The sequence below is a fragment of the Vibrio ostreicida genome (assembly GCF_013074385.2).
GTDB classification, from domain to species: Bacteria; Pseudomonadota; Gammaproteobacteria; order Enterobacterales; family Vibrionaceae; genus Vibrio; species Vibrio ostreicida.
Window position 1 is genome coordinate 403701 of sequence record NZ_JABEYA020000001.1, and the last position, 115343, is coordinate 519043.

Annotated in this window: 84 protein-coding genes, 1 other RNA gene and 2 pseudogenes (2 of these 87 cut by a window edge); 43 read left to right on the plus strand and 44 right to left on the minus strand. The window is 46.5% G+C overall.

What is annotated here, in order from left to right:
• The 3 genes from HLM86_RS01830 to HLM86_RS01840 all read right to left on the minus strand — a co-directional run.
• On the minus strand, window positions 1–1024 hold the 5' portion of the coding sequence (locus HLM86_RS01830) for a Y-family DNA polymerase (protein WP_170882106.1). The gene continues 377 nt to the left of window position 1, outside the view; the window shows 1024 of its 1401 coding nt (coding positions 1–1024); its start codon is at window positions 1022–1024; its stop codon lies beyond the left edge, outside the window.
• A gap of 2 nt (window positions 1025–1026) precedes the next feature.
• Window positions 1027–1704, minus strand: a complete 678-nt coding sequence (gene imuA, locus HLM86_RS01835; protein ID WP_170882105.1) for a translesion DNA synthesis-associated protein ImuA — start codon at window positions 1702–1704, stop codon at window positions 1027–1029.
• A 130-nt stretch (window positions 1705–1834) separates the two neighbouring features.
• A complete protein-coding gene (locus HLM86_RS01840; RefSeq protein WP_170882104.1) occupies window positions 1835–2575 on the minus strand; it encodes a YciK family oxidoreductase in 741 nt (246 codons plus the stop codon).
• Window positions 2576–2663: 88 nt separating this feature from the next.
• Between HLM86_RS01840 and sohB the strand changes: the two genes are divergently transcribed.
• On the plus strand, window positions 2664–3725 hold the full coding sequence (gene sohB, locus HLM86_RS01845) for a protease SohB (RefSeq protein WP_076585967.1): 1062 nt from the start codon (window positions 2664–2666) through the stop codon (window positions 3723–3725).
• A gap of 70 nt (window positions 3726–3795) precedes the next feature.
• Here sohB and HLM86_RS01850 read toward each other — a convergent pair whose 3' ends face one another.
• Window positions 3796–5223 (minus strand): DEAD/DEAH box helicase, encoded by a 1428-nt coding sequence (locus HLM86_RS01850; protein WP_170882103.1) that lies wholly within the window; start codon window positions 5221–5223, stop codon window positions 3796–3798.
• 101 nt (window positions 5224–5324) lie between these two features.
• A complete protein-coding gene (gene rrtA, locus HLM86_RS01855; protein WP_170882102.1) occupies window positions 5325–5891 on the minus strand; it encodes a rhombosortase in 567 nt (188 codons plus the stop codon).
• A gap of 3 nt (window positions 5892–5894) precedes the next feature.
• On the opposite strand from rrtA, the gene HLM86_RS01860 reads away from it, so the two are divergent.
• Window positions 5895–6500, plus strand: a complete 606-nt coding sequence (locus tag HLM86_RS01860) for a tRNA-uridine aminocarboxypropyltransferase (protein ID WP_076585185.1) — start codon at window positions 5895–5897, stop codon at window positions 6498–6500.
• A gap of 281 nt (window positions 6501–6781) precedes the next feature.
• On the plus strand, window positions 6782–7798 hold the full coding sequence (locus HLM86_RS01865; protein ID WP_170882101.1) for an adenosine deaminase: 1017 nt from the start codon (window positions 6782–6784) through the stop codon (window positions 7796–7798).
• Between the two features lie 54 nt (window positions 7799–7852).
• Here HLM86_RS01865 and HLM86_RS01870 read toward each other — a convergent pair whose 3' ends face one another.
• The 3 genes from HLM86_RS01870 to HLM86_RS01880 form a co-directional block, all read right to left on the minus strand.
• The gene (locus tag HLM86_RS01870; protein ID WP_170882100.1) at window positions 7853–9169 is read right to left on the minus strand and encodes an anti-phage deoxyguanosine triphosphatase; all 1317 of its coding nucleotides are present in this window, start codon (window positions 9167–9169) and stop codon (window positions 7853–7855) included.
• 72 nt (window positions 9170–9241) lie between these two features.
• The gene (locus HLM86_RS01875; RefSeq protein WP_076585179.1) at window positions 9242–10792 is read right to left on the minus strand and encodes a DHA2 family efflux MFS transporter permease subunit; all 1551 of its coding nucleotides are present in this window, start codon (window positions 10790–10792) and stop codon (window positions 9242–9244) included.
• Window positions 10793–10796: 4 nt separating this feature from the next.
• The gene (locus HLM86_RS01880) at window positions 10797–11864 is read right to left on the minus strand and encodes an HlyD family secretion protein (protein WP_076585177.1); all 1068 of its coding nucleotides are present in this window, start codon (window positions 11862–11864) and stop codon (window positions 10797–10799) included.
• A 123-nt stretch (window positions 11865–11987) separates the two neighbouring features.
• Between HLM86_RS01880 and HLM86_RS01885 the strand changes: the two genes are divergently transcribed.
• A complete protein-coding gene (locus HLM86_RS01885; RefSeq protein WP_076585175.1) occupies window positions 11988–12896 on the plus strand; it encodes a LysR family transcriptional regulator in 909 nt (302 codons plus the stop codon).
• 218 nt (window positions 12897–13114) lie between these two features.
• Here HLM86_RS01885 and HLM86_RS01890 read toward each other — a convergent pair whose 3' ends face one another.
• The 4 genes from HLM86_RS01890 to HLM86_RS01905 all read right to left on the minus strand — a co-directional run bounded on the left by HLM86_RS01890 (window position 13115) and on the right by HLM86_RS01905 (window position 17596).
• Window positions 13115–14446, minus strand: coding sequence for an MATE family efflux transporter (locus tag HLM86_RS01890; RefSeq protein ID WP_076585173.1), 1332 nt, complete (start codon window positions 14444–14446; stop codon window positions 13115–13117).
• A gap of 88 nt (window positions 14447–14534) precedes the next feature.
• The gene (locus HLM86_RS01895; RefSeq protein ID WP_076585965.1) at window positions 14535–15365 is read right to left on the minus strand and encodes a helix-turn-helix domain-containing protein; all 831 of its coding nucleotides are present in this window, start codon (window positions 15363–15365) and stop codon (window positions 14535–14537) included.
• A 166-nt stretch (window positions 15366–15531) separates the two neighbouring features.
• Entirely contained in the window at window positions 15532–16140 is a 609-nt protein-coding gene (yfbR, locus tag HLM86_RS01900) for a 5'-deoxynucleotidase (RefSeq protein ID WP_076585171.1), read from the minus strand.
• A gap of 241 nt (window positions 16141–16381) precedes the next feature.
• On the minus strand, window positions 16382–17596 hold the full coding sequence (locus HLM86_RS01905; protein WP_076585169.1) for a pyridoxal phosphate-dependent aminotransferase: 1215 nt from the start codon (window positions 17594–17596) through the stop codon (window positions 16382–16384).
• Between the two features lie 220 nt (window positions 17597–17816).
• On the opposite strand from HLM86_RS01905, the gene HLM86_RS01910 reads away from it, so the two are divergent.
• The 7 genes from HLM86_RS01910 (at window position 17817) to HLM86_RS01940 (ending at window position 25238) form a co-directional block, all read left to right on the plus strand.
• Complete coding sequence (locus tag HLM86_RS01910) at window positions 17817–19109, plus strand: isochorismate synthase (RefSeq protein WP_076585167.1); 1293 nt, start codon at window positions 17817–17819, stop codon at window positions 19107–19109.
• Window positions 19110–20816, plus strand: coding sequence for a 2-succinyl-5-enolpyruvyl-6-hydroxy-3-cyclohexene-1-carboxylic-acid synthase (gene menD / locus HLM86_RS01915; protein ID WP_170882099.1), 1707 nt, complete (start codon window positions 19110–19112; stop codon window positions 20814–20816).
• Window positions 20806–21585, plus strand: a complete 780-nt coding sequence (gene menH / locus HLM86_RS01920; RefSeq protein ID WP_170882098.1) for a 2-succinyl-6-hydroxy-2,4-cyclohexadiene-1-carboxylate synthase — start codon at window positions 20806–20808, stop codon at window positions 21583–21585. The genes menD and menH overlap by 11 nt, the downstream gene beginning before the upstream one ends.
• A 28-nt stretch (window positions 21586–21613) precedes the next feature.
• The gene (gene menB / locus HLM86_RS01925) at window positions 21614–22480 is read left to right on the plus strand and encodes a 1,4-dihydroxy-2-naphthoyl-CoA synthase (RefSeq protein WP_076585161.1); all 867 of its coding nucleotides are present in this window, start codon (window positions 21614–21616) and stop codon (window positions 22478–22480) included.
• Between the two features lie 94 nt (window positions 22481–22574).
• Window positions 22575–23561, plus strand: a complete 987-nt coding sequence (gene menC / locus HLM86_RS01930; RefSeq protein ID WP_076585159.1) for an o-succinylbenzoate synthase — start codon at window positions 22575–22577, stop codon at window positions 23559–23561.
• On the plus strand, window positions 23558–24985 hold the full coding sequence (menE, locus tag HLM86_RS01935) for an o-succinylbenzoate--CoA ligase (RefSeq protein WP_254868733.1): 1428 nt from the start codon (window positions 23558–23560) through the stop codon (window positions 24983–24985). Before menC ends, menE begins: the two co-directional genes overlap by 4 nt.
• Window positions 24986–25064: 79 nt before the next feature.
• Window positions 25065–25238, plus strand: a complete 174-nt coding sequence (locus tag HLM86_RS01940) for a hypothetical protein (protein ID WP_170882097.1) — start codon at window positions 25065–25067, stop codon at window positions 25236–25238.
• Here the strand turns inward: HLM86_RS01940 and HLM86_RS01945 are convergent.
• The 3 genes from HLM86_RS01945 to HLM86_RS01955 all read right to left on the minus strand — a co-directional run bounded on the left by HLM86_RS01945 (window position 25235) and on the right by HLM86_RS01955 (window position 28768).
• Window positions 25235–26158, minus strand: coding sequence for a YeiH family protein (locus HLM86_RS01945; protein WP_076585157.1), 924 nt, complete (start codon window positions 26156–26158; stop codon window positions 25235–25237). The two genes, HLM86_RS01940 and HLM86_RS01945, sit on opposite strands and share 4 nt — an antisense overlap.
• A gap of 111 nt (window positions 26159–26269) precedes the next feature.
• Entirely contained in the window at window positions 26270–28141 is a 1872-nt protein-coding gene (locus HLM86_RS01950; protein WP_170882096.1) for an MFS transporter, read from the minus strand.
• Window positions 28142–28177: 36 nt separating this feature from the next.
• Window positions 28178–28768: a TetR/AcrR family transcriptional regulator gene (locus HLM86_RS01955; protein WP_076585153.1), complete on the minus strand. Its 591-nt coding sequence runs from the start codon at window positions 28766–28768 to the stop codon at window positions 28178–28180.
• Window positions 28769–28959: 191 nt separating this feature from the next.
• Here HLM86_RS01955 and HLM86_RS01960 point away from each other — a divergent pair, with 191 nt between their 5' ends.
• Window positions 28960–29829, plus strand: a complete 870-nt coding sequence (locus tag HLM86_RS01960; protein WP_076585151.1) for a Tim44 domain-containing protein — start codon at window positions 28960–28962, stop codon at window positions 29827–29829.
• 54 nt (window positions 29830–29883) lie between these two features.
• Here the strand turns inward: HLM86_RS01960 and HLM86_RS01965 are convergent, their stop codons facing one another.
• Window positions 29884–30948 carry a PLP-dependent cysteine synthase family protein gene (locus HLM86_RS01965; protein ID WP_170882095.1) on the minus strand — a complete coding sequence of 355 codons (1065 nt, stop codon included), beginning with the start codon at window positions 30946–30948 and terminating at the stop codon, window positions 29884–29886.
• 123 nt (window positions 30949–31071) lie between these two features.
• On the opposite strand from HLM86_RS01965, the gene HLM86_RS01970 reads away from it, so the two are divergent.
• The gene (locus tag HLM86_RS01970; protein WP_076585961.1) at window positions 31072–31539 is read left to right on the plus strand and encodes an Lrp/AsnC family transcriptional regulator; all 468 of its coding nucleotides are present in this window, start codon (window positions 31072–31074) and stop codon (window positions 31537–31539) included.
• A 184-nt stretch (window positions 31540–31723) separates the two neighbouring features.
• Here HLM86_RS01970 and tesB read toward each other — a convergent pair whose 3' ends face one another.
• Both tesB and HLM86_RS01980 read right to left on the minus strand, forming a co-directional pair.
• Complete coding sequence (gene tesB, locus HLM86_RS01975; RefSeq protein ID WP_076585147.1) at window positions 31724–32584, minus strand: acyl-CoA thioesterase II; 861 nt, start codon at window positions 32582–32584, stop codon at window positions 31724–31726.
• A gap of 100 nt (window positions 32585–32684) precedes the next feature.
• Complete coding sequence (locus tag HLM86_RS01980) at window positions 32685–32987, minus strand: MGMT family protein (protein WP_076585145.1); 303 nt, start codon at window positions 32985–32987, stop codon at window positions 32685–32687.
• A 50-nt stretch (window positions 32988–33037) separates the two neighbouring features.
• Here HLM86_RS01980 and HLM86_RS01985 point away from each other — a divergent pair, with 50 nt between their 5' ends.
• The 5 genes and pseudogenes from HLM86_RS01985 to HLM86_RS02005 all read left to right on the plus strand — a co-directional run.
• Window positions 33038–33778, plus strand: a complete 741-nt coding sequence (locus tag HLM86_RS01985; RefSeq protein WP_076585143.1) for a VP0952 family biofilm-associated protein — start codon at window positions 33038–33040, stop codon at window positions 33776–33778.
• 198 nt (window positions 33779–33976) lie between these two features.
• An RNA gene (gene ffs / locus HLM86_RS01990) (signal recognition particle sRNA small type) lies at window positions 33977–34073 on the plus strand.
• Between the two features lie 206 nt (window positions 34074–34279).
• On the plus strand, window positions 34280–35080 hold the full coding sequence (locus HLM86_RS01995) for a helix-turn-helix transcriptional regulator (protein WP_076585141.1): 801 nt from the start codon (window positions 34280–34282) through the stop codon (window positions 35078–35080).
• A 78-nt stretch (window positions 35081–35158) separates the two neighbouring features.
• Window positions 35159–35779: a LysE family translocator gene (locus tag HLM86_RS02000; RefSeq protein ID WP_170882094.1), complete on the plus strand. Its 621-nt coding sequence runs from the start codon at window positions 35159–35161 to the stop codon at window positions 35777–35779.
• 260 nt (window positions 35780–36039) lie between these two features.
• Window positions 36040–36313, plus strand: a pseudogene (locus HLM86_RS02005) (DEAD/DEAH box helicase family protein); the annotation flags it as partial.
• 36 nt (window positions 36314–36349) lie between these two features.
• Here the strand turns inward: HLM86_RS02005 and HLM86_RS02010 are convergent.
• The gene (locus tag HLM86_RS02010) at window positions 36350–37210 is read right to left on the minus strand and encodes an HDOD domain-containing protein (RefSeq protein ID WP_170882093.1); all 861 of its coding nucleotides are present in this window, start codon (window positions 37208–37210) and stop codon (window positions 36350–36352) included.
• Window positions 37211–37601: 391 nt separating this feature from the next.
• Here HLM86_RS02010 and HLM86_RS20390 point away from each other — a divergent pair, with 391 nt between their 5' ends.
• Window positions 37602–37838 carry a secretin GspD/PilQ domain-containing protein gene (locus HLM86_RS20390; protein ID WP_170882092.1) on the plus strand — a complete coding sequence of 79 codons (237 nt, stop codon included), beginning with the start codon at window positions 37602–37604 and terminating at the stop codon, window positions 37836–37838.
• 199 nt (window positions 37839–38037) lie between these two features.
• Here the strand turns inward: HLM86_RS20390 and HLM86_RS02020 are convergent, their stop codons facing one another.
• The 10 genes and pseudogenes from HLM86_RS02020 to HLM86_RS02065 form a co-directional block, all read right to left on the minus strand.
• On the minus strand, window positions 38038–38364 hold the full coding sequence (locus tag HLM86_RS02020) for a hypothetical protein (RefSeq protein WP_170882091.1): 327 nt from the start codon (window positions 38362–38364) through the stop codon (window positions 38038–38040).
• 53 nt (window positions 38365–38417) lie between these two features.
• A pseudogene (locus tag HLM86_RS02025) lies at window positions 38418–39037 on the minus strand (ISAs1 family transposase).
• Window positions 39038–39270: 233 nt separating this feature from the next.
• Window positions 39271–40539: a cupin-like domain-containing protein gene (locus HLM86_RS02030; protein WP_170882090.1), complete on the minus strand. Its 1269-nt coding sequence runs from the start codon at window positions 40537–40539 to the stop codon at window positions 39271–39273.
• Window positions 40536–41819, minus strand: a complete 1284-nt coding sequence (locus tag HLM86_RS02035; RefSeq protein WP_170882089.1) for an MFS transporter — start codon at window positions 41817–41819, stop codon at window positions 40536–40538. Before HLM86_RS02035 ends, HLM86_RS02030 begins: the two co-directional genes overlap by 4 nt.
• Entirely contained in the window at window positions 41800–42900 is a 1101-nt protein-coding gene (locus tag HLM86_RS02040) for a HesA/MoeB/ThiF family protein (RefSeq protein ID WP_170882088.1), read from the minus strand. The genes HLM86_RS02035 and HLM86_RS02040 overlap by 20 nt, the downstream gene beginning before the upstream one ends.
• A gap of 2 nt (window positions 42901–42902) precedes the next feature.
• Entirely contained in the window at window positions 42903–43169 is a 267-nt protein-coding gene (locus tag HLM86_RS02045; RefSeq protein ID WP_170882087.1) for a ubiquitin family protein, read from the minus strand.
• A gap of 12 nt (window positions 43170–43181) precedes the next feature.
• Window positions 43182–43922: a hypothetical protein gene (locus tag HLM86_RS02050; RefSeq protein ID WP_170882086.1), complete on the minus strand. Its 741-nt coding sequence runs from the start codon at window positions 43920–43922 to the stop codon at window positions 43182–43184.
• Window positions 43903–44580, minus strand: coding sequence for a TfuA-like protein (locus tag HLM86_RS02055; RefSeq protein WP_170882085.1), 678 nt, complete (start codon window positions 44578–44580; stop codon window positions 43903–43905). Before HLM86_RS02055 ends, HLM86_RS02050 begins: the two co-directional genes overlap by 20 nt.
• A complete protein-coding gene (locus HLM86_RS02060) occupies window positions 44570–45814 on the minus strand; it encodes a YcaO-like family protein (protein WP_170882084.1) in 1245 nt (414 codons plus the stop codon). The genes HLM86_RS02055 and HLM86_RS02060 overlap by 11 nt, the downstream gene beginning before the upstream one ends.
• Window positions 45815–45870: 56 nt before the next feature.
• A complete protein-coding gene (locus HLM86_RS02065) occupies window positions 45871–46023 on the minus strand; it encodes a hypothetical protein (RefSeq protein ID WP_170882083.1) in 153 nt (50 codons plus the stop codon).
• 292 nt (window positions 46024–46315) lie between these two features.
• Between HLM86_RS02065 and HLM86_RS02070 the strand changes: the two genes are divergently transcribed.
• The gene (locus tag HLM86_RS02070) at window positions 46316–46822 is read left to right on the plus strand and encodes a DDE-type integrase/transposase/recombinase (RefSeq protein ID WP_367947041.1); all 507 of its coding nucleotides are present in this window, start codon (window positions 46316–46318) and stop codon (window positions 46820–46822) included.
• Between the two features lie 1001 nt (window positions 46823–47823).
• Here HLM86_RS02070 and HLM86_RS02080 read toward each other — a convergent pair.
• The 7 genes from HLM86_RS02080 to HLM86_RS02110 form a co-directional block, all read right to left on the minus strand.
• Entirely contained in the window at window positions 47824–48360 is a 537-nt protein-coding gene (locus HLM86_RS02080; protein ID WP_170882082.1) for a hypothetical protein, read from the minus strand.
• 12 nt (window positions 48361–48372) lie between these two features.
• The gene (locus tag HLM86_RS02085; protein ID WP_170882081.1) at window positions 48373–48963 is read right to left on the minus strand and encodes a hypothetical protein; all 591 of its coding nucleotides are present in this window, start codon (window positions 48961–48963) and stop codon (window positions 48373–48375) included.
• A 233-nt stretch (window positions 48964–49196) separates the two neighbouring features.
• Entirely contained in the window at window positions 49197–49481 is a 285-nt protein-coding gene (locus HLM86_RS02090; protein ID WP_170882080.1) for a hypothetical protein, read from the minus strand.
• A 221-nt stretch (window positions 49482–49702) separates the two neighbouring features.
• The gene (locus tag HLM86_RS02095) at window positions 49703–50254 is read right to left on the minus strand and encodes a hypothetical protein (protein ID WP_170882079.1); all 552 of its coding nucleotides are present in this window, start codon (window positions 50252–50254) and stop codon (window positions 49703–49705) included.
• 160 nt (window positions 50255–50414) lie between these two features.
• The gene (locus HLM86_RS02100) at window positions 50415–50828 is read right to left on the minus strand and encodes a hypothetical protein (RefSeq protein ID WP_076585124.1); all 414 of its coding nucleotides are present in this window, start codon (window positions 50826–50828) and stop codon (window positions 50415–50417) included.
• Between the two features lie 12 nt (window positions 50829–50840).
• Window positions 50841–51392: a hypothetical protein gene (locus tag HLM86_RS02105; protein WP_170882078.1), complete on the minus strand. Its 552-nt coding sequence runs from the start codon at window positions 51390–51392 to the stop codon at window positions 50841–50843.
• The gene (locus tag HLM86_RS02110; protein ID WP_170882077.1) at window positions 51389–53677 is read right to left on the minus strand and encodes a PAAR-like domain-containing protein; all 2289 of its coding nucleotides are present in this window, start codon (window positions 53675–53677) and stop codon (window positions 51389–51391) included. The genes HLM86_RS02105 and HLM86_RS02110 overlap by 4 nt, the downstream gene beginning before the upstream one ends.
• A gap of 603 nt (window positions 53678–54280) precedes the next feature.
• On the opposite strand from HLM86_RS02110, the gene HLM86_RS02115 reads away from it, so the two are divergent.
• The 4 genes from HLM86_RS02115 to HLM86_RS02130 all read left to right on the plus strand — a co-directional run bounded on the left by HLM86_RS02115 (window position 54281) and on the right by HLM86_RS02130 (window position 61375).
• Window positions 54281–55891, plus strand: coding sequence for a type I restriction-modification system subunit M (locus tag HLM86_RS02115; protein ID WP_170882076.1), 1611 nt, complete (start codon window positions 54281–54283; stop codon window positions 55889–55891).
• Window positions 55888–57063, plus strand: a complete 1176-nt coding sequence (locus HLM86_RS02120) for a restriction endonuclease subunit S (RefSeq protein ID WP_170882075.1) — start codon at window positions 55888–55890, stop codon at window positions 57061–57063. Before HLM86_RS02115 ends, HLM86_RS02120 begins: the two co-directional genes overlap by 4 nt.
• Before the next feature lie 29 nt (window positions 57064–57092).
• Window positions 57093–60713: a DEAD/DEAH box helicase family protein gene (locus HLM86_RS02125; RefSeq protein WP_170882074.1), complete on the plus strand. Its 3621-nt coding sequence runs from the start codon at window positions 57093–57095 to the stop codon at window positions 60711–60713.
• Window positions 60714–61051: 338 nt separating this feature from the next.
• A complete protein-coding gene (locus tag HLM86_RS02130; protein WP_076585111.1) occupies window positions 61052–61375 on the plus strand; it encodes a Fis family transcriptional regulator in 324 nt (107 codons plus the stop codon).
• A 220-nt stretch (window positions 61376–61595) separates the two neighbouring features.
• On the opposite strand, the gene HLM86_RS02135 is transcribed toward HLM86_RS02130, so the two are convergent.
• Window positions 61596–63605: a PhoX family protein gene (locus HLM86_RS02135; RefSeq protein WP_170882073.1), complete on the minus strand. Its 2010-nt coding sequence runs from the start codon at window positions 63603–63605 to the stop codon at window positions 61596–61598.
• Between the two features lie 428 nt (window positions 63606–64033).
• Between HLM86_RS02135 and HLM86_RS02140 the strand changes: the two genes are divergently transcribed.
• Together HLM86_RS02140 and HLM86_RS02145 are read left to right on the plus strand one after the other, a co-directional pair.
• Window positions 64034–65500 (plus strand): alkaline phosphatase family protein, encoded by a 1467-nt coding sequence (locus tag HLM86_RS02140; RefSeq protein WP_170882072.1) that lies wholly within the window; start codon window positions 64034–64036, stop codon window positions 65498–65500.
• 341 nt (window positions 65501–65841) lie between these two features.
• On the plus strand, window positions 65842–67185 hold the full coding sequence (locus tag HLM86_RS02145; RefSeq protein WP_170882071.1) for an anthrax toxin-like adenylyl cyclase domain-containing protein: 1344 nt from the start codon (window positions 65842–65844) through the stop codon (window positions 67183–67185).
• Between the two features lie 134 nt (window positions 67186–67319).
• Here HLM86_RS02145 and HLM86_RS02150 read toward each other — a convergent pair whose 3' ends face one another.
• The 4 genes from HLM86_RS02150 to HLM86_RS02165 form a co-directional block, all read right to left on the minus strand.
• Window positions 67320–68678, minus strand: coding sequence for an agmatine deiminase family protein (locus HLM86_RS02150; RefSeq protein ID WP_170882070.1), 1359 nt, complete (start codon window positions 68676–68678; stop codon window positions 67320–67322).
• A 52-nt stretch (window positions 68679–68730) separates the two neighbouring features.
• Window positions 68731–69957, minus strand: coding sequence for an agmatine deiminase family protein (locus HLM86_RS02155; RefSeq protein WP_170882069.1), 1227 nt, complete (start codon window positions 69955–69957; stop codon window positions 68731–68733).
• A complete protein-coding gene (locus tag HLM86_RS02160) occupies window positions 69938–71380 on the minus strand; it encodes a C69 family dipeptidase (protein ID WP_170882068.1) in 1443 nt (480 codons plus the stop codon). The genes HLM86_RS02155 and HLM86_RS02160 overlap by 20 nt, the downstream gene beginning before the upstream one ends.
• A gap of 73 nt (window positions 71381–71453) precedes the next feature.
• Entirely contained in the window at window positions 71454–72845 is a 1392-nt protein-coding gene (locus HLM86_RS02165; RefSeq protein WP_217702061.1) for a phosphatidylserine decarboxylase family protein, read from the minus strand.
• Between the two features lie 633 nt (window positions 72846–73478).
• Between HLM86_RS02165 and HLM86_RS02170 the strand changes: the two genes are divergently transcribed.
• The 3 genes from HLM86_RS02170 to HLM86_RS02180 all read left to right on the plus strand — a co-directional run bounded on the left by HLM86_RS02170 (window position 73479) and on the right by HLM86_RS02180 (window position 77270).
• Window positions 73479–73952 carry a hypothetical protein gene (locus tag HLM86_RS02170; protein WP_076585104.1) on the plus strand — a complete coding sequence of 158 codons (474 nt, stop codon included), beginning with the start codon at window positions 73479–73481 and terminating at the stop codon, window positions 73950–73952.
• 497 nt (window positions 73953–74449) lie between these two features.
• A complete protein-coding gene (locus HLM86_RS02175) occupies window positions 74450–74989 on the plus strand; it encodes a GNAT family N-acetyltransferase (protein WP_170882067.1) in 540 nt (179 codons plus the stop codon).
• A gap of 115 nt (window positions 74990–75104) precedes the next feature.
• Complete coding sequence (locus HLM86_RS02180) at window positions 75105–77270, plus strand: S9 family peptidase (protein WP_076585101.1); 2166 nt, start codon at window positions 75105–75107, stop codon at window positions 77268–77270.
• A gap of 39 nt (window positions 77271–77309) precedes the next feature.
• On the opposite strand, the gene HLM86_RS02185 is transcribed toward HLM86_RS02180, so the two are convergent.
• From HLM86_RS02185 to HLM86_RS02195, 3 genes are read right to left on the minus strand one after another with little or no spacing between them, the layout of a single operon-like run.
• Window positions 77310–77954: a lysophospholipid acyltransferase family protein gene (locus HLM86_RS02185; RefSeq protein ID WP_170882066.1), complete on the minus strand. Its 645-nt coding sequence runs from the start codon at window positions 77952–77954 to the stop codon at window positions 77310–77312.
• Window positions 77955–77963: 9 nt separating this feature from the next.
• Window positions 77964–78896: a phosphatidate cytidylyltransferase gene (locus tag HLM86_RS02190; RefSeq protein WP_076585098.1), complete on the minus strand. Its 933-nt coding sequence runs from the start codon at window positions 78894–78896 to the stop codon at window positions 77964–77966.
• Complete coding sequence (locus tag HLM86_RS02195; RefSeq protein WP_170882065.1) at window positions 78889–79575, minus strand: CDP-alcohol phosphatidyltransferase family protein; 687 nt, start codon at window positions 79573–79575, stop codon at window positions 78889–78891. Before HLM86_RS02195 ends, HLM86_RS02190 begins: the two co-directional genes overlap by 8 nt.
• 247 nt (window positions 79576–79822) lie before the next feature.
• Between HLM86_RS02195 and HLM86_RS02200 the strand changes: the two genes are divergently transcribed.
• The 14 genes from HLM86_RS02200 to HLM86_RS02265 form a co-directional block, all read left to right on the plus strand.
• Window positions 79823–80848 (plus strand): S66 family peptidase, encoded by a 1026-nt coding sequence (locus HLM86_RS02200; RefSeq protein ID WP_076585094.1) that lies wholly within the window; start codon window positions 79823–79825, stop codon window positions 80846–80848.
• A gap of 851 nt (window positions 80849–81699) precedes the next feature.
• Window positions 81700–83193, plus strand: coding sequence for a class I tRNA ligase family protein (locus tag HLM86_RS02205; RefSeq protein WP_170882064.1), 1494 nt, complete (start codon window positions 81700–81702; stop codon window positions 83191–83193).
• On the plus strand, window positions 83186–84154 hold the full coding sequence (locus HLM86_RS02210) for a S66 peptidase family protein (protein WP_170882063.1): 969 nt from the start codon (window positions 83186–83188) through the stop codon (window positions 84152–84154). Before HLM86_RS02205 ends, HLM86_RS02210 begins: the two co-directional genes overlap by 8 nt.
• 10 nt (window positions 84155–84164) lie before the next feature.
• Window positions 84165–85322: a molybdopterin-synthase adenylyltransferase MoeB gene (moeB, locus tag HLM86_RS02215; protein ID WP_170882062.1), complete on the plus strand. Its 1158-nt coding sequence runs from the start codon at window positions 84165–84167 to the stop codon at window positions 85320–85322.
• Between the two features lie 27 nt (window positions 85323–85349).
• Window positions 85350–85622, plus strand: a complete 273-nt coding sequence (locus HLM86_RS02220) for a MoaD/ThiS family protein (RefSeq protein WP_076585086.1) — start codon at window positions 85350–85352, stop codon at window positions 85620–85622.
• An 18-nt stretch (window positions 85623–85640) separates the two neighbouring features.
• The gene (locus HLM86_RS02225) at window positions 85641–85787 is read left to right on the plus strand and encodes a hypothetical protein (RefSeq protein ID WP_170882061.1); all 147 of its coding nucleotides are present in this window, start codon (window positions 85641–85643) and stop codon (window positions 85785–85787) included.
• Window position 85788: 1 nt separating this feature from the next.
• A complete protein-coding gene (locus HLM86_RS02230) occupies window positions 85789–86454 on the plus strand; it encodes a TfuA-like protein (RefSeq protein ID WP_170882060.1) in 666 nt (221 codons plus the stop codon).
• A 3-nt stretch (window positions 86455–86457) separates the two neighbouring features.
• The gene (locus tag HLM86_RS02235) at window positions 86458–87498 is read left to right on the plus strand and encodes an asparagine synthetase A (RefSeq protein ID WP_076585082.1); all 1041 of its coding nucleotides are present in this window, start codon (window positions 86458–86460) and stop codon (window positions 87496–87498) included.
• Between the two features lie 18 nt (window positions 87499–87516).
• The gene (locus tag HLM86_RS02240) at window positions 87517–89661 is read left to right on the plus strand and encodes a hypothetical protein (protein ID WP_170882059.1); all 2145 of its coding nucleotides are present in this window, start codon (window positions 87517–87519) and stop codon (window positions 89659–89661) included.
• Entirely contained in the window at window positions 89662–90996 is a 1335-nt protein-coding gene (locus HLM86_RS02245) for a YcaO-like family protein (protein ID WP_170882058.1), read from the plus strand.
• Window positions 90997–91022: 26 nt separating this feature from the next.
• Window positions 91023–91880: a class I SAM-dependent methyltransferase gene (locus HLM86_RS02250; protein WP_170882057.1), complete on the plus strand. Its 858-nt coding sequence runs from the start codon at window positions 91023–91025 to the stop codon at window positions 91878–91880.
• A 129-nt stretch (window positions 91881–92009) separates the two neighbouring features.
• A complete protein-coding gene (locus tag HLM86_RS02255; protein WP_076585074.1) occupies window positions 92010–93044 on the plus strand; it encodes a hypothetical protein in 1035 nt (344 codons plus the stop codon).
• 13 nt (window positions 93045–93057) lie between these two features.
• A complete protein-coding gene (locus tag HLM86_RS02260; protein ID WP_170882056.1) occupies window positions 93058–94470 on the plus strand; it encodes an MATE family efflux transporter in 1413 nt (470 codons plus the stop codon).
• A 627-nt stretch (window positions 94471–95097) separates the two neighbouring features.
• Window positions 95098–115343, plus strand: the 5' portion of a protein-coding gene (locus HLM86_RS02265; protein ID WP_170882055.1) for a non-ribosomal peptide synthase/polyketide synthase. Its footprint extends 7666 nt past the window's final position; only the first 20246 of its 27912 coding nucleotides appear in the window; it begins with the start codon at window positions 95098–95100; its stop codon lies beyond the right edge, outside the window.

Genomic DNA, 115343 nt, shown 5'->3' on the forward strand with positions numbered 1-115343 from the left:
TGAACATATCCTGACTGGTGGATGCTAGCTCGCCGCCGCGCTTGACTGTGAGTGTCAATCCTTGGACAGGCGCATCCAGCTTGATGGATTCCATCGTTAACTGACACAGAAGCGCCCAACGCGCAGCAAGATAGTCACCACAGGCCGAAGTAAAAAACAGGGACGTGCGGGTTTGATCGCGTTGTTGAAGCGCCATTTCCAATTCGTAAGCAACCTGATTACGTAACATGAGGAAACCTTCCAGTTTGACCAGCAGTTGTTTCAACGGCTTTTCTAATCGCTGGACATTATCTACATCGAACAAGAGTTCCAGAGAGCATTGAAAATATTGGGGTGGGTGATAAAAGTCCACGGGATGCTTGAATTGTCCCATTAATCGTCCGACATAGTTGACCAGTTCGATATCAAAACGTCTGGCAATTTCCTGCATGGGAAGCGCCAGTAAATCTTGCAGAGAATGGACGCCGACACGGGATAATTTTTCCCGCTGTTTATGAGTAAGCTCAGTGGCATTAATCGGATGACGTATGAGGGCGTCATACAGTTGGTCGTGGTTTTGGCTGATCAATGCGCTGCCCGACTTCGCCAGAAGAATGGCAGACAAAGGGGAAAATCCTGTCGCATAACGAAAATCAAGATTCAGGCATTGAAGGTGCTGGGAGATATGATGCCAATATGAGTCTAAGTCACCATAAAGCGAGAGCATATCGGTGACTTTGAGGAGAAGTCCTTGTGGTGGGCATAACACCAGATCAGAGGTGACGCTATACAGCCACTGAGCGATATCAACCAGAGTCCGCTGTTCAATGCTCTCATCATAGGGGTGCACGTGTAATTGATGACACAGAGCACTGGCACTGCCCAAGCCTATGCCGATTTGGATGCCTTGTGCTTGTGCCGCCGGATTCGCTTGTACGATCTTAAAATGCTTACCATCAACGACCACTAAAGGGTGGTTGGCTTGATCAGAATATAATGCATCAAGCTGTAGAGAAGGAAAATGTAGATACAACCAAAGTGGCATGATCAGCCCTGCTTCTTCAGAGGAAAAGGTAAGATCACAGAGTGGCCATGGCAATGTGTTAATGAAGGCCAACGTGTGCTCATATCAAGAATAAAGCGAGTGTGAGGCCAGCCGCCTTTACGTTTAGTAATACAGATTTCCAATCCTGATGGGTGGGGAAGTAAGCGCATACTTAGACTTACAGGAAGAGAAAAGGAGCGTTGTGCTTCAGAGCGTAATAAGAAGGACAGGCAGTGCCCCGTTTCACTGGCGACTTGCAGACGCCGTGCCTGATGGACCTCCAGCTCGGAATGCCATAAAAGCACATTACTGCAAGCACCGCTCTTCAAACACTGTTCTGCGGCCCACAAGGCTTCATGCTCAGTGTTAGGATAGAGCAGTAAAACCTGGTTTAAGTCCAAGCCTTGGGTGGCTAGCTGCTGCGCACAAAGATATCCCGGTGGCTGAATGAAAACAGATAATCGCTCCCCGCTGCTCTTTTTCATATGAGGCAACAAAAGGCGAAGCTCGCCGATGCCGCAAAGGGATTGGATCTCAACGACTCCGTGGAGTGGGAAGCCGCCTTGCAAATTTTGATCAAGTAAGGCGTATCCTGTTGAGTGATGATCGCGGGATTGCGGAATCTCACTCCCATGCCAAAGCCATTGTTTTTGTTTGAGGTGTTCGATCAGTTTGGACATAATTATTTACCTGTATATAAACACAGTATAAATGATTGTGAATGATCAGCAAGGGGGGAGAAAATTAAGTGAACAAAAAAACGCCTAGTGTAAACACAAGGCGCTGAATAAAATAAAAAGTTTTTATTACTTATTTGGGTTGAGCATCAATGCATTGCCCATGGATATGTTTGCCCTCTGGTGCCATCAAAAACAGGTAGAGAGGCATGATTTCTAAAGGCGTTTTTAAGCGTTCGCTTTCTTCCGCTGGGTAAGCTTTGGCACGCATACCTGTACGAGTCCCACCGGGATTAATAGCATTGACTCTGATTGGCGTCTCGCTCAACTCGTCGGCAAGAATTTGCATCATCCCTTCAGTGGCAAACTTAGAGATGGCGTAGGTGCCCCAAAATGCACGACCACTATGGCCAACGGTGGAAGAGGTAAAAATAACACGGGCATCATTGGTTTGATGTAATAGCGGTAAAATCGCTTGAGTCATCAAGAAGGGCGCTTTTACATTCACCTGCATAACATCATCATAGGTATCTTCACCGATTTGATCGAATGGACTCAATACGCCTAATAGGCTGGCGTTATGCAATACTCCATCGAGTCGGCCAAATTGGCTACTGATCGTATCGACCATATCCACATAATTTTGTTTCGTCGCGCCGTTCATATCCAGTGGAATGATCGCCGGTTGAGGGTAACCAGCGGCTTCAATTTGATCGTAAGTGTGTTCGAGTTTTTTGACGGTTCGGCCTAATAAAATGACCGTTGCACCGTGTTGGGCAAAAGTGATGGCGGCTTGTTTCCCAATACCGTCACCAGCACCAGTGACGAGAATGGTTTTGTTTTTTAAAGCATCAGTAGAGACGGAATAATCCACAACATGCGTCCTTATTGTAATGTTCTTCTTTATGAATCCGCAAGATGATGGTTACAATACACGAATTCGTACATTAGGGGATATCACATTGGAATTTTTGTTGGACTACGGGCTATTTTTGGCCAAGATTGTGACTGTGGTGGTTGCAGTGATTGCGGTGTTAGTTATAGGTAAGGCCGTAGGAGGTAAGAGTGGTGCGGCAAAGGGTGAGCTTGAAATTACCAACCTGACCGAGCAACACAAGCATACTGTTGAACAACTTGAGTATCATCTACATGATGAGTCTTATCTTAAAGCACGTGATAAAGCAGAGAGAAAGAAAGAAAAAGAACAAAATAAAGCGCGTGATAAAGCGGTGAAAAAAGCCTCGAAAGAGGGGGAATTGGATAGTCAACGTGAACCACATGTGTTTGTCCTCGATTTTAAAGGCAGTATTGATGCAAAAGAGGTGGCCTCACTGCGTGAAGAAGTGACGGCCGTACTGGCTGTCGCCAGTGAGGGCGATGAGGTTTTGCTCCGTTTAGAATCTGGTGGTGGCATGGTTCATGGTTATGGTTTGGCTTCCTCTCAGTTGGATAGGATTAAAGCGGTCAATCTACCATTGACGATTTCGATCGACAAAGTGGCGGCCAGTGGCGGTTATATGATGGCGTGCATTGCGGACAAAATTGTCTCGGCGCCTTTTGCGATTGTCGGCTCTATCGGTGTGATTGCCCAGTTGCCAAACTTTAATAAAGTACTTAAGAAGTATGATATTGAATATGAGCAACTGACCGCGGGTGAATACAAACGCACCCTGACCATGTTTGGTGAAAATACAGATAAGGCACGCGATAAATTCAAGCAGGAGTTGGAAGAAACTCACGGCTTGTTCAAAGACTTTATCCGAGAGCGTCGGCCAGAGTTGGCGTTGGATCAAGTCGCGACGGGTGAACATTGGTTTGGTACGCAAGCTCAGCAATTAGGTTTGGTCGATGATATTAAAACATCGGATGAATTGATCGTGGGGGCTTGCAAAGAAAAAACCGTGTTGGCGGTTCATTATGTTGAGAAGAAAAAGCTGACATCTAAGCTGGCGGGTCTGGCGGGCCAAGCGGCAGATAATGTTCTGATGAAGCTTATCGATAGAGGCCAACGGCCAATCGTCTAGCCTTATTTAGGACGGGTCACTTGATGTAAAAAGGGCCCCTCAGAAGTGAGGGGCCCTTTCTTTTTCGATGTTATGAGACTTTTGGTTGAGCGTTATTGGGTTTGCGATGTGTCGGCCGACGGTGTTTCTGACTGTTATTGGCCGATGGTGTTTGAGTTTTCCCTTCACTCGACGCTGCACTATTGCCTTTCGCTGTGCTGTCACCGTTTGATTTTTTTTGTCCAAAGTGGCGTTTATTTTTGCCCGCAGGTTTGTGCCCGCGCGCGTTGTCACCAGAGCGTTGGCCGTCAGCATGTCCAACTTTGGGTTTCTTTGGTGTCTTCGGTTTGATAGGACGGGTATCCAATCTTGACTCAGGGAGTGTATTGACAGGGGCATAACCGTCTAGCTCAAGGCGGGGCAGGATCTGTTTGATCAGTCTTTCGATGCCAAATAGCTCACTGGCTTCATCGGCCTCTACTAATGAGATGGCTTTACCCACTTCGCCAGCACGTCCGGTTCGGCCAATACGGTGGACATAATCTTCGGAAATATGAGGCAAATCAAAATTGACGACCTGAGGCAACTGTGGAATATCGATACCGCGGGCGGCAATATCCGTCGCCACCAAAACGCGTACGTCACCGGATTTAAAGTCTGCCAGCGCCTTAGTACGTGCCCCTTGGCTCTTATTACCGTGGATAGGCGCAGCGGTGATCCCTTGTTCGTTCAGGTGGTACGACAGCTTGTTAGCGCCATGTTTAGTGCGGCAAAAAACCAAAACCTGTTTCCAATCACCATCTTTGATAAGTTTAACCAGCATCGGGGCTTTTTTACGCTTGTCTGCTGGGTAAATACATTGTTCTATCGTGGTTGCCGTCGAGTTGGCCGGAGTTACCGACACTTCAACGGGATCATTGACTAAGCCTTTGGCTAGTTCACGAATTTCGGTCGAGAACGTGGCCGAAAACAGCAAGTTTTGACGTTTTTCTGGTAAAAAAGCGAGGATTTTACGTATGTCACGGATAAAACCCATGTCCAGCATACGGTCTGCTTCATCGAGAACCAGTACTTCAAGCTGAGAAAATTTGATGGCATTTTGCTGGTAGAGATCGAGTAGGCGCCCTGGAGTGGCGACCAAAACATCAGTGCCTTTGCGCAGCTTCATCATTTGTGGATTAATTTTGACGCCACCAAAAATCACATTCGATGTTAGACGCTGGTAGCGACTGTATTTAGAAACATTTTCCTGAATCTGAGCGGCAAGTTCACGCGTTGGTGTCAACACTAAAGCACGCACATGATTGCCTTTTACTTGAGTGCCATTATCAAGAAGTTCAAGAATAGGTAACGTGAAACCAGCTGTTTTACCTGTGCCTGTCTGGGCAGCGGCCATCACATCTTTGCCGGCTAATACGGCGGGAATGGCTTGCTCTTGAATTGGAGATGGTTTGTCATAACCCTGATCTTCGATGGCTTTGAGGATTGGGGCAGAAAGGCCTAAAGCGGTAAAACCCATAAATAGTTCTCTATATAAGGTGAGCGGGGTGCTCTGGCAAGGTACATCTGCCAGCAAAAGGGCGCCATTCTGAGGCCTTTAGCTGGGAACATCAACAGAAATTATTGCTGAGAGCCTTTCTGATTCACTAAAGAGTGTAGCTGACGTACCGTGAAAGCGAGCACGAGACCACTTATCGTACCAAACATATGCGACTCTACCGCCACTCTGGCCCCAATCAGTTCTGAGGTGCTCTGTGATGCACCCATGGTCATTTCCCATGTGACTTTTGCGATCACTCCGAGCACTAGCCAGCCACTGCTGCTGCGCCCTTCGAGCCATTCTTTGAGCGCATAGTAGGCGAAAAAACCGTGCAGAGCGCCAGATAAACCGACATACGTTGACATATTGCTCATCAAATTGAGTACACCGACCCCTAAGCTCACCCCGAGTAGCACCCACATCAATGATAACGATTTAGGTCGAAATAGATAACTTATCACCCACAGGCCAGCGAGGTTCATGCCTAAGTGAGTAAAGTTGGTGTGGGTGAAGTTTCCTGTTAGGATCCGCCACCACTGATCGTCAAAAATCAGTGTTCGATTCCAATAAGTCAGGTTTGCCAGAGGCTCGAACTGTGCTCCAATGCAGGCTAAGCTGACGGCAATTAACACAAGAAGTAAATGCACGCTATGTCCCGATATTGTTTTGAATGTGGTAAATCACTCAAGGCTTGTATTTGTGAGTCGATACAAAGACTAACATCGAATGTTGAGTTGGTCATCTTACAGCATCCGACAGAAACCAACAGGCCGATGGGCACCGCCCGTATTCTCACTTTGTCTTTGCCGAACAGTCATCTGTTCAAAGGCGAATGCTTTTCCGAGCATACGGCGTTTAATGACTTGTTGGCTGACAACCGTTACCAACACTTTGTTCTGTATCCAGGTCAGTCGTCAACCAGCTATGATCAGGTAGCTAAGCACGTCGCCACTCAGAAAAAAGTTCGCATCATTTTACTCGATGGGACTTGGAAGAAAGCGTATAAAATTTGGCAACTGTCTGATAACTTAAGAAACTTGCCACTCATCCACCTCCCTGAAAATATTGACGGTAACTACCGTATTCGAAAAGCGCCGAACGATAATAGCGTGTCAACGGTAGAGGCGGGTTACCATATTCTGTCGTTGTTGCAACCTGAGCAAGATTTCTCATCATTGATTACGGTGTTTAATCAGATGGTTGATTTTCAAATAAAGCAGATGCCACCGGGGGTATTTGCAAAAAATTATCAATAATGCGTCACGCGGTGCCATTCACCAACTAAACTTGAATCCAAGTTCTTTGCTGTCCATCGACGTAGGTAAGAACACAATAAATAGTGTGTCGTCATTGTCTCTGTCAGTGATCGGTACAATGAACCTTCGATAACCTGTCGACTCATGGCGGGATTGTCTAGCTGAAACTTCAGATGAAGAACAGTAAAGAGCATTATGTCTCTCCCTCTTGTCGTAACGGCTTGCATTCGATCGAGAAAAGCACTCGTTAGATACCCATCTTATTGGAATGGAGACGCAGCGTGAATCAAACTACTTTTATTCAACAATTGCCTAAAGTCGAACTGCATTTGCATATTGAAGGCTCTCTTGAGCCTGAAATGATGTTCGAGTTAGCTCAACGAAATCGGGTACCTTTACCGTTTAAAACGCCTGAAGCCGTTAAAGCAGCCTACGAATTTAACGATTTACAGTCGTTTCTTGATATCTACTATCAAGGTGCGAATGTCCTTATTTATGAGCAGGACTTCTACGATCTGACTTGGGCATATTTACAGCGCTGTCATCAGGATAAGGTAATCCACACGGAAATCTTTTTTGACCCGCAAACTCATACTGACAGAGGCATTGAATTTTCGACAGTGATCGAAGGGATTAACCGTGCCTTGCAACATGGACAAGAAAAACTTGGCATCAGTAGCCGTATCATTATGTGTTTTTTGCGCCATCTGGACGAGGAAAGTGCGTTTGTGACGTTAGAGCAGGCACTGGCGCACAAGGACAAAATCGTTGCAGTCGGCTTAGACTCGGCAGAGCTTGGTCATCCCCCAGAGAAATTTACTCGTGTTTTTTCTAAAGCGAGGGAGGAGGGCTTTTTAACGGTCGCTCATGCAGGTGAAGAGGGCCCCGCCAGTTATATTTACGATAGTTTAGAATTGCTTAAAGTGAGCCGAATTGATCATGGGGTTCGTTGCAGTGATGATAAGACGTTGGTGGCAGCACTGGCGGACTCAAAAGTCCCGTTGACGGTGTGTCCACTATCCAACACCAAATTGAAGGTCTTTGAGCAAATGGCGGATCACAACATTGTGGAACTATTGCGTTTGGGAGTGTGCGTGACGATCAATTCTGATGATCCTGCGTACTTTGGTGGGTACATGACGGACAATTTTGTAGCGGTTGCACAAAGTCATGCCTTAGAAAATGATGAGTTGGCACAATTCACCCGCAATGCGATTGAGGCAAGCTTTATTAACTACAATGAAAAACAAGCACTTACTGATGTTTTAAACGCATATCTGGCTAGCCAAAATAGATAATGACCTCTGGCCCTCCCTGAACGACACGGGTCGTCATTCAGGGAGGGTTTGACGTTAATGCGAAGCAAATAATTGCTGATGGAGCCTCTGAGCGTGGCCATCTGTCATCGACGAAATATAATCGGTAATCACGCGGTACCCCTCACTCGGATCTCGGCTTTGTTGCCATTCATTACGGATTGGAATGGGCAGTAATCTTTCCGGGTCGGCGCTGAGAGCTTCAAAAATATCCATGATAATCTGTTGGCCTTTGTATTCAACAACCTGAACATGGGGCACTTGGATGACGTAGTCGCCGACAAAACGCTTTAAAATATCGAGAGCCTGAGCCATCTGGGGTTCAAGGTAGGCGTTAAAAGCCAGCAATTGACTCTCAAACTGAGTGGTCACGGGCCGAATAGAAATACTGGTTAGCAGCGCATTGACTATGCCGCCAATCGCATCTTTGCGTTGAAACTGGGTGCCAGAAAATAACATCTCGGTAATGGAATTGATATGAGCGCCAAACCAAGGTTCATGACATTGAGAAAGCTGGCTCGCGGCGCCTTCTATCCACTGGTGTCGAGAAACCATGCCTAAGACAATTGCATCTTCGAGATCATGGACACCATAAGCTATGTCATCGGCCAGTTCCATAATCGAACAGTCGATAGACTTAAATTGCGTTTTTTTGTGTTGATATGCGGAGCGTGGTTCGTCTCGTATTTGGAGAAAATTCGATTTATCTGACTCGTGTAATGGCGCCAATACCCAATCAAAAAGCACTTGGTCACAATTATATAAACCTTTTGCTGGGGTCCAGTCTTGTGCTTTCAGTTTACGTTGATGAGTCACACTTTGAGGTTGCTTATCTGCGTGAGTGTCACTGAGTAGGGCAGGGTACTTGAGCAAACCAAGCAAGGTTCGCCGAGTAAGGTTCATTCCGAAGTGCTCGGTGTAAGGCTCCAGTTTGGTGACGATACGAAATGTTTGAGCGTTGCCCTCAAAACCTCCGTGCTCACGCATCATATAATTCAGCGCGACTTCCCCACCGTGTCCGTAAGGAGGGTGGCCAATATCGTGGGCAAGGCACAGGGCATCAATTAAACTGTCACTGGGCAGTAGAGCGCGATACTGGGGTTGTTTTTTCTTAATCTGGGCAACGATTCCAGTTCCAAGCTGCGCGGCCTCTAATGAATGAGTGAGGCGGGTGCGGTGAAAGTCGTCAACACTGTGGCCATGGACCTGAGTTTTGGCCTGCAAGCGGCGAAATGCCGCAGAGTGTAAAATTCTCGCGCGGTCTCGTTGATATGGACTGCGGTGGTCATCACGACGAATTTTATGTTCATCATCGTGGCGTTGGTGCCATAAATCGCTGATTTCAAACGTCATAGGCGGCCTCCCTGTTTGTTCTTAACCTACACCCATATGTCAGCAACTGCAAGTGACACCGCAGGCCGAGTATTAGTCGTCCATACTTAGAATCAGTACTGCTGCGCCCGCGAGGAAAGCCGTCATCATCAGAAAGACATCGTTGTAGGCCATGATCGCAGCATCGCGCTGCATGGTCGCCAGTAGGCTTGCCTGAGCTTGTTGCATCGCGGTGACGGCATCACTGCCCGCTTGAATAAACAAAGCCTGTTGCTGATGAAGGGTTTGCCACCCAAGTTGACTTACCGTCGGGAGTGTTTCTTTGATGTGCGCTAAGTGTTCACGCGTTTTATTATCGAGTAATGTGGCAATGATCGCGATGCTGAATGCGCCGCCTAAGTTGCGCATCACATTGGTCAGGGTTGAGGCATCGGGCGTTTCTATTTTGCTGATGTTTTTCATCGCGACCAGAGATAAAGGTACCATAATAAAAGGGCTACCGATGGCTCGGAGTACCATGGATAAGATCAGTTGCTGCCCACCAAAATCGATTGTCATATGAGTATTGACGTAACAACTTAGGCCAAACATTGCGAAACCGAACGTCACCAGGTATTTGGGTTTTATGACTTGGGTGAGTTTCGGTACTAAAGGGAAAATCAGTAACTGAGGAAGCCCCATCCACATTAAAACCTCCCCAATTTCCATCGCGTTGTACTGCTGGATCTGAGTGAGATACATTGGCAAAACGTAGATAGAGCCCAGCAATGCCATCCCCAGAATCAGGTAAGCAAGGCACGACATTGCGAATTGACGATCGCGCAGCAAGCGCAAGTTCACTAGAGGGGATTTATGGCGCAGCTCGTTGATGACAAAGTAAACTAGGCTAACTGCGGAGAGAATACTCAGAGTCATGATAAAGCGTGAACTGAACCATTCTTCACGGTTGCCTTCCTCTAGCACTACTTCAAGGCAGCCGAGACCTAAAGCCATCGTTAAGATACCGAAGAAATCGGCTTTTTTAAGTATTGAAAGCTTGACGGGTTGGTCTGACAAACCGTAGCGAATCATAGCGATCACCAGCAATGCTGGTGGAATATTGATGTAGAAGATGTAGTGCCACGACAGATTTTCCGTTAACCAACCCCCAAATGTCGGGCCAATCGAAGGCGCAAAGGTCGCTGTGATGCCAAAGAGAGCCATACCGACAGCGCGTTTATGAATGGGTAGAAGTTGAATAACCAACGAAAAGGCGAGGGGAATGAGCGCGCCACCACTAAAGCCTTGCATCGCGCGGAACACGATCATAGAGGTCATATTCCATGAAAATGAGCACAACAACGACGATAGCGTAAAGGCAAGGGTCGTCCAGATCAGATAACGACGTTTGCCCAATGCTTGCGATAGCCATCCACTCAAAGGGATCGCGATCATCTCGGCAACAAGATAAGACGTAGAAATCCAAGAACTTTCGTCCAATGTAGCAGAGAGGGCGCCTTGAATGTCTTTAAGAGACGAGTTGGTGATTTGGATATCCAAAATCGCCATAAAGGCACCAATCAACCCGCCACATAATGCAATCCAGTGACGAATTGGGACGGTTTGCTCTTGTTCATTTGGGCTGATAACAGCGACGCTGGCCATGAGGTTAGCCCCGCGTATCTATCGTCGCGACCACCGAGAGTCCTGGGAGTAATCGGCCAGCGAATTGATCTTGATTCGGTATCACAATTTTAACGGGAACCCGCTGAACGATTTTGGTGAAGTTACCTGTGGCATTCTCCGGTGGCAACAAGGCAAACTTTGCTCCGGTCGCGGGTGAAAAACTATCGACGATACCGCCAAGGGATTCACCGGGTAAGGCATCGAGTGTAATGGTGACGGGTTGTCCAGTGTGGATGCCACTTATCTGAGTTTCTTTAAAGTTTGCTTCTATCCAAACGCCATTATCAGGCACCAAACTCATTAAAGGCGTACCCGCCTGAACCAGCAGTCCATCGCGCACACTGCGCTTACCAATCACGCCATCTGCAGGGGCGTAGATTTTGGTGTAATCCAAATTCAGCTGGGCTTGTTTTTGCTGTGCCCGTGCTTCTGTGACCGAGGCCTGAGCTTGTTCCATTTCACTGGCGATGACCTTCAACTGATCGTAAGCAGCAACGAGGTTGGCTTTGGCTTCGTCCAGTTGAGCAAGCGTGACTTTTTGTTGAGCTAGCCGGCTATCGACTTCATCCTGAGACGCATAATTACGTTTTAGCAGGCTGCGAGAACGCGCGACTTGCTGGATCGCTCGGTCGTATTCCGCTTGTGCTGAATCGACCTGACTCTTGGCTTGGTCAATTTGGCTACGCTGCAGCGTTTGCTGGGCGACTAAGTTTTTTTCGCTCGCTTGCGCGACCTTGAGATGGGCACTGGCTTGTTCTAGTGCGGTTTGATAGTCCCTGTCGTCGATTTGTACGAGGAGTTCACCTTGCTTAACAGTCTGATTATCACTGATGTAAGACTTGACGATGTAACCGGATACTTTGGGGCTAATACTGGTGATGTCCCCTTGTAAGTAAGCGTTGTCGGTAGACTCAAAATACTGACCGTAATTCCACCAGTAACTGCCGCCAACTAAGCCGAGACACAACATAATGGCAGTGGCGATGAATGGGGCTTTATAACGTTTTAGGAGGGGGGATTTAACGGTTGATGAAGTTTCAGTATCGGCCATGGCGTGTTCTTAACGGTGGAAAGTGATGGTAACGAATTGTAAACGATTCACATTAGTTGATAAGATAGGAAAAACTGAAAACACTGTTGCAAAAATAGATTCAATCCGCGGAGGGATAATACGATGGATTTAAATGCCATAACCGTTTTTGTACAGGTGGTTGAATGCAGTAGCTTTACGCATGCAGCGGAAGCACTGAGCATGACTAAATCGACCGTGAGTCGCAAATTATCGGAGCTAGAACAGCATTTAGGAGTGAGATTGATCACTCGTTCGACACGCAGCTTAGTTCTGACGCCAGAGGGGGAACGTTTCTATCAATCAAGCCTGCATGCACTGGAGTCGTTGAATCAGGCTGAACTTGAAGTCAGCGCTCACCAAGATTTGGTGAGAGGCCCGTTGAAAGTGGTGTTACCTGTTGAACTTGGTCACCAAGTCTTAAGTGGTTATATCCATCAATTTTTACAACAATACCCCAATGTGACCATGAATCTGGAACTGACCAACAGAGAGGTGGACATTATTGCCGAAGGCATTGATCTTTATGCGCAAATCGGTGAGCTAGGTGACTCAAACCTGATTTCAAGGCATCTAACCTTTTCAGAACGTGCTTTAGTTGCGAGCCCTGATTATCTCGAAAAATTTGGCGAAATCAAGCACCATCAAGATTTGAAATTGCCCCATCAGTTGATAGAAATAGTGAATAAAGCGGCGCGTTTACCGCAATGGCACTTACAACGGGACGGGGAAGTCCCTCATCAGCTCAATTTACCTCATCAGTTGCGGGTCAATACCATCACGGCTTGCCTGAAAGCCTGCCTAGATGGGCTGGGGATAGCAGTACTGCCTGAGTTTATTTGTACTGAACATTTTCACTCTGGGCAATTGGTCCGTTTATTGCCGGATTATGCTATGCCTGACGTCGAGGTCAGTTTGGTTTACGCAGATCGCCAGCTGATGCCACAACGCAAAAAGAGGTTCATTGATCACTTGCTAAACGCTTTTCAACAGCAATATCCGGCCGTTGGCTGATCTCATCCCGAGCTAAACGGCGCAGAATAAAATGGCCTCTAGCCCGTAAGTGGGTTGTTGTTTAGACTCAGGGATGACATGAACATTCAGCGGCGGATCTTGCGGTGCAAAGGGCTTGAGCGATGCTCGGCTTGGTCGCGATGGACCTTCAACGTATTATCAAACTGCTGATGGTCTCTACGCAAACCTTGGCATTATAGGCACGCGTGAGAATGGCATTACGTCAGTGCGGCTCTCCTATGTCGATAATGAATAAGCATACTGAGGCTGATGAGCGCGGTTAACGTTTCGGCAAACACGATACTGCTCCAAATGCCATTGTCAGGAAAAAGTTGGGGTAAGGTTAAAACGCCGATGACCACAAACATAAATCCACGACTCACAGAGATGAGAGTTGCCTGCTTAGGTTTGGCAATGGCTTGAAATAAATTCGCAATAACCATATTAAACCCCATAAGAGGTACGCCTAAAAAGAAGAGGCTTAAGGCTTTGGCCGCGAGTATGATCAGGGCTTCATCACCACTGAAATACCAGGTGGCAATATGGGGCGCCATAGACCAAATCAATAGGAGGAAAACCAACCCACTGCCTATCGCAGCTTTTAAACCTAAAGAGAGGGTTTGATCAATGTTGGAGAGATGTTTCGCACCATGATTGAAGCTTATAATGGGTTGGCAAGCTTGAGCAATACCGACCATAACAAAGAGAGCAAAGATACCAATGTTGGAAGTCAAACCGTAAGCGATAATATGCTTTTCACCAAACTGATTTAAGAGCACATAGTTAAATAATAATAGGGTCATCGCAGCCGTGACTTCAATAAAAAAAGTGGGCATCCCTAAACTGAAAATATCTTTTATTTTAGTGAGTTCTACACGGCTAAGGCCTAAACGGAGAGCGCCTTGCTTACGTGTAAAATGGCTCAGCAAAATCAGAAAAATAATAACTTGTGCGATGGAAGTCGCAATGGCAGCCCCCTGCATACCCATATCAAGTTTGATGATCAAAATGTAATCGAGGATCAGGTTGGTCATAGCGCCGATTGACATCGCATAGGTTGCTAACTTTGGATTTGCGTCATTACGTACAAAACACGATAAAACCCAACCCACAGCGTAAAAAATTAAAAATGGCATCAACACGATCAAGAAGTCATAGACCAGCGTTGCCATATCGCCTTTTGCCCCCATCATGGCGATGATTTGGTTTAGAAAAATCATCCCCAATACGACGCCGGTTGTTGAAGTCAGTATGACTATCAGCAACGATTGATTGAACCAAGCTTGGCCAGATTGCTGATGCCCTTGGCCCAATTCAATCGACATTCGAGCGGCGCCACCCACGCCAATCATCATTGCAATGGCGGTAAAACCTGAAAACAGAGGCAGAACCAATGACAGCGCACCGAGCCCATCTGCGCCGACTTGTTGTGAAACGAACCAGCCATCACTGATGATAAAAAGCGATTTAATCACCATGCCAGTCAAGGCGGGCCAGAGGTACTGATAAAAGGATTTTGAAATGAGGTCTGTGTTTAAGTTGATATTCATCTGTTGACACCAGAATATTGTTTTCCGGTATTATCAGAACATTAATGACTATATTAAAGGGATTATCTGGTTATTATACGGTACTATTTTAACGTCTTGACCGAAATTGAGTCGGGGATGTGTTCATGTTTTTTCGAAAGAAGCGACTGAAATAAGCGGTATCTGAAAAACCCAAATCATGAGCAATCGTCTTAATCGTTTTGCGAGAGAATGCGAGGTCACGGTTGGCTTCGAGAATAATTCGGTCATGAATTAACTGCGTCACGGTTTTGCCTAAGGCCAAATGGACAATTTCATTGAGGCGTTTATTGGTAATACAAAGCTTATCGGCATAAAACAAACAATTCTTCTGCTTCTTGTAGTATTGTTCAATTAAATCAATTACTTGATTTATTCTAGGGTCGCGTTCTTCCATCGGGCTTTCATCGCGGTGAGAAAAACGAAGTAAGTACCGTAAGAAACTACTGGTTAACGACTCAAGCAGAGCCCAGTCACAGGGTTGTTTGAGGTATTCCTCCTTCATGAGGTTAAACAGTTGAAGTAAGTATTTGTGCCCCTCCAAGTCACAATCCAAGTATGGAGAACTGAGATCCTGACTAGAAAACAGGTGCTTGACGAATGACGTTGTTCGCATACTGACATCGATGAAACCAACAGAAAAAGCCAACAAACGGACATTGTGACTGCTTGGAGACGGCTTGTGGACTTGCCCTGGCGCGATGGTAAAAAAACGTCCAACTTTATGTGGATACTCAACAAAATCGATGTTTTGCTGTCCAATGTCATCCAAGCACCAAATGATTTCCCAATAGTCATGACGGTGAGGCAAAGAGTAGGTCTCATCATTATCGACAGGGCTGTCGATGACTTTACACAGTTGTTCCAATCGCATTTGTATGGGTTTGATTTGAGTCACTATCAAGGCCTTTGATTACTTATCGATTTATACTCTAGGCGGTGATTGAGTACAGTATGGCAGGGGATTTGTGGCCAACTTTGATGAGAGTTGGCGCTTTCGACCCTCAGAAATAAACCTCGGGCTGAATGAGTGGTGGCTGCAATTGTCAGGGCTCACCGTGTTTGATTTATCCCGAAATTTTGTCAAAGGTCGTTGTACAGCTGTCACAAAATATGTCCATAAAATCTTTTACTTCGGGCATGGTTTCAATCAGGGTTTCAATTCTTGAATCTAATCCCTCTTTGACGTGCAAAAATTCATCGTTGTTGAAGCGCAGTTCATTCAAGGTTTTGATGTAGGCCGCGAGGATATCGGCGGCTTTCACAATCGCTTTGTACTCAGTGGCGACATTTTTTTGGACCAGCAAACCTGAGAATTCCTCACGCAAATCTTCGGGTAAAGTGTCTAAACATTCTTGTTCGGCGATATCTTCAAGCTTTTTGAAGGCGGCGGTGAATTCGGGGCTATGATACTTTGTTTTTGAATTCATATCTTGCAGCTTGGTTTCCGAAATTTCATGATAAATGGCAATGACAGCCGCTCTTTCTGGGTTTAGGTTTCCGCCATGGCGCCTATTTTTGATGACAGTCAGAAGGTGAGCAATAACGGAAACCTGATGAGAATGTTCAGAGACATTCTCTTCCTGAAAACAGTGCATCAGTGCCCAACGTTTTATGAGGGGCATTCTTGTTACCCAAGCCATGAATGTACTTTGCTTATTGGTGGTGTCAGTCATCCCCAAGATCCCCAATTGATGCTACGTTTGCTAAGCATATGAAAAATGGTCAGCCATTACTAGCGTATCATTAGCGGGTGATCCAAGGTGTGATAACACGAAACCTATTCGACAAAATAGGCAGGCTCTGCTTTAAAGCGAAAGCACCCTCACTCCTTAAAGAGGTTGAGCGCTTGCCTTGAACCTGTATTCTCGCAAAGACCGGCTTGTTACTCGCGTGCTTGTTAGGCTCTGGTTGGCACTATTGGCTGTAGGTGGTCAAAAATCGTTCAAATCGGCCAATGGCTATTTCCAAATCTTCGACATGAGGTAGAGTCACAATTCGGAAATGGTCAGGTTTGTGCCAGTTGAAGCCAGAGCCTTGTACCAGTAGGACTTTCTCCTGAATCAAAAAGTCGAGCACCATTTTTTGATCGTCTTTGATATTGTACATCTTGGTATCGATTTTCGGGAACAGGTACATCGCCCCTTTGGGTTTAACGCACGAGATCCCAGGGATTTGAGTAATCAAGTCGAAGGCGCGATCACGCTGCTCTAGAAGCCGGCCGCCGGGTAAAATGAGCTCGTTAATACTTTGGTAGCCGCCGAGTGCGGTCTGGATTGCATGCTGCATCGGCACATTGGCACACAAACGCATTGAGGCTAGCATGTCTAGGCCGTTGACGTAGCCCTGAGCGATGTGTTTTGGACCAGTGAGGAACATCCAGCCCCCGCGAAAACCACAGACTCGATATGCTTTCGATAGACCGTTAAAGGTGACGACCATTACGTCATCGGTCAAGGTGGCGATTGAGGTATGCGTTGCTCCGTCGTACAGCACTTTGTCATAAATCTCATCAGCAAAAATAATCAGATTATTCTGCCGCGCTATTTCGACCACTTCGAGCAGAAAATCTCGGCTATACACTGCACCAGTGGGGTTGTTGGGGTTGATTAAAACAATCCCCCGCGTATTGGCGGTGATTTTTTTACGTATGTCATCAAGATCTGGATACCAGTCTGCCTGTTCATCACAAATGTAATGGACGGCTTTGCCACCAGATAAGGAGACGGAGGCCGTCCACAGTGGGTAGTCAGGAGCCGGTACCAGCATCTCGTCGCCGTTATTCAGTAAGGCTTGCATCGCCATAACGATTAACTCAGATGCCCCATTGCCAATATAAACATCTTCAACATCCAAAGAAAGAATCCCTTTGCGCTGATAATGTTGGACCACCGCTTTACGAGCGGAGTAAATACCTTTTGAATCACAATAGCCTTGGGAAGTGGGCAAATTACGGATCACATCGACCAAAATTTCATCTGGAGCGTCAAAGCCAAAAGGAGCAGGGTTACCGATGTTCAATTTCAGTATTTTATGCCCCTCTTCCTCCATACGCTTAGCATGTTTGAGTACAGGACCCCTAATGTCGTAGCAGACATTATCGAGTTTTGACGACATCCCGATATTTTGCATTACTTAAAACCTAAAAATAATTGAATTCCTTTATTAAAATACAACAAAAAGGGCATCGTTAGAATAAAAAACTGAATTAATGTGCTTTTTTACTCATGACCCTAGCGGTTGGGGTTAAAGAATGTGGGGAAATATGGGCTACAACTTTGATCTGGATAGGGTCAATAAATTGAGCAACGATCTAAAATGAGGCAAATTTCATATCCAAGGCGGGGCTGATTTGTTGAATTTTGACCAAGCAGTAACTGAGCTGATTGCGCGCGTAAAAACCGCCGAAGTCGGAGCACATCGAGAGGTCGAGTCGGTGGCGCTGTGTCCCGATTTTACCTACATAGACTGGATGGACAGTCAGCCGTTGTTTCCTAAGTTTTACTGGCAATCACGAGATGCTGGAGAGGAAGTGGTCGCGTTGGGGCACATGGCTACCTTTACTGAATCCGAACTCGCCAGCACGATCGTCAGTGGCGACCAACGTATTTGGGGTGGGCGTCCTTTTGATAGTGACAATGAAACCTCATCGTTCTTTTTCTTGCCACTTATTGAGCTGATTCGGTGTGAGAAACATGTTGTATTGGCGGTCAATATTAGCGCGGACAAACAGCGGACAGTTAAGGCGCTGCAAACCTTGGTTGGTCATGCAGGAGGACTGGCTCCAATGTCGGGCCAGATTAAATCGCTACGGCATGTGCCGGATAGAACACACTGGTCTCGTTTGGTGGATAAGGCATTGGCTGATATCGACAATGATCAATTAGACAAGGTGGTACTGGCAAGGAAAACCTATGTTGAACTGGATACCCCCGTGAGCGCCGCTCAATTGCTCAAGGCCAGCTATGTCAATAACCAGAATAGCTTCCACTTTATGTTGGTGCTTAACCCAAGGTGCAGCTTTCTTGGATCGACACCAGAGCGCTTGTATGCGTGCGAAGGCCAAGACTTGCTGACAGAAGCACTCGCCGGAACCGCAGGACGCGGTCAGGGGACCAATGAGGACATGGCGTTGGCGCACTGGTTGTGCCATGACCACAAGAACCTCGATGAAAATCAGTACGTGGTCGATGACATTATTCAACGGCTCAGACCTTATTCAGATCAGGTCGATGTCGAGCAGGAAGTCAGCTTAGTCAGGTTGCGCCAAGTGCAGCATCTTAAACGTCATATCCGTGCTCGCCTCAAGCCGGGAATAAAAGTGTTACCGTTACTAACAGCGTTACAGCCTACCGCGGCCGTGGCGGGTTTACCTCGTGATGCTGCGATGGATTTCATTCGAAAAAATGAGCCCTTTTCGCGTGGGTGGTATGCGGGTTCAATGGGTTACGTCCGTGAACAGAGTGCGCAGTTTTGTGTGGCGATTCGCAGCGCACTGGTGCTTGAAAATCAGATTCATCTCTTTGCTGGTGCTGGGATTGTCCACGGTTCTGAGGCGAACAGTGAGTGGCAAGAACTGGACAAAAAACTGTCAACCCTGCTGTCATTGATGGTGGATCTTCCACGTTTAGGAGTCGCCTCATAAATGCGAGTCACACATCGGGCAATTTTAAATCGTATTTGGTGTCAGATCATGTTGGAGGAACTGGGGCGTTTAGGCGTAAACGACGTGTGCTTTGCTCCGGGTTCGCGCTCAACGCCACTGATCTTGGAGGCACAAGCACACCGTCAGTTCAAGCTACATGGTCATTTTGACGAGCGTGGACTCGGCTTTCTTGCCTTGGGTTTAGCGAAAGCCAGCCAGCGTCCTGTTGCACTCATCGTGACCTCTGGCACCGCGGTAGCCAATTTACTCCCTGCGGTTGCAGAAGCCCGTTTAACGGGAGAGAAACTGGTGCTTCTCACAGCAGACCGACCGATAGAGTTGATCGACTGTGGGGCCAATCAGGCCATTGTCCAAACGGGTTTATATTCGAATCAGGTTACCGCCAGCCTTAACTTGCCGAGCCCCAGTGCGGAGATACCGCTAAAATGGTTGCTGACTTCGATTGACCAGTTGATGACCGAGCAAGCGCTCAAAGGGGGGCCCATCCATATTAATTGTCCATTTCCTGAGCCACTTTATAGCTCAGAATCACACACGGTCTTTCAGGATTATCTGGCGTGTATCGAGCAATGGAAACAATCTGGACAAGCATGGTCGACCCAATCCGGTTTGCGGCTTGCAACGAGTGGTCTGCCCGATGCACTCATCGCCCAGAAGGGGCTGATTATCATTGGCAGCACCTCGCGACAGGAAGCTGAGCAAGCCAGAATGCTGGCTATTGAGTTGGGCTGGCCCTACTTGTGCGATCCCCAATCTGGGCTTTCTTCTCCATGGGCACACTATGATTTGTGGCTGAAAAATCCTGCGGCCCAGACCATCATGCGTCAATGTGATGTGATTATTCAGTTTGGTTCGAGGCTGATTTCCAAACGTCTTTGCCAATGGGTGGCCTCGCAGGTTGAAGACGGTCATGCAGAGTATCACTATGTTTCGCCGCACCTAGAACGCAACAATCCGAGTCACTTACCTCAGCACCATCACCTTTGTCAGATTGAAGACTGGGTTGAAGGGCTCATGGTTAAGGCCAAAAAGGCGCTATCCCGTGGATGGGGGGAAGCGCTTCAGTATTACAGTGAAAACACAGCGTGCCTGACTCAGGTGCTGATCGGTGAGGCATTGACGGAAATCGGCCTTGCCTTGACATTGCGGTATTTACCTAAGGACACGCAAGTGTTTTTGGGCAACAGCCTGTTTGTACGTTTAGTGGATATGTTCGGCTGTCTGAAAGGCGTGGACAGTTACAGTAATCGTGGCGCCTCAGGTATTGATGGTTTGGTGGCAACTGCCGCAGGGGTTGCCCGTCACTCAGTGCAACCGACGGTGATCTATATTGGCGACACCTCATTGCTGTACGACCTCAATTCGCTGGCCTTGTTCAGTGGGCAAAAAACGCCAGTTGTATTGGTGGTGATCAACAATGATGGGGGGGCGATTTTTGACTTACTGCCGGTCCCAGAGCAGAACAAGGCAACGTTCTATCAACGGCCCCACGGCTATGATTTTAAGTGTGCTGCCGAGCAATTCAAGCTTGGTTATCAGCTGGCTTATACGCTCAATCAATACCGAGTTGTTTTAGAGACTCACCTGCGTGACGGCGAGGGTGCTATGGTGGTTGAGGTGCAGACACCTAGCGGACAGGCGGCTTCACAACTTAAACAGATTGTTGAACAGCTTGATGCTTTTTAGTCTCTGCTATCATCCGGATCAGGCACCGCGGCCCCTCATCGTGTTTTTACATGGTTTTCTTGGTAGTGGTGAGGACTGGACATTATGCCTAAATACGCTGCGTGACTACCCAATAGTCTGTATCGATTTACCGGGTCATGGTCACAGCCAGTCAATCCATTGCGCTGATTTTAAAACCTGTTGCGACAACATAACGGCGACGGTATCGAACCAATTTCCGCATCAGCCGCCTATTATGCTTGTGGGCTACTCTCTGGGGGCAAGGGTAGCCATGACCGGAGTGGCACAAGGGTATTTTTCCGCTCTAAACATTCGAGGCCTTATTCTTGAAGGTGGGCATTTTGGGCTGAGTAACCACACCGACAAACGCATCCGTCTGTGCAGTGATGCGCAATGGGCAAAGCGTTTTTCTAACGAGCCGATGGAACACGTGTTAGCGGATTGGTATCAACAACCGGTATTTGATTCACTTAATGATCAACAACGACAAAGCCTGATTCGTGAGCGCGCGGTTAATGTCGGTGATGGTGTTGCGAGCATGTTGATGGCGACTACGCTAGCCAAACAGGAAGCCCTACTCGATTGGTTGGTCGGCACGGATCTCCTTGTCCATTGTATTTGTGGAGAAAAGGACCGGAAATTTCGTCATCTCATTGAACAAGGTGGTTTGGCTTTTAGTCGGGTCAGACACGCGGGTCATAATGTCCATCGTGAACAGCCACAAGCGTTTGCGAACATTATTCAATCTCAACTTTTGCGGCTCTTTTGAGCCGAGTACATTAACGGCAGGAATTACTATGGCAACGACAGTCGGTCTATCTGAACATCAATTATACGCCCCAATTCACTGGCATGATTGTCGCGGTGAATACCAAGATATTGACTATCAAAAATCGCCAGAGGGCATTGCTAAAATCACGATCGCCCGCCCTCAGGTCTGCAATGCGTTTCGACCTCAAACGGTGAAAGAAATGATGAGTGCTCTTGCTAATGCACGCTATGATGAAGGGATAGGGGTAATTATCCTAACGGGCCTTGGCGACAAAGCATTTTGTTCAGGAGGAGACCAAAAAGTACGTGGTGACTATGGCGGATATAAGGATGAATCTGGCACGCACCACCTTAATGTACTGGATTTTCAGCGTCAGATACGGACATGCCCCAAGCCCGTGATTGCTTCTGTGGCGGGTTGGGCGGTGGGGGGAGGTCATGTATTGCATATGATGTGTGACTTGAGTATCGCGGCCGATAATGCTCAGTTTGGTCAAACTGGTCCTAAAGTGGGGTCCTTTGATGGGGGATGGGGGGCCGCTTATATGGCCCGAATTGTGGGGCAGAAAAAAGCGCGCGAAATCTGGTTTTTGTGCCGTTTCTACAACGCTCAGGAAGCGTTGGAGATGGGCTTGGTGAATACGGTCGTCCCGCTTGAACAACTGGAACAAGAAACGGTTCGTTGGTGCCGCGAGATATTGCAGCACAGCCCGATGGCTTTGCGTTGCCTCAAGGCCGCGTTAAACGCAGATTGTGACGGTCAGGCGGGTCTACAAGAACTGGCAGGGAATGCGACCATGATGTTTTACATGACGCAAGAGGGGCAGGAAGGCCGAAACGCGTTTAATGAAAAACGACGACCGGAATTTGAAAAATTCCCACGGAATCCATGATGTGGGGCTTGTCGGCAGTGGCGGTTTAATGGAAATAACTCAATGCGTGTCCGCCCTCATAAAACAAGCCTCGCCAATGAAATAAGGGAACAGGATGAGAACAGCGAAACTGTATCGCTACCAGCTGCCTATGGACAGCGGAGTGGTACTGAGAGAGCAAAGACTCAAGGAACGAGAAGGCTTTGTGGTGGTACTGACAGATAATGGTTGTGTGGGGCGTGGCGAAGTCGCGCCTTTACCCGGGTTGAGTCTTGAGAGTATGGATGAGGCATACCAACAGCTTCGTACGCAATTGACCGCATGGCAAAGAGGCGAAGGGATCGATGGTTCAGAGCTGTATCCGTCGGTTGCATTTGGCGTATCAATGGCGCAATTGGAACTTGCAGGCCATCTGCCTGAACAAGGCTGCTATTATGCGGCACCATTATGCACGGGGGACCCAGAGGAACTTCTGCCTAAATTGAATCAGATGCCGGGCAATAAAGTGGCTAAGATCAAAGTCGGCTTGTATGAGCCAGTACGGGATGGTTTATTGGTCAGCCTCTTTCTTGATTCAATCCCCGATTTGATGCTGAGGTTGGATGCCAATCGGGCTTGGAGTGCTGAAAGTGCTCAACTGTTTGCGGATAAAGTGGCGCCATCGCTTCGCCAGCGAATAGCCTTTATTGAAGAGCCTTGCCATGCGCCTAGTGATAGCTTTTCATTTGCAATTAACACCGGTATTGCGATCGCATGGGATGAAACACTACAACACTCGATTCGTAACGAAGACTTCTCACTGGAAGACTTTAACGGTGCGAAAGCCATCATCATTAAACCGACCTTGCTGGGTTCGGTTGAGCGCTGTATCGCCTTGATTGAGTCCGCTAAAACGTTGGGGATCAAACCCATTATCAGTTCAAGCATTGAATCCAGCTTGGGCTTAACTCAGTTAGCGCGATTATCACGGTGGCAACTTCCTGATGAAATACCGGGCCTAGACACGATAGGCTTGTTTGAGCAACAACTGGAACAGCCTTGGCCGGGCTGTGATTTACCGATCTCTCGGTTGAGTGAACACGCGTTGGTGTGGCAGGGATGAGTGAAACACCGATGGATGGATGGTCCCCGAGTTCACCCATGAAACAATGGGCAGAGCTCTGTCCAAGGCAACGGGCGCTGCGCACGCAAGACCAAGACTACGCTTGGGCGGACTTAGCACGCGAAGTCGACGCGATAGCCGCTGGCCTCAGTGAGCAGGGGCTCAAACGTGGTGATATTCTGACCTGTATTGGAAAAAATACGCTGGGTGGGGTGTTGATCTATTTGGCTTGTATTGAGCTGGGGGTCGCATGTGCCCTAACTATGCCACTCCCCCCCCTTGAACTTGAACGGAAATTATCGGCGCTCTATCCACCAAATCAGATACGTAACATTTGGACTCAATCGGATTGCTCTCTCCCTAACACCAGACCGTTCAGGATAGACTGCAACGCCTCCTTGACGAAGGCCTCTTTATATCGACCGGACAATCTTGCCTCAATCATTTTCACCTCAGGTTCAACCGGACAACCAAAAGCGGTCGTGCATACCCATCGTCAACATTTGGCATCCGCATGCGGATTGTTGGCTTCCTTCCCTTTTCAGCAAGGAGACAGCTGGCTGTTAAGTTTACCTATGTATCATGTGTCTGGACTCGCAATCTTATACCGCTGGTTATACTGCGGGGCGACGTTAACCATGGCATCGGGCAATCTAGAGAATGATCTTGCTGACGTGACTCATGCCTCGTTGGTTGCGACACAACTTAATCGATTCGTTAGTGATCGCTCGGGCCTAAAACTCCGACAGGTATTGCTTGGTGGCAGTCGGATACCGATGTCTTGCGGTGTGGGTCTCGCCCGTCAAGGCATCCGTGTCTGGCTGGGTTATGGTATGACCGAAGCGGCCTCCACTGTGACGGCCAAGCCGATTGATGGCATAGACTCTTCCGGGAGTCTTTTGCTCAATCGTCAAGTGAAAGTTGAACGAGGCCGCGTTTTCGTTGGTGGGGAAACACTGGCATCTGGCTACTATCAGCAAGGCCAAATTCGGCCTTTGACACAAGATGGTTGGTTCGACACTGGGGATTTGGGAAAGTGGGTCGGTGATGAGCTTAAGATCATCGGACGCGCTGATAATATGTTCATCTCTGGGGGCGAAAATATACATTGTGAGGAAATTGAAACTGTGTTGGATACCCTTCCAGAGGTGACGGCATCGATCGTGGTTCCGATCATAAACACCCAGTTTGGTCATCGACCTGTAGCGGTGATAGCCAGTCAATCCGAGCTTGATATCACAGAGATTGAAGCTTCTCTCTCCGCGACACTGGCCAAATTTAAATGGCCTGATGCTTATTATAAAATGCCGGCCTTTCTCTCTCCTAGTGACGGAAAAATCTCGCGTCATGCGGTAAAAGAATGGCTAGACACCGCCGATAACAAGGTTGCGCTGTTCCCCCTAGTTCAATTAGGTCTTTCATAGTCCAAATATGCATTTATCAAATGTCACGCCGTATCTCATAATAACGTTTCAAAGAGGTCGACAGGGATAAAAGACACAAATGAAAGCGGCAATTATCGTGGCGATAATCATACAGGTTGTCACTGCGACCCAAAGTGATGGCTTACTGAGATCCTTATCTGAGCTTGCGGCGTTTGCCTTAGTGATTGCTTTGGTTTTCATGCATAAAAAGCCCAAAAAACAGCGGGTCACCATCGAGTCAGAAGACCATTAACTGAGTATTAACCAACCCAGTGAGGCTGACGAAATAAGTAGCCAGAGGCCGATGCCGAACAGCAATGGTTTTGGTCCTGCTGATTTGAGTTTTTCGACAGAAATACCGCAGCCAATCAAGAACAGACACACCACTAGAGCTTGTTTGGCCAGTTGGAAAATCCCTTGGTAAATAACGTCGAATTGAGGCAAGAGATCACTGACTGCAATCGCAACGCAGTAAAAGACAATAAAATATGGCAGCGTGACTTTCTTATTCTCGCTGCGGAACAAAAACGCGCTCAGTAGTGTCACGGGAATAATCCACAACGCTCGTGCAAGTTTGAGTGTGGTGGCAGTGGTAAGGGCTTCTTCACCATAGGCGGAGGCTGCTCCTACAACAGAGGAAGTATCATGTATTGCTATGGCTGCCCAAGTACCAAAGGTATATTGGTCGAGATTGAGAGCATGGCCAATAACGGGGAAAACAAACAGCGCAACAGAATTGAGCACAAAAACGGTGGCTAGCGACAAGCCGATTTGCTGATCATTGGCTTTGATTGCTGGAGAGACCGCAGCAATAGCGCTCCCACCACAAATCGCTGTCCCTGACGATATCAAATATCCGATTGTCGGATTTAAGCCTATGGCCTTAGCCGCCCACCATCCAATCAATAGCGTCGCAAAAATACTGGTAACGACCAGCCCCATTCCGTCGGATGTGACCGCAAGAGCTTCGTTGAACTGAATCCCAAACCCTAGACCTACAATAGAGCAGGCTAAGAGTTTCTTGGTGACTTTGGTCAGATTAAGTTGTGTTGGGACCAGCCCTAAAGAGGCCAGCAAGAAACCAATAATCAAGGCGGTCGGTGAGGTCACATAAGGCGTGAGACAAAATGCTCCAGCGAGCCAAAAGAGGAGTGAGGGTTTAATCAGGGTCATAGTGCGACATTACATTGAACAGAGGCAGTAATTCTAGTGGACATCTGGTGATAAGTAGAGTTGATTTGTTTGAACATGCGTTCAATAAATTTGAACGCATGCTTGATGCCACTACTTCCAGTCCCCGCGCAATTCAGCGACTTTATGCTGCATTATTTGGGTCGTGGCTTGATCAGAGGGCACGGGCCTGCCTGCCTCGATTTCCAATTTTGACCAGAATCTTGATGGTAAACCTTGGCAAGCACGTCCTTTATAACGACTGAAGTAACTGCCCCAGAGACCTTTCAAAGCCATCGGGACCACTGGCACTGGACTGCGTCGAAGAATAAGGTCCATACCGCGCATAAAGTCATTCAATTCGCCATCGTCGGTGAGCCTTCCCTCGGGAAAAATACACACCAGATGCCCGTCATTAAGGGCTTGTTTAATATCACTGAAGGCGGAGCGAATCGAGCGGCGGTTAGTCGCAGAAATAGGGATGACACCTGCGCGTTTGAGAAATCGACGTAGTGGCGGCAGATTGGCGTAGTCTTCTTCCATCACAAATCGAATCAAACGTGGGCTGACAGCACTGAGCAAAAGTGCATCCAAGTAACTGACGTGGTTGCAGACAATCAACGCCCCTCCTGTTTCGGGCAGATAGGATAAGTTTTTATGTCTGACTCGGTACAAGGTATGGGTGAGCACCCAAACAATAAAGCGCACAGCAAACACGGGGACCCGCATAAAAAGTACGACACAGACCAAAAAATTCAGCACTGCGAGCAGCAGAAACAACTCAGGGATGCTCATTCCGATCAAGGTCAGGCAAAGAATGCCCATGATCGCGCTGCCGACCATAAACAAAGAGTTGAAAATATTCAAAGCTGCGATCACTTGTGCCCGTTGCGTGATGGGGGCTCTGTGTTGTATCAACGCATAGAGCGGCACAATAAAGAGGCCGCCGGATGCACCCAGCAAGAGCAAAGAAGCGAAGACAGGCCAAAGTTGAGGGGTGCCAACAAACTCGGAAAACGTGGCGAATTGGGGCAAGGTTTCAGGCACTGATGCGGCCATGGTCCAACCAAAAATACTGATGCCAAGGCTACCCAGTGGCATGATGCCGATTTCAATTCTGTGTTGAGAGAGCTTATCACAAGCCAGAGAACCTATGGCGATACCGACAGAAAACAAAGCGAGCAAAAAAGAGACGGCCGTTTCAGAGCCATTCAGATACAGTTTGGTAAAGTTGGGAAACTGAGTGAGGTAGGCGGCGCCAAGAAACCAGAACCAACTAATGGCCAACAAAGCCTGAAAGATGGTGTGATCAGATTTGGCGATAGCCATTGTGTCACGAGTTTGGCGTATTGGTTGCCAGCGAAAGGCAACATCTGGGGCGCTGGCAGAGGCAGGTGGAATAGCGCGACTGGCAAGGTAACCACACAATGAAAATACCACGACAGCGACGGCGGCAATGTATTTTGAATACTCAGAGGAGGCGATGAACCCAGCACCCACCGTGCCTAAAAGAATCGCCAGAAAGGTGCCGGTTTCAACCAAAGCATTGCCAGAGACCAGCTCTTGTGGTTTGAGCTGCTGCGGTAACAAGGCGTATTTGACGGGACCAAAAAAGGCAGATTGCGTTCCCATCAGAAACAGCAGAATCAATAAAATGGTGTAGCTCTCGGTGATAAAACCGATTGCGCCAAGGCACATGATAGCGATTTCAGCCAATTTGACCTTGCGAATGAAGCCGGATTTTTCATATTTATCGGCCAATACCCCGGCAGAGGCAGAAAACAAAAAAAAGGGCAGGATAAAGAGTCCGGCGGCGAGGTTAATAAAAAGGTTACTTGAGATAGGCAAGCTGCCTGCGCCAGCAAAAGCCACCAAAAGGAGTAACACATTTTTGAAAATATTGTCGTTAAACGCGCCGAAAAACTGGGTGACGAAATACGGCAAAAACCGTGTTTGGGTTAACAAAGATGTTGAGCGATTTGGCATGAGTATCCCTATTCCTTTAGGATTCGATGAGCAGGATTACCAATTGGTTAAATAGTTTGTTATTAGATTATTGATCAACTCTTTGCCATCGATGGGTTCTGCGGCGAAGAACTTGTCATCGACACTGAGTAAAGTAATACCATGGACCCCAGACCAGAGTACTCGACTGGCTTGCAGAACCTCAGCTGTGGAACGCTGCGGCGCTGTCGCCTGAAGCAATTGTTCAAGCATACTCGTCATGTTGTTAATACGCTCGGCTTGCCATTCTGGCAGGGTCTCGCCATTCATATTGTGCTCAAAGATGAGCTGCCACCGATGGGGGGAACGTTGGGCAAAATCATGGTAGCAGTAGGCGAGCTCATATAAGGCGGTTTTCGTATTGTGACTTTGAGAAACAACCCTTTTTGCTTCTTCTGCCAATTCATCTAAGGTTTGCGCTACGGCATGAAGTAACAGCAAATTATAGTTCCCAAAGACATTCACTAATGTGCTGGGTACGTAGCCAATCATATTGGCGACTTTGCGTAAACTTAACTCGTGATAAGAATTTTCGTTAAGAAATTGTTTTACTGTCTCTAATGTGAGAGCAATCAGCTCTTCACGCGTGTGATCGTTTCTACGGGCCATGATAAAATTTCAAAAATGAACAACGTTCAATATTCTAATGAGGCAAGGCGCTAAGCGCAACTGACTCAGTACAGATTTGCAATACTTTGATACATGTATTCCTTCTAATGGTGTTTCATTGTGCAATGACACAGGCTAGTATGTCGTTATAAGTAGAAATTTTACCTGTACAGGAAATCTTAAGGAAAAACATGAAACGACTTTTTTCCCTCGTTGCTTTAATCATGGTCTCGGTTGCTATCACGCCGATCGCGGAAGCGAAGAAGTTTGGCGGTGGCAAATCATTTGGTAAAAGCTTCAAAACGGCCCCCGCGCCAAAACAGAAACAGCAAAACACGAATACGGTTGGCAAAGAGCAAGGCGCGAAAAGTGCAAGCTCGAGTAAAAAGGGCCTGATGGGTGGTTTGCTGGGCGGTCTGTTGGCAGGTGGTCTGTTAGCGGCGTTCTTTGGTGGTGCGTTTGAAGGGATCCAGTTTATGGATATCCTGATCATGGGTGCCATTGCGTTTGTGCTCTTTAAGGTGATGAAAGGCGTACTGGCCTCTAAGCAGGGTAGTCTCAATCAGCAAAGGCAGCAGCCTGCTTTTGGCGGCTCTGCACCAAAGTTTGAACAACCCAATGTGCACAACTTTGAGCAGACTCAAACAGGAAGTCAGGGTGGTTTTGGTACGCAAACTGACGTTCCTCTTAACTTTCCTTCAGGGTTTGATCAAACGGCATTCATCAATGGTGCTCGTGAGCATTACCGCATTCTTCAGGGTGCTTGGAATCATGACCAACTTGATACGATTCAAGAGTATGTCTCTGCGAGCTTATTTGAAGACTTGAAGCAAGAGCGTGCTAAGCTGCAAGGCGAACAGCACACTGATGTGATGTACGTTGATGCGGAAATTGTGCGTGCTGATCATGATGAAAAAACGGCTCAGCTTAGCCTACAGTTTAGTGGTCGTTATCGTGACAGCGCCGAAAATGTTGAGGAAGACATTGAAGATATCTGGCATCTGGAGCGTGATTTGACGGCAGCGAATGCGCCTTGGCTGATCGTGGGTATTCAGGGTTAAGCTTCAATAAACCGATACTAAACAGCGCCGCTTCGTTAGGAAGCGGCGCTTTTTTTATATTTGGCCCGTGGTTGTAAACTGCTCAAGCTTACTGAAATAGGGCTGCAGATCACCGATGTTTTTCGCTACCCATTCACTGCTGTAGTAAGTATCTAAATAGCGTTCACCACTGTCACACAGCAAAGTGACGATCGAGCCAGTCTCACCTCTCGCTTTCATCTCACTGGCCAGTTGCAGCACTCCATAAAGGTTGGTGCCCGTTGAAGCCCCCACTTTCCGCCCTAGGATGCTCTCTAACCAATGTGCGGTTGCGACCGAGGCAGCATCGGCAATGGTTCGCATCTCATCAATGACACCCGGAATAAAACTCGGTTCAACGCGAGGTCGGCCGATGCCTTCTATTTTGCTGCCTGTGGCGCCTGTCAGATCAGCATTACCCGTTTTATAGAACTCGTGGAAGACCGAGTTTTGTGGATCAACCACACACAGCCTCGTACTGTGCTGCTGATAACGAATAAAACGACCGATGGTTGCAGAAGTACCACCGGTGCCAGGACTCATGACAATCCACGTCGGGATTGGGTTATCTTCGAGCGTCATTTGGCTAAAAATGGAGTTCGCGATGTTATTATTGCCGCGCCAGTCAGTCGCGCGTTCTGCGTAGGTAAACTGATCCATGTAGTGACCGTTAAGTTCTTTGGCCAGCCGGTTTGACTCCGCGTAGATTTGGTCGGAGCGATCCACGAGGTGAGCCTGCCCGCCATAAAATTCAATTTGTTCAATTTTTTTTGCGGCGGTGCTTTTGGGCATGACGGCAATAAAGGGCAAACCCAGCAGCCTAGCAAAGTAGGCCTCCGACACTGCGGTGCTGCCAGAAGACGACTCAATAATGGTGGTTTCCGGGCCGACCCAACCATTACAAATCGCATAGAGGAATAAAGAGCGAGCAAGACGGTGCTTCAGTGATCCCGTTGGGTGAGTACTCTCATCTTTTAAATAGATATCAATGCCAGCCACACTGGGTAGATCCAGTTTGATCAGGTGAGTATCCGCAGAGCGTTGGAAATCAGCGTCTATTTTGCGAATGGCGTTATTAATCCAGTTATGGTCTGTACACATTGTGTGTCTCCTTATCCTCATGATGACAATAATCTATCCTTATATTAGGAGAAATGCTTTGCTAATTTACCTATAATTTGTTTTATTTGGAGAAAATTATTCTCCCAACGGCCTGTTATGAATATGGAACTGGATAAAGTTGATCGAAAAATGCTCGCCTTATTGCAGCAAGACAGTACCTTGTCATTGAATGAACTTGCGGACGCGGTCAATCTGACCACAACCCCATGTTGGAAGCGTCTCAAGAAACTTGAAGAATCGGGGGTGATAGAAAAAAGAGTCGCGTTGCTTAACCCTGAGAAGCTGGAGCTTTCATTCACCGCCTTTGTGTTGGTTAAAACGTCTGACCATTCCCATGAATGGTACAGTCGGTTTGTGTCGACGGCTTGCCAGTTTCCTGAAGTCATGGAATTTTATCGCATGGCGGGTGAATACGATTACATGATGAAAGTGCTTGTCAAAGATATGCCGTGTTTTGATGGTTTTTACAAAAAATTGGTCAATTCAGTGGAAGGGATATCAAACGTGACGTCAACGTTTGCGATGGAACCATTAAAATACACCACAGCATTACCCATCAGTGAGACATAAAAATGCCTCGCCAAGTTGAAGTGGGTAAGGGGAATCAGTGTTGTGGTGGTTGGCCGAGCGGTTTGAGATCAGCGTTATTCCCAACCAAGGAAGAAATGATTGGGCGTTGTATCCTTACTACCCCGCGCAAAATAGCCGCTACCTGTTGAGGGTGCGATCGACTCATATCACTCTGGGTGCGCTGCTATTTTGTGAATCGCATCACCCCTTCTTGCACCGCAGACGCGACCAAATGGCCCTGACGATTGTAGATTTCACCCCTGACTAGGCCACGGGTGTTGCTCGCGGTTGGGCTCTCAATGGCATACAGCAGCCAGTCATCCATCTTGAATGGGCGGTGGAACCAAATAGAGTGGTCAATGGTGGCGACCTGAAAGTTTGGCGTCATCAGTGACACGCCATGAGGATGTAACGCGGTGACCAGAAACCCCCAGTCTGAAGCGTAACCCAGCAGGTACTGATGTATAAGCTGGTTGTCTGGCAAAGCGCCATTGGCTTTGATCCACAAATATTGCTTGGGTTCCGTTTTGTGTGGTTGTAACGGGTTAACTACCGTTACCGGTCGGGTTTCTATGGGTTTCTCACCACAAAACGCATTTTTGATTTTTTCAGGCAAAAACTCGGCAATGCGGTTAGCCAAATCGGATTCGGAGACGTAGTTCTCAGGACCAGAGATAGTCGGCATGGTGGTCTGGTGCTCAAACCCGGGTGCTTCACCGTGATAAGAGGCCGTCAAATAAAAAATAGGTCGGCCATTTTGCATTGCCTTTACCCTTCGGGTACTAAAACTGCGACCATCACGTAGGTTTTCTACGTCATAGATGATGGGTTTTTCCGGATCGCCCGGGTATAAAAAGTAGCTATGAAAAGAGTGGACGGTTCTATCTTCTGCGACCGTGTATCGAGCCCCAGACAAGGCTTGACCGATCACTTGTCCCCCATAGACTTGAGGCAGGCCCAGATTCTCGCTTTGCCCTCTAAATAGTCCTTCTTCGAGTTTTTCAAGTTGCAATAGTTCTAGCAATTCATCGAGAGGCTTGCTCATGCGACACCTTTAACAAAACAATCAATATACTTCTATTCTAAGCATATATTGATAAGTTAAACAGCGCTTTGAGCATTCAGCCTTAAAAATAGCCGCAGCGTTAGGGTTGCCATTTGTAGAGACTAAGGCGGACCTTGCCGTCGTCGGTAACGTCGATGCCTTCTGCTCGTAGCTGTGTTCTTTGTCTGGCCAAATCTTCGCCTTTAAGTGAAATCCTGCCTTGACTATTAATGACTCGAAACCAAGGCAATGTTGACCCTTTCGGCAGTTGGCCAAGCGCTTTTCCGACGTGACGTGCGTATCCAGGAAACCCCGCCAACTTTGCCACCTCACCGTAGGTGGTGACTCTGCCATATGGAATTTGGTGAATCACCGCAAAGATTTGCACTAAAAACTCGTCCATAATGCTGTTGTCCTAGTTCGTTTTTTCCATGGAAGGGATAAGGAGAGGGCATGGTATTTTCTACTTTTCAGTTCTTAGTCGCAACCTTGTTTGCGGTGTTGTGTGCGTATGCGATTGGCCTGAGTCAGGGCGAAATTTCTGTGTTGGCGCTCGTTATTCCCGCGCTGTGGGTATTTCCGCAGGTTGGTTATGCGGGGTTAGTACTGATCACCGGGCTGGTCTTATATGGCTGGATGCTGCCAGCCCAACCGATTTCTCTGTCTGTGAGTCAGTGGATTTTATTTCCTCTGCTCATGGTCGTGTTCTCTGACAAAAGTACTCTCGGGGTCAAGGTGACGACGCTCTTGGTCGTGGTGACCCTATTGGTTGGTATTATGGTGACACAATCGGGTGGTAAACTGGGCGGAACGCCTTTGGCAACAGGCGTTCAGGCGCTGTCTGTCGGGATTGTGTGGTGTGCCGTTCGGTATTTTCAGCCAAGTAACGCGCGAGGCTGGTGGGCATTACTTTTGATCTTGCCATTGTGGCTTTCTGGGCAGCCATACGCGGCTTTACTCGCACTTTGCCTCACTGGTATGGCCGCCTCTATCGATTATCTGGCGAAGTTAACCTCTTTTGAGTGGGCCTCATTACTGTGCTGGACATTGCCGACGGTAGGGTTTGCTGCGTTGGTGGTTAGCCCGAGAACCGAAGTGCCAAGCCCAGTATTTGCGGCGTGGATTTGCTTATTAGGAACGGCTTGGATGACGGACTATATTCTGCGCAGTACTGATGAAGGCGCCGACATCTAATCTCAGTGAGCCAGTATTTGCTAGGTGTAGAGCTCTTCTCACTTGTAAAGAGGGTGTCATGGTGTCGATTGTGGTTAACGACTAAGCACTTGAACGTCTCTTGTCGGTTTTATTGAGATTTCTCCTTGAATTACCTGCGGGGATGATTGATAATCCTCCCACTCCTTAGCCCTGCTAAGGAAAAAGAATCTATGGAGGCCCTGGTCCTCCCGCAACAATAACTCGTGAACTCGGTCAGGTCCGGAAGGAAGCAGCCGCAGCGAGCGACTTGTGTGCCGGGATGTGGCTGGGGCTTCCACCCTTCGACAGTTCTTCTTTTGCCTATTCCCCTCCCAAAAAATCCATCAAACCAGCCTCCATAAGAGCATGACCAAATCAGCTTAAAGCACATTGTCGCTCAACTACTCTGTCTAAATTTAACCGCTTTTCAACTCGCATTGAGTCTTGAATAAAAAACAGTCAGCTTTCTAGGCCGATAGGATAACGTTTCAGGGAATGAGCATGGAACAAGCTAAAATTTGGCGTAATCGCACCTTCTCTGGGGTTGAGCTGCTTTCCGCCCAGTATACGAAATTTGAGTTTGCTAAACATTGGCATGATGAGCTTGCCATAGGCTTGATTGAACAGGGCGCCGAAGGGCTTTTTTATCGTGGCAGTCATCTTATTGTTCCACAGCGGCAGATTATCGCGATCAATCCCGCTGAGATACATACAGGATCCGCAGGTGTGTTTGGTGGATGGCAGTATCGAATGTTTTATTTTGATGTCGATGCACTGATTGAACAATTTACCCATCATGGTGTGCCCTTTAATCCCATTATCGAACAGCCTGTCATTGATGATCATTCCGTATTTGATGCATTGCTTCAATTGCATGTGTCACTAGAATCTCCTGCTTTGGAGTTGAGCAAAGAATCTTTCTATATCTCTGCCCTTGAAAAGCTCTTTACGCGGTATGGGTCTATCAATGAACCGCCAGTACAACCGTCGTGTAACAAAAGCAGTTATTTGGCAAGAGACTATCTTCGTGATCATTTTGATGCCAACCCATCGTTGGGCGATCTTGAGCAGGTATCGGGGTGTTCAAAATTTCAATTGATCAAAAGTTTTAAGGCGGTGTTCGGTGTCACACCCCATCAGTATTTGTTGCTTGTTAAAGTCAAGCAGGCGAAAGCATTACTCTCCAAAGGTTGGAGTTGTGTGGATGTTGCTTTAGCTTGTGGCTTCTATGATCAAAGCCATCTAACGAGAAATTTTAAAAGAGTGTGCGGGGTTTCTCCTTCTCGTTACCAGTCTTGCTAACATCTGCCTTCAATTTTGTACAAGACCGTCCAACCGAATTTGATTAATGTTGTCTCTCTATTATCAAGGAGATGAAATATGAGTCTATTTTTGACGTGGTTAGGGGTAATGTTTCCGTTAGTGTTCAGCCCAGGGCCTGCAAACATAGTGTTTGCGGCTTCTGGTGCAAAGTTTGGATTGAAGCGTTCTATGGCATTGCTTGTCGGGGTCGACAGCATTTTTCTGATTAAGTCTATTATCATCGGCTATGGGCTTGGTGAGCTGGCTCAGTCGCATCCAAGTATAATGAATGTGATGCAGTTACTCGGTTCGGCCTATTTACTTTATCTGGCCGTGACCTTTTTATATGCAAACCGTTCAAATATTGAAGGTGATTCCAAGAAGTTCAGCTTTACTGATGGCTTGATTATTCAATTGTTGAACAGTAAAGGCTGGCTTATGGTGTTTTTGATGTTCACGCTTTTTTCAGAACCATCACGAGTAACCTTTGGCGACTATGGGGTTGCTGTTTTGATTGTTTGGTTGGCGATATTGAACATATCGACACATTTCATTTGGGTGGCGTTAGGGGAATTGTTGTCCAGAATATCGAATAACCCTTGGTACGAGCGATCATTGAATGGGTTTTATGCTGGTAGCTTAATTTTTGTGAGTGTCTGGTTAGTGATTGATCATCCGATGTTACAGTCTTTTATTTAGGCCAACGTGGTGATGATGAGTTGCAGGCTATTTATCGCATCATACTTCCTTATTGGCTCTGAGCTTTTATTCGTGCCCCAATACGTTGGATTTTGAGTCCAAAAAGCAAGCAGGGAAGGGCGGTGAGGCTGACCCTTTCCTCTCTAGAAGCTGAAGCTTACGAGAAGCTTACGAGCAGCTTACGAGGACAGCTTACGAGCAGCTTACGAGGACAGTCCAGCTTAACAGCTTACGAGGACAGGCACCTCAGTCTGATCGTTATCTTTAGAGATGTAACTAACCCCACTCAACTAGAATCAGAGATTCGCTTAGAGGATTTCCCATCTCCCGAAGAGCTTTGGCACAGGTAAAACCGATACCGCATTCCAAATCATCTGGCGCCTCTGGAAAGCGAAGGCTAAGAAACGAATTCTGTTCTTAGCTGACCGAAACATTCTTGTCGATCAAACCAAAACGAATGATTTTCAGCCTTTTGGTACGGCAATGACTAAGATTACAGGCCGTAACGTCGATCCTGCTTTTGAAGTTCATCTTGAATGACGTGCAGCTAACCAACCAACAAAGTGTTGCCTAAAGCTCTCTGTCGCTATTGGCTTGTGTATATAAGTCATCATAGTCGTCTTCCAATTCCTTAAAATCTACCGTGGATAACCCGAGTACCTCAGAAACGCCTAGCTCCATCTCTTGCCAATCAGGGGAATCATTATGACGCTTAGCACGCTCAACGAAATTTTCTGCCACTTTGAGTATCGCTAATGTCAGTTGGGCTTCAATGCCCAAAGTAGTCTCGAAGAAATGCGTATTGTGGTGCTGTAAAATGATTTCGCACAATGCTTTAGGTAAATGCCAAGAATTAGCAATAAAATAGCCTAGAACCGCATGATTTGTATTGTATTTTTCTTCTTCTAACACAACGGAGTTACAGCCTTTGTGATTTGCTTCGATCAATACTTCTTTGTAGTCGTCAAACCGTAAAGCCAACAAAGGAATGCCACAATTATGCAGCAAACCTACGGTATAGAGCGTATCAATAGGTACTTTGTCTTTAATTCTATCGCCAATAAACAGCATGGCATTGGCAACATCTAAAGAGTCATCCCAAAAACGTTCCAATGAAATCGAGGCTTTTCCCTGAAGGGCTGATTTAAGTAGTAAAGAGGTCACGAGGCTATTAATTGTGGTAAGCCCGATAATCATGACGGCCTGTTTTATCTCAGATATCGTTCTACCCAAACCATAGTATGGCGAATTAATTACCTTCAATATGGCAGATGAAAGTCCAATGTCACTGGAAATTAGGTCGGCGACAAGACTGATGTCGGGCTCTGGTTCCCCCATGATCTCCTGCAACTCGGACAATACTGTAGGCTTCGCCGGCACCTGAAAACTAGATACCACCGATGCTATTTTCTCTTCATCAATATCAATCATCTTGTCTTCCCTAATGTTGGGCTGCGCTCAATGACAGCGACAAACGTAGCGCAATTAGTGCTAAGTTGTTATTGAATGCAGAGTTTGTTCATCAAAAAGTCTTAAATAATTTTGGACTTCGCAAAGATGAATAACATTCGCCCCCGTATGGCAGTTTGGTGTTGCCCGACACAACATCATGATACATGCAGAGAAAAAGCCTTGGATGAACGTCAGATACCATGGCTTTCACCTCATAAAACGAATACGTTCCCGACTAATAAAACGTATCCATTCCTCTAAGGGTAGTTAAGACTCGAATAAGTACAAAAAACCTCTCGGTATGGAAAAAGAAAGCTTACGAGCTTACGAGCGAGCTTAAGCTTACGAGGACAGGCACCTCAGTCTGGGGATGTTAACGCCTTGGTCAAATGCCATCAAGATAAACGAAAACACCGAGTTGCTCTCTCGCCCGACTATTCTGGTGATGGATCGTGAACGCGGTGACGTCACGGTCGGTCAGAACGTGCCCTTTCTGACCGCGACCGAAGTCACCGACGGCGGAAAAACGATACAACAAATCCAGCTGTCATGTGGGGTGCTCTCTTTCGCTCCGAACGTGTCGACAAAGAGCTGCGTATTGTTATAAAGACGACGTAGCTTTAGTTATGATGTTGATGCGGTTCTCTGGCTTGTTTTTGGACAAAAGTGCGTTACAACAGTTGCTAAATTAGCAAACTACCAATAATCACAGGTATTGCAAAGTTGCTGCGAAGAGCGATTGCGATGAGTCAAATCGCACTAGAAAAAAGATTGGTTTCGGTGCGGATTAAAGAACTTGAGTTAAATCACCCAAGATACACTGCGATAGAAAAAATACCAACGGGCAAACCACCGATAATCATGTAAGCCCAAAACCACCGCCAAAGTTTTTTGTAGACTGTGTATATAAAGCCAACAAAAAAACCGGGAACCATAGCCACAAGAGATATTGAATTAAACCAGCTTTGAGATACAAGCCCAGTTGGCTTTTTTCCATCTCCGCTATATTCGAATGTATCATCACGTAAAAAGCCATCAGGGATTAAATCTATTCCCAAGATAACACCGAGCCAAGCCAAACCTAAAAAGAACAGAGGAATAGCAAGAAAAACGCATCTAATTAATACACTCATAGTTTAAAGTCTACTTTAGTTATGAATCAGGGTGCGAGCATACTTTGATTAATTTATAACCCAAAGAATACTTGTGCTCTGTAATCGTCACACCAACCCGCTTTTTTTAGTTTTTGTCTTTGGCTCGGAGCACCGCACTCACATTGCTTGAGCATGTTCATCACAAAGCGTCTAAACAAAGCAATATTTTCCACCGCTCCCTCTAAACAGATTCGTGAACTGTCTTCTTTAAAAACAACATTCTTTGTTTCTGTCGGTTTCTGGCTGAGAACAAGACCACGCTCTGTATCGTAGGCAGTGACCAGTTGTAGTGCCGTTTTGGGGTTAGAACGATAAGAGCCGCGTAGGACTTTTCCATCGAAAGCGATCACGGGTTTACTCTGATTTTCTCTTTGCTCATTAATCCACAATGCGAGCGCTTCGAGTAAAGACTCGCGACAACGGAACGTAATATTCTTGCTATAGTGTGCCGACGAGGGATACCGTGAGCGAATGGTCGATATTTTCTAAGCCATTCAAGTTTATGTTCGCCATAGGTTTCAATATCTTGCCAGCCCTCGCTACCAGCAGTTATGGCGCTAATGACAAGGAAAATAATGTCAACGAAATCATGCTTTTGATTGATGGATGACCGCGTATCTTCGACAACCGAAAGGTGTTCTATGAGGCTCAAAGTTGGTACCGATTTGTGGGTTTGGGCCTGTTAGATCATAGTGGCTAAAAAAGTGCTAAACAAGCTTCTGAAACTCAGTGTGTTCATTCAACTTTAGGATGCTTGGTTTCTGTTCGAATTACGTAACAAAGTCCATACTAGACTAAAGTCTCACGTGTCCTAAATTTAGTCTAAAAGAAAGGATTCACATGCTTGAAGCCTTTACCAATTAGTTTTCTAAGACTCAAATAAGTTCAAGGCTTCGGATAATTTTTATCACCTGAGCATTGAAAATTCCCAAATTCAGTTGCTTTCTCAGCAGTTACTTCATTCATCGCTGGTGCGAGTCTTCGGTGTTGTTTTAATATTGAATATAAGTCTTGGCTTCGTTCATCAAAAGTTACTGGCTGTCCACAGTTAAGAGTTTCGAGTGTTTTTAGTGTGGTTTCGCAATAAGGGAATCGATATTGTTTTCCTGAGAGAAAGAGAAGAATATCGTTGTTTTCCTGTTTTTGGTAACAAATGGTGCAGTAACTAGGTAATCGGTATGCGGTGTTGCTATCTGTTACTTCTGCTAAGTATTGTTCAACTGCTACAAACCCTTTAAAAGAGTGCTTGTGGACATAGTCACATAATAGGCTATTACGTAACTTTTCTAAAGTTGGACCAAACTCTTGTTCAAAGTTATCAATAATTCTCTCGGAGTTAACTTTCTCATTGAAAAAGTACGATGAACACTCTGTCTCAGTGGTCTTTTTCTCGAGAGTGTTCAACACAGTTTTTATGTAGTCAATGTCATCGTTATGTGTGAATAGCCCCAAGGAAATTGTGATGGTAGGCTGTGATTGGTCTAATAAGTTGTAATGCCACCAATGCGGTGGGATGTAAAGTAAATCTCCAGCTTCCATATCGAATATCAACGCATCTTTTTTGTACTGGGTAATATTTATCTTCCCCAAACATGTGCCATTAAATCCCTCGTACATCAATTCTTCAATATTGGAAAAGTAGTCTGGGTGCCACATATACATCTTCTTTTTACCGAGGACTGGAAATAAAAATGTCTGACAGTAATCGTTGTGTAGACCGATCCAAGTTTCTTGATAATCTCCACCAATAAATACGGCATTAATCCCTTTTGAGGGTACCCCTTTGGCCTTGATATAAGGGGAAAGAAAATGGTATGCGGCCGATAAAATACTTGGGTCAAAGCGTTGACATCCATCACGCGTAAACGTCATATGTTTACAATGGTTGAGGGCTTTAAAGCCCTCGAGAAACTCGACATACCTCTCCACCGAGTTCGGAATGGTCGGCAGTTGGATCCCCTCGCTGACAAGGGCTCCATCGCAGTTGACAGACATATCGCCACTTTCAATCATGCCCTTGAGAATGCCAAATAACTCGTCTTGGTTGAACACTTCCGGTATTTCACCAGCTTTAATTAGCATAGGAGTAGATTCTGCTGCTTGGGTGTGTATAAATCTATCCCAAAATTGCATTGTAGTTGATGACGGATTCATGTGTTGATATACCTTTTCGTGTATAAGTCGGATAGCTCAGATTCTTTTAGGTAGGTGATAGCGCGAATGTGAGGACTCAAAGCGAGAATTAGGGAAGCGAATGCCATTACTCCAGCAGTTACGAAACAGAAGGCTTCCATTCCCATGATGTCTATTATTTTCCCGCCAAAGAGAAGGCTAATTGGGATTAACCCTCCTGAAATTGAGGAAGAGAAACCGATAATGGAAGCAAGTGAAGAGTGCGGAGAGGCTCTCATTCTAATGATCGAAATACTATTGTTTATGAGGAATAAACAGGTCCCACTAGCGACGAGAGGCAGTGCAATCGCAAAAGGCATCGTGATCATGTTGGGTATATACTGTTGGTAAAGAACGATGAGAGCAACGATCAAGAACATTAAGGTCATCACAGCAAAACCGATTATCGTTCGAGCCGCAGGAATGCTTTTGTTTGTTTTCTTTCTTAAAATGAACATAGCCCCAAGAAAAAGTCCTAAAGAAAATGCCCCATCGAGGAGCCCCATGATCCAAGCGCCATTACTTGAAGTTGAATTGGCGAGAAACGGTACAAACACTGAAAAAAATGTAAACATTACTCCATTGAGTAGTGCACACGTAATCGCAAATACGACTTCTGGATAAATCCTAAGGAAGTTATGCCAGCTACTACGGTGTAAGGAGATGAATGTCCGTTGAGAAGGCTCTTGAGGCTGATGTTTATATGGGATACTGGATACGGAAGCAATAGATATAAAGGAAGCAATAACTGCTACGAGTAGACCAAACTCGACGCCAGTTAAAGATATAAGAGCGCCAGAAATAATCGGTATACCCATGCTACCAAAGGTCTTTACGGTTTGATTGATCGAAATGGCTTGTGACAAGCAGTAATCAGGGACGAGCAGCTTTAATATACTGTCATTCACTGGTAATCGTATTGCGTTACATATGGATATCGTCATCACAGCAAGCCAGGTGAACACCATGTGCAAATCATTGCATATGGCAAGATAAAGGGCTGTAGAAGAAAGGCCGGTAATGGCTGAAGTGATAATGACAATAAGTTTTTTATTGAACAGATCGCCTAGATTGGCACATAAAAATCGGCATCCTACCTCTATAAATAAAGCAAAAGCCATCATTTGAGCGAGTTCAGATGCGTTTCCAGTCTGCTCTACAATCCACCAAGAAATTGAAAAGATGCTCAATCTTGCGGCCATCAAAACGCAAAGGCTGTTAACCGTAAAGTAAAGGAAGCTTTTATGCATCAGCAGCGTCATCGGCGATAATTTCCATTAACTTTGACTTTTCCATTTTGAGGGCTTGGTTCATCCCTCCAAAGTAGCTGTAAGCATTGAGGCCTTTGACTCGAGCTTCCTGCGCTACGCCAAGACTTCGTTTTCCGGATTGACAAACAAAAATATAAGTCTCGTTGTTATTTAGTTTCTCAAGCCATTGCAATGGATTCTTTAAAGGGTAGTGATGGCATTTACGAAATCGAAGGGTTCTCTCATGAGGCTCTCGGACATCAATAATGGTGGCATTACCGTTTATCTTTGCCAGTTGTCTAATTTCGATAGCGCTGGGCGTTGAGCAGGTCAACGTCCCAGAGCTATCCACTCGAGGTGGAATTGGGTTATTGTTTTTTGAAATGCTAACAGACTGTAGTATCGGGATAGCCGTATTCAGATAAAATATCTTGTCTTTTAGATGGTCATGTTGCCCCGTTAGATACAAGACTGCAAACAACGCTTGATAGGCTCCAACAATTGCTGGAATCACCCCTAATACCCCAGAGTCTGAGCATGAAGAGGTGAAAGTTTGCGGCAGTCTGCTTGGAAAAGCGTCAGTGTAGGTGAGCCAATCATGCCCAGCCCCAAACAGTGCAATTTGTCCCTCGTACTGATTAACCGATGCATAACAAACGGGGAGACCAAACTGAGCCGCTACCACGTCAATTAGATATTTTGAATCGAAGTTGTCTGTTGCATCAATGATGAGGTCATAATGAGGAAAAACTTCTTGAGCTAAAGCTTCATCTAAAAAACGGGTCCACACCTCAACCTTTGGTTTTATTCCGAGTTTGCCCACGATTTCAGCGGCCACGTTTGCCTTGTATTCACCAACTCTCTCCTGTGTGTACAGCATTTGTCGGTGCAGATTGGAGGCTTCGATTTCATCTCCGTCGATAATTCCTAGGTTGCCTACCCCCATAGCGGACAACGATTGTAACACTGGACACCCAAGCCCGCCGGCCCCAACCACCAATATCGAGGCTTTATGCAACTGAGCTTGCCCTTTCATCCCAAAACCAGACAGCGAAATCTGTCTGACAAATAATTGAAAGTCACCGACGCGCATAGTTAACCTCCGGCAATGGCATTAAAAACCATTATTTCTTTAGGAGATGAGACTCCTTCAGCGAGTTCATTGCTTGGGACAATTTTTCCGTCAATGGAAAAGGTTAAAAAGTGATGGAGATGACCTTCTGTATCGAAGATTTTATCGACTTTTATGTTGGGGTGTTTTTTCACGATTGCAACTAAGTCGTCTACTGTGTGGATATCATACTCTAGACTAACGCCAAAAGGTGTCGTTGTCAGATCGGTTGAAAAGGTTAACGTGGTCATAATGGGCTGCCATTAAATTGTTTGTTGAAAATCGATGAGTCGTTTATGCAATAGACGACCGGTTGAACTGAGTTCACTTTCGTGCTCAGTTAGCGTTGTCAGGCATCCTGACAAGTAGCGGCTAAGTTCCGATGCTCGCGCAGTTTGGCGAGATGTGTTTATAAGGTACTGCAGGACAGACGCGGCGAAAAATGCTGCATAGACTACCCCTCGTGCGTCTTTCCCTGTTGTTCCTGTTGGCAAGGTATGGTGTCGAAAGCTTTTTACTTGGAAATCAAATATTTCTGCATAGCACGTTAGCCACAAATGAGACAGTTCATGAATATAACATTCACAGAGCACATCTCTATTCGCAAATGCTCGTGCTGAAAGAAACATATGCTGAGGAATGGATGTGGCGGAAGAGCTCAATAGATCCTCCTCTAAACGCAGAATTTGAATGGGTAAAGAGAGAGAGGTACGCCAATCAGGTAATTCTGCTATCAGCTCGATTTCTAGCTGGTTAATCATGATTTTTTCCGCGTTGTTTAAGTTAGTATGGAGAAGCGGATCAACGTTTGAACTGGCATTTTCTCTAAATACTCTCCAGCCTTGGCTTGGTATAAGGTATGATGAAAAGGTTAAAGCATTGTGCCCACGGCGTTCATCCAATAGCTTGCGTTTTTTGGCTAACAGTGAGAGTAAGAAGCTAGGCTCGAAGGTCTTGTCGAGGAAGGGTAACCCCGCTGTTTTGTTAAAAAGGTCGATCGGCACTTGGTTGGACTCCTTGCTTCATCGAGTGATTAGAAATAAAGTTCTCTAAATCCAATCGCTTTAAACGATAGCGGTCAAAATTCTCCAATAACTCACGGATAGTGCTGCTCTCAACGCCTTCGTTGGCGAGCGTGTCGGAAAAGAGGGCGAGCGTTCGTTCGCCAAACCAGCGTTGCTTCATTATCTGGGTAGCTCGTTCAGCTCTTTGGGGTGAGAGGTGACTATCTGCTAGGAGTGAAATCGTGGCAGACCTAATATGTACCATGGGTTCGCTTACTGGGATAAATGGCGCGGACGATCCATGGATGAGTGTAACTTCGTCATCATCAAAATCTGGGTCAGAGCAATAACGTTGATATATTTGCCCAAAACCTTGCATACCATAACGCTTCAGCTCAGTAGCCCTGATCGCGCCCATTGAGGAGCCCCCAATAACTTGACATCCCCAATCAATCAAGCGGAGAAGTTCACGGTGACCAACAGAAGGGTATGAGTGAAATGTTCCATCAACGATGACTACTTTGTCGGGGATTTTCTTGCTGTTGATTAACCTGTCAACATCACCACGTTTTACAGGAGGGCGAACGTCAAAGTCACTGAAGTCAACTACTGAGCCAAAGGCTGTGGGTCCGACGAAAATAATAGGTTTATGAGTCATGTTCATTCACCTTGCTTAAGATAGCTTGTTTAAGTCGTGGTCCAACTCGAACCTTAGAGTTAGGTTGGAATCCTTCCAAGGTTGGAATGACGATCTTACATACGTGCAATTCATCTCCAGGTTGAGATAGGTCATACAAGAAGTATTGGTTGATACCGTTTTTTCTTAGTGAATGATGAATAAATGTGGTGACAGACTTGGTATCAGTCAAATCATCGAATGAAGGTATAAAAGAAAATTCACATTGTCGTGATTTATTATAAGCTCTTTGATGGAGTGTTTTCATGCCACTCAATTCAACTGCTTTATCACGTTGTTCGAAATAGTCGTAGCGGTCGATGAGATCGTCTCGCCCACCGTGTATGTAGCTTAATCGACTTTGGATAGCTTCAGTTATAGCTCGGACCGAAGCAATAGAGGCGCTAGTGTGTGTACCATACCCAGTAGAGATTGCGATGGGAGCTTCCAAAGATGGTTCTATAAGAAACGCCATGATATACGCTAACCCGTATCGATTTGGTGTGTACCTGATTTGTAGATCGAGGCCCGCTTGTTGGCATTTGTATAACAACTCTTTAATATTTGGTGGGTAAGTGCTATGAGCAACTAAGTAAGATTCTTCTTGTATGAAATAAAAACTCTGAATGTCCCTCTCAATCACTTCAAATACACCATGAATAGCTGCTTCCTCCAGAGTGTTTCCTGAACAAAGGCCGTTAGTTGATGTGCCAAAGATAGTCGCTAGTTTATTATCATTGAATGGATGGAAAACTAACTCTGCTGGTATAAATACTTCGCCACCGTTCATTACCTCTTTGGCTTTGAGCGCGAATATTGGTATGTCAGCATCAATAATGAGTTGATAGTTCGGACAAAAATCAACAAACTTAAAGTAGGGTTGGTAAAGTTCATTGAGTTCTCTTGGGGTCATGGCTACGAGGCAGTCAAGGTCTCGACTCGGAGTAAACTCTGCCAAAGCAAACTCAATAGCTTCCATGTACGCTCCAACTTTAGCTTCAATAGAACGAAGTCCTTTTCCTGCGTTGACACACAGAGAATTGTTTTGTGCTCTTGGGCGGATACTTGAAAAAACAGGTACCCCAATTTTATCCAACCACGTAGTGTCTACTACACGAGTAATACCTAAACAATCAGCAGTCTTGCATGCTAGTTCTAAGGTTTCTTCAGGAGTACGAGTTCTCAAGCTAGAGCTTAGGCCAATTAGTTTTGTCATATCACATCCGAAATTAAGGGGCAGTGAAACTGCCCCCTACACATAGCTAATTAGGACTACATTGCGTCGTTGTTACTTTCGTGCATCACAAATCCGCTCAACATCAGTCCATCATCAAAAAGAGTCGACTCAAAACTTTCGACTAAATCTTCTGATACTACGACCTGAAAATCTTCATTTTTTTCGAGGTGATTATCTTTTGTTGTCATTGTGTTTACCTTTTGTTGGTGTTGTGTGAGAGTTTTCGCATACAAACTTAATTTAGTATCAATAAATATATCAAGTTTAATATTGATAGTTGGGGAGAAGATCGCGCCATAAAGTTGAAAGGTAATTCGCAGATTTCTTAATATCAGGTGGAGTGTCAGCGCCGATGTAAAAATGACCCACCTGAGGCAAACTATCCGCTCGTAACCTCATTGAAACGGCGGATCATGACCAATCAGGAGCAACTAGTGGAAATACACGTTTCTACATCAACAAGGTCTCAGCATTCGCCGCATTGCTAAGCAGTTAGGCATTTCGAGGAATACTGTGCGTACTTACCTTCGCGATAAGCAGAAAGTGCCCGTCTATGCCGAGCGTCAATTACACCCAACAAAACTTCATCCGTATCACGACTATTTGCAGCGTCGAATTGAAGGTGCGAAGCCGTATTGGATCCCTGCAATCGTGCTTCTTCGTGATATAAAAGCTCGAGTATACGACGGTGGGATCACCATGCTCAAAGAGCACATCAGACAATACAAACCAAGTGTACCCTCCGACCCAGTTATTCGCTTCGAGACTCAACCAGGCGAACAGATGCAAGTCGACTTCACAACCGTCACTCATTTCGGTAGACGCATCAAAGCCTTCGTTGCGACACTTGGCTCCAGTCGATCAATCTTCGTTCGATTCACTGGTACGGAGCGTCAAGAAGACTGGATTAACGGTCTTGAAGAGGCGTTTGAATACTTCGGTGGCGTGCCTAAAGAGTGCTGTTCGATAATGCAAAAGCAATCATGATAGAGCGTGATGCCTATGGTGAGGGAGCACATCGTTGGAACTCAGCATTACTGAAGCTTACGAGGACAGGCACCTCAGTCTTTATCAGTGAGATCTCAGGGCGTCCCAACCTATTAGAAACGCTCAAGATTGGGCAAGGCTTGATGACCTGTATGACGCTTATGAAGCCCCTTTATCGGATCAACAAACGTCATGGGATAATTATCTGGAACAGCCAGGAGGAATAGAAGACACTTTACAGATAAAAGTTTTATCCGAGCCTGAAGCGGTGACTCATCTTGAAAACACCAATCTCAATTCATCATCAATGCTGAGTGGTAAAGTCTTCAATCGTGCTGGCAAAGGTGTTGGTCATATTGTCACTGTTACAAAAATAGGTGAAGGCCCGGGTCAATTTGTTGTTAATGATAATTTATTTGCGGCAACGTCTCGAAACGGTAGCGATATAATGAGCTCACAACAAGTCGTGGACTACAGAGGGCGGGGGGAAGCATTGGTGCCTGTCCTTAAATCACTTATTAAAACCAATATAATGTTCATTAAAATCGCTGACCTCGACCACTGCGCAGGGGCCCGCGCTGGCAATTAAATAATACTCACTCATTTTCCTATCTCCACGTTGCCTTTTTCGTCATTAATTCGCCTTTGGGTTGACTGATTAGTAATTAAGTTATTTTTTAGGCTTTTTTTGTTCTGTTAGAGCCTCATACCTAGCTGCTATCAATATCAAACTCAGCGGGAGGAGGAGAGCAACTCAACTTCATTCAACTAGATATCTTTAGATTGGGGCTAGGGACTGAATGAGTATTCAATAAGCTTCGAATTCAAATATCAAGTATCGCTCTAGAGGTATGTTTTTAACATTTAACGATTTTTACTCCAATTTTGTGTCTTTTGGGATGTAAAAAATGCAGTAGCCAATTTCAGTTAACCACTACATCACAATATGAGCTCGATTTGGCTTTACAACTGCCCTGTATCGCCGATATATGTCTTACAAATTAATCAGCCCAACGCACCCAGATATCTTGCATTTTGGCGTTCAACATCGCGTCTACGACACTATCATGTACGAACAGAAATGATGGGTCTTGATCAAGCTTAAACAACAGGCGTTGTTGTAGGGGGATGGCATTGAGTTTGTTGTCGTCCAAAACAGGGACAGTCACGGCGCCGATGGAAGGCGTATCGCAGTGCCATTGTGTTGCGTCTTTGTCCAGTACATCATAGCGATTAAAGACATGGAAAAAGACATAGTCGACATCATCAATCGTTTCCAACTCTTGCTCGGTTCCGATATCAATTTGAGCGTCAAGATCTTCCAATGGACGAAACGGGTTTTTAATTCGCTCTATCCCTTCAGGAGCCATTGATGACAGAATATCGGCGTATTTCTTCGCAAAAAATAAACGTGGGCTTTGAGCAAAATCAATGACAAGATCTGGTTGTACCGAAAACATTCGCTTTTTATTAGCTTGGACCAAACGATTGTTTCTCTGAAACTCTTTGTCTCGATGAACTAGTTGATAGTTAAGCACTGCTATTATTCCTTAAACCGTAAACCCAAAACCCATGTCCCAATCTAAGAGAGGAACAAGGTGTAGCCCTTTAGCCCCTATAACACTCAGCTTTTCAGCGACACTTCTATGCAAAATATAAGTTCCCCTCATACCGTAGATCTCAAACATCAAACGCTTATTAAGTGGAATTGTTAGCAACTTATTGGCATCGAGGCGAATATTAATCGCGGATACTTTGTCATTATCCCCACGGCTAATAAATTGTCCGTTGTCAAAATCGTAAGCCTTAATTTCATTATCAAGCATCATTACCCAGTATAAATGATCCGTATTATCAGCATGTGTATACATAGCAGGTACTAACTGAAGCTGATAGAGGTCTTGATACTCTAATACTTGCTTTACCACTGAAGAAACCATTGGTAAGCCATCAAGTTCCATTGCGTCAATAAGCGGAACTCCCTCATCGGGCTCTGCGGGTGATTCTGCTCTAACAGGTGCCTTAAATGTGGTAGGAGCCATAGCTGTTAAATAATGGTCTCTGCTACAGACACAAGAAGGAGATGGCACCTCATATGTACCGCAATGCAATACTACGTATTCGTTATTAACATCAGTCATGCTTACTGCCCTATTTTAAGGTCATAGTTTACGATTTGTGTCTTGGATATCAGTTGCAAAAGGACATGCTTTGGAGGAGCTTTACACGGCATTCCGTTACCAGAATTTTGACACCCCAAATAAGGCTTGGAGCCGGGCTTAAAGTTCATACCCTGTTGCGATAACGGCCAAATAAAATTACTCACAAATGTGAGAATCTCATTGCTTGACTCATTAGTGTAGAGTTAGTAGTTTTACCACAACTCTTTGCTGTTTTTGATGAACGCCGACACCCAGTGGATGCCGTAAATATATTGCAGCCCAGCTTCCATGACGACTCGCTTAGATAACGCGTCAACTTTGGTGTGCACAAATTCCGGAATCTCGTAATCGCCTTCTGGCTTAAAGGTTTCGTCAATCCGAATCGGTTCAATAGGCGGGCGGGCACACGCTTTAAAACCAATATAATGTTCATTAAAATCACTGACCTCGACCACTGCGCAGGGACCCGCGCTGGTAATTAAATAATACTCACTCATTTTCCTATCTCCAAGTTGCCTTTTTTGTCTAACGCTGTTGATGCCACTGGATTCGAATAGACGAAGCTGGGGCAGATTCCGCTTCTCAGAAGCCAATCACGAGGGGGTTAGTACAATCTATCAAACCAAATATCAACGGCCCCGGCTTGTTGCAACCCAATCAAAAAATCGGTGGCGATCGTGGCTTTATCAAAAGGGATGAATGTCATGCTATGTCCTTATTAAATGCACTGTGCACAGGGTTTGAACGTGGTATTGATTGGATTGGTCGCCATGATACGCTCGACAATGGTACGGTGGAAAAGAATGCGAGCCGACTCTTCCATCATAAAGATGAGCCGCTGACTGAGTGGCGTTTCAGCAAGGAACTTTTCATCAATGACTATTTTTTCTAATCCTGTTACTCCGCCGAATGAATCGACACAGGTGTACTCTGACTTATCAAGATCGAGGCATTTAAGCTCTTGCATATAGTTGATGAACAAATAGTCTCGGTGTCCTTTGCTGTTTTTGATGAACGCCGGCACCCAGTGGATGCCGTAAATATATTGCAGCCCAGCTTCCATGACGACCCGCTTAGACAAAGCTATGACTCCTATACGCACAAATTCCGGAATCTCGTAATCGCCTTCCGGCTTAAAGGTTTCGTAAATACGAATCGGTTCACTGGGTGGGCGAGCACACGCTTTAAAATTAATATAATGTTTATTGTGATCGCTGACCTCAGCCACCGCGCAGGGACCCGCGCTGGTAATTAAATAATACTCACTCATTTTCCTATCTCCAAGTTGCCTTTTTTCGTCATTAATTCGCCTTTGGTGAAAGCCCGCAAAGTGATTTGCGGGCTTTTTTGTCTAACGCTGTTGATGCCACTGGATTCGAATAGACGAAGCTGGGGCAGATTCCGCTTCTCAGAAGCCAATCACGAGGGGGTTAGTACAATCTATCAAACCAAATATCAACGGCCCCGGCTTGTTGCAACCCAATCAAAAAATCGGTGTTGATCATCAGCTCTTTGTTATCCCAAACGAGGGGGGTTTGCTTTGCGACGTGGTCATCAAGTGACGTCAGTTCCGGTAAGATGGCAAAATCAATGAAGGCATACTCGTCACACGTTTTATCCAAGTCATGCTCAGTATTGGGTACGTTAAAATCCAACTCTGCCCACCACTGTGTGAGTTGGTCGAGCCACTTTTCATCCAGTCTTTCTAGGATATCTTCGTAAATATAGAGGGTTTTGATCTCACCAAAATTCATGTACACGTCTGGTTGCGTGAAGACAAACGTTGCGCGTTTTTCAGGTAAAACGGTGGCGATCGTGGCTTTATCAAAAGGAATGAATGTCATGCTATGTCCTTATTAAATGCACTGTGCACAGGGTTTGAACGTGGTATTGATTGGATTGGTCGCCATGATACGCTCGACAATGGTACGGTGGAACAGAATGTAAGCTGCCTCTTCCATCTTAAAGATCAGTCGCTGATTGAGCGGCGTTTCAGCAAGGAACTTTTCATCAATGACTATTTTTTCTAATCCCGCTACTTTACTGAATGAATCAACATAGGAATACTCTGACTTATCAAGATCGAGGCATTTAAGCTTTTGCATATAGTTGATGAATAAATAGTCTCTGTGTCCTTTACTGTTTTTGATGAATGCCGGCACCCAGTGGATGCCGTAGATATATTGTAGCCCGGCTTCCATTACCACTCGCTTAGATAATGCGTCAACTTTGGTGTGTACAAATTCCGGAGTCTCGTAGTCGCCTTCTGGCTTAAAGGTTTCGTAGATCCGAATCGGTTCAATAGGCGGGCGAGCACACGCTTTAAAACCAATATAATGTTCATTAAAATCGCTGACCTCGGCCACCGCGCAGGGGCCAGCGCTGGCAATTAAATAATACTCACTCATTTTCCTATCTCCAAGTTACCTTGTTTCGTCATTAATTCGCCGTCTGCATTGACTAATTCGTGATTGACTGGCGAACCATTTTTTCTGTGTACACATGGGGTACGTGGCTTGTCTTTACCTTCGGTTTTGGCATTGGCGCAGCCGATGCTTGCACCTGTGCGGTAATCTTTACCAAACCCTGTAATGGTCCAAGTGAAATTATTAATATGTTTTACCCCACGTTTACTTAAGTCACGCATTCTCTTAAAGAACTCTGTATCCTGCTTGTCATCATGACAAAATGTCCCCTCTTTGATAGTATCCTGTATTTGTTCTAATTGTTTTTTTATCGCTTCTATATAAGTGGCGTTTGAAACGCGTAATCGCTCGTCTAGAGTGTCAGGAATGTCCTGACCTGTTTCTATTAAGGCCAGCATGCTGGTGTAGTCGACTCCTTTGGCATGTGGCCCTTTATGGACCGCGACCCCCAATTGGCAGGCCACATCAGTGGCCGAGGGCAAAAACACGCCATTTTTGGTTTCATCAATATCGTACTTAAAATGGCTACGGTATTTCTTCCACTGCTCGTTCATCACGGTTTCAGACGTGATCACATGGTGAGCTTGCAGGTTACCAGAACGGGGATTACGAGCATCACACCATGGGTGCTCTTTGTAATCTTTGCCCGCTGGTCTTTTAGCTGTGATCCCAGCCTTCCAGCCCGCATTTAACAAATTCTTGGCTAAAAAGGCGCTATTGCCTTCTTTTGCATATTTTCCGATGGTGGGCGCTTTGGCGCCTTTACAAAATTTCGGGTCGTTCTTCTTCGCGCCTTTTTTTACCCTTCTATCACACAGTGGACAACTGTTCTTCTTCTTCTTTTTTTTCTGATTCGCGACATCATGACGACTACCGTGCTGAGCGGTAGATTTTGCATCATAGGTCGAGCGAGCAGGGTACACTTTGCCGGATTTGGCTGTGATTCTTGCGACGTTATCGTCGATCTCTTTTAGAGCACGGTTGAACATATCGGGGGCGACATTATCAACGACTTTTAACTCAGCACCGACTGCTTTTAAGGTATCTCCCAGCACGAGATAGCCTAACCGATTCGCATACCCTGCCATTTCTTCAAAGGCTTTAATTGAAGGCGTCAGGATATCAGACAAGATTTTGGCACAATCTTGGGTATATTGTGTGAACTTTAATTCGCGTAAAAACTTGTCTGGGTTTCCTTTACCAAGTTGACGCAAGAAAGCCAGAAGATCATCCAACTTGATGTCCTTGCCGACTTCGATGATGGTTTTTCCAACGCCTTTGAGGATACTTCCAAGTGCAGGAATACAACCAATAATAGTCAGGACCAAGTTGCGCCAGTTCTCAGGCTTTTCTCTTCCTTCTTTGCTGCTTAACTTCATGATGTTGGCGACGATATCGCGTACGTCGGCGGCTTGATCAATGAACGGAATCATCGTGATGCAGGCATTTGCGATGATCTGAGTAACGGTTTGGTCTTCGTTGAAGTCCCCTAGAATGACTCCCCATACCCATTCGAAGACGCCCAATGTGGCCGATTTTGTGGACTCCCAAAATCCGGGTTGGCCTTTTTTGGCTGCATTGATAATGTCTTCAGTGCTCGCTGCAGGGTTAAAGTCTGGGTTGGCCAATATGGGTTCATTCGGGAAAAATCCTCTGGTATCTTCACCGTATTCTACGGAGAACACGCCAGGTGCGAGGCCACTGATACTTGCTTTGCCTTTCGTGTCTAGATGTCCTTCAAACTTGGTGTTTCGGCCATCAACAACGGTGTAGTGCGCACCTTGAACAGGATCCCCATCTGAATATCTTAGCGCTAAGTCAACCGTATACGTCCCTTCAGCCTCTTCGGTGACGGTCACAGAAGGGTTTTGGGCACCACCGAGGCACAGGGTGTTGCCTTTATTCATGGTCATTTGGTCTGACAAACGACACACCCCTTTCCCTTCTATTGAAACCGTGGGGGAGGCGGAGATGAATTGAGCTTCGGCTTCGATGGTGCCTGAGGCAATCCCTTTTTTATCACCACCCGCATCTCCGGTACTGACTGCAAATTTACTGCCCTTAATCGCGATACTGTTGCCGCCATCCATAAATACGGTGGTCGTTCCATCGACCAGATCAGCGGATTTGGCATTGTTACCATAGGGGATAGGTACAACCGCATTTCCGACTGTGGTCAAACAAACGTCGGGCAAGGTGGCATTAGCTTCACCGCCGGATCCCTTATGAACTACGCTGAGTCCATTTGCACAAACTGTTACACCCATGATGCGCCTTGAGTCATTGAAATAAAGATAAACAATGATACTAAATAAGGTGCGCATCAATCTAACTGAAAACCTAGTGATAATGAAGTAGTTGCACTTCAAATTCACTAAATTAATAGTTCTTGGACGCATGTCTCAAAGTTTAGTGACACTCTGTTGTTGCTTATCTCCTAGTAAAATGTAGGGAGTTGTTCGATTCAGGCTAATTTGTGCAACTCGCTGTTGCATAATTGGTTTAGGAGGGGAGCTATTGCAAAGGTTGCAACCGTTCAACTGCATAGGAATACTCGATGGTTTATTGCTTGGCAATGTGCATGTTTTACACATTAGTTAATTTTATTGCCAGTTCTATGCCTTCTGCAGCATTTGGGGACAGAAGCGAGTTAGCTTTCCTCTCGTCATCATCATTCACTTCCCATCAAAAATCTATGCGCTAGATACTAGCTAACTGAATAAAAAATAGCACTTTATTTATGATTGACTCTATGTGATGCACATTAACGTAAAACTGAGTTTGTATGGTAAAATCGCGCGATAAATCGATGCATCATTAAGTTGTTTTCTTGTTGTTAAGAGAGTAACAATTGACCAAAGAGAGTCACCATGCTAACAGGCAAAATTCGTAATCAGATCGACCAAGTTTGGGCAATGTTTTGGACAGGCGGTGTCGCTAACCCCATCTCAGTGATTGAGCAGATCTCATATCTACTGTTTATTCGTCGTTTAGATGAACTGCAAAAGACCGCTGAGCGTCGCAGCCAAGCGACAGGCCTACCACTGAATAACCCAACCTTTACGCCTGATGAGCACGCCCTTCGTTGGAGTAGTTTCAAAGACAAAGATCCAGACGTCATGATGGACATCGTTCGTGATCGCGTGTTCCCTAAAATCAAAGCGCTGCAAAATCAAGGCAGCTTTGCTGAGCACATGAAAGATGCGATTTTTATGATCCCATCTTCAAAGTTGTTGGATCAGGTCGTGCAATTGCTCAGCGCCATTAACATGGACGACAAAGACACCAAAGGCGATCTGTACGAGTACTTGTTAAGCAAATTGCAACAGTCGGGCGTGAACGGTCAGTTCCGTACCCCGCGTAACATCATCCAAATGATGGTTGAGCTGATGCAACCAAAAGTGGGTGACACCATTTGTGACCCATCATCAGGGACCTGTGGTTTCTTAATGGCGGCAGTAGAGTACGTTGAAGAGCATCACGCTGCCGATGTGAACAAGCCTGAACAGCGTAAACACTTCAATAATAAAATGTTTACTGGCTTTGATTTTGATAAACACATGCTGCGTATTGGTGCGATGAACATGCTACTACACGGGATTGAAAACCCAAGTGTGCACTACCGTGATAGCTTGCAAGACCAAGGTGACGAGAACATCATCGATGCCTATAACCTTATCCTTGCCAACCCACCGTTTAAAGGCTCAGTTGATTTCGATATTGTTGCACCAGACTTACTGCGTGCATTAGGTAAGAATCCAGTTGTTAAGAAAACGGCACCTAAATTCAAAACCGAAATTGACGAAGATGGCAACGAGATTCAGGTTGAGGTCAAAAAGAAAAAGCCGACCGAAAAATCAGAGCTGCTGTTTTTAGCCTTAATCCTTCGTATGCTGAAAGTTGGTGGTCGCGCCGCAGTGATCATCCCTGATGGTGTGTTATTTGGTTCGACTAAAGCGCATAAAGCAATTCGTGAGCAAATTGTATCTAAGCAGAAGTTAGAGGCGGTCATTTCACTGCCTTCAGGTGTCTTCAAGCCCTACGCAGGGGTAAGTACTGCCATTCTTATCTTCACCAAAACCAACAGTGGCGGGACAGATAACGTCTGGTTCTACGACATGCAGGCTGATGGCTATTCACTGGATGATAAGCGTACCCAGCTGTTTAAGGATGGCGAACAGCCAACTCACGAACAAAGCAATATTGCCGATATTATTGCACGCTTTAAAACCCTAACTAACGAAGACAACACACCAAACCGCGACAGCCCGGAATATTCGCGTAAAAAGACCGAGCAGAGCTTTATGGTTTCGGCGTCTGACATCACCAATAACGACTTTGACTTGAGCATTAACCGCTATAAAGAAGTGGTGTACGAAGAGGTGAAATACGATGCACCACAAGACATCTTGAAGCGCATAAAAACGTTGCAGGATAAGATGGCGAAAGGTGTGGCTGAGTTGGAAGGGTTACTGAAATGAGTTGGCCAGCTAGAAAACTAGGTGATGTTGCTCCGTCAAAACCTCTCAAAAATATCACCCTTGCAAAGGATGAAAGCGTTTGGCAACTCACATTAGATCAAGTGGAAGCCAATTCAGGGAGTATCTTAGAGCGTGAAGTAAAACAGATATGTGATGCTGGAACGTCAACGCATTGGTTTGATGAAAGGTATGTTCTTTATTCAAAGCTTCGTCCTTATTTGAATAAAGTTGTTTTGCCAGACTCATTAGGTCTATGTACGTCTGAGTTAGTTCCTTTGTTACCAAAGGCAGGTGTTTTGAACCAAAAATATCTGACGTATTACCTTCGCTCACCCCAGTTCGTAAGTTGGGTGTCAGAGCAAACCGCTGGTGCGAAGATGCCACGGGTATCTATGAAATTATTTTGGGATCATGAAATCCCACTTCCACCACTAGAAACCCAAAAGCAAATTGCCGCGTTGCTAGAAAAAGCCGATCAATTGCGTAAAGACTGCCAGCAAATGGAGCAAGAGCTAAACAGCCTCGCTCAGTCAGTGTTTATTGACATGTTTGGTGATCCGGTGACGAATCCTAAGGGGTGGGAAACTGAATCTCTTGATACTATTGCTAAAGTTCAAATAGGTCCATTTGGCTCGCAACTTCATAAAGAAGATTATATTGCGGACGGAATTCCACTAATCAATCCTACTCATATTGTTAAAGGTCAGATCGTACCTGATATGAATTTGACATTAACACCAGAAAAGTTTGAAACCTTACCCAACTATCACCTTCAGACTGGTGACATTATTATGGGGCGTCGCGGTGAGATGGGGAGAACGGCATTGATTGATGAACGTTCCCAAGGTTGGTTTTGTGGTACTGGTAGTTTGTATATTCGTATCACTTCTCAGTTAGTTCAGCCCGCATTCTTAAATTCTGTTATGTCTTGTAGCTCGATGAAAACTTGGCTCGAAGAGCAGTCCCTAGGAGCGACAATGCCGAACTTGAATAAAAAGATTTTGCATTCAATTCAAGTTCCAACTCCTACAGCAGCAGTGCAAAAAAATTACGCCCTTGCTTTGGATGTATTGTGTAAGCAGCGACAAGAACAAAAAGAGCATATTAAAGAGCTGGATGGATTATTTAACGCCCTTATGCAAAAAGCCTTTAAAGGCGAATTAAACCTATAAAAAGAATAATGATGTAAAAAGGAAATTCAATGTCAGATACGGTTAACGGTTCAACGAGCAACTTCGGCTTTATGGATGTTGCCCTTAACGGTGGCAACGATGTCTACACCACGCGTTGTGCTGAGATTCAAACTCGTGCCAAAAATGCGGAACGCAACATCAAAACTGATCCTCGTATTGCAGGTTTCTATGCCCGCAATGCATTGGAATTGATGGTTGAGACCGTATTTGACATTGATAGTTGGCTTACTCGCCCTCGACATGACGCCACCCTAATGTCGCTTATTCATGATAAGGACTTTAAGCAAAATTTAGAAACTCACTTGTTTCCCAAGCTTAAGCTGGTGATCCAAGTGGGTAACGAAGCGGTACACAGTAAAACCACACTGCCACAGCGTGATGCCCTACAAGCGGTAAAAGAGCTGCACCATGTGCTGTATTGGTTTATTCGCACCTATACACCCGCCTTTGCAAACAGAGAGTTGAATCGTAGTCAGTTTTTAGTTCAGCCATTTGATGAAACCTTAATCCCTCAGCAAGTGGTTATTGATGCCACCGTGGCGACCAAGGCACTGAGCAGCATTAAACGGGTTCAAGAGTTAGAGAAGCAGCGAGAGCAAGACGATAAAGTCGAGCGAGAGGCCTACTTACAGCAGCTTAAAGAGAACGAAACGCTAAAAGCAGCAAACCAAGCCTTACTTGAACAGATCGAGCAAGCCAAGCAAAGTGCGGAAAAAGTCACCGATACGCACAACTATAACGAGGCAGAAACTCGCACTTATCTTATTGACGTACTTCTTCACGAGGCTGGCTGGAAGCTCGAACATAAGCGAGATCGTGAATACCCTGTGTCAGGTATGCCAATTTCTCAGGCAAACCCTAAAGGTAATGGTTTTGTTGACTACGTGCTATGGGGTGACGACGGTACAGCGTTAGCGGTGGTTGAGGCAAAACGCACTCATCGCCGAGCGGAAGACGGGCAACAACAAGCGAAGCTTTACGCTGACTGCTTAGAAAAGCAGTGTGGTGTGCGTCCTGTTATTTTCTATAGCAACGGCTATGATACCCATCTGTGGGATGATCATTTCTACCCGCCGCGTCAAGTTCAAGGTTTTTACACCAAAGCCGAACTTGAGCTTATGGTGAAGCGTCGTACCGATCGCAAACCTTTCTTTGACAATGGCCAGCCAAACAATAATTTGGTGATTAATAACGAAATCACCAACCGCCACTATCAAAAATCAGCCATCACCAAACTACTGCAAGACTTTGAGCTAGAACATGAGCGCAAAGGGCTATTCGTTATGGCAACGGGTACGGGGAAAACTCGTACTGTCATTAGCCTTGTTGATTTGTTGGTAAAAAACGATTGGGTTAAGAACGTTCTGTTCCTTGCCGACCGTAATGCGCTGCTTACCCAAGCTAAGAAGCACTTCGTTAAGCTACTGCCTCGCGTAAGTTGTACTATTTTGGATTCTGGTCAGAGTAAAAACAGTATCGACAGTCGTTTGTACTTCTCGACATACCCGACCATGAAGAATCTCTTGGATCGTGGTGCCGATGAGCGACCATTTGGTGTTGGTCATTTCGATTTGATTGTTGTCGATGAAGCGCACCGTTCGGTCTACTCGAAATACCGCCAAATTTTTGAGTATTTTGATGGCTTCTTAGTGGGGTTAACCGCCACACCAAAAGATGAAGTCGAAAAAGATACTTATGGCATTTTCGAACTACAAAAAGGGATGCCAACCTACGCTTATGAAGACGACAAAGCGTATGACCAAGGTTACCTTGTACCACCCACTAAGATTTCTGTGGCAACCAAGTTTTTACGTGAAGGCGTTAAGTACAAAGACCTATCACCTGAAGAGCAAGAAGAGTGGGAAAATAAAGCTGAACTCGAAGACCGAGATGAAGTGTTGCCATCCGAAGTGAATAAGTTTCTGTTTAACGAAGATACCGCAGAAAAAATGTTTGCTCAGTTAATGAGTAAAGATGATCGCGGTGGTATCCACGTAGAAGGCGGTGATGTCATCGGTAAAACCATCATCTTTGCAGCCAACAATGACCATGCCGTTTTCCTTGAGAAGATGTTCAACAAGAACTATCCGAAATGGGCAGGCAAGCTCGCACGCGTGATCACCTTCAAAGAGACTTATGCACAAAGCCTGATCGATGAGTTCAGCGGCGACGAAAACAAGATTGACGAATTCGACCCTAAGAACCCTACATGTCGTATTGCCATCTCCGTAGATATGCTCGATACCGGTATTGATGTACCGGAAGTCGTGAACCTTGTGTTCTTCAAAGTCATCCGTTCTAAAGTGAAATTCACCCAGATGATTGGCCGTGGCACACGTTTGTGTAAAGACCTCTTTGGTCCGAATGATGATAAGAAAACATTTAAGGTTTTCGACTATTGCCAAAACTTTGAGTATTTCGATGCGAACCCTGAAGGCATAGTTGTCGGTGTAGTAAAACCCGTGACTCAACAGGTATTCGAGAAGCGCGTTCTGCTTAGTACATTGCTTAACAGCAGGTTGAATAATGAAGCGTTCCGAGAGCAACACCCAGAAGACTGCGAGCGCTATTCTGAACTAAATCGTTACCAACTGGATATGTTGCACCACATTGTCAGTGGGATGAATCTCGATAACTTTATTGTCAGACCGAAGCGTCGAGCGATAGAGCCATTTTTAGAGCGTGAGCATTGGGATAACATTGATGACGCTAAGTTTACTGAGCTAGAGAGTCAGATCTCAGAACTACCAACGGAAGCTGAGGCTTTTAACTCTGCTGAGCAGCTTAACCATCTATCACACCGCTTTGACAGCCTTGTGCTGACCATGCAGCTAGACCTGTTAGAGAAAGGTATGTTGTCGGAAACAAGCCGTGGGCGAGTTATAGAGTTTGCAGAACAGTTAGAAGCCAAATCAACCATCCCAGCAGTACAAGCGCAGCTGCAACTGATTCAGGACATCCAGACTCAAGAGTTTTGGCAAGATATCCATTTAGTGACGCTTGAAGAGTTACGACGTAAGTTGCGAAATCTTATGTTTGCATTGGATAAAGAGCAGAAAGAGAAAGTTTATACCAACTTTGAAGATGAGAGTTATGAGCCAATTGATGTGACAGGGAAGTACAATAGTCCTAGTGTCGATCTATCCCAGTATCGAAAAAAGATTGAGCTCTATATTCAAGATCACCAAGACCAATTAACCATCCAAAAGCTAAAGCGTAATAAAGCCATTACCCAAGCGGACTTAGATGTTTTAGAAGGTTTGTTACTGGAAGCTAGTGGTGTGAGTGATGTAGACACGTATCGCGAAAAAATCTTACAAGAGAAGCCTTTAGGTACGTTTATCCGTGAGCTTGTCGGCTTAGACATGAATGCAGCCAAAGAAGCATTCAGCAGCTTCCTTGATGAAGAGTCATACAACGCTGAACAGATTCAATTCGTCGATCAAGTGATCGATTACTTAGTTAACAACGGCATTCTCGATATGTCGCAGCTCTTCGAGCCACCGTTTACAGATAACCACGGCGAAAGTGCTTATGGCTTCTTTGATGAAGGAACCGTTGTGGAGCTATTTGGAGTGATTCGCACAGTAAACGCAAATGCAGTGGTGGCAGAAAGTCAGAGTGCTTAGGATTTGATTGATAGAAAATATCACCACCTAGCGCCCAACGTTGAATGCCTTCCCCGGAAAGCTGCGATGAACTTTTTTAGGGCTAGCATGGAAGAAAACAGAGGGTTTTATACGCCTACATGACGGGTATGCAGACCTTATCAAGTTAGTATAGTGGCATAGTGAGGCCACCCGATTGGAGGTGCTAAGGTGCCCCTCGTACACGACAGGTCCCACACGGTGAGATTTTAAAGCGTCACTATAAATACTTTGCATTTGAAAGCGCCATAGTGCCCAATATCGTTTAAGACAATGTTGACCAAAAACCGTTTAAAGGTCTTAAATAGGAAGTTTGCTTTATGCGTAAATCAGATAAGAAGATCGAAAATCAAATTAGAGACGTGTTAACCAACGTTTGTGAAGAGACGTTAAAAGGCTACGATGGTTTTCTTTGGGTGACTCATACGGTCAAATTCTCTGCTTTTCCACAGAGCTTAAACATCGTGTGCGTATTCGAAACGAATCAAGATAGAACAAATTTTTTAATGGGGGAAGGCCAGCTTCATGTTTCAACAACTATCCAAAAGGCGTTTAATAAGGTTGGGGTCCAACTAAAGAACGTAGACAAGCAAATCAGTTACGATATACAGAAAAATAGCGAGAGTGGTCACCAAAGAAAGTGAATTGAATTTGCAGTGGGAATCTAAGGCTTTATATGGCGAGTTTTGATATAAAGCCTTAAGGCTAATGTTTGCCCTTTGAGTCAGGGACTCATGCTTGCTCTCTTAAGTCTAGGGGGGAGACCTGCGCTAAAGTTGACAAACTCCCTTTTTTTCAAGGATTTAGGCGGTCACAACCGTACCCGTTGACAGCAAACAATAAGATCTGGCATCACGCTGCGGATTAAACGCCGATTTCCCCGCCATCTTCGCGGCGAATCACCACCGTTGATGAGCGAGGACGCAAGACAACACCCGTGGGGGTTTCGTCTGTGGCGTCGTTATTGTAGGGCCAATTGTCAGGGTGTTGAATGTTAACAAACAGGGATTTATAGTCTGGCGTGATGGTAAATCCGGTGACTTCACATCCATTTGGGCCAACAAAAAATCGTTTCAATTCTGCTTGGTTGTCGGCCCCAATCGAGGCTGATTGGCCGTGTTTATCCTTTAACCTAGATGGCACGACCGCCAGCATCTGGTCGTTGGTATACGCTTCTATTTCGTCGGCACCATTGTCGGTCTGAATCCACATGATGCCGCGTTTGTCGAAGGCCAAGCCATCGGGGCTGGCAAATTGATTGAACTCAGTGAGAGCTGAGCGGTTGGTGTCTGAATCGCCGTTTGCAGGGGCACCAAACACAAAAATATCCCAATGGAACTCGGTCGCGGATGCGCCTTCATCCCAGCGAATAATATGACCAAACTTGTTATTGAGGCGCGGATTGGCGGCATTGGTGTTGTCTTTGCGTTTAGTATTATTGGTTAAGGTGAGGTAGGCCGAGCCAGTAAATGGGTCAACACTGCACCATTCTGGGCGATCCATTGGGGTGGCTCCGACAAGGTCGGCCGCACCCGCGGTGTTAATGATTATCTCGGCTAAGTTAGAGAAGTGGTCAGCCAGCGTGCCACCGGTGAGTGTGATACTGTCTAGGGTTAACGGAATCCACTGACCTGTGTTGTCTTCGTTGAATCGAGCAACGTAAAGCGTGCCTTCATCCATGTATTTGTCCCCCGTAGACAAACGGTCTGTGGGGTTGGCGTCTTCTTTATCCCAAGTCGCCAGAGATTCAAATTTGTACAAATATTCGAAGCGCGAGTCATGCCCAGAATAAAACACGACGGGCTTACCATGTTTCAATTTCCCGACGGTGCAGCCTTCATGACGGAAACGGCCTAACGCTGTGCGTTTCTTGGGACGGGCGTTGGCTGTGTATGGGTCAATCTCAACAATGTAGCCGTGGCCATTGGCTTCGTTACGATAATCGTCCATCGAGGAGAGGCCACTTGGCGTAACGTCAAAACGTGAAAATTCATCACCATTTTCCTCAGCGTTGCCTGCCAACGTATCCCACCGGTAGCGCGTTTTTTCGTCGTCGACCCCGATTCGGTCTTGCTCTTGGGTACGAGCGCCGCGATTAACAAAATACCCCGGCCAGTTCTCTTCACAAGTCAGATAGGTGCCCCAAGGCGTGAAACCATTGCCACAGTTATTCAAGGTGCCGCGCGCTTGGCTTCCATCCGGTGAAAATCGTGTCATGGCGAGATCGGCGCCCCCGACTGGGCCAGATAGGTCCATAATGGACGCTGCGGTATATCGGCGATTGAGCGGGTCCGCTTCGACCAGTGTCCAGAGGTGTCCGTCTAACCGAACTCGAACCACACTGACCCCGTGAGCGTTGATTTCCTTTCTTACCTCATCGACGATCGTGCGAACGCCATTGACCAGCGTTGGTCCATTTGGGTGCAGCGCGTCGAGGTCGATGTACTCATGGTTAATGCACAACAGACCATCGCTTGAATCGTCGTTTAATGGGAAGAAGTGCATTCCGTCATGATGCATACCCAGTGCATTGATTTGATCGTCACTGGTATTGGTGCCGTCATCTTTCCATGGTTGGCCTTGCGCGTTGAGGGGGGTGCCCCAAGGCACCAGCACTTGAGCCACATAACCTTGTGGTACGCTGACCGCGTCGGTCAACGAGCCGGCGATGGCGTCGAAGTTGAGCTCCGCTTTTGATACGTCATCCGGCAATTGGCATCCCGATAGGCCAAAGGCACTGAATGTTGCCATGGCACTGAGGCCAAGGCCGCCTTTTAAGACGGTGCGTCTGGATAAACTTGATTCCAGAACTTGTTCAAATGGTTTATTAAGGCTGGGGTTGTAACGCTTAGCATCAAAAGTGTCCTTACTCATGGGGTGCTTTCCTAATGGTATAGTGAATTCGATGATTTCTTTTGTGATATCAATATTTATTCATGGCTGAGGGGTGCGCTGAATAACGTGCCAATAATAGTCGAACAATATGAAGTTTATATTTAATTTTTCGGAAAGTTAGGCGCGTCGTTATTGTTATTATTGGTGATAATATAAATGATTTTTCTGTTATTTATATTGGATTTTATAATAATGCCTAAGATGCTAAGTGCAGCGATATATATCAATATTAGAGGTGGTAAAGTTGAGAGCGTTAATCTATCAGAACAGGGAAAGGTTAATAAACGTAGGCATCAGCAATAATTCAATTTATGGAGTGTTGTCCCTTCTTTTGATGGATACCTGCATGCCCTGTTCAAGCAATAGAATGTGTTGGTTTGATCATCATAGAGTGTCGGAGGTTTTTCATGAAAGGGTTTCAATTTTTGATAGGGGTCGCGGGTACTCTTGCAGTGGGTAGCGCGCAGGCGAATGTACCTCAGCACGCCGATTCTTGGTACAAGGCAGCAAAAATCGCGATTGCCGAAGCCAAACAACGTAAGCCCATTTATGGCCCAGCCAAAAATGTGATCTTGTTTGTCGGTGATGGCATGAGCATTGGGACGATGACGGCAGCGCGGATTTACGCCGGTCAGCAGCAAGGTCTGAAAGGGGAAGAATTTGTATTGGCTATGGAAAGCTTGCCTCACACCGCGTTATCGAAAACGTACAATACGGATATGCAAACACCCGATTCAGCCGGAACGGCGACCGCCATGGTCTCAGGGGTAAAAACCATTGCGGGTGTCATCAACGTCAATGATCAAGTGAAGCGGGGCTTTTGCAACACTCAACAGGGTAATGAGGTGAAAAGCGCTTTTGAAATCGCGGGTGAAAAAGGTTTGTCTCTCGGGGTGGTGTCTACAGCACGCCTGACTCACGCCACTCCGGCAACCGCCTATGCGCACAGTGCTGATCGTCGCTGGGAGAATGACAGTAAGCTGCCTAATATTGCCAAAAATACAGGGTGTAAAGACATCGCTTCCCAGTTTGTTGAGTTCGATTATGGAAAGGGCTTCCAAGTCGCGTTTGGTGGTGGTCGCCGTGAATTTATTCCCAAGACGATGACGGACCAAGAAGGCGATAAAGGCAAACGTAAAGATGGGCGTAACCTGATTCAAGAGTGGCAAAAGCGCTACCCACAAGGCGTCTACGTTTATGATCGTGCTGGGTTCGATAAGCTGAATGCTGATAGCCAGCGAGCGTTGGGTTTATTTGAAAGCAGCCATATGCAGTATGAAGCGGATCGAGCCAAAGACAATGCAGAGCCGTCGCTGGCTGATATGACCTCTAAGGCCATTGATATCCTGAGTCATTATGATCAGGGTTATCTACTGATGGTGGAATCTGGTCGTATTGACCACGCTCATCATGATGGCAATGCCGCTCGAGCGCTTGAAGATACCATTGAATATGACCGCGCTATCAAGGTCGCTTTAGAAAAAACCGATCCTAACGAGACACTGATCATCGTTACCGCCGATCATGCGCATACTTTGGTGTTAAATGGCTACGCCGATCGCGGTAACCCGATTCTTGGTTTATCAACGTCAAAAGGTCAGCCTAATAAAGATGAATTTGGAAAAAACTACACGACGCTGTCTTATGGTAACGGCCCTGGTGCGGTTGAAGGGGGCCGCAGTGATGTGTCGCAGCAGCAAGCACTGAAGTTGGATTATTTACAACAGTCACTGGTTAAGCTGGACTCCGAAACGCACTCTGGAGAAGATGTTGTCATTTTTGCTCGTGGCCCGCAGGCATGGCTTTTTCAGGGCGTGGTGGAGCAAAACTACATCTATCATGTGATCGATGAAGCCCTAAGATTGACCATGTAAGCAATCCAGTCAAAACCGCGCCTACGAGCGTGGTTGTTTGATTCTTTAATACAGGCAGGTGTGATAAGTGATTGGATTTTTGGAAAGAAAACGGCATCGGCTTGGATTGACCTGAATGTCGATGGCTGGATAAGCACATGGCCTTTTGATTGAGCATTTTTTTTCACTTTTTTTCCGTTGTAATCATGTGGGGCTTTTCTTAATTTGTTCCCCATCTACTGGTACATTCACGGTCTGAGATTCCTCTGCCCAATGCAGATTTTTCACGCGATGGACGCCGATGCAGACTGTATCCGATACAAAACGTGTGACAGGGTTGTTGCATGGATTGACGAAAGGAAATGCTCATCAAAACTCATCTATCTTTGTCTGATACTCGCGTGGCTTCTGCGAGCAACAATCAACCCTCTGCGAGTGGTGACCCAGTCAGTTTGGAGGTCAAACGCGTCAAACATACCTCAAAACCGGCGATCTCTATCCCAAAGAAGCCTATTGGAAACAAAGACAACCGCACAAAAAAGCGTGAGCCTTTACCTCCTCGCGCACCAGCGAGAGAGGGGGCAGCTGCACATGCTGTCAAGAGCTCTTCATCGCCGCGACTTCAAGCGGTGAGTGGTCGAAGCGGTATTGTACCCGCGCACTTATTGCCTTTGCAGAAAGTGGCTGCAGACACGCAGCAGATTATCGCGTTCAGGCATGTTGACCGTATGTCGACGGGCTTGATTGAAAGCGGTCATCCAACCAAAGGTTTTTTAATCAAAGGGAAATCGGCCAATCACGGCCCTCAGGCAGGGTTTATTTGTGTGAATCAGGCATTGAGTAAGCTGCACAAAAGTAAACCTAAAGCCAATACGGGTGATCCACAAGCGTTTTACGCAAAGGTGAACAAATACAATAAAAGTGTCACCGAATGCCTAAACAATGGGGCGGCCAAAGCGGTCGCTCTGTCGATTTCTCAGGCACGCTTAGACTTTTTGAAACAAGAAAATGTTGTCTCTTTCTCCTCTGTATCTGAACGTTTTGAGCTGGCATCCCAAGGTTTAAATTATGTCGCAACGAAAAATCAAAATGGCCGTTATGACATTAGTATAAATGGGGAACCACTCAAAGTATTGGCAGATCCTGCCAGTGGAAAGCCACTCACGGCTGACTACGACCTGATGTTTATTGCGCCTAAAACAGAGCAGCTCGATCTGGAAAAAGACGACAATCTCCCAGTCAAACGGATCCATTTTGATTCGGTGTCAGAGACCTACAAAAAGAATTTTGCACGTACGACCGGAAAAGCGTTTACGCCTCAGGCGTTTTTTCAGAAAGAGGAGCAAACCAAAGGCAGTCAGGGTCAAGATATCGGAAATGCTACCCCAAGGATTGCGAAAATGATTGATGTGATCAATCAGCAACTTGTGGGTGAGGGCTTTCCCGTTGTCCACCATAATGCGGACTCTGGCAGCCCAGCAACCGACCCTAGTGCCAACTATCCTATTACGATCTTTATGCCTGAAGAATTTGGCGGATATGAGCGCATTCATGTGATAGAGAATGCCGAGGGACTCGCTGATTTTATCCAACAAGCTAAAGATAAGGGTTTCTCGGTTCCTATCAACCCAAAATGGGAGCCTAATGTTGCATCCGTTAGAAGCCAAGCGTTTACTCAAGCCATAAAGACGTTTCAGGGCGATTAAAAAACCATCAGTGAATGCGGATAGGTATGATCAGAGGTGGGACTTATCAGTCATGCCCCCAGTGACCTTTCATGGTTGAGAGAGGCATGACAATAAGTTAGGTAAAGTGCGGAAGGCTTCCGCACGGATCAGAGTCAGTCTTTGAACTGACTTTTGAGCCAATTATTGACCACAGTTCTAGGAATACCGTGCGTACGACAATGCAGAGCATCTGTTCCTAACCATGGCGTTTCAGGCTTACCTTGAATACCAATGATTGTGTGATTTGGCATGGCTTCTTGATAGATGGCCAACGCCTGTTGATCTTGATCATGATATTGACCTCCCGCCAGTGGAACGTAGACACATTTGTTTAAGATCAGGCTGTTGGTATAAGCGGCCGTTGTTGCTGGCTGATCTGCTTGAGGGACGTAGATGTTTTGGCACAGCACTCTGAACACTCTAAATCCGTTATCAATGTAAAGTTTTTCCAACTGATCATAGCCTTTGTTGGTTTTAGGGTCGTCAGACCTAGCCAATAGCACGGTATCTTCAGACAAAAATTTGCTCCAGCAGTCGATGTGGCCAATGTAGGTACCCGACGGGTCAACGAGCGCCATGTACTTATCAATCCCCATAAACCGATTGAATTGATTAAGAATGTACTGCATACGTACATCAATTTCTTCGGTATCAGGATTTTCAGGGTTGCCATTTGCAAGAGGCAGTTCATTTTGTTTGGCCACCAAGTAAGTCGACGCCAAGGTGCCCGAGCTATTGACCATATAGTTACCGCCCACTTCAAGCAGGCCAAGGTTGTACCAGTTATGCACGTTTATTTCAGAATGGGTGACTGGCCCGTTTTCGTTGTCAGGCCACTCAGCAAGGTTCCACTTGCGAATAGGGGCGTTTAAATAGTCAGAGAAGTAAACCGCTGCATAATCATCATTCGGGCGAAAAATACCATGACCTTCTTGAGCGGTGACATTTTCGGCGCCCTCCACTAGCCCGACTGAACCCCCTCCTAAAGAAGTGTATTGATGCTTAGCGATGGCATAGGTTTTGTCCGTTTTATTGTAGGTCCACCAAGGGGCATAGTCGCGAGTCCAATAAGTGTCGGTGTTCCAGGCTACAAAGTGGACCCGTTCTTTACTGAATGGGATCGCTAATTCTGAGGCGGTGCGTTGCAGTTCATCCAGCACTGTGTCATAGAGATTTTCTTCAGCGCACAGAATGAATAGGTTAACGGGTTCTTTGGTCTCAGCCTGCTGCATGCGCACAATCAGCTCATTAGGTATACCAAATTCTCTGTGGCCGGTCGGCGCCTGCTGAATGTGTTTGGGCGATTGGGTTCCGGGGTAGGCAATTAAAACACCGCCCATGTCTTCATATTCAGCGACGGCTCGCACCGGGGAAGGGGTGTCCGTCTTGTAAATTTTGCTGTGCAGAGTGCCATTTTTTGTCAACGCTTGTAAGTGAGCACCAAATTTGAGTTGTTCCTGTTTTCTATACATATATCCTCCAAGGATCACCGGTTTACTGACGTTATCGTTCTATCTTTTCTGGTTACTGTTGTTCTAATGGGAATGGTTGTTGTTGTGTGATGCAATGAATGCCACCCCCTCCGATGTTCAATGGTCGAACATCAAAATGGTGAATTTCACGATCTGGGAAGGCGCTCTGTAACACCCTGTGGGCTTCTAAATCTTTCTGACGTATGGTTTCAGACAAGCCCGGCTTCCAATATTTTGGTGCCAAAATCATGTTGTTAGTGATGAGAAAATTGCAGTAGCTGGCTGCGGCGATGGCGTTGATTTCTGTGCCTATTGGACAGATAAAGCCTTCACTATATTTCCGATAATAAAAGTCATAAACACCGTCACCGGGCTTCAATGACAGGTACATGTGCTCAGGCATCGGCATTCTAATGATATGAAATGGTGCCCCATTTTGGTCGGTGCTTTGTTGAAGAATTTTTAGGTTTTTTTCTAACCTTCTATGGTTCTCTCTGGCGATTGGGTTGGTCGCGACTTCATACTCTGAGACTTCGGCAAGTAAGAGAGTATCAGCCGAAACGAATCGGCAAAATTCATCAATGTGTCCGCCAGTGGTCATGCACGTCATGACATTGTTCACGCCATCTGGGCCGGGCAATAATGCGTTGAATGCAGACTCATCTTCATAGAGGCCCTGATCAAGCCAGATGATTTTTTCAAGATTAAACGCGTGAATAAGGGCATGTTCAATGTCCGCCAGAGGCATTCCCGGATTTCTTTGTTGCTCCACCGCTAACGTGGCAACCATAACGCCTTGACCATTGAACTCTCGGTTACCTCCTTCACTGATGAGGTCCGTTTTGCGGAACTCTAAACGGCATTGCTCAGAGGCTGCACGGGCAACATTTTGATCGAGAATAATGTCTGTACTGTGCTCACTTTCATAGCTCCACCCATTAAACCCAAAGCCATTGACGAGCATTTGTTTGTGTTGATTGGAAAGAAAGATAGGCCCCATATCTCGGAACCAAATATCATTGTGGGGAAGACACAATAAGGTAATACGCGCAAGGTCAATCCCCGCTTCGACTAAGGTGTCTGTAACGCGTTTCTTTTCCTCAAGGTCTTGAACCGCAAGGTTCACGTCTACATGGGTTACCAAGGTTTTGATAATCTCCAGATAAAGGGGCACGGTCGATAAACCTGCTTTGACATCATAGACCGGCCAACCAAGCCATATGGCGGATTGAGGCTCGAACTCTCCCCTAAATGTGAAGCTATTGCTTTCTAATTTCATGTGGATCCTCCATTTTATTTACCATCTCTGTGAGCGTCTCGTTGTACAAAGAGTGCGCCTTTTCAATTAACATCGTGCTGACACCTAGGCTGTAGTTTGCTGCTGACTGCATGGCGGTGTCAGGAGAGATGTCAAACTGTCGCCGCAAACCATCAACAAAGGTTGAGTGCTCGTTTAAGAACTGTTGCTCTAGCCCATACCACTGTGCGTTGATGTCTTTACTGCTGACATTGCCATTGACACTCGCCAGTGCTGATAGCCCTTTAAAGGCCCAGTAAGCGGATTGGCTGACATACGTTTTGTTGCCAAGCTGATAGGCGTTTGGATAAGCCTCGAAGGATTCAAACAGTGGAAAGTAAGGGGCGTTCAATGGCGAGCTGACTGATTGCCAGATCACGCAACGCAGTGGTGCTGGCAAAGTGCTATCGAATACTATGAGGTGACTCTCTGCCGTGCGAATCACCCCTATTGGCCGCTGGGCAAGCCCTTCAAGAGCGGTCCCATCATAGTTCGCTCTGAGCAAGGTCATGACATCGTGTTCGGTCACTAAAACGTCAGGCTTTAGAAAAAGCGGATAGTGTTCAAGTCTCGGTGCCTGTTTTAAAGAAGGAGTTAGGTGTAACTGGCCCAGCCAGACTCTATCGATATTGTATGGAATACCCGGCTGACCAAAAGCTTTGGCGAAATTGAAATCCGTTTCAACGGGGTCATCTAAGAGAGAATGTGTTTGGGTAAAAGAAAACAGTCCGTCAGAACAAAGTGTCTCTGGTGAGTTCAGACTGACGCCATGAATCCGCTTGCCATTTGCGATAACCACATACTGCTCGTCTGGTACTCTGACCGCGATCCAGTGATGACCAGAGCCAATCTCCATATACCAAGACTCGTTAAGATCACCAAACAAAACACCATTGCCTTCACTGGCACCATATTGTTCCACGTATTTTCCTAACAAAGTCACGGCGTTTTTCGCAGACGTGGCTTGAGGCAAAATCAACGTTGGGATAATACTTTCACTGACCCCAACGATGACAAATGGGTCGGCGGCTAAGGCCTTCTCATTCGGATCCTCCAGCGAATTTGTGGCAGAGAGAGCGACATTGTTTTCATTGACGCCTCTCTCTTCAAAATAAAAGTGGTCACCGATGGCACATGTTGCTTCCTGAAAAGCGTTGGCGTCTGGCATCGCGCTGTAACGGTAGGCGGTGTTGGGTACAGGAACGGCTAAACCGTTACCCAACGTCCAGATGCCCTCGGAGACACAATGTGTATCGTACTCTCCATTGTCTGCGTCTATGTATTGCGGCGTATGGCGGTATTTGAGGTATTTGTTACAAATGTTTGTCTCGAAATCTTCGTTTCGGGCAAGGATAGAAACGCCACGACGGGTGGCTTTTCTTCCGATAATGACACTCGTACACATGATGTAGCCCTTTCATTCGGCGTTATCAATGAGCGAGAGTCCGGACGACTCCCGCTGAATTTATCAACACGGGTTAGTGGTTTACCGTGGCGATCAATTGGCCCATTTCGACCTCATCGCCCACGCTGAAATCAAAGGCCTTAATCACGTCTTTTTGGAATACAAGGCAGTGACTTGATCCACCGTATTGGAAGAAACCTATCTGATCGCCCTTAGTCACTCGCTGATCTTCTTCGACCGTGATGATGTTGGATGACACCTCTGCCATACCAATGGTCATCAAGCACATGAGTCCGATTTTTGGGTCATCAGACTCAATGAAAATCATCGCTCTGGCTGCGGTATGCGCGATGTAGCCTTGTGACTCGTCTGGGCTCGCCGGATCCATGCCTTCAGCAAGGGCCGCAGAATAATAGGTTCCATTTTTGACATACTTCTTTTTAATGACACCTGACACCGGACTATGCCAACGGTGATACTTGGTTGCCGACAAAAATGCTTGATACACGGTGCCGCCAACAAAGGGTTGAACATAAGTGTCGAAGTGCTGCTTATCTTGTCGAATTTTTTCTGCGCCCGTCGCCAGAGGAAGATCTTGGTTGGCCAGCATATCGCGCAGAGAGTAGGGTTGCGCTTTCACCCAGAACCAGTTTTCAAGCTTGACGTCATGTTCAATGTTGTAAATTTTTGAGTCACAGGCACTGACGATACCAAGGTCTTGAGATATCGGTCTTTGCGCGGCATTTTTGAATCGACGAGTGAAAAAATCGTTCCATGATTGGTAAGGGAAATGAGCATCCGTGACGGGGTTTGTCGAATTAAGGAACGCGTCCAGTTGAGGAGCATCCAAATATTGCTCCATGTTAAGCTGCTCTAAGGCCGATGGACTGCGCCATCCACCGCTTTTATTGGTTTGATTCGAATAGTCAAAAACATACAGCGATTGTCTTGAGTTTAAAAATTCAGCCCAAGTGTTGAGGACTTTCTCAAACATGCTGTTGAGATCTGGATTGCGGAACACTTCGCCGCCAGCAGGAACACCCATTGTCCAGTTGAGAATGCTATTGATCGGGAATCCAACCAAATCTGTCTCGTTGTACTCTGGTGCGGTACTGGTGATGATGTGATCGACCAGCAGGATCATTTCATCGATACTGCGTAAATAAAAACCCTGAGCATCAGGGTCTTTGTAGTAACCGGGGACCTGATCGATCATTTTGGTCAGCCCCATGCGCAGAGTGGAATTATTGTCTATCAGGTTACGAAATTCCTGCATGACCGGAGACAGATGTTCTCTCTCTTTGTGGTGCAGACATAGTGAGTCACTCAGCAGAGGAAACCCATTCTTAATACGTTTGGTATCGATGCGTTCGCGCAGCATATCCATGAATCGGGCGGCGGATTCTTTGTTGATCGATAACCAGCAATAGTCGTCGTGTAAAAGCGCTTTATTTAGAACATTCATTTTCTCATCCTTGTGCGTGATAGGTGAAACATACGTAAACCTAGTTCCGTTAAACGGGAGGTCAAATGCAAACATTGATGCATATCAATCTTGGTTTAAATTTGATCAATAACAGTGATGCAAGTCAGACCTCGCCTAAAGCGCTTGCAACCTGTTAAGGGAATACTGTGACCATCAAGCATTTTTTTAGATTCATATACTATTTATATAAAAATAATTGGTATTTAATACTGGTAATGTCGTTATTTTTTGAACGTATTATCCAAAAAAATCCCAATGTTAGAGGCTATTTCCCACCGAGAAAGAGAGGAGCTTGATGTTGAATACACCTATTCCGGAGTTTGGAATGCGTTGCCAAACCAAGCCAAGCTCTGTTCGCTGAATACGGGTTGTATTAGATCGCCATCAAAGCGGATTTGAGAGTCCATGATATTTCCTATCCCGTTGTTTCAACCGTGATGAATCCACTATAGAGATAGGGGATCAGCGCACAGTATCACTTCAGTATCATCGGTGATGGAAGGTGGGTGGGATAAAGGGTTTTTCATACGGTTTATGGTGGAAAACTGAGGTATTTTGACTTGAACTGATGATATGGTAACTTAATGATTTTTCTAACGATAAGAAGAGTCTATGCGTTTAGTTTACCGAGCAGACACCCGCCCACCGAATGAAATATTTACGGTTGGTTTTAAGCCCCGCTTTGGTGGCGGTATTCAGATTCAGAAAGGGGGTCAAATGATAGGCGGTATTTCTACGTCAAAAGACATTACCGTCGCGATGAATTATGCCGCCCTGTATGAAGGGTATGTATACGCCATGTTTGCTGATGATAAGAGTATTGATGTGGTCGATGCGCTGATTAAAGCGGGCAATCGTTCGGCGCTTAAAAATGCCTACACACAGATGGAAATAGCGTGCAAGATTGTCAAACCAGAACATATTTTCTTGGCACGTAAAGTGACTTTGGATCTTCGTCACGATATGATTTGGCAAGGGGTAATGTCGACCAACAGCAAAGCGACAGTAAACCATGGACCAGAATACAGCACCGCTTTGTCTCTGTTTAATATGAAACAGTCTTTCCAGCCGCCCGATAAACGATAATTGTCCTCGTTGTTGCCTTGACCGCCAATGTTGAAAAAGACGATGTCTTGATGTGTGGTCCTGCCGCTCAGTTTATTAAGACGTTGCTTCTTAAAGCAGTCGATCAATGCCTTTTGAATAAGCAATGGTGTTTGGCCTAAGGCCAAACACCATTGTAATTTAAACGCTTAAAGTGGCGAGCAAATGCAAATCCCGGCGCCGTCACAGAAGGGGAACTCTCCGTCTGGACAAAGCGTATAAGCACTGGCTGACGATGAAAAAATAATGAGCGATAAAAGTAACTTTTTAAACATGTGAACCCTTATAGTGAGTTTGAGTGTGTTAATGGGTAGACAGTATTTACTACTTTAGTTATTGTAAGTAAAGGGAAAAATAATAATATTTATTTCACTTGGGGAATAAGCCGCGCATTTTTTATCGTGTATGGAGCGCATTAAATTTTTACAGTTCAGGGTACGTTTATATAAACGTTGTGAGCCCAAGGGAGTGAGATAAATATGGAAATTAAATTGATTGATATAACGAGAGAATCTCGACATGTGCTTGAGAACCTCTTTTTTTACTATAACTATGACATGTCAGAGTTCATGGGTTGGAACCCAGATGAACAGGGCAAGTTTGGTTATAACGCTGGGATGTTAGACCCGTATTGGGAAAGCAATGACCATCAGCCTTACTTTATTTATGTTAATGCAGAACTGGCGGGGTTTGTTATTATCCGCGATGACCCCTGTGATCGATCAACGTATGATATTGCGCAATTTTTTGTTGTGCGAAAGTACAAAGGTCAGGGGGTTGGAAAGCAAACACTGGCCCATATTGTAAAGAAATTTCCAGGGAAGTGGCAAATAAGGGTCCTGCTTGAAAATACAGGGGCACTGTGCTTCTGGAGATCTTCTGTGTCTAATATTGTGGGAGATAACTACCGATTATCCCAAGAGCATGATGTGGATTTATTGATGAACTTTATCCGTTTCGATGCGAGAACTGACGGCGTCAATCCGAGCACATCATTTGACGATGAAATCCATGTCTGATATCGTAATTCATTGTTAAATAATGGTTTTTATCATTTCGCTTCTAAGGTTTGAGTCAAGATTTCTACCTCAGAAGCGATGCGCTTTCGGATTAACGCAATGTAAGGACTAATCGATGCGTTTCACTCTAACTGCGGTGGCCGTATCGGTCGCCCTTATCGCTGGATGCAGCAATCAAGGAGTTCAAACTGTGACTCACCCCTCTCAAATACAACTCGTGGCCCAGCAAACTCAATCGCCAGTGGCCAAAAAAGTTCCCCATGCCATGAAAACTCACGGTGATACTCGAATCGATAATTATTATTGGATGCGAGATGACGAACGTAAATCGCCGGAGATCTTGCAACATCTCGAAAAAGAAAATCAGTATGCGGAATCCGTGCTTAAACATACTGAATCTCTTCAGAGCCAATTGTTTGCAGAAATTAAAGGGCGAGTCGCGAAGGATGATCACTCTGTCCCCGTGCGCAAAGGCAGCTACTACTATTCGAATGAAGTGACCGGTGATAATGAGTACGAAGTGCATCTTCGTAGTAAAGATTTCGCCGGCTCGGACAAAACGGTGATTCTGGATACAAATCAACTGGCTGCGGAACATGAGTTTTTTAGTATCGGCGGTCTGTATGTGAGCCCAGATGAAAACAAGCTGGCTTATGGTGAAGACACATTGAGCCGTCGTGTTTACACCATTAAGATTAAAGATCTGACGTCCGGTGAGTACTTCAATGATCACATAGAAGGGGCGTCGAGCGAAATTGCGTGGCAAAACGACAATCAGGCCTTCTATTACATTAAGAAAGATCCCCAAACACTGTTGGGCTATCAAGTCTATCGACACGTGTTGGGCACGCCACAAAGCCGTGATGAGCTGATCTATGAAGAGAGTGATAGCGCTTATTATACCTCTCTAAGTAAGAGTAAAGATGGACAGCAGGTTTATATCTCTCATTCGAGTACCGAAACCAGCAGTGTTTCTGTGATTGATGCTAGTGATCCTAATGCGACAGCAAAGCCATTTTACCCACGTGAAGACGGTATTGAATACAGTATCGCTAAACTCAACGACTGGTACTTTGTGTATACGAATTATCAGGCGGTCAACTTTCGTCTAATGAAAGTACGTAAAGATGAGGTACATGATCGTTCCAAGTGGCAAGATGTGATTGCCCCTGATGACGACAGCCAGCTTGTGGATTTCACTTTGTTTGACGATCACCTTGTCTATGAGCAGCGGACTCATGGTCTGTCCACGCTTAAGGTTCGTCAGCTTTCTAGCGGTAAAGAGTTTCCATTGCAGTTCAATGATACGGCATTCGCCGCTTACTTGACTGGAAATAATGAGCTGGATAACCCGAACGTGCGTTTTTACTACAGCAGCTTGACCACACCGGGGACCTATTATGATTTTGACCTCAGTTCGGGTGAGGCGCAAATGTTGAAGCAAACCCCAGTGCTTGGTGACTTTGAGGCGGATAACTACCAGTCAGAGCGTATTATGATCACCGCGCGTGATGGTCAGGTTGTGCCGGTATCACTGGTATACCGTAAAGATAAATTTAAGAAAGATGGCACCAATCCGATATACCAATACGGTTATGGTTCCTATGGTCATACCATTGAGCCAACGTTCCGCTCGGCGCGTCTCAGCTTATTGGATCGCGGTTTTGTCTATGCGATTGCCCACATTCGTGGATCTGAAATGCTGGGGCGTCCTTGGTATGAAGATGGCAAGAAGCTGACCAAACAAAATACATTCAACGACTTTATTGATGTCACCAAAAGCCTTACACAGGAAGGCTACGGGGCAGAAGACAAAGTTTTTGCGGTGGGTGGTTCGGCGGGCGGGCTGCTGATGGGGGCAGTCATCAACCAAGCACCGCAATTGTATCGGGGGATTGGGGCACACGTTCCTTTCGTTGATGTGGTGACCACGATGCTGGATGAGTCGATTCCATTGACGACGAATGAGTACGATGAATGGGGCAACCCCAATGACAAGTCGTACTATGAGTATATGCTGAGCTATTCTCCATACGATAATGTCAAAGGACAGTCTTATCCTAATATGCTGGTGACGACAGGTTTACACGACTCTCAGGTCCAGTACTTTGAACCGATGAAGTGGGTTGCCAAGCTAAGAGAAATGAAGACAGACACGAATGTTCTTGTGTTCAAAACGGATATGGAAGCTGGTCATGGCGGAGCGTCTGGTCGCTTTAAGCGTTTGAAAGAAGACGCGTTAGAGTATGCGTTTTTCCTTGACTTGCTTGAGACAAAATAGAGCGCTCAACCTGCCCGTGCGTGACGGGCAGGTTTGTGCCTACTCTTCGTATTGTGTCACGATACACGCTTGAGCCAGTTGTTGATAACTGGCCCGCATCGTATTTAGAAAATCATCCGCATCGTCAAACTCAGCAATGGGTTCACCCAAGACCACATCACAGTTAAACGGCACAAACATGGCGGTTCCTTTGGGTAGAGCACGGCCTAAACCGCGCATGACCACTGGGATCACTGGGCAGTGATTATGTTCGTTGGTGAGATGATAGATGCCTTTTTTTAAGCCGCTCATTGCTTCCGGTTTACCTCGGCTGCCTTCAGGGAAGATAATAAGAATATCTCCCTTATTCAGTGCTTTATGACATTCTTCAAACACCGTGTTGCGGTTGCTTTTGGTCGGCTTACGGTGAATCGGAATGATCCCCAAGATAGTCAGTGACAGCCATGCTGAGAGCTTATTTTTGAAAAAATAATCGGCCGCGGCGACTGGGCGTACTTTGTGAACCATGCTCATTGGGAATAATGCCAGCAGCACCAGAGTATCGAGGTGGCTATTGTGGTTAGCCGCCACCACCATGGGGCCTTTGAGTGGCAGGTTTTGCCGGTTAATGATATTTAGGCCCAGACCAATAAATACTAGGGGTTTGACTAACAACACAACGAAGAGCACTTTCAATATTCTCATCTCGTCCTCTTAGTAATATAGGTAGTAGATGTAGTGAAAAAATAGCGGCGCAGTGAACATCAGGCTGTCGATTCGATCAAGAATACCACCATGGCCGGGAATAAACTGACTGGTGTCTTTGATTTGTAAATCACGTTTGACAGAGGAAATCACTAAGTCGCCGATAAAACCACTGCACGCAATGATCAACCCTGCGACTAGCCCCTCTTCAGAGGAGAGCGGAGTCAGATAGGGGGCAACAAAATAACTGGCGATGGTGATGGTGGTGGCGCCACCAATAAAGCCTTGCCATGTTTTATTTGGGCTCACCTTGGGCACTATTTTGTGTTTGCCAAAGCTCTTGCCCCACACGTACTGACAGACATCGTTAAACTGCGTGAAAACCAATAAGAACAGCAGCATACCCATTGAGCCAGCTTCTGGGTTTTGGCTTGGTAACACCAGGAGATAGGCCATATGACTGACGCAAAATACCGTGAGCATCAATGCCCAATGAATGATCCCTGCAGAGCGAATAAATCCTTTGGTCTCACCGATCAGTACCGCCACCATGGGCAGATAGAGGAACATGTAAACCGGAATAAAGATGATGTACATGCCATACCAGCCTAGCGATAGCCAATAGTACTGGAAAGGAATAGAGAGATATGCCCAGAAGATCACTCGGCGGTCAGCCATGCGAGTGGGAACAATGGAGAGAAACTCTTTGAGGGCCATAAAGCTCAGGAAGGCAACAAAAATGAGCGTGTAGTGAGTGGGTAAATATAGCACGACAAAAATGATACCAATCATCCACCACCAAGAACGAATGCGCAGTTTTAATTCTAGGTAGTCTTTGTCAGAGTGGCGGCGTGACAAATAGAGATAAATCACAGTGCTCATCACAAGCAATAGGATGATCGCAGCCATTAAAATCAGGGAATGAATGGGAATACTATTCATCAGATGTCTCACTTGCGCTGGCTTGCTTCTCGCAACTTGTAGAGATAAAGGTGAGTCGACGCCAGCTGGTGAGTGCGCAGCCCACAATCATGATGACGAGGGCGATATCCATTAAATAGAGGCTCATGTTAGGCAGCAGTGTAAACCATTGGTTGAATGCCATGAGTAATAAAGTGAGGGTCAACAGGGCCATACGATGTTGTTTTGCCATCGGACCACGAAAATCAGCCTGACACCGCATGCTGACACCCAATACCCGAATATATGCGGTGAATACAGACAGTAGGGCTGCTATCCAAGCGAGTGACAGACCAAAGTCTGAGCCAGTCACCAGACCGCCAGCCATGATCAGCAATGGGTCGGCAATCCTATCAGGTACATCATTGAACAGTTCGCCAGCTGGGGTTTTCTTGCCACCTTCTACCGCAACCATACCATCAAAAAGATTGCACAATAAACGCAGTTGAATGGTTGCAGCGAAAAAGAGTAACCAAATGGGAGCCGGCCACAAGTGATACACCACCGCAAAGGCCAACCCCAGAGCGGCGAAAGCGATACTCATTATAGAAATGTGATTGGGCGCAAGATTTTTTTGGCTCAGCCAGCGGGCAATATGTTTGGTGATGGCACTATTACGTACCGCAAGTGGACGGCGGTTTGACTTGTGTTGGTCGACCATATTTACCGAGTTCCTAATGTTAATTTGACTGCATTATAAGCGGTTTGGAAACCAATGAAACCACAATATTACTCGGAGCGATACTGCGATTAGGTGATATGTGAGTCAAAATAGAGAGGGGTTGAGTGATCCTAGATTGTGGTTTGTAAAACCAAAGCGGATACGATATAACTATATGTTTTTCATTAAGTTAAATGCTGCAATGTGTTTGGGCATTAGCTTGGCCCACGAGGTTTAAAGGCATCCGATGAAGTATCCTCTTCCATTAATGACAGGCAGCAAAATTGCGATTACCGCATTTTCTGCGGGTGTTCCAGATAAGTGGCATAAGCGTTTAGACATCGTCATAGCCAATTTAAAAAGTCAGGGTTTTCGAGTGATAGAAGGCCAGTGCTTACGTCGTAATAAACACCATGTGAGCGCAAGTGCTTCACAACGAGCCGCCGAGTTAATGCACTTCTTATGTGATGATTCGATCGCTGCGGTTGTCCCTCCTTGGGGAGGGGAATTTGCAATGGATATTTTGCCATTGCTCGACTATCAGGTGTTGCAGGCCGTTCAGCCGAAGTGGGTGATGGGCTATTCTGATGTCAGTACCCTGTCTACGGCGTTGCTGTCCAAACTCGATTGGGCTTCGTGCCATGGCCCTAATTTAATGGAGCTTCATCCAAATCAGGCAGATACGCTGACCAAGCACACGTTAAACTGGTTGAGACAGGGGGTTGGCAGTGAGTTTGAACAAACGTCGTCCCGTCATTACCAAATTGAGGGTGACGCGATGGCTGAGGACTCTAACTTTACCTTTAATTTGACCGAGCCGACAGCTTGGAAGCTGTCTGGAAATATGGCAACTCAGTGTCGTGGGCGCTTGGTTGGGGGATGCTTTGATACCATGATGCACCTGATTGGAACCGAGTATTTTGATCTCCACCGTTTGTCTGAAATGTTCAAAAAGGATGGGCTGATTATATACTTGGAAAATGTTGAAATGTCCCCAACCAGCTATAAGCGAGCATTACAAAGTTTGAAGTACAAAGGGGTGTTTGAACGTTGCAATGGTGTGCTGATAGGCCGAAGTGCGGCGCGAAACTTGTCGGATCATGGGCTCTCCACTAATGATGTGTTGACGGAGGTGACTCAGGACCTAGCGATACCTGTTATTTATGATATGGATATTGGACATCTGCCTCCTAACTTGACACTGATTAACGGTGCTTTGGCGCAAGTGAATGTGATGGGCCATTCCGGGCGCATCCATCAGCGGTTATGCTAGGTTTTCAGTTGGCTTTTTATGCTAGCGGTGTCTATTGTTATTTTTAACAAAAATAAACCTGAGTTCACGTTATGGCTGTATGCCACTTTTCTGATGGTTGAGTATTGCCAATTCATCAATGGCTTTCTGTTGAGATCAAAACACGTCTTCCAATAGGCAGTGAAATAAATCTATTTTTCTTTGTGTAAGGCGTGAGTTTTTGATCCAGCGCAATAAAGGACGCATTGACGAAAAAGTATTATCCTGACCCGCTCAGTTTGAATAATGATAAACAATCAATGCAGCAACGGTTAACTGTGAAGTAACGAATCTATCGCATGCCAGCACCCATCTTATTTTGTGATCGTATCATCAAAAAAGAGACAGAGGTCTATACTAGGCACAGAATAAAGAATACGTTACTCATATGAACCAAGTTTAGTAAATTGATTTCTCGAAGTTTTTATTTTTAAGAAATGGGGTATTTCATATCATCTTCACCCCATTCCTCATTAAAAAACATAATGAGAAAAGCATGGTTGTCTTTTGTTTTTATATGTTGATAACAAGTTTATCATTATTATGAATTCTAATAAGATGGGCTTAACGTGACTCACGTGCAATTTTTAACACTTTGTGAGTTCTATTTTGTTAATAAAATGAGTTTGTAAAATTAACTCACTTCCATCTTTATTATTTATAAAATTAACAGTTTTGTAAAAATCCATGTTTCCTTCCGTTGTTTTAATGTGCGGAAAATAAAACCATGTAAATCAATTCGGTTTATTAAACTTTCAGTCGTGAAATCCTTGTTAGAAGCAGAATGCTGGTACGCTATTTTTCGTATCGCAATTACTGGGAAATTTACTCGCATGAATAAAAAAACCGTTGTTACCGCTGCCTTCCCTTTCATTCCTGCTGAGTTGTGCATTGCTCATTTTGCGAGTACTTACTTACCCGCGGATATTATCCATCGTTTTGAATGTCTGAAAGGCGGTAATAGTATTTTTGTTTCTGCAACAGATGTTCATGGCCTTTGGGCTCAAAAGGAACTTTCTCAAGGTCAAACAACCCGTGATGAGTCAATGCAAAGCTGGCATCATCGTTATTTGAACGAGTTTCGAATGCTGGGGATAGAGTTCACCCACTATGGCCGAACAGATGCCAAAGCCTTGCAAAAACTGGTGTATCAATCGCTCAACAAGCTGAAAGCGGATGGAGCAATAACGCAGCGTGAAGCCGACGATTATATGTGTGGCGACTGCGGTGAGGTTCTGCCGAGGCGCTATCGTTTAGCGGTTAAAGAAACGTCCGCAACCGGAAAAGAAAAGATCGCGTACGATGAGTTGAGTGATGGAAACCTGCAGTGTCGTTTTTGTGAAAGTGAAAACGTTATCAAAGACAGTAAGCTGCATTGGTTTCTTGATTTACAGCAAGGTCTTGCGACTATTTTGGACAGTATTGAACAGCAGAAAAATCTGCAAGTCAGCACGCAATTAAAATCCGTTGTCGCTGAGGGATTGGCGGACTGGAATATTAGTCGTGATAACTACATGGGCACCAAGTTACCTTTTTCTGACGAGCAAAGTTTATATCTATGGTATGAGTCACTCATTGGTTACTTATATCTTGCTGAATGTGAAGGCAGCAATAAGTCGTTTACATTTAAACACTTTATTGGAAAAAATATTATTTACTATCATGGTGTAGTTTGGCCTTATTTATTGCACCACGGCAGTGATCGAAAAGATTGTGAATTGCAAATATCGGCTCGTGGTTTTTTGGATATGGAAAAAACAGATGATGCATTAGTCAATATTGAAACCTTGACATCACAATATGATAAAGACTATCTGCGCTTTTATCTGGCCTACCGGACGCCGGATTCATTATCTGACTATTATTTTACGAAACAAGATTTCACTAATACGATCAACCAAATATTTTGTAATCAATTTGGGTCTTTCTTTCGGCGTTGTATTTCTATTTTTCAGAAAAACCACCTAGAGCGAGTGTTACCCAACGAACTGGCTAACACGCCATGGGACAATCATTGGCCACAGATCGAAATAGCGCTGTCGCAAATGCAGGTACGTTCAGTACTCTTACATATTCAGTCTTATATTAAGGCTTGTGGGTCAGTGATCGAAGACTTGGCTATTTACCGAACGCCAACAATGGAGTCTTTAGGTTTACTCGGTGAACTCTTTATTAAGGCGCTATTTTTACTGGCACCAATATGCCCAACGCGTGTACAGGATTTTAATATTATTGCTGAGCTCGATTTATCGCGATTGCGTCCACATGATGATTGTGTCGGCTTATTGCTGAACAAGACAACGGCGAGGTGGGAAAAAATTGACTAATACTATTCACATCATTGCACCTGCCAACCCGATGCATGAACTTCCCAAAAGTATGCTTGAGATCGGTGAACAGAAACTCAAGGCTTTAGGTTTTGAGGTGCAATACGCGGTAAACGCTTTCGAACATAGTGGCCATACCGCAGGCAGCATCGAGCAGCGGGTGGAAGATATTCATCAAGGGTTACGCGACCCGAAAGTGATAGCGCTGATGGCCATTTTTGGTGGGTATAATTCGAATCAATTATTGCCGTATCTGGACTATGAATTAATACGTTCGGCAAATAAACCGATTATCGGTTTTAGCGATATCACCTCTTTAATGGTTGGGGTTTACAGTCAAACAGGGGTGGCATCTATTCACGGGCCGGGCTTGTCTAGTTTTTGTGATCCGAATATTTTCCCTGAGGTCATGGAGAGTTTTACTCAACTTTTGTCAAGTGCAGGGCGGATTAAACTCCGTCAGCCAAGGCTTGCTGCTGCTGATTTATGGTATCTCAAATCAGGGTTTGGGCCTCGTGACACTTATCCTCACCCTGATTGGGAAGTGGTCAGATCGGGCAGTGCGTCGGGCATATTGATGGGCGGCAATCTTGAGACCCTTTTAAGCTTAGTTGGGACCTCGTATTTTCCAGACATGAAAGGCAAGCTCTTGCTGATAGAGTCGTGTGCAGATGAGAAAGTAGGCAAATTCGAACGTGAGTTAACTCAGTTACAACAGATGGGCGTGTTATCTGTGATCAAAGGTATGCTGATTGGGCAATCTAACCAAGGTGCTCCGTTGGCTTCACCTCAGAAAGTGACCGAGATAATTGAACGGGTGATGCCCGATGACATGATTCCAGTATGGATGAATGTGAGTGCTTCTCATGTCGACCCTATTTTGTCTTTGCCTATTGGGCGAGAGGTCTCGATGTCAGTGGAAGATTTCGCTTGTACGCTCCAATTTTCACCGTTGATATGAGGTTAACACCATGGCATTAACTCGAGAAGAATTGACACGATACAGTCGGCATCTAGTGCTCCCTGAAGTTGGGTTAGCGGGGCAAGAAAAATTAAAAAATGCCAAGGTTCTGGTTGTAGGGACGGGGGGATTGGGTAGCCCGATACTCCTCTACTTGGCGGCTTCCGGTATCGGTACCATCGGGCTTGTTGACTTTGATACCGTTGATGAAACCAACCTACAGCGGCAAATTCTTTTTGATATGGGCTGTGTGGGGGAGAGCAAGTCGTCGATCGCTAAGCAGCGGCTCACGGCATTAAACCCGTATATTACTGTCCATGAATACAACACCGCTATTGATCAAGACAATGCCTTAGAAATGATTGGCCCCTACGACGTTGTTGTGGACGGAACAGACAACTTTACTTCTCGCTACTTGGTTAACGATGCCTGCGTGTTACTTGGAAAGCCCTATATTTATGGCTCGGTGTTTCGTTTTGAAGGGCAAGTGGCGGTCATGAACGCTTTACTGAGTGAGGGTCAGAGAGGGGCATGCTATCGATGCTTATTTCCGGAGCCACCGCCTGCCGAACTGGTCCCCAATTGTTCTGAAGGTGGGGTTCTTGGTGTTTTGCCAGCGATCATTGGCAGCTTGCAAGCCACTGAAACAATTAAAATTATTTGCGGTATTGGTCAATCGTTATCACGGCAATTGATTCTCTACAATGCGCTTGACCTTGATTTCAAGAAAGTCAATCTGGTCAAGGACCCATCTTGTCCGATATGTAGCGAGAAGCCCACGATAACAGAACTCCATGCGATAGAGGTGAGTTGTCAGGCCAAGACTGAGGATGAACGCGTCTCCGTGTTGTCTGTGTTGGCTTTGCAGGAACGTTTGGACAAGCAAGAACCCCTGCAGTTGCTGGATGTGAGGCAAGACTACGAGAGAGACATTGTCCATATCGGCGGTAAACACATTCCGCTGCAACAGCTCGAAGCGATGACGGCCTCCGACTTGTGTATGTTTGATCCACAAGTGCCTTTAGTTGTCTATTGCAAAGCGGGCGCTAGGAGTGAAAAAGCCATAACTCGGCTTCAAGAACTCAGAGATTTCAAGGAGATATATTCGTTGAAAGGGGGTGTGTTGAAATGGGTGGAGGACATCGATCCATCTCTCAACTCTTATTAAATTTAATCAAGAGAGGGTGCCTAAATTATGGCAATCATTTGTATACCAACAACCATGCAAAAGTACACCCAAGATCGGTCGAAGATTGAAGTTTCTGGAGCAACGGTACTCACTGCACTAGAACAGCTGGTTTCACTCTATCCGGATTTACAATCTGTCATTTTTGGGAAAAACCAACAGTTGAAAGGCTACCTTAACATTTTTATTGATGAAACTGACATCCGTGAGGCCGAGTATCTGGACACAGAAATACAGAGTGAATCAGAGTTACTTTTGGTGCCCGCTGTGGTCGGTGGATAATGGAGTGAGGAAACAGTAATGAGTGATAACCAGGATAAACCCGACCAACCAGAGCCTGAGGAACAGGCACTGTTGAAGGAAGAAGACGCTAAGGAAGTGGAAAGTCAGGATGACGATTTCTCTCCCTTAGAAAGTGGACCTGAGACCGCCTTATTTTGGCAATGATATGGCCATTATTTTTATTGGACCGAGTTTACCCAATGGCGAAGTCGCAAACTGGGCAAACGCAGGGATAGAAATCAGGCCGCCAATTGAAAGAGGGGATCTAGAAGACATTTCAGCGTCTGATAGCCCGGTTTGTATCATCGATGGTGTCTTTCAAAATACGCTCGCGATTACCGCTCGTGAAATTGCCAGAGCACTAAAGAAAGGTGTCAGGATATATGGATCTTCCAGTATGGGTGCACTGCGAGCCGCGGAATGTGCACCGATTGGGATGACCGGCGTCGGTAAGATATTTGAGCATTACCGGTCAGGGGAATATCAATCGGATGCCGATGTGGCGTTGACTTACGATCCGATCAGTTTCGACAATATAACGACCCCTTTGGTCAACATAAAGTATGGCTTTGCGCAAGCGGAAAAGGCGGGCGTAATTAACCATAGACAGAGGGCCCAGCTCATTAGATTGGCAAAAGGTATTCACTTTAGCGAGTTGACTTATGAGCACGTGATCACATTAGCGGCCCCTCATTGTGATAGGCACGAAATAACGTCATTGAAGCAGTTTATTAAGGACAATCAGTTGGCATTGGATCTCAAAAGACAAGATGCACTGCAATTGATTGCGATTATCAATAATGAATCAACTTTCATTAAACAGCTAGGATAATATATGTTAGTACGTAATCGCCAACCGGAAGACAATAACCAGCCGCCCCAAACGTGGAAATGCCCGCAGACTCATTACCTTGAAGCTTTTGATCAGCGTTGGTATAAACAATTGTTAGAAATACAATCTGAGCTGAATTTCTTAACCCACGATTTTTACCGTCAACAAAACATGACGAGTGTGATGTTACCCATTACAACCGGCTCGATTTCGAGTCCAATGGGGCTTGGAAGTGATTCTCTTCCAGTCGAGGTAGAAATTGCAGGTCAGCCGACCTATCTTGCTGATTCTATGCAGTTTATGTTGGAATATGCTCTGCGCTATTGTCCTAACGGCGTTTTTTATATGATGCCTTCTTTCCGAGGCGAAGACGCAGATAAACGCCACCTATGCCAATTTTATCATTCAGAAGCTGAAATCTGTGGTTCACTTGCTGATGTTATGGGCTTGGTCAACGCTTATCTGCATTACCTTGTCCAACATATCAGCCCAATGATTAAAAAGTTTGGTCAGGAAAATGGCTTTGATACTAGTCACTTGGATCACTTTATTGCTCTTTCCAAAAATATTCCCACCATCCGTTTTTCCGATGCAATACGCGAGCTAGGCTACGACGATGAATACGTAGAAAAGCATGAGGCCGGTTTCTACCTGTTGACGAATGCCGGTGAGCGGCAACTTATCCAGATGTTCAAAGGCCCTGTTTGGGTAACGCATATGCCAGCGTTGTCTGTGCCCTTCTATCAGGCTGACGATGTGGACGACGAGTATTCATTGTCAGCGGACCTTTTGATGGGGATCGGTGAGACGGTTGGGTGTGGCCAACGCCACGATGCTGTTGAAGATGTGCAAAACGCAATGGCACGCCGTGAAGTTGTGGCACAGGACTACGAATGGTACTTGGAAATGCGCAAAGTTAAACCCCTACAAACGAGTGGATTTGGTATGGGTGTTGAACGATTCATTCTGTGGTTGTTGAATCACAATGATATTCGTGACTGTCAGCTGGTTCCAAGGTTCAACCAAGTGAATTTCTTGCCTTAGTCGACGGAGCTTAGCGATATGGCCCGAAAAACGGCAATTGTTCTCACGGCTGAATATCCGACTGAAGTTGGCCTGTCATACCTGATTGCAGGCCTGTTTCACCAGTCACAGTCGACCGTATTGGTGGTGCCAGTCATCGGAGAGCAAATACAGGTACTCTTGCAAAAACATCTAAATTTTATCGGAACGGATTTCACTCAAATGACGGTGGCGTCTTTTCTCGATTCGGATCTCGCGCCTAAGTGGTTAAAGGAGAGAGCTGAACAATTGGATGGAGTGACACAAGATGCCCAATTGCTGCAGGCTTATGAGATGGCCTTTGAACAGAAACCGAATGCAGGGACGGTCAGCGCGGATCGACAGGTGTGCGTGGGTGTTGGTCAAGATGGGCTTCGGTCTGCGCTCAAATACGCTTTGCTGACTCATCGAGCGGTCTTTCATGTACCGGATTATGATGACCTTAATGATGATTGGTTCTGTCAAATGTCGTCAGCGAGCAGCCTTTTGATGTTTCCAAATGATACCTTTTCAATTGAACATTTGCATCGAATGATGGCCGCCAAGGCGCAAGGTGCACCAGAATGTCTGATAGGGTACGCGTACCCATTTGGTAAAGAGCAGCGCGAGTTAATGCGATTGAAGATGGTGGTGGCGATGTCTTGTGAACCCCCCACCAACAGAGCGGTTCATACCTTATTGCCATTGTCAGCGCGCAAGCCATCGGTGGAAGTGGGGCAATATCGTCTTTCCACAGGTTACGGAGATGCCAACACATCAGAATGGTTGCAACAGCCTTCACAGGCACTGATTACAATGCCACATTCCAATGGTGTCAACATGTCGCTTGGACAGACGGTCCTGTGCGCAAAAAAACATCGTGAAGTGGACTCAGCAGCGAGTGCCGTTCATCCTTGTTTCAAGAGCGCGCTGTGCAACCGAGAAAAACCGGGTGTCGTGCCTTTGTCCCCTGTTGAATTGCCTGCGTCACTTGTCATGAGTTATACCTGTTGGGGAGCGGTGTTATCCGGTGGTGTGTACGACACCCGTTATACTTTGGCAGCTCAATTCGCTTTGTCGCCTTATACATCGGTCTTGATCACGACCTACACAACGATCAAACTTGACCCCCAAGCTCCAGTGCATTTTTTGCAGGCCTATGAATCGGGAGAGCGGGTGGGTGAAATTGTTGCGACGTTCAATCGGAACCATTACGCCTCTTATAAAGATGTGCTGTCTGCTCTCATGGTTTTTGGCGACCCTGAGTATGTTAAGGCTGGCTCCGCCAATAAGAAAGATCTGGATAGGGCCGTTGATCTGGTCAAAGAAGTGCTTCAGGTCGATCAAGACAAAGATAGGCCATACACAGCCCACTCGTTTTCGACCGCTTACCTTGACTATAGTCGTGCGGTCAGTCAGTTGAGCCGCGGTATCGCGGTCAGAGAAATTAGCACTTCAAGCGTCGCGTTACAGCAAGCGACGGAAACGTATTGGGGAGCGGCGAAGTGTTTAGCGGCCCGTTCTATATCGTCACAAAAGAAAAATGCGAGCGACGTAAAGGCGATTGAGCATTATACGGGTAAGATGTTAGACAACTTTCATTCTGCTTGGTGCGAGTTCTATTTAGCGATGCTGCATCATCTAGGAGGATACCTTCGTCTTCAAACCGATAAGGTCTATGTGCCTGCTGATCTTAGGTCGAAGACCAGCACGTGTCCTTACTGTGAGGGGACGTTATCGGTCAATCCAATGCATTTAGCTAATGAATCCAGTCAGGCACGTGTTCTCCATGAATGCCCCAATTGCGCGACGGTATTGGATGCCGTCGGACATTTTTCTTCAGCGCAAGTCAATGGAGAGAGTCATTGTTCGATTCAGAGCCCTTATGAGCTGTCTCTGGCGCTTGAATTTGAACAGGCTAAATCAGACAAAACCTCACTGACGTGTTTGGCAGTGATAGAGCCTTTTATTAAGGGTGGAAAGGGCGAACTTGCGATGTCTAAAATGCACACGACCTTAGACAAGCACAGCCACAACTATCATGTGGGCTTACCCCATATTTCTCTGCCTGCCCATTATGTATGCGGTTTACATACGCTCAATGTGCTGGTGTTGTTAGAAGACGAAGTTGCGTTAATACGCAGAACCATTTATCTAACGGAGTAAATGACGATGACGATGACGATGACGAAGCAGGCGGTATACCAAAAAGCCTCCATTGAGGCGCAAGATATTTTGAATAACTTTCCACCACTTATGGAAGAGAATGGAAAAAAATGCGCGCCCAGTTTGCATTATCGTACGTTCACTTTTGACCAAACCATTGAGCGACTTAATCCATTTATGTCCTTGGCGGGTATCACACGTGTGGCGGATATTACCGAACTCGATAAGTCTTGTGTGCCTGTGTTTCAATGTGTACGCCCTTTGGCAATGGACGACGAGGATACGTTTACTGTTTTTTCAGGCAAAGGCTTAAATAAATCTCAATGTGAAGTGTCGGCGATTGCCGAGGGGATTGAGCGTTATTGTGCCGAAAGTCAGAATTATCCCAGTCATAAGCTGATCGTTACCAGCTACAACAAACTCAAACAACAGGGTCACGTGATTCACCCCGCGCAGTTCCATTGCCCTGAATCCTCTATGTTTGACTCAGATGAAGAGCTAGAGTGGGTTTGTGCCACAAATTTGATGAACGGTGAATCAACTTATGTAACGGCGAATGTGGTTTTCTATCCTTATCAACCAACACAAGGTAGGGCGCTATTTCGCTATTTCACTACGGGGCTTGCAACTGGCAACAATTTTCATGAATCCATCATACATGGCCTCTATGAAGTGATTGAAAGAGATGCCGCGGCACTGAATAAAATCCTTAGACAGAGTCCAGTGGTCCCCAATCGGTCGATTGATAATCCAGATGCCCAACGGATTATTGCCGAACTCGCAGAGAATGGGGTAGACGTGATTGTTCGTTATATTACCCAAAAGGATGTACCTGTGCCGGTTTTCTCTGTGATTTGTGAAGATACAAAAGCGTATGACCCTTTATTTGTCAACGGCGGATATGGTGCCAATCTGAATAAAGATATTGCCTTGTTGACGGCACTCAATGAGGCGGTCGCCTCAAGGCTGGGAGCCATAAGTGGTGCGCGCGAGGACTTAGCCAAATTTGAGCAAAAGCGCGAATTGCACTATCAGCAATATAAACGTAAATACTCGTATTGGTTTGATAAAGACTCGCGCGTGATTGATTACCAAGATATTCCCTCGGAGCAATATGAGAATTGCATAGAGGATATGACCCATCTGATTACGGTGTTATCGGAAGCCGGCTTCAAAGACATATTACTGGTAGACCTGAATCAAGCTGGTTTTCCACAGCCAGTGGTCAAGATGCTTGTGCCCGGAGTTGAACGATATTCGTTCAAAATGGAATGTATTGGGCAGCGGGCTAAAGATAACTATTACCAAATCTACGATAAACCACTCATTTCTTAATGGATGATATAACACAGAGGTTCAGCATGATCACAGCAGATAGACCGACGTACACAAAGGAAGAAATCGAAGCGATGACGTACTTTGATCTCATTGGCGTTGTAAGAGAAACCAATCGGCCACCCGGAGGGGCGAATAGCATTCAAAGGCTCGCCCAAAGTGCCATGCTTTCTCCACAAAGTAGAATCCTTGAAGTAGGGACCAGTACAGGCTTCACCGCTATTGAGCTGGCGCGAATTACGGGGTGTCAGGTAGACGCTATTGATATCAATGAAGAAAGCCTCGGTGAAGCTCGGGCGAGAGCGAAACGTTATGGCGTCGAGGACAGGGTGACTTTCAGCAAGCAAGATGCAACCATGATGGAGTTTGAAAATGAAACGTTTGACATGGTGTTTTGTGGCAACGTCACTTCGTACATGGATAACAAAGAAAAAGTGATCGGTGAGTACTGTCGTGTTTTGAAGCCCAATGGTTACGTCGCTGCCATTCCGATGTATTACATCGATACGCCTACCACGGAGTTTGTTAATCAGGTGGGTGAGGCGATTGGGGTCAATCTTACCCCTAATTACCGTCAAGATTGTTTGAACTACTACCAAATGAAACCCTTGGACATCTGTTGGTCAGAGGACTATCAGTTTGACAATATTGCAGAGCAACGAGTGGCCCAATATGTTGAGGAGCTGACAACGCGAGAGCATTTGTCATCGCTTAATGCCTCGGCATTAGAAGCTCTTGTTAGCAAGTACTCTTCATACATGCATTTATTCCGAGAGAACTTAGCGATGATGGGGTATACGCTCATTTTGCTCAGAAAAGAGCCGGTGCAAATTGATAAAGAGTTGTTTACGTCGACAGTGATTGTAAAGCCAACACTTCGTTAATCCGTGGATAGCTCGACGAGTAAACCGATGGACCAGTGAGTATCTAATGACAGTGAGGCTATGTCACTCTCGTAAAAATACTCACGATAAATACGTAAAAGACATCACATCCTTTTTAGGAGTAAAGATATGACTATGAAGAGCGCCTCTCTGGCATCGACAGTATTTCATCAGGCCATGCCAGATTGGCATGTGATGGAAATATCGGGTTTAGATATTGAGTCAATCAATGACAACTACAGAGTCAAAGCCCGATCCGCTTCAACAGCGTGCGAACAGCAGTTTTTTATGAAGCTAATGTCTGAGACAGAGCGGGTCGCTCCTTCGTATGAGCCTTTCATTCATGAATTGTTAGATGGCAGAGTGCGCCATACCCTGCCGATGACCTGCTCGGGGGAGTGGAATGGACAGCGCTATTTTATCACGGAATTTGTGCCGGAGACATTAGAGTTGCTTGATGCCCTGACAAACGAGGTTTTGTCACAGTATTGGGCCCAGTGGAGTGAACAAATCGTCACGTTTATTGAAGATTGTGCAACGATGACGTTAGAAAAAGGCTATGGGTTCATCGACAAAGACGTGCGAGAGGCGACTTTAACAAATTGGCAATCTTTCCTTGAAAAAAACCTCGATGGGCTGGCTAATACAATAGAAGACATTGTGTTAAAACATGGCAGTGAAATCGGAGGGCTTTTAAAAAAATTACATCAAGAAATGAAGCACTACGTAGAAACACAATCTCAATATTGGTGCGATGTGCCACGAGTATTGGTGCCTATCGATCTCAACCTAAGGAACTTTTTAGTCCATCAAAGCGAGCTATACGCCATTGATCTTGAAACGTTCGTGATTGGCGATCCCTTGTTGGCTTATGGTGAGTTTATGGGGCATATTCATAACACCCCTTTCTCTGAGACATTTAAACAGTACGAGCCAAATTGGACGGTGGAACAAAACAAACAGATACACTTCTACGCATTGCTCTCCAATTTGAACGTATTTTGTTTCGTGGCTGCCAGTGTCGATAAAGGCGTAGAGTTAGACAGCCTCAAGCCTTGGGGCAATACCCATTCGTTTATTGCCCTTATGCAAGAGCACCATCAGGTTTGCTTTGGTGTGTCCTTGAATGAGCATTTTGATGCGTTATCTGTGGTAAGCCATTAATAATGAAATGCCAATGAAAGCCTCACTTGTTCACCGATTTCGTGCCGCGATAAAACAGTTATCCTTTACGGGTAACTACGTATCGGCACGCTGTTTTGATATGTTCCATATTATCTGCGAAGGGATCATCGTTGCCCAAATAAGTCACCATGCGGTCGCGGCGATGGCCGTTGCCACCGCTTTAACTCGCCTTTTAAGGGCGTTTAGTTATGGCGCATTTAGTGGCACTAGCCTTCAGATTGCAGAAGGGATCGGCCAGCAAGATAATGGCAAGATCTCCACGGCCTTGATACAAGGTCTGGTGATCACGTTAGTGGTTTCTGTGGTGTGTGGCTTGATTTGCTTGCAAAGTGAAGTGTTGTTTACGCTTATGGGTATAGAGCCTCAGATCACACAATCACTCGGGGATTATCTATTCTACTATGCTTTTAGCATTCCATTTTTCTATCTCAGTTTAATTGGCCTACAGCTGTTCTTAGCTTTCTGTGATACGCGCAGTGTTATGATCGTCAACCTCGTCTATCACGGGCTATGTATTACGCTGCAAGCCATATTAGCCCTTGGATTGTTCGGGGTTCCTCAAATGGGCATGCTGGGGATGGGATTAAGCTATCTTTGTGCCTCGCTCGCTGTCTTTCTCCTCACTACTTTCATTTTGGCTCGTGGGCGTTTGTATCGAGAGATTGAATGGCTGGCCGTTCGCTCGCAAAGCGTGTTCAGCGACCTTGCTCGTAATGTGGTTACGGGGTGTAAACTGTCGCTTGCGAGCATTATCGAGTGGTTGTCTCAGCTGTCTCTGACGGTGTTGGCAGGGCTCAACGGTGTTTACGCGATGATTGCTCAGCAAGTGGCTTTGCAGAGCAGCATGGCGATTATCGTACTGTGCGTCGGTTTTACTAATGGGTTGTCGGTATTACTGCGCAAATTGCTGTCTCAGAACGCCGTGGTCGAAGAGCCAGAAAAACATGCAGACCGCACTCGGGATGTTGCCAACACTTCCATTATTGTGATCACTGGAGTGACCTTACTGGCGAGTTTAAGTTACATCGTCATTCCTCGCACCTTTATCGACTTGTTTGCTCATGAATCCGTGCAAAATGACCCACAGCTTATGCAGTTCCTCTATCACGTGATGATGATTACAAGTGCCAAGCTTTTCTTCGACATGTTAAGAACCATTGTCGGTAATGGTGTGTTGAGAGGGTACAATGATTTAACCGTGCCCCCTCTGATCACTTTGGGTTATTTTATGGTGATTGGTGTCGGATTGGGTGGTGTGTTGACGTGTGTTTTCGAGTACGACGCTGAGGTATTATTCATCATGCAGGCTATCGCGTTTTTTATCACAGCGATGCATCTATTGGCACGTTGGATGAAACTGGAACCCGTGCTCCGCTTAGTGCCATCCTATGAGTCTAAACTCTAATATCAACGCTGAATCGCTATGATTCTATAAGATCAATGGGGTCGCGATGTAGACTGCACCCTAACCTTGATGGCACGAGCTATCTTTTGCGAGACGCTAAGCCAGTCGGTTCGCCTGAACAGACTCGGTAACCACGCTTCACGGCCTTCATCTCAGAGTCGTATTTTCCCCATAAGAAGTAGCATCTCATTGCTTCGAAGGTTCTCACGCAATACGAAAACGAGTGCTCTGACTCACATGTGTTATTTAGCGCATCGTCTCGTGCTGCGTGTGTTCATGATCGTTCGCGGTTTTGAGGTGCTTATCTTGAACGCTCCACGAAAGCCATGATGGGCGTCTTGCTATTGATAAATGCATTAGTTTTATTGATCTCAATGTCATTAATAAATGGTTTACATTCTCACGTTAATAAGACCGATTTTTGATGGCATTTGTTTGCTTTCCAGACCTAACTCAATATTTTTAAACTATTTTTACAATTTTAAATGTTTACATGTGCATATGCATTAAATATCATTTCGCGCTCTATTATCCATTATATTTATTAATAGAATTATCTAGATGACGTGAGTGGTGGGTGAAGTACTCCTGCGACACGGAATGTCGATCAAAGTAGGAGATAACGGTTTGAAAAAAGAAGATGTATGCCAAGACACGACCATTCATTCATGCAAAGCAGACAATGGGCCTTTGCCAAAGGCGAGTGAGTCTCAAGCCTGTGTCTACTGGCAGACACAATTGGCAGGCATGCCAGAGCAACATGGGCTGCCACTCGACTACCCACGTCCTTTGACACCATCTTCTAAAATAGGGCGGCACGTCCATCACTGGGGACCCGCGACGAGTGAAGCATTTCAGCAGCTCTGTTTGACACAAGGCGCCACTGTCTTTTCAGGGGCCTTGGCTGCATTGGCGATTTTACTTGGTCGTTATAGTTACGAGACCGATATTGTGTTGGGCACATGCGTATCAGAAAGCGAGGCTGATCACCCTGTTTCTCAGCGCTTGGCACTGCGTCTTAACTTAGATAACAAGCCGAGTTTTCTGGATCTCCTTGCCCAAAGTGAAGATGTCTATCAGGCAGCTCAGGTGCACAGCGCGGTTGGCTTTGAGCAAGCGTTGGCCTTGGCCGAACCACAAGAGTCGCACGGCCCTCTTTTCCATATGATGCTGGATGATGGGCAAAGGCCGTCCGGAGGGGTGGAGGCTGAATTTGAGGCGTTGTCCTGCGATGTTAAGGTGACGTTGGATCACCACCAAGAGGGCTTGCGCGTCACTTGGCAATACAGTGGTGACGTGTTCGAATCTGAAACCATTTCGCGCACCGCGCAGCAGTTCGATCAACTGATCCGCAGTGTGCTTGCACAACCAGAGCAAGAGATTGAGCGCTTAGCATTAATCGACAGCGAGGAACAAGGTCAAATATTGACCCGTTGGAATCAAACGCAACGTGAATACCCCGAGGCGGCTTGTATCCATCATCTCTTTGAAACTCAGGTTGAGATGACGCCGGATCAGATTGCGATCGAATTTGAACAGGAAAGCCTGACTTACCGTCAACTCAACATAAAAGCCAATCAGCTGGCTCATCACCTGATCAGTGTCGGCATCGGGCCTGAAGCGTTGGTTGGTATCTGTCTTAATCGTTCAATTAACATGATGGTCGCGATTTTGGCGGTCAACAAAGCGGGTGGAGCCTATGTCCCGCTCGACCCGAGTTATCCGATAGAACGTCTCGCTTATATGATGAGTAATAGTGATGCACAAGTGCTGATCACTGACCAAACATTGTCACAAGCGATTCCTTTGGATGCCGTTCAGCGTGTTCATATCGACGATTCTTCATTTTGGGATTCTTTATCGGAGCGGGCGGAAGCACAGCACAATCCACAACCTGCTGGGCTCTCGTCAGCCAGTTTGGTGTATGTGATTTATACATCGGGGTCGACGGGTCAACCTAAAGGGGTCATGAACCAGCACTCTGGCCTTGTGAACCGAATTCATTGGGGACAAGAGGCTTTTTCATTCCAGTGTGGTGATAAGGTGTTACAAAAAACCGCCTTTGGTTTTGATGTGTCGGTGTGGGAATATTACGGTCCGCTAACAAGCGGTGCGACTCTCGTGATGGCTAGGCCGGAAGGGCATAAAGATGTCGACTATTTGATGGATATTATTGGGCGAGCCAGCATCAATGTCATTCACTTTGTTCCTCCTATGTTGGCCAGTTTTATTGCTGATGGGCGTTTTAGCGATCAGACCCCGAGCTTGCGCTTAGTGGTATGCAGCGGTGAGTCTTTACCCGTCGATGTACAGAACCGTTTTCTGGCTGGGCACCACGCGCAATTACTGAATTTGTATGGCCCAACCGAGACGTCGATAGAAGTCAGTTATCATCGCTGTACACCTGAATTCAGTGGCCGCTCCGTACCCATTGGTCAACCCATTGATAATATAAAATTACATATTCTCGATTCAGCGCTCAACCCTGTGCCGATTGGTATTGTTGGCGAGTTGTTCATCACCGGAGTGGGCGTTGCGCGTGGCTACCATAATCGAGACGACCTCACCAAGGAACGATTCATTAGTAATCCCCATCAGTTGGATGAGACGGATCCTATCCTTTATCGAACTGGGGATTTGGCCCGATGGCTTGCAAGCGGAGAAATTGAATACCTAGGGCGGATTGATGATCAGGTTAAGATCCGTGGGTTTCGTATTGAACTGGGCGAAATTGAAACCGCGCTAGGTCAGTGTGAGTCTGTCAGTCAAACGGTTGTGATTGCACATGATACCCCACTGGGCGATAAACAGCTGGTGGCCTATTTGGTGTCCGCTCAGTCTGTTGACGATTCTTCTCTCTGGTTCACTCAATTGAGTGATGCATTGGCGACGAGGTTACCGGCCCATATGATTCCAGCGGCGTGGGTTAAGCTGGACGCTCTGCCTTTGACCCCGAATGGTAAAGTGAACCGAAAAGCGCTACCAGCGCCTGCGATGCCGAGTCAGGAAGATTATCAGGCACCGCAAACGTCGACAGAGGCTAAACTGGCTGAACTGTGGCAAAGACTGTTGCAATCGGAGCAGCCGATCGGCCGACAGGCTAACTTTTTTGCTCTGGGCGGTCACTCTCTGTTGGCGATGCGTCTGCTGACCGAATTAAAAGCGCAGTTCAATGTGCATTTGGCAATCCATACTATTTTTGAAGCAAGAGCCTTGCATCAACTTGCCGCGGAAATTGACGCTGAAAATCAGGGTCAGTCGGTTGTTTCCATTGTCCGACGCAGCGATGACAGGCCTGCCCCCTTGTCTTTCTCACAGCAACAAATGTGGGTTCTTGATCAATTGCAGGGTTCACATCAATACAACATTCCATTGATATTAACTTTGGAAGGTCAACTCGATCGGGGGGCGTTGGTTGACGCGGTTACCCAGATCGTTAATCGTCATCACGTTCTTCGTACCGTGTATCTCCAGAATCAACAAGGTCAGGTTCACCAGATGGTTTTAGGGGACATTGGCCAGTTTCCTCTCCCGACTTCTGTACTCTTGCCGCCAACCGACAGCCAGTATCGGTCCTTATCTGAGATTCAGGATCACGTGATTCACCGTGAGTTTGATTTATCTAGTGATCTCATGTTGCGTGGTCAGCTGGTTGAGATCAGTAAAAACCAGTATCAGGTGATTTTTGCTTTCCATCACATTGCAGCGGATGGATGGTCGCTGAGTGTGTTTGAGAAGGAATTGGCAGAACTTTATCAGGCAAACAAGCGCTCAGAGCAAAGTCAGCTTACGAGTTTGCCAGTGCAATATATCGATTTTGCTGACTGGCAAAGAACGGCGTCAGATTCGCTGCATTCTGACGAGCAGCTTCAATACTGGAAAAACCGTCTCAAAGGGATCCCTGAGCTGCACAGCTTGCCTACCGATAAACCTCGGCCGACCATTCCGAGCTTTAACGGCGGTCGTTATCGTCATCGACTCGACACTCGTCAGCTTGAAGCGTTTAAAGGTGTATGTCAGAGTCGTGGAGCGACGCTATTTATGGGGTTGCAGGCCTTAGTGTCGACCTTGATAGGCCGACACAGTCAGGAAAAAGACATTGTCATCGGGACGGTGGTGGCCAATCGCGATCATGCTGAAGTCAGTGATTTAATCGGCTTTTTTGTCAATACCTTGGTCTGTCGCACCGACCTGTCTGGACACCCCACGTTTGAGCAATTGTTGGAGCAGTGTAAACAGAGTGCACTTGGCGCTTTTGCCAACCAAAAACTGCCTTTTGAGCGCCTTGTTGATGAATTACAGCCCGATCGTTCTCTGAGCTATCACCCCTTATTTCAAGTCATGATGGTGCTGCAAAATAACCAACAGGCCCTTTATCAACTTGATGAACTCAAGGTTACCCAGACGCAGCCTGACCGTCATTACGCGAAATTTGATCTAACCCTTAATGTGATCGAACAAGGTGACCAACTGGTGCTGGATTGGGAATACAGTCAGGACTTATTTGTTGAAGAAACGATCGCGCGTTTGGCGGAGCATTTACAGGTTTTGGTCCAGTCCGTGGTGATGGATCCAACCTGCCATGTGATGATGTGTGATCTCTTGACTCCACAAGAACACCAGCAACTGACGTTAGAGTGGTCAAAAGGGCCTGAAACGGTCATGGAAGCCGATGGTATCCATCAGGTGTTTGAGCAGCAGGTAGCGCGTCTACCAGAGGCGCCTGCCTTGTGCTATCAGGGCCAATTTGGGCACGACAGCTTGAGCTATGCTGAAGTCAACTCAAGGGCAAATCAGATCGCACATTTATTGCAGCATCATGGTGCGCAGCAAGGTGACATTGTTGGTGTGTGCATTGAGCGCTCTGCTTCTTTGTTTGTAACCTTGCTCGGAATACTCAAAGCGGGTTGTGCCTATTTGCCGCTTGACCCTGACTACCCGCTCGCACGGCTGGAGCATATGATCACCGACAGTGGTGCAAGTACCATTTTGCTTCATGATCGTCTACGCGAGCGATTGCCGGAGACTCAGGCCAATCTGATTGCGTTGGATCACCACGACATCGAGGAGCAATTGAACGCTCTGGGCGAACAACCCTTCCAGTCGACGGTGGCCGTCACGGCTCAGGACATGGCGTACATGATTTACACGTCTGGCTCGACGGGCAAGCCCAAAGGGGTCATGCTTGCTCACCAAGGCTTGGTCAACCTTGCCTATGGGCAGCAATCTTTGTTGAACACGACATCACAAAGCCGTGTCCTCCAGTTTGCATCAATCAGTTTTGATGCCGCTACTTGGGAGTGGGTGATGGCGCTGTGCAGTGGTGCTCAGCTCTATATTTACGATGATGCCTGCATCAAATCAGGCAGCGAACTTTCAAAAGCGGTGAATCAGGATCAATTGACTCACGCAACCTTGCCGCCAGCTCTGTTACCGGTGTTGGACTTGGCTGAGTGGGAAAGCGTTAAAACGTTAGTGGTTGCTGGAGACGCGTGCCCACCGGATTTGGTTACCCGCTGGGGCAAAGGGCGAGATTTCATCAATGCTTATGGCCCGACAGAAAGTACCATTTGTGCGACGTTAGGGAGATTAGATCCTGATAGCGGCCTTATCCATATCGGTAAGCCAATACCTGGCGTTGATGTTTTGGTGTTGGACGAACATCAATGCCCTGTCCCTGTAGGCGTGCTCGGAGAGCTTTATATCGGCGGTGAAGGGCTGGCGAAAGGTTATCACAATCGAGTTGCCCTAACGGAGGAAAAATTTGTTAGGCACCCAAGTGATGCTAGCCAAACCTTGTATCGAAGCGGAGATAGTGTGCGTTGGTTACCTGATGGTAATTTGGAATTTATTTCACGCATCGACCATCAGGTCAAAATCCGTGGTTTTCGGATAGAGTTGGGTGAGATTGAAAGTGCGTTATTGAGCTATTCAAATATTCGCTCCGCCCATATTGAAGTTCGTGAAGATCAGCCAGGTGATAAACGTCTGGTCGCTTATGTGGTCAATCAAGATAATGAAATCAGAACGTATGCGGAGTTCATTTTGTTGTTGTCTGAGCAACTACCCGGCTACATGTTACCCAGCGCGATAGTGGATATGGACGCTCTGCCACTTACCCATAACGGCAAAATTGATCGTGCTGCACTGCCTGTCCCCATTTACCAGTTGCAGGCGCACTATGTCGAGCCTGTGACGCCTAGTGAAACCGTGCTTTGTGAGATTTGGCAGCAGGTGCTGGGTGTGACGAAAATCGGCACACATGATAACTTTTTTGCTATTGGTGGGGATTCGATTCTGGCTATTCAGGTGGCGTCACGTGCACTGCGAGCTGGCTATGCACTCACCACTCGGCAGCTGTTTGAATTCCAGACAATACAACGATTGGCCCCGCATATTTATCGGGTTGAAAAGCACACGGAGTCCGCTGGGGTTGTCGAGGGTGAGCAGCCATTACTGCCGATTCAACACTGGTTGTTTGAATTCGACAAGACGGATTGCCATCATTTCAATCAGGCCATGCGTGTGACGTTATCAGATGAGGTCAGCGTGGCGCACTTGAAGCAAGCAATGAAGGCCATCTACCACCGTCATGATGTGTTCAGATTGGCCTTTCGCCATCAAACTCAGCGTTGGCAGGCCCATTATACTTGTCTCACCAATCAGGATGTCGATAACAGTTTGATTCACACGACGTCAGACGCGTCTTTTGAGGCGGCTGTTAGCGATGCGCAGCAGGGATTTGAGCTTGATCAGGCACCGCTCTCCCAATGGGTGCTACTCGACGACAAAGCACAGCCTCTGACGATGACATGGGTGATCCACCATCTTATCATCGATGGGGTTTCATGGCGTATTCTACTTGATGATCTTCAATTAGCGTTGCGCCAGCTAGGCCGCGGCGACACGATTGATCTTGGCCCGACGTCCAGCAGTTATCAAGCGTGGGGCCAGTGGTTGGCGTCCTTTGCTCACTCGGCACAACTGGAAAGTGAGCGTCCCTATTGGCATGAGATTGTTAGCACGGAGATTGCGCCTATTACGCCGGAACTTTCGGAGCCTGAGGGCGGCTTAGATGACAGTGGGCATCAGAGTGACACCGTTACATTGGCGCTGACGGCAGAGGCGAGTGCGAATCTATTGCATCGATCGAATCCGTGTTACAACACCCAGATTAACGACTTGTTACTGACGGCACTGCTGCGTACCGTGACTCGCTGGCAGGACAGCAATCGAATTCGGATAGAATTGGAAGGCCATGGGCGTGAAGTCATTGATGATTCACTCAATCTTAATGAAACCTTAGGTTGGTTTACGACGACTTACCCAGTGATCTTGTCGGCGGAATCGACGGACATCGGTGAACAAATCAAAGCCGTTAAGGAACAACTAAGGGCAGTACCTAATAAGGGGATAGGCTATGGGGTGCTCAGATACTTAACCGATCGCGAACATTCACATCCTCAGATCGATATTCTTTTCAACTACTTGGGTCAGTTTGAGCAAGGCTGCAATAAGGGTCAAGACGATGTTATTGTCAGTAGTGAGTTTGAATCTTCTCAAGCCTGTATGAGTCAGGCGCGTCAGCGTTTTAATACTCTGAGTGTTGAAAGCATTGTCCAAGGCGATCAACTGCACATCAGTATCGAGTTCAATCAGCAGCAATTCAGTCGCCATGCGATGACGGAATTGCTTGAGCAGTACCATGACGATCTTACGGCGATTGTGACTCATTGCCAATCGGCACCTGAGCAAAAGACGCCGAGTGATTTCCCGCTGGCACAGATCAATCAGGACAGACTGGACCGATTGCAAACACAGCATAATATCGAGGACATGTATCCGGCGACGTCGATGCAGTCGGGTATGTTATTTCATTCTCAGATGTCCCCAGAATCTGGGCTTTACATGACTCAAATGGTGCTTGAACTCGGTGCACTCTCACCACAACGACTAAAGCAGTCTTGGCAAACGTTGGTCGCAAGACACAGTGCATTGCGAACTGCGTTTATCCATACCGGTTATGGCCAGCCGCTACAATTGATTGCCGCTGATGTTTGTGTGCCTTGGCAGGAAAAACAGTGGTTGGATCTCGATAACGCAGCCTTTGAGCAACGTTGGACTGAGCTACTCGCTCAAGAAAAACACCAGCCGTTTGATGTACAGCAAGCGCCACTGATGAAGCTCGCTTTGGTACAAAAGGCGCCACAAGAGTTTCGATTGGTTTGGACCCATCATCACGCACTGGTAGACGGCTGGTGTTTGCCAATATTGCTAAAAGAACTGGTGGAGATTTATCAAAATCCAGCGAATGCTTTGATGGATTCACCCGTCGTACCATATCGTCAATATATCGAATGGCTGCATCATCAGGATGTGGCGAAAGCGAAACAGTATTGGGTTGATTATTTGTCTGGCTTTGGGCTACCTACGTCCATCAGCCAAGCACTGCCTAGTGTAAAAAGTGACGGGCATGCTTCAACTGAAATGGGGCAACACCTCGAATGGCTCAACCCCGCTTTATCTGCCCAACTGAGCGCGCGTGCGAAACAAATGAATGTGACGTTAAGCAGCCTATTCCAAAGTGCTTGGGCACTGCTGTTGAGCCGTTATTGCCGTACTCGAGATGTCGTCTTTGGTACGACTCGCTCAGGGCGACCGGAATCGCTCATTGGCGTTGAAAGTATGATAGGCCTGTTTATTAACACGTTACCCGTTAGAGTGCAGCTGCCTGAAGGCAATCAGCCTGTCTCGGAGTGGATTCAGCAGTTAAACCAATCTCAGGTAGGGCACGATCAGTTTGCCCATACTTCTTTGGTTGATATTCAGTCTTGGAGTGAGGTGGACAATGAGAATGCTCTGTTTGATTCGATCATGGTCTTTGAAAACTACCCATTTGAAGCCGGCGACTTGGCGTCAGATGCTGACAATAGCCTCGTTATTAAGGGCCTCAGTGCCCTTGAACAAACAAACTTCCCACTGTCTATTGTGGTTGTTCCAGGGCAAAGCATTGCGCTTAAAGTGCTGGTAAATGGGGAGGCGATTACGCTGAGCGCTGCGCAACAAGTTACCGCGCACCTAAAGACGATTCTTGAATCGATGGCGGAGAGTGTTAGCCAAGGAATTGATGATATTTCACTGATGAGCGAGCAAGCTGATATGGCGAAACCCAAACCGACGTCGGTTGAGTTTAGCGGTGTGGCGACGCCGTTCCGGTCTATCGCAAGCCAATACCCAGATAAAATCGCGTTAACCTATGACGACCAGTCTTTGAATTATGCTGAGCTCGACGGCCGCTCTGATCGTTTGGCGAGTTATCTGATCAGCAAAGGCGTCCAACGCGGAGATCGAATAGGCTTATACCTTGAGCGTTCGGTTGACTTGATTGTCGCGATGCTGGCGATCATGAAAACAGGATCGGCTTATGTCCCACTTGACCCAGATCAGGGGGCGGAGCGTCTGGATGTGATCATGCAAGACTGTGATGCACGACTAATTGTATCTCATCATGCGCTCGCCGATACATTGGTCCAGAAAACCAGTGCCTTAGTGAATCTAAGTGAAGAGAAGACTCGTCAACAGATCGACCGCGCACCGCTTAACTTGCTTGATGGGATAGGGCCCGATCGCGGCAACGATTTGGCTTACATTATTTATACCTCAGGGTCGACGGGCAAACCGAAAGGGGTGGCGGTCGAGCAGTACAGTTTGGTGCATCTGGTGACAAATAATCACCACACTAAGCTTGACCAAAATACAGTAATGGCGCAGGCATCCAACCACTCGTTTGATGCGGCTACCTATGAAATTTGGGGTGCTCTGCTCAATGGTGGCAGCATGGTGTATATTCCAAAAAATCACCTATTGTCACCGGAGAAACTGCAACAACAACTGGTGCGTGACAACATTGATACCATCTTTGTAACGGCGGCGTTGTTTAATGCCACCATTGATCAACGTCCAACGGCGTTCGCTTCATTGCACCATTTACTGGTGGGAGGTGATGCGATCTCTGTCCCTCACGTCAATCGATTACTGGCGGCCAACGGTAAGCCTGCCCATTTGTGGAATGCCTATGGTCCGACCGAAAATACCACCTTTAGTGCGTGGTATGAAATTACTCAGCAACAATCGGTATACCCGATTGGGCGGCCATTAGCCACCGCGAGTGCCTATGTCTTTGATGCCACGATGCAACCACTCCCCACTGGGGTCATTGGTGAGCTCTATGTCGGTGGCCCAGGGGTTGCTCGAGGTTATTGGCAACGAGATGAGCTTACAGCGGAAAGTTTTATCGACGATAGGTTGTCAGGCAGTAAAGGGGGACGTCTTTATAAAACCGGCGATCTCGCCTACTGGGATGAGCAGGGACAAATCGTCTGCTTGGGCCGAGTTGATAAGCAAGTTAAGTTGAGAGGCTTCCGTATTGAGCTGGGCGAAATTTCTGCCGCCTTGCATGCTATCCCAGGCGTGATCGACAATTTTGTGATGGTTCGGGAGTCGAAGGGTGATAAAAGGTTAGTCGCTTATTTGGTCTTGGATGCTGCCCAGTCACAAGAGCAATGGTCCGAGGATCAGCAGGCGCTTAACGTTATTTATCAACGTCTGGCTGAGCGCTTAGCTCACTATATGATGCCTGCTGCCTTGCAGGTAATGCAAAGCTTACCCCTAAATGCCAATGGTAAAGTCGATTTCCGCGCACTTCCGGAACCTGATGACTACAGGGAGACCATCGTCAGTGAACCCTTGAAGAGTTTCACAGAAGTGACCTTAGCCCAGCTTTGGAGTCGGGTGCTAGAGCGGGCAGTTGATAACCGCCACCTAAACTTCTTTAGTGCTGGCGGTCATTCCTTACTCGCGATGCAATTGGTCGCCAAAATTCGTGAGCAGTTCGGTGTTGAGTTCACGATAGGTCAGGTCTTCAACCATGCTATGTTGGCCGCTCAGGCTCAAGAGATTGACTCACTTAGCGTCTCTGGTGGCGATCGATTGCCTGAGATGTTCAGCGTCTCTAACGATATCGACCAACCTTTATCTTTTGCCCAGCAAAGGCTGTGGTTTGTCGACCAGATGGAAGAGAGCAGCAGCCATTACAACATGCCGATAGCGATTGAACTCAGTGGCCAAGTGAGTATGGACGCATTACAACGGGCATTTTTGCGCATTGTGACCAGACATAAGAGCCTACGAAGCTGTTTTATGTCGGAAGGGGCAGGGGTATGTCAGCAGGTACAGGCCGCGCCAAACCACTGGATGATGCCAATGACGGACATCGCCAACTTAACGGAACAAGAACAAGTTGAGCGTTTGCTTGTTCTTCAGCAGGAAGAGGCGAATAAGCCGTTCGATCTCAGCGGTGATATGATGCTACGCACCTCGATGGTTACGCGCAGTGCTGAGCGACATGTCCTGTTTATCACGATGCACCATATTGCTTCAGACGGTTGGTCTATTGGGCTTTTGTTTGATGAATTAAACCATTTTTATCAGGCTGAAATCGATCATCAAGCGCCAACGCTGACCGAATTACCGATGCAGTATGCGGATTATGCGCATTGGCAGCGCAGCACGGAAGTGTCTCAGGTTATTGATCATCAATTAGGTTATTGGCAGCAATGTTTAAGTGGTTTGCCAGCGGTCCATAACTTGCCGCTTGATTACCCCCGTCCGGCTCAGCAGAGTTATCGGGGACAGTCCCATTTTGCGGTTTTGGATAACGTAAAGACTGACGCCTTCAAGCAAGTGTGTCAGCAACAAGATGCGACCTTGTTTATGGGGTTACATAGCGCGTTCTCGGTGCTACTCAGCCGTTACAGTAATGACAGTGATATTGTGGTCGGGACGCCCATTGCCAATCGAAGTCAGCCTGTGCTTGAATCCATGATTGGGTTTTTCGTTAACACCTTAGTACTGCGTCTTGATCTTGATGAAAACCCGACATTCAGTGAGCTACTGGCTCAGAGCAAGTCAACGAATGTTCAAGCCTACGCGCATCAGGATGCGCCGTTTGAGCAGGTGGTCGAAGTCTTGCAACCTCAGCGAGATTTGAGCTATCACCCTCTGTTCCAAGTGATGTTATCCTTAAATACCGCGCAGCCCGAATTAGTGCTGGATGGCGTGGAGACAGAAACCTTATCACTGTCAGAAAGCCGTTCTCAGTTTGATCTTATGTTGACGGTAGAAGAGGCATCACAAGGCCTCAATCTCTCTTGGGAATATAATACGGAGTTGTTTAGCCAAGAAACGATTGCTCGCATGGCCAGCCAATTTAACAAACTGGTTGATAGTATTATTTCTTCGCCAACGCAGCCTGTTGGCAGCCTGTCCTTGTTGGAGGATAACGCGCGCAACCAACTAATGAATGATTGGAACAATACCGCTTCAGCCTATCCTGAACACGACTGCATCCATCAATTGTTTGAAGCTCAGGTGGCGCGATCGCCAGATGCCATTGCGATCCGCTATCAAGAATCTCAATTGACCTATGACGAGCTCAATGAAAAAGCCAATCAGTTGGCTTATCAATTAATGGGCTTGGAGGTAGGGCCGGAAATATTGGTGGGTATTTGCCTTGAACGCTCGCTTGATATGGTTGTATCAATACTGGCAGTGAGCAAAGCAGGTGGCGCCTATGTGCCTCTCGATCCAAGTTACCCCGTCGACCGTTTGTCCTATATGTTGGAAAATAGCCAAGCTCAGGTGTTGATTACGCACAGTGATCTTTCGTCAACGCTTGAACTCAGTGCTGAAAAGACCCTGTTTGTTGATGACATGACTTTATGGCAGAGCATGAGGGAACAATACTCTGCTTTGGGCAACCCTTGCATTGACGGGTTGAGTCCGCATAACTTGGCGTATGTGATTTATACCTCAGGCTCAACGGGCCAACCTAAAGGGGTGATGAATCAGCACTCCGGACTGGTCAACCGCTTAAACTGGATGCAAAAGGCATACAAGCTCAAGACTTGCGACAACGTGTTGCAAAAAACGCCCTTTGGTTTCGATGTTTCTGTTTGGGAATATTATTGGCCATTGATGACTGGAGCCACGGTAGTGATGGCTAAGCCTGAAGGGCATAAGGACGTGGATTACCTCCTTGAGGTGATTAATGACGCCAAGATCAGCGTGATGCACTTTGTCCCCCCTATGCTGGCCAGTTTTATTGCCGATGGCCGTTATATTGATCGTACGCCAAGCCTTCGTCTTGTGGTGTGCAGTGGTGAAGCACTTTCCGTCGACGTACAGAATCGTTTCTTGGCCAACCATAGTGCGGAATTGCACAATTTATATGGGCCGACTGAGGCGGCGATTGACGTCAGTGTTTGGCAATGTCAGGCGGATTTTCGTGGTCGTTCTGTCCCAATTGGTCGGCCAATCGACAATATTCAGCTTTACGTACTCGATAATCAGCTCAATCCTGTTCCGGTTGGTGTTGTTGGTGAGCTGTTTATTGCTGGCGTTGGTGTGGCGCGAGGTTACTATAATCGTCAAGATCTCACCCAAGAACGTTTTATTGACAACCCGTATGCCCAGAATAAGGATCAGGCTCGCTTGTATCGAACTGGAGATCTTGCTCGTTGGCTGCCGGAAGGCAACATCGAATATCTAGGTCGCCTCGATCATCAGGTCAAAATCCGTGGTTTCCGGATTGAACTCGGTGAGATAGAAACGGTGTTGGGGCAGTGTGACAGTGTTAGCCAGAGTGTCGTGGTGGCACACGAAACGTCGCTTGGTGATAAAAGGTTGGTGGCGTATATTGTTGGCTCGAATCGTCAACTTGACTCAAATGAGCGTAAAGATTCCAATGCCTGGATCGTGTCATTAACTCAAGGCCTATCGAACCGCCTACCAGAGCATATGATCCCGACAGCGTGGGTCGTTTTAGATCAGCTGCCTCTGACACCCAATGGCAAAGTAGACCGACGTGCACTTCCGCTTCCTGAATTGGATACGCAACAAGACTATGTTGCACCGGAAACCCCGACAGAAAAAGCGCTATCAGCGCTATGGCAACGGACGCTCAATAGTGAGCAACCGGTCGGAAAGACAGCCAATTTCTTTGCCCTAGGGGGGCACTCTCTGCTAGCCATCCGTTTGGTTGCTGAAATTCGTGCTCAGTTTAACGTGTCACTCAGTGTCAGGAGTATCTTTACTCACGCCACGTTAGCAGAGCTCGCACGATTGATAGAAGGTAGCCACCGTCAGAGTGAATCCGTTGAAATTCAGGCATCTCAACGACCCTCGCGCCTGCCTTTATCTTATGCGCAGCAACGTTTGTGGTTCCTTGAGCAACTTGAGGAACAAAGTGATACTTACAATATGCCTTTGGCGCTGTCTTTGACAGGATCGCTTAATATTGAGGCCCTCCAGCAGGCGCTCAATGATGTGTTAGTGCGTCATGAAAGCTTGCGTACCGGATTCTGTAATATTGACGGGCAAGTTGAGCAACGCATTTATGATATCGGCACACCTTTTGACCTTGAAAGACGAGATTTGAGCGATTTGGAAGGGGAGCAGCAGCAGCGGCGCCTCTGCCAAGCTCGTGATGAGGAAGCGTCCAAGCCCTTTGCGCTTGATCGCGATTTGATGATCCGAGGACAGCTCATCAATTTGGGTTGGGATCAACACGGTAAGGCTAAGCATCTTCTATTGCTGACTTTGCATCATATTGCCGGAGATGGTGTGTCGCTTGAAATCCTGCTTAAGGAACTTGACCATTTGTATTCTGCGTATGAACAGGGGAGAGCGCCTTCGTTGTCGCCTTTGGCGATCCAATATGCCGATTATGCGGTGTGGCAGCTCGAAGCATTACAAGGCGATAAGATTGCGCATGAGTTGGGTTATTGGCAGTCTCGTTTGGCTGGGATCCCAGAAGTGCACGGCTTACCTTTAGACAAGCCTCGTCCTAACACCCAGTCTTATCAGGGGGCCTTGTATCAGCAGTCACTGCCTACTGAACTAACTCAACACTTGCAAGCCCACCTGAAATCTCAAACCAGCAGCTTGTTTATGGGGATGCAGGCCGCATTTAGCATCCTTCTAAGCCGCTACAGCGGCGAGACGGATATCGTTTTTGGTACGCCTGTTGCTAATCGAGAGCAAAAAGAACTCGCTTCTTTGATTGGATTTTTTGTCAATACGTTGGTCATTCGCACTGACGTGGATCAAGGCCAGTCATTTAACCAATTACTGGCTTCATGCCGAGATGATGCGCTTGATGCATTTGCGCATCAACAGCTTCCGTTTGAACGTCTGGTTGAAGCGATTCAGCCCAATCGCGATCTGAGCCACCACCCTCTGTTTCAGGTGATGCTGGTTGTCGATACGCAACTAGAGACGCTCACCAAGCTTGGTGGTCTTGACCTTGATACGTTGGATTTCCAAACGTCAACATCAAAATTTGATCTGACCCTAAACGTTCTTGAAAGCCTTGATTTACAAGGTCAGCCTCAAGTGACGCTGGGATGGGAGTACAGCACAGATTTGTTTGATGGCGAGACGATTGAGCGTTTATCACAGCACTTTATTCAGTTGCTGTCGGATATTGTTGCAAAACCTGATGCTAAGATTGCACAACTGTCTTTAGTGAGTGAGGAAGAGGAAAGTCGGTTGTTGTCTTTGGGGAGAGCTGAGCGTCAATGGCCGACGTCACAGTGTCTTTACCAAGAAATTGAACAACAGGTGATCCGCACGCCGAATGCCGTTGCGCTGGTCTTTAATGGGCAGCCGATGAGCTACGCCGAAATGAATATTCAGGCCAACCGTTTGGCTCACTATTTGAGTGAACAAGGTGTGGGCCCTGATGCCTTAGTTGGGATGTGCTTGTCGCGTTCGGCGGACATGATCATTACCATTTTGGCTATTCACAAGGCCGGTGGCGCTTACGTCCCTCTGGATGTGAGTTATCCAATCGATCGCTTGAGTTATATGATGGAGGACAGCGAATGCCGCTTAGTGATCAGTGAAGCGCTTCATCACGATAAGCTTATCGGAGCCAAGGTTCCAGTGATGATGCTCGACTCGCAAGACGTCCAAGCCATGCTCCGTGTTCAACGTGAAGACAATGTGCCGATCGAAGCGCATGGCGTGACGCCAGCAAACCTTGCGTACGTTATTTATACCTCTGGTTCTACGGGCAAACCGAAAGGGGTGATGATAGAGCATCGTGCGTTAAGCAGCCATATCAAGAGTATCTGTGTTGCTTACGGCATCACAGCAGACGACAAGATTTTACAATTCTCTAATATTGGCTTTGATGCCTCAGTAGAGCAAGTGTTTGAAGCCTTGACGACAGGGGCGAGTTTATACATTCGTCCCGAGACATTGTGGACTTCTGCTGAGTTCGTTGATTGGCTCAACAATAACCCGATCACGATAACTGAATTTCCACCTTTGTATGCCAAAGCGTTGCTTGAGCCTGTATTGTCAGACGAGGCATTTTGGCATTCGACCTCATTATCACGATTAGTGGTCAGTGGGGATGTTCTCAACGCCGATTTTGCCCAAGCATGGCAAACAGGGCCGGCCCAGAAAGTCTGCCAGTTAATCAATAACTATGGCCCGACAGAAACAACCATCTCCTCCACATTGCATTGGTTGGATGGCGCCGTAGTCGGTTCCAGTGTTCCGATTGGACGGGCAACCATGGACACGGATGTTTATGTGGTCGATGACAAAATGCAATTGGTTCCGCAAGGCGTCCCTGGGGAATTGTTATTAGGGGGCGTGGGAGTGGCGCGCGGCTACCTTAATCGCGAGCAGCTTACCGCAGAGAAGTTCATTGTTGACCCGTTCCGAGTTGAGTCAAATGCCCGTGTTTATCGCACTGGAGATAGGGTGCGGTGGCTTGCCAATGGAGAGCTTGAATTCTTCGGCCGCTTTGATACTCAGGTGAAACTTCGTGGATTCCGAATTGAGTTGGGAGAGATTGAAACGGCACTTCGTCAACAAACACCGGTTGAGGATGCAGCGGTCATCGTGCGCGAAGACCCTTATGGAGATAAACAGCTGGCAGCCTACCTCGTGGCCAATGCCAACGACGATGCTGCACTTATTAATGATCTTAAGCAAGCACTTCAGAAAACACTGCCGGGGTTCATGATCCCCAGTTCTTGGTCAGTATTGTCAGCGTTACCTGTGAATACCAATGGTAAACTGGACAGAAAAGCGCTGCCGGCACCCGCTTACGCGACGGAAGATGAATACGTTGAACCGACCTCGCCGACGGAATGTGCACTGGCTGATATTTGGCAGGATGTGTTGGGAATGTCGGCGCCGATCAGTTCGGATGCCAACTTCTTCGTGCTTGGTGGTCATTCGTTGTTAGCGGTCCGACTGATCGCAAAAATCAGTGCTCAACTTGGCGTGGAGCTGACCGTTAAGCAAATTTTCGTTACGCCTGTCCTGTTTGAGATGGCGGAAGCCATTGATGAGCGGCCACAGTTTGCGCAGAGTTCAATCCCGCTTGCTGATCGCCAGCAGAGGCTTCCTGCCTCTTTTGCCCAACAGCGGATGTGGTTTATGCAGCAATTAGAAGGCGGCAGCACCTATAACATGCTGGGCGTTTACAAGCTCACTGGTCCTGTCTGCCATGAGACGCTAGAGCAAGCACTTTGCCACTTGATCGAGCGTCATGAAACGTTGCGAACTTGTTTCAGTAAAATCGATGATGTGTTGTACCAGCAGGTACAACCGATGCCCACTGGCTTTACCTTGCGTCTGACGGATTTGTCGGACTTGAGTGAACACGCACAACCACCACAATTGCAAAGCCTCATCGCTCAAGATGCTGAAAATGTGTTCAACCTTGAACGCGATCTCATGCTCAGAGCGCAATGGGTCAAGTTGTCAGAAAGGGACTCAGTCTTACTCATGACACAACACCATATTGCCTCGGATGGGTGGTCTTCTGATTTATTGATGGCTGAATTAGCGCAAGTGTATGATGCGTTTGTCCGTAATGAAGCTTCACCGCTTAGCCCGTTGGCAATCCAATATGCCGACCATGCGGTGTGGCAGCGTGACCAATTAACAGGAGACAAACTCGATCAGCAAGTCCGTTACTGGCAAACACAGTTGGCGGGGATACCACAGCGACATGGGTTGCCTCTTGATAAGGAAAGACCGCAGAGTCAAAGTTATGCGGGAGACCTTTATGAAATGCCCATTTCACCGTTATTGGCTAAGCAGTTTAAGCAGCTTTGTCAATCACAGGGTGTGAGCTTGTTCATGGGGATGCAGGCGGCTTATGCGTTGCTGATCAGTGCGTACAGTGGCGAATCAGATATTGTGATAGGAACGCCTGTCGCTAACCGCGAATTGCTCGAGCAGCAAAGTTTGGTTGGGTTGTTTGTTAATACTCTGGTCATGCGTACGGATTTGTCTGAAACGCCCACTTTTGCCGAGTTATTGCAGCATAGTAAAGCGACAGCGTTAGAGGCGTATCAGCATCAAACGCTGCCGTTTGAACAGCTAGTTGAAGCATTACAACCCAATCGTGTGATGAGCCACCACCCAGTCTTCCAGTTATTCCTGAATGTCAATGAGATGCCCTCAACGGCGGCCACCGCCTTTGGTGAGGCGACCATTGAAGAGTCAAGAACGGCGCATCAGACAGCAAAATTCGATATCACTCTGAATGTGATGGATCAGGGTGCGGGAGACGGGGGTTTCGACTGTTATTGGGAATATTGCACCGACTTGTTTGTGCCTGAGACGATGGCCAAGTTGGCGAATAGCTTTGGGAAGCTCTTGCAAATCATGGTTGATGGTCCGCAAACAACGATTGATAGCGTTGCGGTGTTTGAGGAGTCCGAACAGCGGATTGGGCTACAAGCGCTGAACCAAACATGGGCGGATTACCCTCGGAGTGAAAGCGTTGCGTCTTTGTTTGAGGTGCAGGCCGCTAAAACACCACACGCCACCGCGGCGACGTTTGACGCTATGTCACTCAATTATGCGGAGCTGAATCAGGCCGCCAATGTTCTTGCTGAAACCTTGATAGAACAGGGCGTTGAAAGCGATACCTTGGTTGGGATCTATCTGGATCGTTCGATGTCGATGTTGGTGTCATTGCTGGCGGTGCTAAAGGCGGGTGCTGCTTATGTACCACTGGACCCCAATTATCCCCAAGAGCGCATTCTGGCGATGGTGCAACACAGCCAGCTTGAACTTGTGATCACTTGTGAACAATTGGGCTTACAGGTTCCCGGTAGCGTGAATACATTGATGGTTGACCACATTGATGGAAACGTTCAACCAAGTTTGCCAACGGCTAACCCATCACGCTTAACGGCGAGTGCTCAAGATCTGGCGTACGTCATTTATACGTCGGGTTCGACGGGCGAGCCAAAAGGGATTGCTGTCGAAAACCAGTCTGTGGTGAACTTTTTATATTCAATGGCGAAGGCTCCGGGTATCAATAGTGATGATACTTTACTGGCAGTCACGTCCATTTCGTTCGATATTCATGTTCTGGAATTGTATTTGCCCCTTTTGTTTGGCGGCCATGTTGTTATTGCCTCAACCCAAGACAGGTACAACCCTAAACAGCTGTCGAATTTGATGTCTCAACATGATGTTACCGTCATGCAGGCGACGCCATCAACGTGGCAAATGCTCGTCAAGAGTGGTGATTTCATTCATCCGGATCTGAAAATGATCTGTGGGGGTGAAGCCATGCCTGAGTCATTGAAATCCCAATTGTTGTCGGCCGAAGAGCGTTGTCTGTGGAATGTCTACGGGCCCACTGAAACCACGGTTTGGTCCTCAGCACAACCGCTCAAAATCGACAGTGATATTGGCCTTGGGCGGCCGGTTGCCAATACCCAGTTCTATATCCTCAACGCCTACGGACAGCAGGTGCCTGCGGGAGTTGCAGGTGAGTTGTATATTGCAGGGGAAGGCTTAGCGAGAGGCTACTTATATCGTGACGACTTGACGCAAGAGGCGTTTATCAACCACCCATTCTGTGACCGTGGTCGCCTGTACCGAACCGGTGATCTTGTGCGCTGGTGGCCACAGCAGCGGATTGAATACTTAGGTCGTATCGACCATCAGGTTAAAATACGCGGTTTCCGAATTGAACTCGGTGATATTGAAGCCGCGCTCGATAGCCTAGATTGTGTGAACGTCAACGTGGTGGTCGCTCGTGAGGCGGCGTCGGGGGATAAATATCTGGCGGCTTATTTGGTGCCCACTCACACTCCTGACGATGAAAGCCTGTGGCTTGCAGAGGTCAAACAGCAATTGGCCGCTTACCTTCCTGAACATATGGTGCCTTCAGCAATGTGTGTCATGGAGGCTTTGCCGCAAACGCCGAATGGAAAAATAGACAGGAAGTCTTTACCTGACATCCGTATTCAGGCGACGGCGTGCTTTGAAGCACCTCAAACGCAGCTGGAGCAATTGATAGCGAGTTTGTGGCAGACGATATTGGCGTCAGACGAGCCCATTGACAGGCATGCGAATTTCTTCGGGCTGGGCGGGCATTCTCTACTGGCTATACAGCTATTGGATTTCATTAAAAAGGCCGTCGGACTGACGTTACCTTTGTCTGTGGTCTTTAAAACGCCAGTGTTAAGTGACATGGCAAGCGAACTGGAGGCGTTGCAAAATCAATCGGATCAAGCGGGCTTAAATGAAAACGTTGTGACGGTGGAATCTGGCCGAGGCGACACGCTTCCGCTGTCATTTGCGCAGCAACGACTGTGGTTTATTCAGCAGATGGAAGGGTCGACAAAGCAATACCACATGCCAGCGGCACTGGTTTTGGAAGGTGAGGTTGATAGTGACGCGCTTGAGCAGGCCTTTGAGTTTGTTGTTTCACGGCATGAAGTACTGCGTACTACCTACCACAATGATGCCAGTGGTGA

Coding starts and splice junctions, on each gene's coding strand:
- HLM86_RS01980 (WP_076585145.1), bottom strand. CDS start 32,987: ATGGACGAGTTTTTAGTGCAAATCTTTGCGGTGATTCACCAAATTCCA.
- HLM86_RS02150 (WP_170882070.1), bottom strand. CDS start 68,678: ATGTATAGAAAACAGGAACAACTCAAATTTGGTGCTCACTTACAAGCG.
- HLM86_RS01905 (WP_076585169.1), bottom strand. CDS start 17,596: ATGCAAAATATCGGGATGTCGTCAAAACTCGATAATGTCTGCTACGAC.
- imuA (WP_170882105.1), bottom strand. CDS start 1,704: ATGTCCAAACTGATCGAACACCTCAAACAAAAACAATGGCTTTGGCAT.
- HLM86_RS02220 (WP_076585086.1), top strand. CDS start 85,350: ATGGCAATCATTTGTATACCAACAACCATGCAAAAGTACACCCAAGAT.
- HLM86_RS02090 (WP_170882080.1), bottom strand. CDS start 49,481: ATGAGTGAGTATTATTTAATTACCAGCGCGGGTCCCTGCGCAGTGGTC.
- HLM86_RS02095 (WP_170882079.1), bottom strand. CDS start 50,254: ATGAGTGAGTATTATTTAATTACCAGCGCGGGTCCCTGCGCGGTGGCT.
- HLM86_RS02045 (WP_170882087.1), bottom strand. CDS start 43,169: ATGACCACGTTAACCTTTTCAACCGATCTGACAACGACACCTTTTGGC.
- HLM86_RS02125 (WP_170882074.1), top strand. CDS start 57,093: ATGTCAGATACGGTTAACGGTTCAACGAGCAACTTCGGCTTTATGGAT.
- menD (WP_170882099.1), top strand. CDS start 19,110: ATGCGAGTCACACATCGGGCAATTTTAAATCGTATTTGGTGTCAGATC.
- menH (WP_170882098.1), top strand. CDS start 20,806: ATGCTTTTTAGTCTCTGCTATCATCCGGATCAGGCACCGCGGCCCCTC.
- HLM86_RS01880 (WP_076585177.1), bottom strand. CDS start 11,864: ATGGCCGATACTGAAACTTCATCAACCGTTAAATCCCCCCTCCTAAAA.
- menE (WP_254868733.1), top strand. CDS start 23,558: ATGAGTGAAACACCGATGGATGGATGGTCCCCGAGTTCACCCATGAAA.
- moeB (WP_170882062.1), top strand. CDS start 84,165: ATGGCATTAACTCGAGAAGAATTGACACGATACAGTCGGCATCTAGTG.
- HLM86_RS02115 (WP_170882076.1), top strand. CDS start 54,281: ATGCTAACAGGCAAAATTCGTAATCAGATCGACCAAGTTTGGGCAATG.
- HLM86_RS02060 (WP_170882084.1), bottom strand. CDS start 45,814: ATGACAAAACTAATTGGCCTAAGCTCTAGCTTGAGAACTCGTACTCCT.
- HLM86_RS02105 (WP_170882078.1), bottom strand. CDS start 51,392: ATGAGTGAGTATTATTTAATTGCCAGCGCTGGCCCCTGCGCGGTGGCC.
- HLM86_RS01940 (WP_170882097.1), top strand. CDS start 25,065: ATGAAAGCGGCAATTATCGTGGCGATAATCATACAGGTTGTCACTGCG.
- HLM86_RS02240 (WP_170882059.1), top strand. CDS start 87,517: ATGGCCCGAAAAACGGCAATTGTTCTCACGGCTGAATATCCGACTGAA.
- HLM86_RS02100 (WP_076585124.1), bottom strand. CDS start 50,828: ATGACATTCATTCCTTTTGATAAAGCCACGATCGCCACCGTTTTACCT.
- HLM86_RS01870 (WP_170882100.1), bottom strand. CDS start 9,169: ATGACGTTTGAAATCAGCGATTTATGGCACCAACGCCACGATGATGAA.
- HLM86_RS02130 (WP_076585111.1), top strand. CDS start 61,052: ATGCGTAAATCAGATAAGAAGATCGAAAATCAAATTAGAGACGTGTTA.
- menC (WP_076585159.1), top strand. CDS start 22,575: ATGAGAACAGCGAAACTGTATCGCTACCAGCTGCCTATGGACAGCGGA.
- HLM86_RS02085 (WP_170882081.1), bottom strand. CDS start 48,963: ATGACTGATGTTAATAACGAATACGTAGTATTGCATTGCGGTACATAT.
- HLM86_RS01875 (WP_076585179.1), bottom strand. CDS start 10,792: ATGGCCAGCGTCGCTGTTATCAGCCCAAATGAACAAGAGCAAACCGTC.
- HLM86_RS02010 (WP_170882093.1), bottom strand. CDS start 37,210: ATGATTGATATTGATGAAGAGAAAATAGCATCGGTGGTATCTAGTTTT.
- HLM86_RS02190 (WP_076585098.1), bottom strand. CDS start 78,896: ATGAATAGTATTCCCATTCATTCCCTGATTTTAATGGCTGCGATCATC.
- HLM86_RS01950 (WP_170882096.1), bottom strand. CDS start 28,141: ATGCCAAATCGCTCAACATCTTTGTTAACCCAAACACGGTTTTTGCCG.
- HLM86_RS01945 (WP_076585157.1), bottom strand. CDS start 26,158: ATGACCCTGATTAAACCCTCACTCCTCTTTTGGCTCGCTGGAGCATTT.
- HLM86_RS01955 (WP_076585153.1), bottom strand. CDS start 28,768: ATGGCCCGTAGAAACGATCACACGCGTGAAGAGCTGATTGCTCTCACA.
- HLM86_RS02065 (WP_170882083.1), bottom strand. CDS start 46,023: ATGACAACAAAAGATAATCACCTCGAAAAAAATGAAGATTTTCAGGTC.
- HLM86_RS02195 (WP_170882065.1), bottom strand. CDS start 79,575: ATGGTCGACCAACACAAGTCAAACCGCCGTCCACTTGCGGTACGTAAT.
- menB (WP_076585161.1), top strand. CDS start 21,614: ATGGCAACGACAGTCGGTCTATCTGAACATCAATTATACGCCCCAATT.
- HLM86_RS02140 (WP_170882072.1), top strand. CDS start 64,034: ATGAAAGGGTTTCAATTTTTGATAGGGGTCGCGGGTACTCTTGCAGTG.
- HLM86_RS02170 (WP_076585104.1), top strand. CDS start 73,479: ATGCGTTTAGTTTACCGAGCAGACACCCGCCCACCGAATGAAATATTT.
- HLM86_RS02245 (WP_170882058.1), top strand. CDS start 89,662: ATGACGATGACGATGACGATGACGAAGCAGGCGGTATACCAAAAAGCC.
- HLM86_RS01970 (WP_076585961.1), top strand. CDS start 31,072: ATGGAACTGGATAAAGTTGATCGAAAAATGCTCGCCTTATTGCAGCAA.
- HLM86_RS02225 (WP_170882061.1), top strand. CDS start 85,641: ATGAGTGATAACCAGGATAAACCCGACCAACCAGAGCCTGAGGAACAG.
- HLM86_RS02145 (WP_170882071.1), top strand. CDS start 65,842: ATGCTCATCAAAACTCATCTATCTTTGTCTGATACTCGCGTGGCTTCT.
- HLM86_RS02205 (WP_170882064.1), top strand. CDS start 81,700: ATGAATAAAAAAACCGTTGTTACCGCTGCCTTCCCTTTCATTCCTGCT.
- HLM86_RS02120 (WP_170882075.1), top strand. CDS start 55,888: ATGAGTTGGCCAGCTAGAAAACTAGGTGATGTTGCTCCGTCAAAACCT.
- HLM86_RS01985 (WP_076585143.1), top strand. CDS start 33,038: ATGGTATTTTCTACTTTTCAGTTCTTAGTCGCAACCTTGTTTGCGGTG.
- HLM86_RS02055 (WP_170882085.1), bottom strand. CDS start 44,580: ATGACTCATAAACCTATTATTTTCGTCGGACCCACAGCCTTTGGCTCA.
- HLM86_RS01965 (WP_170882095.1), bottom strand. CDS start 30,948: ATGTGTACAGACCATAACTGGATTAATAACGCCATTCGCAAAATAGAC.
- tesB (WP_076585147.1), bottom strand. CDS start 32,584: ATGAGCAAGCCTCTCGATGAATTGCTAGAACTATTGCAACTTGAAAAA.
- HLM86_RS01890 (WP_076585173.1), bottom strand. CDS start 14,446: ATGAATATCAACTTAAACACAGACCTCATTTCAAAATCCTTTTATCAG.
- HLM86_RS02165 (WP_217702061.1), bottom strand. CDS start 72,845: ATGAATGTTCTAAATAAAGCGCTTTTACACGACGACTATTGCTGGTTA.
- HLM86_RS01995 (WP_076585141.1), top strand. CDS start 34,280: ATGGAACAAGCTAAAATTTGGCGTAATCGCACCTTCTCTGGGGTTGAG.
- HLM86_RS02200 (WP_076585094.1), top strand. CDS start 79,823: ATGAAGTATCCTCTTCCATTAATGACAGGCAGCAAAATTGCGATTACC.
- HLM86_RS02260 (WP_170882056.1), top strand. CDS start 93,058: ATGAAAGCCTCACTTGTTCACCGATTTCGTGCCGCGATAAAACAGTTA.
- HLM86_RS02160 (WP_170882068.1), bottom strand. CDS start 71,380: ATGTGTACGAGTGTCATTATCGGAAGAAAAGCCACCCGTCGTGGCGTT.
- HLM86_RS02230 (WP_170882060.1), top strand. CDS start 85,789: ATGGCCATTATTTTTATTGGACCGAGTTTACCCAATGGCGAAGTCGCA.
- HLM86_RS02250 (WP_170882057.1), top strand. CDS start 91,023: ATGATCACAGCAGATAGACCGACGTACACAAAGGAAGAAATCGAAGCG.
- HLM86_RS02020 (WP_170882091.1), bottom strand. CDS start 38,364: ATGAGTGTATTAATTAGATGCGTTTTTCTTGCTATTCCTCTGTTCTTT.
- HLM86_RS02030 (WP_170882090.1), bottom strand. CDS start 40,539: ATGAATCCGTCATCAACTACAATGCAATTTTGGGATAGATTTATACAC.
- HLM86_RS01885 (WP_076585175.1), top strand. CDS start 11,988: ATGGATTTAAATGCCATAACCGTTTTTGTACAGGTGGTTGAATGCAGT.
- HLM86_RS02155 (WP_170882069.1), bottom strand. CDS start 69,957: ATGAAATTAGAAAGCAATAGCTTCACATTTAGGGGAGAGTTCGAGCCT.
- HLM86_RS02040 (WP_170882088.1), bottom strand. CDS start 42,900: ATGCGCGTCGGTGACTTTCAATTATTTGTCAGACAGATTTCGCTGTCT.
- HLM86_RS02185 (WP_170882066.1), bottom strand. CDS start 77,954: ATGAGAATATTGAAAGTGCTCTTCGTTGTGTTGTTAGTCAAACCCCTA.
- HLM86_RS02175 (WP_170882067.1), top strand. CDS start 74,450: ATGGAAATTAAATTGATTGATATAACGAGAGAATCTCGACATGTGCTT.
- HLM86_RS01850 (WP_170882103.1), bottom strand. CDS start 5,223: ATGGGTTTTACCGCTTTAGGCCTTTCTGCCCCAATCCTCAAAGCCATC.
- HLM86_RS20390 (WP_170882092.1), top strand. CDS start 37,602: ATGTTAACGCCTTGGTCAAATGCCATCAAGATAAACGAAAACACCGAG.
- HLM86_RS02110 (WP_170882077.1), bottom strand. CDS start 53,677: ATGGGTGTAACAGTTTGTGCAAATGGACTCAGCGTAGTTCATAAGGGA.
- HLM86_RS02255 (WP_076585074.1), top strand. CDS start 92,010: ATGACTATGAAGAGCGCCTCTCTGGCATCGACAGTATTTCATCAGGCC.
- HLM86_RS01860 (WP_076585185.1), top strand. CDS start 5,895: ATGTCCCGATATTGTTTTGAATGTGGTAAATCACTCAAGGCTTGTATT.
- HLM86_RS02235 (WP_076585082.1), top strand. CDS start 86,458: ATGTTAGTACGTAATCGCCAACCGGAAGACAATAACCAGCCGCCCCAA.
- HLM86_RS02035 (WP_170882089.1), bottom strand. CDS start 41,819: ATGACGCTGCTGATGCATAAAAGCTTCCTTTACTTTACGGTTAACAGC.
- yfbR (WP_076585171.1), bottom strand. CDS start 16,140: ATGACTGACACCACCAATAAGCAAAGTACATTCATGGCTTGGGTAACA.
- HLM86_RS02180 (WP_076585101.1), top strand. CDS start 75,105: ATGCGTTTCACTCTAACTGCGGTGGCCGTATCGGTCGCCCTTATCGCT.
- HLM86_RS01960 (WP_076585151.1), top strand. CDS start 28,960: ATGAAACGACTTTTTTCCCTCGTTGCTTTAATCATGGTCTCGGTTGCT.
- HLM86_RS02135 (WP_170882073.1), bottom strand. CDS start 63,605: ATGAGTAAGGACACTTTTGATGCTAAGCGTTACAACCCCAGCCTTAAT.
- HLM86_RS02000 (WP_170882094.1), top strand. CDS start 35,159: ATGAGTCTATTTTTGACGTGGTTAGGGGTAATGTTTCCGTTAGTGTTC.